136 protein-coding genes, 1 tRNA gene and 2 pseudogenes (2 of these 139 cut by a window edge) are annotated in these 106,716 nt (G+C 59.2%); 82 read left to right on the plus strand and 57 right to left on the minus strand.

The window, feature by feature from the left end; all coding sequences use genetic code 11:
* Positions 1-947, minus strand: the 5' portion of a protein-coding gene (argE, locus tag JOD78_RS07905; protein ID WP_204725707.1) for an acetylornithine deacetylase. 256 nt of this gene lie to the left of the window's left edge; 947 of the gene's 1,203 nt are visible here — the first part of the coding sequence; it begins with the start codon at positions 945-947; its stop codon lies off the left edge, out of view.
* Positions 948-1,465: 518 nt separating this feature from the next.
* Between argE and JOD78_RS07910 the strand changes: the two genes are divergently transcribed.
* Positions 1,466-1,957 carry a response regulator gene (locus JOD78_RS07910; protein WP_121042232.1) on the plus strand — a complete coding sequence of 164 codons (492 nt, stop codon included), beginning with the start codon at positions 1,466-1,468 and terminating at the stop codon, positions 1,955-1,957.
* 79 nt (positions 1,958-2,036) lie between these two features.
* Here JOD78_RS07910 and JOD78_RS07915 read toward each other — a convergent pair whose 3' ends face one another.
* Positions 2,037-2,285: a hypothetical protein gene (locus JOD78_RS07915; protein ID WP_121042233.1), complete on the minus strand. Its 249-nt coding sequence runs from the start codon at positions 2,283-2,285 to the stop codon at positions 2,037-2,039.
* 709 nt (positions 2,286-2,994) lie between these two features.
* Between JOD78_RS07915 and JOD78_RS07920 the strand changes: the two genes are divergently transcribed.
* The 3 genes from JOD78_RS07920 (at position 2,995) to JOD78_RS27910 (ending at position 6,133) form a co-directional block, all read left to right on the plus strand.
* Positions 2,995-4,629: a methyl-accepting chemotaxis protein gene (locus JOD78_RS07920; protein ID WP_204725708.1), complete on the plus strand. Its 1,635-nt coding sequence runs from the start codon at positions 2,995-2,997 to the stop codon at positions 4,627-4,629.
* 293 nt (positions 4,630-4,922) lie between these two features.
* Positions 4,923-5,846: a GGDEF domain-containing protein gene (locus JOD78_RS07925; RefSeq protein ID WP_121042239.1), complete on the plus strand. Its 924-nt coding sequence runs from the start codon at positions 4,923-4,925 to the stop codon at positions 5,844-5,846.
* Between the two features lie 20 nt (positions 5,847-5,866).
* Positions 5,867-6,133 carry a hypothetical protein gene (locus JOD78_RS27910; RefSeq protein ID WP_245202000.1) on the plus strand — a complete coding sequence of 89 codons (267 nt, stop codon included), beginning with the start codon at positions 5,867-5,869 and terminating at the stop codon, positions 6,131-6,133.
* Between the two features lie 189 nt (positions 6,134-6,322).
* On the opposite strand, the gene JOD78_RS07935 is transcribed toward JOD78_RS27910, so the two are convergent.
* Positions 6,323-6,934: a hypothetical protein gene (locus JOD78_RS07935; RefSeq protein ID WP_209567018.1), complete on the minus strand. Its 612-nt coding sequence runs from the start codon at positions 6,932-6,934 to the stop codon at positions 6,323-6,325.
* Positions 6,935-7,221: 287 nt separating this feature from the next.
* Here JOD78_RS07935 and JOD78_RS07940 point away from each other — a divergent pair, with 287 nt between their 5' ends.
* The 3 genes from JOD78_RS07940 (at position 7,222) to JOD78_RS07950 (ending at position 8,311) form a co-directional block, all read left to right on the plus strand.
* A complete protein-coding gene (locus JOD78_RS07940) occupies positions 7,222-7,578 on the plus strand; it encodes a hypothetical protein (protein WP_134040260.1) in 357 nt (118 codons plus the stop codon).
* Between the two features lie 143 nt (positions 7,579-7,721).
* Positions 7,722-8,036, plus strand: a complete 315-nt coding sequence (locus JOD78_RS07945; RefSeq protein ID WP_134040262.1) for a hypothetical protein — start codon at positions 7,722-7,724, stop codon at positions 8,034-8,036.
* A gap of 71 nt (positions 8,037-8,107) precedes the next feature.
* Positions 8,108-8,311, plus strand: coding sequence for a hypothetical protein (locus JOD78_RS07950; RefSeq protein ID WP_121042247.1), 204 nt, complete (start codon positions 8,108-8,110; stop codon positions 8,309-8,311).
* Positions 8,312-8,517: 206 nt separating this feature from the next.
* Here the strand turns inward: JOD78_RS07950 and JOD78_RS07955 are convergent.
* Positions 8,518-8,916 (minus strand): annotated as a pseudogene (locus JOD78_RS07955) (capsid portal protein); the annotation flags it as partial.
* Between JOD78_RS07955 and JOD78_RS07960 the strand changes: the two are divergent.
* The 8 genes from JOD78_RS07960 to JOD78_RS07995 all read left to right on the plus strand — a co-directional run bounded on the left by JOD78_RS07960 (position 8,912) and on the right by JOD78_RS07995 (position 14,807).
* Positions 8,912-9,217, plus strand: a complete 306-nt coding sequence (locus JOD78_RS07960; RefSeq protein WP_166675569.1) for a hypothetical protein — start codon at positions 8,912-8,914, stop codon at positions 9,215-9,217. The pseudogene JOD78_RS07955 and the gene JOD78_RS07960 overlap by 5 nt on opposite strands.
* A gap of 462 nt (positions 9,218-9,679) precedes the next feature.
* A complete protein-coding gene (locus tag JOD78_RS07965; protein WP_209567019.1) occupies positions 9,680-10,636 on the plus strand; it encodes an alpha/beta hydrolase in 957 nt (318 codons plus the stop codon).
* Between the two features lie 252 nt (positions 10,637-10,888).
* The gene (locus JOD78_RS07970) at positions 10,889-12,166 is read left to right on the plus strand and encodes an AAA family ATPase (protein WP_209567020.1); all 1,278 of its coding nucleotides are present in this window, start codon (positions 10,889-10,891) and stop codon (positions 12,164-12,166) included.
* Between the two features lie 97 nt (positions 12,167-12,263).
* Positions 12,264-12,593 carry a hypothetical protein gene (locus JOD78_RS07975; RefSeq protein ID WP_209567021.1) on the plus strand — a complete coding sequence of 110 codons (330 nt, stop codon included), beginning with the start codon at positions 12,264-12,266 and terminating at the stop codon, positions 12,591-12,593.
* A complete protein-coding gene (locus JOD78_RS07980; RefSeq protein WP_209567022.1) occupies positions 12,590-13,162 on the plus strand; it encodes a GNAT family N-acetyltransferase in 573 nt (190 codons plus the stop codon). The genes JOD78_RS07975 and JOD78_RS07980 overlap by 4 nt, the downstream gene beginning before the upstream one ends.
* Before the next feature lie 531 nt (positions 13,163-13,693).
* Positions 13,694-14,068 carry a DUF4113 domain-containing protein gene (locus JOD78_RS28290; RefSeq protein WP_348534254.1) on the plus strand — a complete coding sequence of 125 codons (375 nt, stop codon included), beginning with the start codon at positions 13,694-13,696 and terminating at the stop codon, positions 14,066-14,068.
* Positions 14,069-14,070: 2 nt separating this feature from the next.
* Entirely contained in the window at positions 14,071-14,433 is a 363-nt protein-coding gene (locus tag JOD78_RS07990; protein WP_209567715.1) for a hypothetical protein, read from the plus strand.
* Between the two features lie 143 nt (positions 14,434-14,576).
* On the plus strand, positions 14,577-14,807 hold the full coding sequence (locus JOD78_RS07995) for a hypothetical protein (RefSeq protein WP_245202001.1): 231 nt from the start codon (positions 14,577-14,579) through the stop codon (positions 14,805-14,807).
* 315 nt (positions 14,808-15,122) lie between these two features.
* Here JOD78_RS07995 and JOD78_RS08000 read toward each other — a convergent pair whose 3' ends face one another.
* The 3 genes from JOD78_RS08000 to JOD78_RS08010 are packed head-to-tail and all read right to left on the minus strand — an operon-like array spanning position 15,123 to position 18,174.
* Positions 15,123-15,341: a hypothetical protein gene (locus JOD78_RS08000; RefSeq protein WP_209567024.1), complete on the minus strand. Its 219-nt coding sequence runs from the start codon at positions 15,339-15,341 to the stop codon at positions 15,123-15,125.
* 2 nt (positions 15,342-15,343) lie between these two features.
* The gene (locus JOD78_RS08005; protein WP_209567025.1) at positions 15,344-16,393 is read right to left on the minus strand and encodes a phage portal protein; all 1,050 of its coding nucleotides are present in this window, start codon (positions 16,391-16,393) and stop codon (positions 15,344-15,346) included.
* Complete coding sequence (locus JOD78_RS08010) at positions 16,393-18,174, minus strand: terminase ATPase subunit family protein (protein ID WP_209567026.1); 1,782 nt, start codon at positions 18,172-18,174, stop codon at positions 16,393-16,395. The genes JOD78_RS08005 and JOD78_RS08010 overlap by 1 nt, the downstream gene beginning before the upstream one ends.
* Before the next feature lie 143 nt (positions 18,175-18,317).
* Between JOD78_RS08010 and JOD78_RS08015 the strand changes: the two genes are divergently transcribed.
* The 24 genes from JOD78_RS08015 (at position 18,318) to JOD78_RS08135 (ending at position 35,808) form a co-directional block, all read left to right on the plus strand.
* The gene (locus tag JOD78_RS08015; RefSeq protein ID WP_209567027.1) at positions 18,318-19,160 is read left to right on the plus strand and encodes a GPO family capsid scaffolding protein; all 843 of its coding nucleotides are present in this window, start codon (positions 18,318-18,320) and stop codon (positions 19,158-19,160) included.
* A gap of 51 nt (positions 19,161-19,211) precedes the next feature.
* Positions 19,212-20,255 (plus strand): phage major capsid protein, P2 family, encoded by a 1,044-nt coding sequence (locus JOD78_RS08020; protein WP_121043157.1) that lies wholly within the window; start codon positions 19,212-19,214, stop codon positions 20,253-20,255.
* Positions 20,255-20,974 (plus strand): phage terminase small subunit, encoded by a 720-nt coding sequence (gene gpM, locus JOD78_RS08025; RefSeq protein WP_209567029.1) that lies wholly within the window; start codon positions 20,255-20,257, stop codon positions 20,972-20,974. The genes JOD78_RS08020 and gpM overlap by 1 nt, the downstream gene beginning before the upstream one ends.
* 89 nt (positions 20,975-21,063) lie before the next feature.
* The gene (locus JOD78_RS08030) at positions 21,064-21,555 is read left to right on the plus strand and encodes a head completion/stabilization protein (RefSeq protein ID WP_209567031.1); all 492 of its coding nucleotides are present in this window, start codon (positions 21,064-21,066) and stop codon (positions 21,553-21,555) included.
* Complete coding sequence (locus tag JOD78_RS08035) at positions 21,555-21,764, plus strand: tail protein X (protein WP_209567033.1); 210 nt, start codon at positions 21,555-21,557, stop codon at positions 21,762-21,764. The genes JOD78_RS08030 and JOD78_RS08035 overlap by 1 nt, the downstream gene beginning before the upstream one ends.
* Before the next feature lie 40 nt (positions 21,765-21,804).
* Positions 21,805-22,179 carry a hypothetical protein gene (locus JOD78_RS08040; RefSeq protein WP_134136220.1) on the plus strand — a complete coding sequence of 125 codons (375 nt, stop codon included), beginning with the start codon at positions 21,805-21,807 and terminating at the stop codon, positions 22,177-22,179.
* Entirely contained in the window at positions 22,176-22,706 is a 531-nt protein-coding gene (locus JOD78_RS08045; RefSeq protein WP_209567035.1) for a glycoside hydrolase family 104 protein, read from the plus strand. Before JOD78_RS08040 ends, JOD78_RS08045 begins: the two co-directional genes overlap by 4 nt.
* Positions 22,703-23,272, plus strand: a complete 570-nt coding sequence (locus JOD78_RS08050; RefSeq protein ID WP_209567037.1) for a lysis system i-spanin subunit Rz — start codon at positions 22,703-22,705, stop codon at positions 23,270-23,272. The genes JOD78_RS08045 and JOD78_RS08050 overlap by 4 nt, the downstream gene beginning before the upstream one ends.
* The gene (locus JOD78_RS08055) at positions 23,226-23,711 is read left to right on the plus strand and encodes a phage tail protein (RefSeq protein ID WP_209567039.1); all 486 of its coding nucleotides are present in this window, start codon (positions 23,226-23,228) and stop codon (positions 23,709-23,711) included. Before JOD78_RS08050 ends, JOD78_RS08055 begins: the two co-directional genes overlap by 47 nt.
* Positions 23,708-24,172: a phage virion morphogenesis protein gene (locus JOD78_RS08060; RefSeq protein WP_209567041.1), complete on the plus strand. Its 465-nt coding sequence runs from the start codon at positions 23,708-23,710 to the stop codon at positions 24,170-24,172. The genes JOD78_RS08055 and JOD78_RS08060 overlap by 4 nt, the downstream gene beginning before the upstream one ends.
* A gap of 10 nt (positions 24,173-24,182) precedes the next feature.
* Positions 24,183-25,034, plus strand: coding sequence for a hypothetical protein (locus JOD78_RS08065; RefSeq protein WP_209567042.1), 852 nt, complete (start codon positions 24,183-24,185; stop codon positions 25,032-25,034).
* A 67-nt stretch (positions 25,035-25,101) separates the two neighbouring features.
* Positions 25,102-25,746, plus strand: coding sequence for a phage baseplate assembly protein V (locus JOD78_RS08070; protein ID WP_209567044.1), 645 nt, complete (start codon positions 25,102-25,104; stop codon positions 25,744-25,746).
* Entirely contained in the window at positions 25,743-26,087 is a 345-nt protein-coding gene (locus JOD78_RS08075) for a GPW/gp25 family protein (RefSeq protein WP_209567046.1), read from the plus strand. The genes JOD78_RS08070 and JOD78_RS08075 overlap by 4 nt, the downstream gene beginning before the upstream one ends.
* Entirely contained in the window at positions 26,084-27,007 is a 924-nt protein-coding gene (locus JOD78_RS08080; protein ID WP_209567048.1) for a baseplate J/gp47 family protein, read from the plus strand. Before JOD78_RS08075 ends, JOD78_RS08080 begins: the two co-directional genes overlap by 4 nt.
* Positions 27,000-27,620 carry a phage tail protein I gene (locus JOD78_RS08085; protein WP_209567050.1) on the plus strand — a complete coding sequence of 207 codons (621 nt, stop codon included), beginning with the start codon at positions 27,000-27,002 and terminating at the stop codon, positions 27,618-27,620. Before JOD78_RS08080 ends, JOD78_RS08085 begins: the two co-directional genes overlap by 8 nt.
* Entirely contained in the window at positions 27,617-28,849 is a 1,233-nt protein-coding gene (locus JOD78_RS27915) for a phage tail protein (protein WP_245202002.1), read from the plus strand. Before JOD78_RS08085 ends, JOD78_RS27915 begins: the two co-directional genes overlap by 4 nt.
* A 2-nt stretch (positions 28,850-28,851) precedes the next feature.
* Positions 28,852-29,130: a phage tail protein gene (locus tag JOD78_RS08100; RefSeq protein WP_245202003.1), complete on the plus strand. Its 279-nt coding sequence runs from the start codon at positions 28,852-28,854 to the stop codon at positions 29,128-29,130.
* A gap of 24 nt (positions 29,131-29,154) precedes the next feature.
* Positions 29,155-30,330 carry a phage tail sheath protein gene (locus JOD78_RS08105; protein ID WP_209567052.1) on the plus strand — a complete coding sequence of 392 codons (1,176 nt, stop codon included), beginning with the start codon at positions 29,155-29,157 and terminating at the stop codon, positions 30,328-30,330.
* 57 nt (positions 30,331-30,387) lie between these two features.
* Entirely contained in the window at positions 30,388-30,897 is a 510-nt protein-coding gene (locus JOD78_RS08110; RefSeq protein ID WP_112076923.1) for a phage major tail tube protein, read from the plus strand.
* A gap of 59 nt (positions 30,898-30,956) precedes the next feature.
* Positions 30,957-31,274, plus strand: a complete 318-nt coding sequence (locus JOD78_RS08115) for a phage tail assembly protein (RefSeq protein ID WP_209567054.1) — start codon at positions 30,957-30,959, stop codon at positions 31,272-31,274.
* Positions 31,275-31,282: 8 nt separating this feature from the next.
* On the plus strand, positions 31,283-31,396 hold the full coding sequence (locus tag JOD78_RS08120; protein ID WP_006464173.1) for a GpE family phage tail protein: 114 nt from the start codon (positions 31,283-31,285) through the stop codon (positions 31,394-31,396).
* A complete protein-coding gene (locus JOD78_RS08125; protein ID WP_209567056.1) occupies positions 31,397-34,021 on the plus strand; it encodes a phage tail protein in 2,625 nt (874 codons plus the stop codon).
* A gap of 9 nt (positions 34,022-34,030) precedes the next feature.
* Positions 34,031-34,582: a phage tail protein gene (locus tag JOD78_RS08130; protein WP_209567058.1), complete on the plus strand. Its 552-nt coding sequence runs from the start codon at positions 34,031-34,033 to the stop codon at positions 34,580-34,582.
* The gene (locus JOD78_RS08135) at positions 34,579-35,808 is read left to right on the plus strand and encodes a contractile injection system protein, VgrG/Pvc8 family (protein WP_209567060.1); all 1,230 of its coding nucleotides are present in this window, start codon (positions 34,579-34,581) and stop codon (positions 35,806-35,808) included. The genes JOD78_RS08130 and JOD78_RS08135 overlap by 4 nt, the downstream gene beginning before the upstream one ends.
* A 39-nt stretch (positions 35,809-35,847) precedes the next feature.
* On the opposite strand, the gene JOD78_RS27920 is transcribed toward JOD78_RS08135, so the two are convergent.
* The 3 genes from JOD78_RS27920 to JOD78_RS08150 all read right to left on the minus strand — a co-directional run bounded on the left by JOD78_RS27920 (position 35,848) and on the right by JOD78_RS08150 (position 37,602).
* Positions 35,848-36,645, minus strand: coding sequence for a hypothetical protein (locus JOD78_RS27920; protein WP_245202004.1), 798 nt, complete (start codon positions 36,643-36,645; stop codon positions 35,848-35,850).
* A gap of 120 nt (positions 36,646-36,765) precedes the next feature.
* Entirely contained in the window at positions 36,766-37,164 is a 399-nt protein-coding gene (locus tag JOD78_RS08145) for a hypothetical protein (protein ID WP_209567062.1), read from the minus strand.
* A gap of 3 nt (positions 37,165-37,167) precedes the next feature.
* Positions 37,168-37,602 carry a helix-turn-helix domain-containing protein gene (locus JOD78_RS08150; protein WP_209567063.1) on the minus strand — a complete coding sequence of 145 codons (435 nt, stop codon included), beginning with the start codon at positions 37,600-37,602 and terminating at the stop codon, positions 37,168-37,170.
* 320 nt (positions 37,603-37,922) lie between these two features.
* Between JOD78_RS08150 and JOD78_RS08155 the strand changes: the two genes are divergently transcribed.
* From JOD78_RS08155 to JOD78_RS08230, 16 genes are all read left to right on the plus strand, one after another.
* Positions 37,923-38,165, plus strand: a complete 243-nt coding sequence (locus JOD78_RS08155; RefSeq protein ID WP_017452874.1) for a hypothetical protein — start codon at positions 37,923-37,925, stop codon at positions 38,163-38,165.
* The gene (locus JOD78_RS08160; RefSeq protein ID WP_017452875.1) at positions 38,158-38,355 is read left to right on the plus strand and encodes a hypothetical protein; all 198 of its coding nucleotides are present in this window, start codon (positions 38,158-38,160) and stop codon (positions 38,353-38,355) included. The genes JOD78_RS08155 and JOD78_RS08160 overlap by 8 nt, the downstream gene beginning before the upstream one ends.
* Positions 38,346-38,606, plus strand: coding sequence for an ogr/Delta-like zinc finger family protein (locus JOD78_RS08165; protein WP_209567066.1), 261 nt, complete (start codon positions 38,346-38,348; stop codon positions 38,604-38,606). Before JOD78_RS08160 ends, JOD78_RS08165 begins: the two co-directional genes overlap by 10 nt.
* Before the next feature lie 79 nt (positions 38,607-38,685).
* Positions 38,686-38,913: a hypothetical protein gene (locus JOD78_RS08170; RefSeq protein ID WP_209567067.1), complete on the plus strand. Its 228-nt coding sequence runs from the start codon at positions 38,686-38,688 to the stop codon at positions 38,911-38,913.
* 88 nt (positions 38,914-39,001) lie between these two features.
* Positions 39,002-39,355, plus strand: a complete 354-nt coding sequence (locus JOD78_RS08175; protein ID WP_121043107.1) for a hypothetical protein — start codon at positions 39,002-39,004, stop codon at positions 39,353-39,355.
* Positions 39,345-41,396 carry a replication endonuclease gene (locus JOD78_RS08180; protein ID WP_209567068.1) on the plus strand — a complete coding sequence of 684 codons (2,052 nt, stop codon included), beginning with the start codon at positions 39,345-39,347 and terminating at the stop codon, positions 41,394-41,396. Before JOD78_RS08175 ends, JOD78_RS08180 begins: the two co-directional genes overlap by 11 nt.
* Positions 41,393-41,539: a hypothetical protein gene (locus JOD78_RS08185; RefSeq protein WP_008330650.1), complete on the plus strand. Its 147-nt coding sequence runs from the start codon at positions 41,393-41,395 to the stop codon at positions 41,537-41,539. Before JOD78_RS08180 ends, JOD78_RS08185 begins: the two co-directional genes overlap by 4 nt.
* Complete coding sequence (locus tag JOD78_RS08190) at positions 41,536-41,892, plus strand: hypothetical protein (RefSeq protein WP_209567069.1); 357 nt, start codon at positions 41,536-41,538, stop codon at positions 41,890-41,892. The genes JOD78_RS08185 and JOD78_RS08190 overlap by 4 nt, the downstream gene beginning before the upstream one ends.
* On the plus strand, positions 41,879-42,046 hold the full coding sequence (locus tag JOD78_RS08195) for a hypothetical protein (protein ID WP_209567070.1): 168 nt from the start codon (positions 41,879-41,881) through the stop codon (positions 42,044-42,046). Before JOD78_RS08190 ends, JOD78_RS08195 begins: the two co-directional genes overlap by 14 nt.
* Positions 42,018-43,604, plus strand: coding sequence for a recombinase family protein (locus tag JOD78_RS08200; protein WP_209567071.1), 1,587 nt, complete (start codon positions 42,018-42,020; stop codon positions 43,602-43,604). The genes JOD78_RS08195 and JOD78_RS08200 overlap by 29 nt, the downstream gene beginning before the upstream one ends.
* A gap of 201 nt (positions 43,605-43,805) precedes the next feature.
* On the plus strand, positions 43,806-45,002 hold the full coding sequence (locus JOD78_RS08205) for a hypothetical protein (RefSeq protein ID WP_209570798.1): 1,197 nt from the start codon (positions 43,806-43,808) through the stop codon (positions 45,000-45,002).
* Between the two features lie 341 nt (positions 45,003-45,343).
* Positions 45,344-46,882: a hypothetical protein gene (locus JOD78_RS08210; protein WP_209567073.1), complete on the plus strand. Its 1,539-nt coding sequence runs from the start codon at positions 45,344-45,346 to the stop codon at positions 46,880-46,882.
* Between the two features lie 421 nt (positions 46,883-47,303).
* Positions 47,304-48,122 (plus strand): hypothetical protein, encoded by an 819-nt coding sequence (locus tag JOD78_RS08215; RefSeq protein WP_209567074.1) that lies wholly within the window; start codon positions 47,304-47,306, stop codon positions 48,120-48,122.
* A gap of 183 nt (positions 48,123-48,305) precedes the next feature.
* Positions 48,306-49,019: a hypothetical protein gene (locus JOD78_RS08220; RefSeq protein WP_209567076.1), complete on the plus strand. Its 714-nt coding sequence runs from the start codon at positions 48,306-48,308 to the stop codon at positions 49,017-49,019.
* Between the two features lie 263 nt (positions 49,020-49,282).
* The gene (locus tag JOD78_RS08225) at positions 49,283-50,236 is read left to right on the plus strand and encodes a RelA/SpoT domain-containing protein (protein WP_280920968.1); all 954 of its coding nucleotides are present in this window, start codon (positions 49,283-49,285) and stop codon (positions 50,234-50,236) included.
* 79 nt (positions 50,237-50,315) lie between these two features.
* Entirely contained in the window at positions 50,316-51,056 is a 741-nt protein-coding gene (locus tag JOD78_RS08230; RefSeq protein ID WP_209567080.1) for an SGNH/GDSL hydrolase family protein, read from the plus strand.
* A gap of 68 nt (positions 51,057-51,124) precedes the next feature.
* Here JOD78_RS08230 and JOD78_RS08235 read toward each other — a convergent pair whose 3' ends face one another.
* From JOD78_RS08235 to JOD78_RS08400, 34 genes are all read right to left on the minus strand, one after another.
* Positions 51,125-51,652, minus strand: a complete 528-nt coding sequence (locus tag JOD78_RS08235; protein WP_209567082.1) for a lysis system i-spanin subunit Rz — start codon at positions 51,650-51,652, stop codon at positions 51,125-51,127.
* The gene (locus tag JOD78_RS08240; RefSeq protein ID WP_209567084.1) at positions 51,649-52,224 is read right to left on the minus strand and encodes a glycoside hydrolase family 19 protein; all 576 of its coding nucleotides are present in this window, start codon (positions 52,222-52,224) and stop codon (positions 51,649-51,651) included. The genes JOD78_RS08235 and JOD78_RS08240 overlap by 4 nt, the downstream gene beginning before the upstream one ends.
* Positions 52,221-52,520: a hypothetical protein gene (locus JOD78_RS08245; RefSeq protein ID WP_209567087.1), complete on the minus strand. Its 300-nt coding sequence runs from the start codon at positions 52,518-52,520 to the stop codon at positions 52,221-52,223. The genes JOD78_RS08240 and JOD78_RS08245 overlap by 4 nt, the downstream gene beginning before the upstream one ends.
* Entirely contained in the window at positions 52,517-52,921 is a 405-nt protein-coding gene (locus JOD78_RS08250) for a restriction endonuclease (protein WP_209567089.1), read from the minus strand. Before JOD78_RS08250 ends, JOD78_RS08245 begins: the two co-directional genes overlap by 4 nt.
* 67 nt (positions 52,922-52,988) lie before the next feature.
* Positions 52,989-53,198, minus strand: a complete 210-nt coding sequence (locus JOD78_RS08255) for a hypothetical protein (RefSeq protein WP_209567092.1) — start codon at positions 53,196-53,198, stop codon at positions 52,989-52,991.
* Positions 53,199-54,185 (minus strand): hypothetical protein, encoded by a 987-nt coding sequence (locus tag JOD78_RS08260; protein WP_209567094.1) that lies wholly within the window; start codon positions 54,183-54,185, stop codon positions 53,199-53,201.
* Positions 54,186-54,195: 10 nt separating this feature from the next.
* Complete coding sequence (locus JOD78_RS08265) at positions 54,196-54,792, minus strand: putative phage tail protein (RefSeq protein WP_209567095.1); 597 nt, start codon at positions 54,790-54,792, stop codon at positions 54,196-54,198.
* Positions 54,783-55,829, minus strand: coding sequence for a baseplate J/gp47 family protein (locus JOD78_RS08270; RefSeq protein WP_209567098.1), 1,047 nt, complete (start codon positions 55,827-55,829; stop codon positions 54,783-54,785). Before JOD78_RS08270 ends, JOD78_RS08265 begins: the two co-directional genes overlap by 10 nt.
* Positions 55,819-56,226: a phage GP46 family protein gene (locus JOD78_RS08275; RefSeq protein ID WP_209567099.1), complete on the minus strand. Its 408-nt coding sequence runs from the start codon at positions 56,224-56,226 to the stop codon at positions 55,819-55,821. The genes JOD78_RS08270 and JOD78_RS08275 overlap by 11 nt, the downstream gene beginning before the upstream one ends.
* Positions 56,223-56,771 carry a phage baseplate assembly protein V gene (locus tag JOD78_RS08280; RefSeq protein ID WP_209567101.1) on the minus strand — a complete coding sequence of 183 codons (549 nt, stop codon included), beginning with the start codon at positions 56,769-56,771 and terminating at the stop codon, positions 56,223-56,225. The genes JOD78_RS08275 and JOD78_RS08280 overlap by 4 nt, the downstream gene beginning before the upstream one ends.
* Entirely contained in the window at positions 56,768-57,865 is a 1,098-nt protein-coding gene (locus JOD78_RS08285) for a phage baseplate assembly protein (protein ID WP_348534255.1), read from the minus strand. Before JOD78_RS08285 ends, JOD78_RS08280 begins: the two co-directional genes overlap by 4 nt.
* Before the next feature lie 17 nt (positions 57,866-57,882).
* Positions 57,883-59,118, minus strand: a complete 1,236-nt coding sequence (locus JOD78_RS08290) for a DNA circularization N-terminal domain-containing protein (protein WP_209567104.1) — start codon at positions 59,116-59,118, stop codon at positions 57,883-57,885.
* On the minus strand, positions 59,118-60,986 hold the full coding sequence (locus tag JOD78_RS08295; protein WP_209567106.1) for a phage tail tape measure protein: 1,869 nt from the start codon (positions 60,984-60,986) through the stop codon (positions 59,118-59,120). Before JOD78_RS08295 ends, JOD78_RS08290 begins: the two co-directional genes overlap by 1 nt.
* A gap of 126 nt (positions 60,987-61,112) precedes the next feature.
* Positions 61,113-61,637, minus strand: coding sequence for a phage tail assembly protein (locus JOD78_RS08300; RefSeq protein ID WP_209567108.1), 525 nt, complete (start codon positions 61,635-61,637; stop codon positions 61,113-61,115).
* Positions 61,634-61,981 (minus strand): phage tail tube protein, encoded by a 348-nt coding sequence (locus tag JOD78_RS08305; protein WP_034332186.1) that lies wholly within the window; start codon positions 61,979-61,981, stop codon positions 61,634-61,636. The genes JOD78_RS08300 and JOD78_RS08305 overlap by 4 nt, the downstream gene beginning before the upstream one ends.
* A 60-nt stretch (positions 61,982-62,041) precedes the next feature.
* The gene (locus JOD78_RS08310) at positions 62,042-63,532 is read right to left on the minus strand and encodes a phage tail sheath subtilisin-like domain-containing protein (protein WP_209567110.1); all 1,491 of its coding nucleotides are present in this window, start codon (positions 63,530-63,532) and stop codon (positions 62,042-62,044) included.
* A complete protein-coding gene (locus JOD78_RS08315; RefSeq protein WP_348534256.1) occupies positions 63,529-63,765 on the minus strand; it encodes a DUF2635 domain-containing protein in 237 nt (78 codons plus the stop codon). Before JOD78_RS08315 ends, JOD78_RS08310 begins: the two co-directional genes overlap by 4 nt.
* Positions 63,758-64,354, minus strand: coding sequence for a hypothetical protein (locus tag JOD78_RS08320; RefSeq protein WP_121044931.1), 597 nt, complete (start codon positions 64,352-64,354; stop codon positions 63,758-63,760). The genes JOD78_RS08315 and JOD78_RS08320 overlap by 8 nt, the downstream gene beginning before the upstream one ends.
* A gap of 9 nt (positions 64,355-64,363) precedes the next feature.
* Positions 64,364-64,834: a hypothetical protein gene (locus JOD78_RS08325; RefSeq protein ID WP_209567112.1), complete on the minus strand. Its 471-nt coding sequence runs from the start codon at positions 64,832-64,834 to the stop codon at positions 64,364-64,366.
* Between the two features lies 1 nt (position 64,835).
* Positions 64,836-65,165: a head-tail adaptor protein gene (locus tag JOD78_RS08330; RefSeq protein ID WP_034335969.1), complete on the minus strand. Its 330-nt coding sequence runs from the start codon at positions 65,163-65,165 to the stop codon at positions 64,836-64,838.
* The gene (locus JOD78_RS08335) at positions 65,165-65,509 is read right to left on the minus strand and encodes a head-tail connector protein (RefSeq protein WP_209567114.1); all 345 of its coding nucleotides are present in this window, start codon (positions 65,507-65,509) and stop codon (positions 65,165-65,167) included. Before JOD78_RS08335 ends, JOD78_RS08330 begins: the two co-directional genes overlap by 1 nt.
* Positions 65,510-65,512: 3 nt before the next feature.
* A complete protein-coding gene (locus JOD78_RS08340; protein ID WP_209567115.1) occupies positions 65,513-65,956 on the minus strand; it encodes a hypothetical protein in 444 nt (147 codons plus the stop codon).
* Positions 65,957-66,019: 63 nt separating this feature from the next.
* Positions 66,020-67,315 (minus strand): phage major capsid protein, encoded by a 1,296-nt coding sequence (locus JOD78_RS08345; protein ID WP_209567117.1) that lies wholly within the window; start codon positions 67,313-67,315, stop codon positions 66,020-66,022.
* Between the two features lie 8 nt (positions 67,316-67,323).
* On the minus strand, positions 67,324-67,992 hold the full coding sequence (locus JOD78_RS08350) for an HK97 family phage prohead protease (protein WP_209567119.1): 669 nt from the start codon (positions 67,990-67,992) through the stop codon (positions 67,324-67,326).
* A complete protein-coding gene (locus tag JOD78_RS08355; RefSeq protein ID WP_209567121.1) occupies positions 67,989-69,293 on the minus strand; it encodes a phage portal protein in 1,305 nt (434 codons plus the stop codon). The genes JOD78_RS08350 and JOD78_RS08355 overlap by 4 nt, the downstream gene beginning before the upstream one ends.
* A complete protein-coding gene (locus JOD78_RS08360) occupies positions 69,290-70,903 on the minus strand; it encodes a terminase TerL endonuclease subunit (protein ID WP_348534257.1) in 1,614 nt (537 codons plus the stop codon). The genes JOD78_RS08355 and JOD78_RS08360 overlap by 4 nt, the downstream gene beginning before the upstream one ends.
* An 82-nt stretch (positions 70,904-70,985) precedes the next feature.
* A complete protein-coding gene (locus JOD78_RS08365; RefSeq protein ID WP_209567125.1) occupies positions 70,986-71,501 on the minus strand; it encodes a phage terminase small subunit P27 family in 516 nt (171 codons plus the stop codon).
* Positions 71,502-71,708: 207 nt separating this feature from the next.
* Positions 71,709-71,954 (minus strand): hypothetical protein, encoded by a 246-nt coding sequence (locus JOD78_RS08370; RefSeq protein WP_209567127.1) that lies wholly within the window; start codon positions 71,952-71,954, stop codon positions 71,709-71,711.
* The gene (locus JOD78_RS08375) at positions 71,951-72,211 is read right to left on the minus strand and encodes an HNH endonuclease signature motif containing protein (protein ID WP_245202008.1); all 261 of its coding nucleotides are present in this window, start codon (positions 72,209-72,211) and stop codon (positions 71,951-71,953) included. The genes JOD78_RS08370 and JOD78_RS08375 overlap by 4 nt, the downstream gene beginning before the upstream one ends.
* Before the next feature lie 31 nt (positions 72,212-72,242).
* Complete coding sequence (locus JOD78_RS08380; RefSeq protein WP_209567131.1) at positions 72,243-72,557, minus strand: hypothetical protein; 315 nt, start codon at positions 72,555-72,557, stop codon at positions 72,243-72,245.
* A gap of 174 nt (positions 72,558-72,731) precedes the next feature.
* Positions 72,732-73,301: a DNA-binding protein gene (locus tag JOD78_RS08385; RefSeq protein WP_121044948.1), complete on the minus strand. Its 570-nt coding sequence runs from the start codon at positions 73,299-73,301 to the stop codon at positions 72,732-72,734.
* Complete coding sequence (locus JOD78_RS08390) at positions 73,298-73,591, minus strand: hypothetical protein (RefSeq protein ID WP_209567133.1); 294 nt, start codon at positions 73,589-73,591, stop codon at positions 73,298-73,300. Before JOD78_RS08390 ends, JOD78_RS08385 begins: the two co-directional genes overlap by 4 nt.
* A gap of 270 nt (positions 73,592-73,861) precedes the next feature.
* A complete protein-coding gene (locus JOD78_RS08395; protein ID WP_209567135.1) occupies positions 73,862-76,537 on the minus strand; it encodes a DUF5906 domain-containing protein in 2,676 nt (891 codons plus the stop codon).
* Positions 76,534-77,010 carry a YmfL family putative regulatory protein gene (locus JOD78_RS08400; RefSeq protein ID WP_348534258.1) on the minus strand — a complete coding sequence of 159 codons (477 nt, stop codon included), beginning with the start codon at positions 77,008-77,010 and terminating at the stop codon, positions 76,534-76,536. The genes JOD78_RS08395 and JOD78_RS08400 overlap by 4 nt, the downstream gene beginning before the upstream one ends.
* A gap of 88 nt (positions 77,011-77,098) precedes the next feature.
* Between JOD78_RS08400 and JOD78_RS08405 the strand changes: the two genes are divergently transcribed.
* Entirely contained in the window at positions 77,099-77,431 is a 333-nt protein-coding gene (locus tag JOD78_RS08405) for a hypothetical protein (RefSeq protein ID WP_209567717.1), read from the plus strand.
* Here JOD78_RS08405 and JOD78_RS08410 read toward each other — a convergent pair.
* Entirely contained in the window at positions 77,404-77,619 is a 216-nt protein-coding gene (locus JOD78_RS08410) for a helix-turn-helix domain-containing protein (RefSeq protein WP_209567139.1), read from the minus strand. The two genes, JOD78_RS08405 and JOD78_RS08410, sit on opposite strands and share 28 nt — an antisense overlap.
* A gap of 25 nt (positions 77,620-77,644) precedes the next feature.
* Between JOD78_RS08410 and JOD78_RS08415 the strand changes: the two genes are divergently transcribed.
* The 10 genes and pseudogenes from JOD78_RS08415 to JOD78_RS27925 all read left to right on the plus strand — a co-directional run.
* Complete coding sequence (locus tag JOD78_RS08415) at positions 77,645-78,412, plus strand: XRE family transcriptional regulator (RefSeq protein WP_245202009.1); 768 nt, start codon at positions 77,645-77,647, stop codon at positions 78,410-78,412.
* A gap of 371 nt (positions 78,413-78,783) precedes the next feature.
* Entirely contained in the window at positions 78,784-79,068 is a 285-nt protein-coding gene (locus JOD78_RS08420; protein WP_209567141.1) for a hypothetical protein, read from the plus strand.
* The gene (locus JOD78_RS08425; RefSeq protein WP_209567142.1) at positions 79,065-79,364 is read left to right on the plus strand and encodes a hypothetical protein; all 300 of its coding nucleotides are present in this window, start codon (positions 79,065-79,067) and stop codon (positions 79,362-79,364) included. The genes JOD78_RS08420 and JOD78_RS08425 overlap by 4 nt, the downstream gene beginning before the upstream one ends.
* Positions 79,361-79,501 carry a hypothetical protein gene (locus tag JOD78_RS08430; protein ID WP_209567144.1) on the plus strand — a complete coding sequence of 47 codons (141 nt, stop codon included), beginning with the start codon at positions 79,361-79,363 and terminating at the stop codon, positions 79,499-79,501. Before JOD78_RS08425 ends, JOD78_RS08430 begins: the two co-directional genes overlap by 4 nt.
* Positions 79,498-79,749, plus strand: a complete 252-nt coding sequence (locus tag JOD78_RS08435; RefSeq protein WP_209567146.1) for a hypothetical protein — start codon at positions 79,498-79,500, stop codon at positions 79,747-79,749. Before JOD78_RS08430 ends, JOD78_RS08435 begins: the two co-directional genes overlap by 4 nt.
* A gap of 4 nt (positions 79,750-79,753) precedes the next feature.
* Positions 79,754-80,032 carry a hypothetical protein gene (locus JOD78_RS08440; RefSeq protein WP_209567148.1) on the plus strand — a complete coding sequence of 93 codons (279 nt, stop codon included), beginning with the start codon at positions 79,754-79,756 and terminating at the stop codon, positions 80,030-80,032.
* A gap of 13 nt (positions 80,033-80,045) precedes the next feature.
* Positions 80,046-81,878, plus strand: a complete 1,833-nt coding sequence (locus JOD78_RS08445; protein ID WP_209567150.1) for a ParB/RepB/Spo0J family partition protein — start codon at positions 80,046-80,048, stop codon at positions 81,876-81,878.
* Positions 81,875-82,339 carry a hypothetical protein gene (locus JOD78_RS08450; protein ID WP_209567152.1) on the plus strand — a complete coding sequence of 155 codons (465 nt, stop codon included), beginning with the start codon at positions 81,875-81,877 and terminating at the stop codon, positions 82,337-82,339. Before JOD78_RS08445 ends, JOD78_RS08450 begins: the two co-directional genes overlap by 4 nt.
* The gene (locus JOD78_RS08455; RefSeq protein WP_209567154.1) at positions 82,336-82,593 is read left to right on the plus strand and encodes an AlpA family phage regulatory protein; all 258 of its coding nucleotides are present in this window, start codon (positions 82,336-82,338) and stop codon (positions 82,591-82,593) included. Before JOD78_RS08450 ends, JOD78_RS08455 begins: the two co-directional genes overlap by 4 nt.
* Positions 82,594-82,761: 168 nt before the next feature.
* Positions 82,762-83,613 (plus strand): annotated as a pseudogene (locus tag JOD78_RS27925) (recombinase family protein); the annotation flags it as partial.
* Between the two features lie 240 nt (positions 83,614-83,853).
* Here JOD78_RS27925 and JOD78_RS27930 read toward each other — a convergent pair.
* Positions 83,854-84,243: a hypothetical protein gene (locus tag JOD78_RS27930; RefSeq protein WP_245202010.1), complete on the minus strand. Its 390-nt coding sequence runs from the start codon at positions 84,241-84,243 to the stop codon at positions 83,854-83,856.
* Between the two features lie 61 nt (positions 84,244-84,304).
* Positions 84,305-84,381 (minus strand) — tRNA-Met (locus JOD78_RS08465).
* 200 nt (positions 84,382-84,581) lie between these two features.
* On the opposite strand from JOD78_RS08465, the gene JOD78_RS08470 reads away from it, so the two are divergent.
* The 4 genes from JOD78_RS08470 (at position 84,582) to JOD78_RS08485 (ending at position 87,978) form a co-directional block, all read left to right on the plus strand.
* Entirely contained in the window at positions 84,582-85,148 is a 567-nt protein-coding gene (locus JOD78_RS08470; protein WP_034341204.1) for an NUDIX hydrolase, read from the plus strand.
* Between the two features lie 17 nt (positions 85,149-85,165).
* Positions 85,166-85,909, plus strand: a complete 744-nt coding sequence (gene aat, locus JOD78_RS08475) for a leucyl/phenylalanyl-tRNA--protein transferase (RefSeq protein WP_121044821.1) — start codon at positions 85,166-85,168, stop codon at positions 85,907-85,909.
* A 120-nt stretch (positions 85,910-86,029) separates the two neighbouring features.
* Positions 86,030-86,758, plus strand: coding sequence for an arginyltransferase (locus tag JOD78_RS08480; protein ID WP_034341208.1), 729 nt, complete (start codon positions 86,030-86,032; stop codon positions 86,756-86,758).
* Between the two features lie 152 nt (positions 86,759-86,910).
* On the plus strand, positions 86,911-87,978 hold the full coding sequence (locus JOD78_RS08485; RefSeq protein WP_209567156.1) for a quinone-dependent dihydroorotate dehydrogenase: 1,068 nt from the start codon (positions 86,911-86,913) through the stop codon (positions 87,976-87,978).
* A 71-nt stretch (positions 87,979-88,049) separates the two neighbouring features.
* On the opposite strand, the gene JOD78_RS08490 is transcribed toward JOD78_RS08485, so the two are convergent.
* Positions 88,050-88,193 (minus strand): hypothetical protein, encoded by a 144-nt coding sequence (locus JOD78_RS08490; RefSeq protein ID WP_157845704.1) that lies wholly within the window; start codon positions 88,191-88,193, stop codon positions 88,050-88,052.
* Between the two features lie 239 nt (positions 88,194-88,432).
* On the opposite strand from JOD78_RS08490, the gene JOD78_RS08495 reads away from it, so the two are divergent.
* The 3 genes from JOD78_RS08495 (at position 88,433) to JOD78_RS28230 (ending at position 90,300) form a co-directional block, all read left to right on the plus strand.
* Positions 88,433-89,032, plus strand: coding sequence for a gamma-glutamylcyclotransferase (locus JOD78_RS08495; protein WP_209567158.1), 600 nt, complete (start codon positions 88,433-88,435; stop codon positions 89,030-89,032).
* 35 nt (positions 89,033-89,067) lie between these two features.
* Complete coding sequence (locus tag JOD78_RS08500) at positions 89,068-89,487, plus strand: hypothetical protein (RefSeq protein ID WP_039784805.1); 420 nt, start codon at positions 89,068-89,070, stop codon at positions 89,485-89,487.
* Positions 89,488-90,168: 681 nt separating this feature from the next.
* Complete coding sequence (locus JOD78_RS28230; protein ID WP_256497413.1) at positions 90,169-90,300, plus strand: hypothetical protein; 132 nt, start codon at positions 90,169-90,171, stop codon at positions 90,298-90,300.
* A gap of 137 nt (positions 90,301-90,437) precedes the next feature.
* On the opposite strand, the gene JOD78_RS08505 is transcribed toward JOD78_RS28230, so the two are convergent.
* The gene (locus JOD78_RS08505) at positions 90,438-91,286 is read right to left on the minus strand and encodes an alpha/beta hydrolase (protein WP_209567160.1); all 849 of its coding nucleotides are present in this window, start codon (positions 91,284-91,286) and stop codon (positions 90,438-90,440) included.
* Positions 91,283-92,701 carry an MFS transporter gene (locus JOD78_RS08510; RefSeq protein ID WP_252695293.1) on the minus strand — a complete coding sequence of 473 codons (1,419 nt, stop codon included), beginning with the start codon at positions 92,699-92,701 and terminating at the stop codon, positions 91,283-91,285. The genes JOD78_RS08505 and JOD78_RS08510 overlap by 4 nt, the downstream gene beginning before the upstream one ends.
* Before the next feature lie 152 nt (positions 92,702-92,853).
* On the opposite strand from JOD78_RS08510, the gene JOD78_RS08515 reads away from it, so the two are divergent.
* Both JOD78_RS08515 and JOD78_RS08520 read left to right on the plus strand, forming a co-directional pair.
* The gene (locus JOD78_RS08515) at positions 92,854-93,621 is read left to right on the plus strand and encodes a YdcF family protein (protein WP_121045338.1); all 768 of its coding nucleotides are present in this window, start codon (positions 92,854-92,856) and stop codon (positions 93,619-93,621) included.
* 251 nt (positions 93,622-93,872) lie between these two features.
* Positions 93,873-95,681 (plus strand): methyl-accepting chemotaxis protein, encoded by a 1,809-nt coding sequence (locus JOD78_RS08520; protein WP_134134567.1) that lies wholly within the window; start codon positions 93,873-93,875, stop codon positions 95,679-95,681.
* Positions 95,682-95,743: 62 nt separating this feature from the next.
* Here the strand turns inward: JOD78_RS08520 and JOD78_RS08525 are convergent, their stop codons facing one another.
* Genes JOD78_RS08525 through JOD78_RS08545 form a run of 5 tightly spaced genes read right to left on the minus strand, consistent with a single transcriptional unit; the run spans position 95,744 to position 99,178 of the window.
* Positions 95,744-96,631, minus strand: coding sequence for an HD-GYP domain-containing protein (locus JOD78_RS08525; RefSeq protein WP_199725121.1), 888 nt, complete (start codon positions 96,629-96,631; stop codon positions 95,744-95,746).
* Positions 96,628-97,212: a chlorite dismutase family protein gene (locus JOD78_RS08530; protein WP_199725122.1), complete on the minus strand. Its 585-nt coding sequence runs from the start codon at positions 97,210-97,212 to the stop codon at positions 96,628-96,630. Before JOD78_RS08530 ends, JOD78_RS08525 begins: the two co-directional genes overlap by 4 nt.
* Before the next feature lie 18 nt (positions 97,213-97,230).
* Positions 97,231-97,872 (minus strand): DUF1109 domain-containing protein, encoded by a 642-nt coding sequence (locus JOD78_RS08535; protein WP_121044829.1) that lies wholly within the window; start codon positions 97,870-97,872, stop codon positions 97,231-97,233.
* Complete coding sequence (locus JOD78_RS08540; RefSeq protein ID WP_039784802.1) at positions 97,869-98,498, minus strand: sigma-70 family RNA polymerase sigma factor; 630 nt, start codon at positions 98,496-98,498, stop codon at positions 97,869-97,871. The genes JOD78_RS08535 and JOD78_RS08540 overlap by 4 nt, the downstream gene beginning before the upstream one ends.
* A gap of 14 nt (positions 98,499-98,512) precedes the next feature.
* A complete protein-coding gene (locus JOD78_RS08545; RefSeq protein ID WP_227022575.1) occupies positions 98,513-99,178 on the minus strand; it encodes a DUF1109 domain-containing protein in 666 nt (221 codons plus the stop codon).
* A 238-nt stretch (positions 99,179-99,416) separates the two neighbouring features.
* On the opposite strand from JOD78_RS08545, the gene JOD78_RS08550 reads away from it, so the two are divergent.
* Genes JOD78_RS08550 through JOD78_RS08570 form a run of 5 tightly spaced genes read left to right on the plus strand, consistent with a single transcriptional unit; the run spans position 99,417 to position 103,130 of the window.
* Positions 99,417-99,692 (plus strand): DUF2282 domain-containing protein, encoded by a 276-nt coding sequence (locus JOD78_RS08550; protein WP_121044835.1) that lies wholly within the window; start codon positions 99,417-99,419, stop codon positions 99,690-99,692.
* 20 nt (positions 99,693-99,712) lie between these two features.
* Positions 99,713-100,564: a DUF692 domain-containing protein gene (locus JOD78_RS08555; protein ID WP_121044837.1), complete on the plus strand. Its 852-nt coding sequence runs from the start codon at positions 99,713-99,715 to the stop codon at positions 100,562-100,564.
* Entirely contained in the window at positions 100,561-101,316 is a 756-nt protein-coding gene (locus JOD78_RS08560) for a DNA-binding domain-containing protein (protein WP_209567162.1), read from the plus strand. Before JOD78_RS08555 ends, JOD78_RS08560 begins: the two co-directional genes overlap by 4 nt.
* Positions 101,317-101,328: 12 nt before the next feature.
* Positions 101,329-101,799: a DoxX family protein gene (locus tag JOD78_RS08565; protein ID WP_209567164.1), complete on the plus strand. Its 471-nt coding sequence runs from the start codon at positions 101,329-101,331 to the stop codon at positions 101,797-101,799.
* Between the two features lie 11 nt (positions 101,800-101,810).
* A complete protein-coding gene (locus JOD78_RS08570; RefSeq protein WP_209567166.1) occupies positions 101,811-103,130 on the plus strand; it encodes a methyltransferase domain-containing protein in 1,320 nt (439 codons plus the stop codon).
* Between the two features lie 37 nt (positions 103,131-103,167).
* Here JOD78_RS08570 and JOD78_RS08575 read toward each other — a convergent pair whose 3' ends face one another.
* Entirely contained in the window at positions 103,168-103,833 is a 666-nt protein-coding gene (locus JOD78_RS08575; protein ID WP_121044845.1) for a peroxiredoxin-like family protein, read from the minus strand.
* A 155-nt stretch (positions 103,834-103,988) separates the two neighbouring features.
* Here JOD78_RS08575 and JOD78_RS08580 point away from each other — a divergent pair, with 155 nt between their 5' ends.
* Both JOD78_RS08580 and JOD78_RS08585 read left to right on the plus strand, forming a co-directional pair.
* On the plus strand, positions 103,989-104,882 hold the full coding sequence (locus tag JOD78_RS08580; RefSeq protein ID WP_209567169.1) for a LysR family transcriptional regulator: 894 nt from the start codon (positions 103,989-103,991) through the stop codon (positions 104,880-104,882).
* A gap of 308 nt (positions 104,883-105,190) precedes the next feature.
* Positions 105,191-105,379: a hypothetical protein gene (locus JOD78_RS08585; RefSeq protein WP_034333213.1), complete on the plus strand. Its 189-nt coding sequence runs from the start codon at positions 105,191-105,193 to the stop codon at positions 105,377-105,379.
* A gap of 107 nt (positions 105,380-105,486) precedes the next feature.
* Here the strand turns inward: JOD78_RS08585 and JOD78_RS08590 are convergent, their stop codons facing one another.
* On the minus strand, positions 105,487-106,716 hold the 3' portion of the coding sequence (locus tag JOD78_RS08590; RefSeq protein WP_245202012.1) for a TonB-dependent receptor. 1,095 nt of this gene lie beyond the right edge of the window; only the last 1,230 of its 2,325 coding nucleotides appear in the window; its start codon lies beyond the right edge, outside the window — the gene reads right to left on this strand; the stop codon is at positions 105,487-105,489.

Raw genomic sequence — 106,716 nt, forward strand, 5'->3', positions numbered from 1 at the left:
GGATAGGCCGTCAGCGTTTCGAATTCGATGCGTCCTTGCGCACCTTCAATCTGCATCTGCGGCAGCACTTCCTGTTCTGCATAACGCTTCACTTCGTCGAATACCTCGGCCGGGTCGATACCGGGCAGGAAGCGGTGTTCGAAGACGAACTCGGCCTTGTCCGGAATGATGTTGGGCGCGTTGCCGCCATTGGAGAGCGTGGTGACGATGGAGGAATACGGCACGTCGAAGTCGTAATCCTGCGCTTCCGAATGGCGCACGCGCAGCGCGATCTCGCGGATCTTCAGCTGCATCATGGCCGCATAGTCGATGCTGTTGATGCCCAGGTGCGGACACGAAGAGTGCGCCGCATGGCCATGCACCGAGCAGCGATAGGAGCGCTTGCCCTTGTGCGCGATCACGGGCTGCATCATGGTGGGCTCGCCGATGATGACGCCGGTGGGCTTGATGTCGTTACGCTGCAGGTCAGCCAGCAGCTCGCGCACCCCCAGACAGCCCACTTCTTCATCGTAAGAGAACGAAAAGTGCAGTGGTGTGTGCAGGCGATCCTGCGCGATGGCCGGCAGGCGCGCCAGACAGACCGCGATGAAACCTTTCATGTCGCAAGCGCCGCGGCCGAACAATTTGCCATCGGCCACATGCGCCACGAAGGGGTCGGTATCCCAGTTCTGTCCCTTGACCGGCACCACATCGGTATGTCCGGAGAAGACCGTACCGAAGCGGCCGGGACCGGCATCGCCCAGGGTGGCAAAGAGATTGGCCTTGCGCCGTTCGGCGTCGTAGGTCAGGCGGGTGGTGGCACCGTGGCGTTCGAGAAGATCGCGGACCCATTCGATGAGGTCCAGGTTGGATTCGCGGCTGATGGTGTTGAAACCGATGAGGGTCTTGAGGATGTCCAGCGTCGCCTCGGTCGGTTGCGCGGCGGCTGATGTCAGTGGTGCATTCATGATGATGGTGTGCCTGTTCAAATCCGGAACGGCGGGCCAGCGGTCAACAGGACAGCAGGCTGCATGTTCCCTCAGAAGTGCAGCAAGCGGCGTGCCACGGCGGGCGCATGCTGGCATAGCGGCCGGTCAAGGCAAACGGTGCCCGCGCTGATCAATTCCCCGATTTTCACAATCTCACCTGACGGGAATTGCATAATTCAAGCGGGTTCGCTGGCGTGCAAATGAAGGTTTAGCTTACACCGCAATGCAGATAGGGGTTGGGGAGATGAAGGATCTTGACGGCAGAGGCCTGGATGCCGGCCGGCAAGGATTTGCCTTCAGAGCCAATTGGAACTCGCTCAACCGCCTTGTAGACAGTGACAACAGCGCTTATCAGGAAATTCCTGCTAGGAGCTTTTTCGCATTTTTGTCAGACTGCAGATGAAGTTTTGTGCCCGGAGAAGCGCCCGCAGAGGCCAGCATGGATTCCCGCGGCACAGGAATGGTGATCAGGGTCACTACAAGAGAAGGACAAGACCATGAAACCGCCGATCATACTGATGATTGAGTCGAACGGCGAAGCAGTAGAGCTGGCGCGCTTTGCGCTCTGGCGCAACAATTTTCACTGTGTATTGCAGTGGGTTGACGAAGCAGACGCGGCCATCGAGGGACTGTTGCAGCGTCGTGCGGATGGCGAGATGCAGCTGCCGGGCATGATCTTTCTGGACCCGGGCATGATGGAAAACAACGGCCTGGACTTCATCCAGGCCATGAAGGCGGGCCGCGACACGCGTGCGGTGCCGATCGTGGTATTTCCGGACAGTGACTATCCGCCGGAGATGCCTGCCTTGCTGGAAGCCGGAGCCGTGGAATATCTGCTCAAACCCGAGACGGCCCAGCAGTTCATGGAGGTGGTACTAGACCGTGCGCGGCGCTGGAGCAAGCGGCGGCGCAGGCGTTCAGCTTCAGCGTCGACTTCCAATGCAAGTGCAGGCACAGGGGAGGCGGACGGAGAAGCGGGAACATCCTGAGCGGAAAGAAAAAACGCCGTGTGCTTCAGTGCTCACGGCGTTGTTCTTGTGCCCGCGCGATGGACGGGCGAGGTGATGCTTATTTCTTCACGCGCGTACTGATGTGGCCATCGAATTCGCGCTGCGCGGCTTCGAGCTTCTTGAGGGCTTCCTGCCAAGGCTGGTAATCCGCCTCGGTGAGCCAGGAGCCGCCGGGATTCTGCTTCCACTGTTCGAGCTTGGCGGTCATCTTTTCATATTCTTCCAGCTGGGCGATGAGAAGCGATTCCATCTGCGTCTTCAACTCTTCGGCACGGACGATCCAGGGATCTTGTTCCAGTTCTGACATGGGCGGCTTTCCTTGGTGTGAATAATGTGTCGGATGCTATCACGAAGAGGACTGCTCACAGCCGAGAGGCGATTCGGGTGCACCAGGGCCCTTCTCTTTGACGGCGGCGGCGGAAGCGACTCCAGGTTTCAGACCGAGGCGGGGAAACGACTGACACAGGCATTTTCAAGAAACGAAAAAGAACCTGCCGAGGAGAAAAAAACTTCACTGAGGGTCAACGGCAAAAAAGTGAATCGGAAGTCACGTAAAGCAAAACGGCTGTTCCCAATCGCATGCACCGTCTGGACAACCTTACCAATAGCACCCGTCCTGGTCTCGAAATCGGCTTTAATCCCGATATGAATCAAAAAACAAATAAATCAAATTTAATATTTTAAAAGCATAACAACAGCCGTTTTTCTTATTGGAAACCACCGCGAGCAGCTGCTATTACAAACCACCTCGTTGTCTGGCAAGGGGATGTGAAAATTGGCTAACATTTGCCAAGTATGCAGCATTATCTGGTTATCATGTTCTCTCTCCCAATAAAATGTTTCTTGCCAAGCAAGCATTTAGTTGACGCAATACAGAAATCCAACAAGAAACACAAATAAAATGATTTAAATAGTTTTTTGTCGTATAGTTTCCCTGTTCGATCAACGACGATGCATCTGAATCAGATGCGCATGTCTAATCAGGCCTCGTGAAAGAGGCAATTTAAGGGGGCATTATGAAGATGACCGATATCAAAATTAGCGTGAGACTTTGCATCTGCTTCGCTACGCTGATCCTGGTGACGTGCGTGATTGCAGGCGTTGGTGTGAAGAATCTGTGGACCATCAGCGATGCGACAAATGAAATCGTCAATGATCGTTATGTCAAAGTCGCGCTGGTCAATCAGGCCACTGAGAAAGTCAACATTGCAGCTCGAGCGATTCGCAATGCGATCATTGCCCCGGACCAGGCGACGATCGACAAGTACCTGGAGCGTGCCGTCAGCAATACCAGCGAAGTGACACAGCACCTGGCTGATCTTGAAAAACGCATCAATACGCCGAAGGGCAGCGAGTTATTCAAGCGCATCAGGGACGCGCGTGCAGAATATGCCAAGCCACGGGATAACGTGCTTGAAATGATCCGGCTACAGAAAAGGGCTGAGGCCGCCGACTACCTTTTCAAGGAAGTCATTCCCGCGCAAGACAAGTTCTTCGCTGCAATGAAGGAAATGTCGGCTTTTCAGGTGTCGCTGATGGACAAGAGCGTGGCCAAAAGTGATGCCGCATCGGCCGATGCCATCAATCTGATGGTTGTGCTCTCTTGCATCGCCATTGTGCTCTCGACGGCCTGCGCCATCCTGATCACGCGCTCCATCATTCGTCCCCTCAATGAAGCCGTTGGGGTGGCCAGCGCGGTGGCGGCGGGTGACCTCACTGTGCAGATCGCCGCCACCTCCCGGGATGAAACGGGCGCGCTGCTGTCGTCACTCAAAACCATGAACGAGAACCTACATCGTATCGTCACCGAGGTTCGCCAGGGTACCGACACGATTGCCACCGCGTCGGGCCAGATTGCTACCGGCAACCTCGATCTGTCCTCGCGGACCGAACAGCAAGCCGGTGCACTGGAAGAGACCGCCTCGGCGATGGAAGAACTCACCTCTACCGTCAAGCAGAATGCCGACAATGCCCGTCAGGCCAACACCCTGGCCGCGAGCGCCTCGCAGGTCGCCGTGCAAGGTGGCAGCGTGGTGGGTGAGGTAGTTCAGACCATGAGCCAGATCAATGATGCCTCACGCAAGATCGTAGACATCATCACGGTTATCGATGGCATCGCTTTCCAGACCAATATCCTGGCCCTGAATGCTGCAGTGGAAGCAGCACGAGCTGGAGAACAGGGACGTGGCTTTGCCGTGGTGGCTTCCGAAGTACGTACCTTGGCGCAACGCAGTGCTGCAGCCGCCAAGGAAATCAAGGCTTTGATCGATACCTCGGTCGAGCGTGTGGAAAACGGCAGCCGGCTGGTGGAACAGGCGGGGGCGACTATGCACGAGGTGGTCGCCAGCGTCAAACGCGTCACCGATGTCGTCGCCGAAATCACCGCTGCCAGCGGAGAACAGAGTGATGGCATCGAGCAGATCAATCAGGCCATCGTGCAGATGGACGAAGTAACGCAGCAGAACGCAGCATTGGTAGAAGAAGCCGCCGCTGCCGCCCAATCATTGCAGGAACAATCCAGCCGCCTGCAGGAGACCGTCGGCATCTTCAAACTCAGCGGCAATGACGTGCGCCACGCCACCGCGGCGGTTGCCACTCTGGTACGCAACAGTGTGGATATCACTCCGCATCCAGCAGGAATGCCCCGATAGAGAAGCACCGTACAGAACCCCTTGCCAGTGCTGACATACCACTGGCAATTCACCCCGCCTCGTGCGGGGCTTTTTTTGACGGGATCACATCACCAATAATGGGGGTAGCGTCAACATGACTTCTCCCCCCCCTTTTATTCGGAATTTCAAATAAAGGTAAAACAACGCAACCGAGCATAACAAAGCCATTTATTCCGCTGTTTGGAGCGAAGGATGTCTCAAAGAAATTTAAATATAATGTCGACTACCCAATTTTTCCGGCAGCATTGCAGAGGCATCAGGCGTATAAGTAAATGAGATCGACATTAACGGAACTTGGTGCCGAGCTAGCGTTATATTCAATTGACGCAGTGAGCGACATGATTATTTGGCTCGACGAAGACGGATTTTACGTATTCGTCAATAAGGCTGCCACAGAGTTTTTAGGCTATACATCTCAAGAGCTAAGTCAATTGAGAGTCTGTGATATTGATCCAGACTTTGACGAGGTACGCTGGAAAGATCATTGGAAGGAGCTTGAGATAAAGCAGTCCGTTTGTTTGGAAACGACCAACAGGAACAAATCTGGCCAGATTATTCCAATCGAAGTGAATGCAAGCCTGGTTCAATTTGAAGGAAAAAAATTTAATTGCTCTATCGTTCGAAATATCTCTGAAAGGAAGCGTACTGAAGCCTCACTGCTCGCGCTGAACAAGCAAATCTATTTGCTGAGCATTACCGATGACCTGACCCAAATAGCGAATCGACGCTATTTTGATGAGGTGTTTAAAAGAGAGCTTCAACGTGCGCTAGAACAGAACATTCCTTTTTCTTTGGTTCTTATCGACGTCGATTATTTCAAAGCATTCAATGATCTATACGGGCATATACAGGGAGATCATTGCTTAAAACGCGTAGCAGCCACGATCAGCGCATTGATTCAATCGACGAATGAATTGGCCGCGAGATACGGAGGGGAAGAATTTGTATGCATTCTGCCTGGCATGTCTCCAAATAATGTTTTGATATTTGGTGAAAGACTAAGACAAGCAATCCAAGATCTCGCAATTCCACACAATGGATCTTCTTTCGGGACTATTACCGTCAGTATCGGCGTGTCCACCTTGGAGATTGACAGCAACATCTCGACCGAGAACCTGCTCTTTGAGGCCGATCAACATCTCTATCGCGCCAAAGCGAACGGTCGCAATCGGGTCGAAGGAAAATCTGGCCGGTAGCTCAAGGTGTTACCAGGATCATGCCGCAGTCGCCTGTAGTGGTTTCTGGCCCCAAGGAAGAGATCGATGCTACGGAATGGTGGTCGAAGACCGTCACGCATTGCATCACGGGAAGCGGCTTTACTTTGCGCATCGCGTTCAAGAAAAAAACCCAACCGGGCGACACTGAGCGCGAGCGCGATCATGATCCAGAGGAAGGCATCACCGACGTGAAAGCGGAGTGGCGGACAAAGCCAAAAAGAAGAACAACAAGGGCATTGAGCTGGTTAGCAAGGTCCACAATATGAAAACGTTCAAACGAACTTGCACCATCAAGCAAAGTGCGAAACGTGCCGCGGCTCTACATCAGGCCAAAATCAAAGAGGTCCGCGAGGTCATCTCGGAAAACAAGCAAGATTCATCAAGAATAAAAATGAGGAAAACTCCAGCAGGGGTTTTCCTCTAAATCATCGTTGGCCTTTACAACCTCATCTACATTACTTCGCCGTTGTAGCGTTCGACTCGCGTGCAATTTCCTCGTTGAAGTTGGCATTAAAAGAAACATTCTGCAGAGCCCATCGATCCTTGAAGCGGTACAGAGTCAGTTCAAACAGAACAGGCTGGCGTTCATAGTTCAACATGTACTTCATGTAGACGTAACGGGTGCCGATGGTACGTTCCGAGATCATCTCGGCGTCACCGAACTTCCCCATTGACTGTTGGTAGGTCTTGACCACTTCGCGCAGACTCCGGATCTGGTCAGAAAGCTCCTTCGCATAGGGAGATGTCTTCGTGAGGTAGTCCAGCGCTTCCATCGGCTTTCCGGATTGATACAGAGACAAGAAACGCTCAGGGATGCCATCGTAACGATCGGCTGCGTATGCATTCAACGAGAACATCAACATGATAGCAATCAAAAAGCGGCGCATGGTTTTCTCCTGGTCAGGTAGTGGCCCCGTCAATCGCTGGGCCATGTAAAACATCATGCAATGGCTAGGTTGCCGCTCTGTTTCGTGCTGTCGAATTTTTATTACAACTGAAATCTGCAAGGCGTTCCAAGATTTAAACGCTTCAATTTCCGAGACATCTTGCATTTCATGACGTGACATATCAAATGCCTGCACGTCAAGACACACCAATTGATTACCAAGGATAGGCGCTAAAAGTCGCGCTGCATTGGAATGCGCGAAGATAGGAAAGCAGGGAGATCATCTCGGGGAGCAGCTTGGATTTACTATCGCAGCTTGGACCACAATGATTTACTGATGGTGGCGTCGTATATGCATTCGTTGATCAGACCGCCATCTATCCTTACGAACCTGCCACTCGGGTATGCCTTGCCTTCGAAGTAGCACGTATTGTCTAAAATTTTTCTGTCTCTACTGGCGCAGGACAAGTGATCGTTTATCAGATGCGCCGTAACGGCGTTGAGATTGCCTGCGAGCTGCTGGGCGATGAGGCGCGCAATATCGGGGAGCTTCGCGTGGGCGTCTTCGAGGATGGAGATCGCCGCCGGCCGACCAAAGGTGCCCGGCTGCAGCGTGACAGCGGCGAAGTCATCATGGAGCTGGTGGATGTCCAGGTGGATGCCATCAAGGCCTCGCGCATGGTCATCAAGGGGATCGAGCGACGGCAGACCGAACGCGGGGTGGTCGAGTTCGCGCAGGCCTGGCTGTGCGTGCAGGCGGGGACGCCTTTGCTTGAGACTTCGCGGGAGAGGTTTTTCAAGCAGATTGGCGACGGCAGGCAATGAACTGTGCATTTCAGCGAACATGGGCAATCAGTTCGGCGAGAAGTCCACGTTCAGCTCCCCCATTGCTCTTTGAGCTAAGATGTCCGCAATCGGCCATTACCGGATGCTACTTACCTACCATAGGTCTTTTTCTATCATTCCCAATGAAGCTTGTTGATGCGATCTTCCTCTCGGCACAGATGCCGGAAAATTCAGTCGTATGTGCTCGGGAACCATTTCATCAAAGTAGTGAGGCTGTGATAGTACAGATGGAAAGTAACGGAGGCATTCCTGCGCACATCAAGCAAGAAGGCTATGTTTATTTTCTCGAAACGGACGGCGTAGTCGAGTTGCTGGAAATGATGAGCAAGAAGCGCAGTTCAAGGGAAACGAAGGCTGAGTTCGTTTGTTATTACGCCTCTCATGACGCGTATCCCGCCTTCTACTACGATTTGACAGATATTGTCAGCGATAGGTAGTCCGCTATCGCCCAGAAGCGGACGCAGGTGGCCCTCAGACAACCAGACCTCGGACTTATTGGAGTATATGTATGGCTCAAGCCCAACCTTTACTGTGCGCGGCTGCAAACGTGGAAGTCCCGGCCTACCTCGTCCTCAGCCAGAAGGCTTACATCGTTACCGCACCCGGAAATGACGGCTGGTACGCCGAGAAAGACGGCATGAGTTTTCAGGCCGAAAGTTTGATAGAACTACTTGGGCTTGTGAGCATGTATGAAGCGCGTGGTCCCAAATAGGCAGCTGCCGATCACGAGATTGACGACTTCTTGGCGAAGCACGACCAGTAAATTCCTGTGTCCACTTTGGAGTCGACTGCTGCCAGTCCTGAATCTCCGGGAATTTTCCAGCGCAGCGACTTGCTATCCTGGCGCTCTTCTTGCGGCGGCGAGACCAGCTGCGATGGTTCGATAGATTCTGCCGTCCGCGTTACCGGCGTGATCGCTCATGGTTGCTTTCCCTCATTGGCAGGAAGTTGATAGGGACGGAAGCGGACCACCTTTTGGCCGGCCCACTCATTCAAACAAAGAAACTGCCCCTGCAACGGCTCAATCTCATTGCAGCCAAACACAGCAGCCGCCTTCGTCACATCTCCGAACCCTCCGGTGTTATTCGGCATCGTCCCCAGCAACTGCGGCGGCACCCGGTGCGCGGCCAGCACATTATCCCGCGTGCAGTTCTTGATATTGAAGAATTCATCCTTGGCCGCGATCTCCGCCACCGGCAGCATCTGCCCCCCATCCTTCTTCCCGCCAGGCGCATAGAGAAACAAATTCCGAAAATTCCCCGGCGCCTTGCTGTTGCGCATGGCCTCGCGCAGCTTGTCCACATCAGCGACGTTGCTCAAGTACGTTTTCCCCTATCGGGGCGGGCGGATCGTGGAGATGGGAAACAACGGCGGGAACCAGGCGCGCGAGCGGGCGAAATTGCCGCAAGTGCGCGTGCATGACCTCCGGCACACGTATGGCACCCGCCCGCGCGCCGCCGGTGTCTCCGAGGAAGACCGGGCGCTATTGCTGGGCCACGCCAGCAAGAGCATGCCCGAGCACTACGCGACTGGAACGGTCGAGAGCCTGGTCGACCAAGTCAATAAGGTCGAGCTCACGCGGAAGAGGATGACGATCTTACGCGTGGTCAACGGCTGAACAACGTCACGCAAAAAGTCACGCAGGCCGTTTTTGCAGAGACACGAAAAGCAAAAGGCCTCTAACGCGGTAACGTTAGAGGCCTTTATCTGCAAGACTTTCGCCTTAGTGCATTTGGTTGCGGGGGCGGGATTTGTTATTCAGAAACAGCGTGTGAAGCTAGCATAGCGCCCTGCCCGCCCCCTGATTATGGAATAGCCTTGCTGTGGACTAAAAGTATATAAAAATCAGCCGATTGGAAATAGATCATGGGCTATTCGACGTGTCGCCTGGCAGCTGAAACTGCTTGATTTCCTTAGGGTGCGCTGTTCAGCAGCCGATTAAAAGCCACAGCCTACACCCTGCCTAAAATGGACACTGCAATTTTCGCTTTATGCAAAATTCGGATTTTTTTTTGATCTGTCCTCGTTTATCTTCATGCATAGTGGTCTTTCAAACACCTAACATCCATCCAGATGACCTATGCTTAAAACTACCCTCGCGGCTCTTATTTTTGGTGCCTGTTTTACTGGCCACGCATTCGCTGCAAACTCCGACCCAGATGATGAGGCACTTAATAGCTGCCTCAAGAGTCAACATCGCTCTACGCCTGAGGAGGAGTTTAGTTTGTTTTATCGACTTCAATCCCGTGCTCCGACGGTGATGAGTAACGTAAAACGAATTTATTATGGCAAGAAGCTGGATCAATACGGAGACCTCCGCCTTCCTCCTGGGCAGGGACCATTTCCTGTAGCTATCGTTGTTCACGGCGGCAATTGGCTTGCGGTCGTCAATTCGGATTATATGGCTCCAGTTGCAGAGATTCTTACTAATTCAGGCTTCGCTACGTGGAATATTGAGTACAGCCGTATCGGTAGCGGAGGAGGATGGCCGGGATCATTTCAATCTATCGCAGCGGCAACAGACTTCGTCCGAGATTTGGCGAAGATATACCCACTTGACCTTAATAGGGTAATGTCTATCGGGCACTCGTCCGGTGGACACTATGCGCTATGGATGGCATCTCGTAAAAATATTCGCGAGCTGTCTGAGGTCTTCGTGCCAAATCCTTTACAGCTTAAGGGGGCAATTGCACTCGACGGTTCGCCGGACATTGACGCTTTCGGGAAGCTTCCACGTGGCAAGGTAATCATCCCTCAGTTAATCGGCTCAACAGAACCTGCTGTGATTTCTGAACGAATGCGGGATATTTCTCCTACCCTACTTTTACCTACTGGTGGAAAGATATTTATCATCTCCCAAGATAGTGACAGAGCGCCAATGCAGCGCGAATATGTGAGGAATGCAAACGCAAAAGGAGACCGTGCGGCGTATGACATTATCTGTCCAGCAAATCATTTCACTACGGCTGATACAGAGAATCCTGTGGTTAGAGAAAAGATTATTCGATATTCACATGAAGTTATTGACGCTCGCTAATACAACGAAAGCGAAATGCAAAATGCAAAATGCAAAATGCCCGCTGGTCGCGGGCATTTTGCTAACTGGAGCACCTGATTACAAGTCCGGCGCGAATTTCAATTTTATCAAATACTTAGCTCATTTTTTGCTTCGCAATTACGAATTTTAGCGCCTCGGAAACCCTTACAGGGCCTCGGTCGTTCGGAAATTGCGAAGCGGATTTTATACCGCCAAATGCGAATAGCGTAGTGGCTGTGATAAATTTGAACCATGAATAAAAATGAAAAGAAATCCATGGCCACCAGGCATATTTCTGCTCAATCGGATTGGGACTTCATCTTTCAAGAGGTGACAGACGCGTTCTCTCCAGGGGCACCTGTCCAAGAAAAAGACCTCTTCGCCGGGCGAGCTGCACAAATTCTGTCACTTCACGATGCCGTGTTGCAGCGCGGGCGTCACGCAATAGTCTATGGCGAGCGGGGTGTAGGGAAAACGTCGCTTGCAAATATCTTGCGGCTAGTTATGCATCGACCGAACAAGGAAGTGATTTATGTTCGGGTAAACGCTGATCCAAATGATACTTTTACCTCTCTCTGGACCAAGGTGTTCAAACGGATTTCCTTTGCAGTCGAGGTGGAGGGTGTTCTACAGAACCGGACATTTGCTGACGACATCACTGGCCCTCTTTCCCCTGATGATGTTCAACTGCTCCTCTCCAATTTCTCTCCTAATCAAACTCCCATAATCGTTTTGGATGAGTTTGACCGGATTTTAGATAAGTCAGTGACCACCCAGGTTGCTGACACCATAAAATCATTGTCCGATTACTCGACGAACGCCACGGTAATTATTGTCGGTGTAGCCGAGGATGTTTCCAGTCTTATCCTCGGCCACAACTCCATTACGCGTTCGCTCATCCAAGTTCAGATGCCCCGGATGTCTACAGATGAGTTGAGCGAAATTATTCTTACTCGGTTTAAGCGATGCGGAGTTAAAACGGACGAAGATGCAGTATGGAAAATGGTCTTTCTATCTCGTGGACTCCCTTACTATACGCACCTTCTGGCGATGCACTCGGCGCGCTACTGTATCGAGAAGAAGTCCCTTTTCGTAGGCCATGACGATGTGGATCAGGCTATCGGTAGGTCGCTCTCGGAGCTAGATCAGTCAATCAAGGAGCGCTACCATACTGCAGTTAAAAGCCAGCGGGGAGAGACCTTATATGCGTCTGTCCTTCTCGCGTGCGCGTTGACCCCGCCAGACGAGCTAGGCCAATTTCAGCAGTCCGCAGTTGCAAGCTCCTTGAATCGTCTCATCCCTGGAAAAAATTATTTGCCGTCCACATATGCACTTCATATGAATAGCTTTTGTGAAGAGGAACGAGGTTGCGTCTTGCAACGTTTTGGTTCGTCTCGGAACTTTCGCTATCGGTTTGCTGACCCAATGATGCAGCCCTTCGTAATCCTCAAGGGGCTTGACGAAGGCAGGTTAAATGATGCTGTGGCGCAAGTTTTTGCAAATCGGAGACAGTTGAACTTGGGAATTTGATCTACGGGACTGTTCGATTGTGTACATTCTGTGCTGCGCTGCAGTTTTTGTTATTATTCGTTGTTATGTCTGCTGTTTTTGGTCTTTGGAGAAAATCATGAAATCGGTAATTGCAAAGGTTGTGGACGACCATGATGTGTCTCGTAAGGAACTGAAGGCTTCTGACGTCAAGCCCGCACGAATCAAGGTGGGTGCAGCCACAGTTGTTCGCTCCCAGCACATGGGAAAATATGGCGCAGTTTTAAAGGTTGAAGTGGCAGCTGCGGACCGCCGCAAGCTTATTCGAGAGACCGCGAAGCAAATCCGCGCCATTGTTGAAACTCCAATCACTTCGCAGCAACGTCAACGGGCAACAGAGTTGGCGCGCAAAGCACGTGCAGCGAAAGAGTCGTCAGCGACTGCTCGCTTCAGGAAAGAAGCCGCTTGAACCTGTCGGAAGATGGCTTCACGGGCCTTATTGCAATAAGTGAAGTTGAGCCGACTGAGTTGCATCGTATTGACTCCTTCACCTCCGGCAGAGATGAACTTGATGAATTTCTTACGCAGCAAGCAGCAGCGTTGCATAGCGATCATTTAAGTCATACCAGTTGCCTTTTTCACACTGACTTCCCTAGTTTGGTCGGTTTTATAACGCTTTCTAACGACGCGATTCCGCTTAATCAAACGGAGGTCGGGGAGTTGGGGTTAGCGTACCCGGTCTCGCTAAGCTTCTACCCTGCCATTAAAATCGGCCGGTTGGCGGTCCATTCTGACTTAAAACGCCAAGGCGTTGGCCGCCGCATTCTTGATTTGGCAGTCGGTGAAATTACCGGCCAGGCGACCATCACCGCTTCACGCCTGCTTATAACCGATGCCGTCAACGACAAAGAAATTCTTTCTTTCTATGCATCAATGGGCTTTGAAGAGTCGCTGTGGGCAACGGCGCAAAATCGAAATCACGGACGCGGAAAAGAGCGAGCGACCATCAAAATGATTCGTGACATTTATCATTACTAGTGATTTTTAGACGTCGCGAAAGAAAAGGAGCCATTGGCTCCTTTTTTTTTGCGCTTCATGCGTCAAAATGCGTCAAATCTCATCCCCGCCAGTAGCACGGTCAGGCCAGGCGGGACGGACTTCGGCGCTTGACGCAAATCTGAGTCAAAACCGACCTATGTAGCGGGCAGGCGCGGGGTGGGGGCAACCGCGCGCGCAGGGCCGGGAAAGTGATTTGTACTGTACGTATATACAGTATTATCAAAGAATCACCATCCCTAGTTGTCAATATGTCACGCCTCACCTACCCCGCGCCGATCCCGCCAGGGAGTCCCGTCAGGCCCGTGCCGGCCATCCAGTTCGCCGGCGGACCGCTGGCCCTGCACATCACGCACAAGCTGCACGCCGGCTTACCCAGCCCCGCTGCCGACTACACCGCCGATCCGCTGGACCTGAATCAATACCTGGTGGATCGCGTCGCCTGCACCTTCCTCTTCGATGTGGTCGGCTGGTGCATGAGCGGCGCACATCGTCAAGGGCGACAAGGTGGTGGTGGACGAACCGCAATACAACAACGGCCGCACCGTGCCCCTGCCCGAGCCGACCGATGATCTGCGGGTGATCGTCAAGGCGGCGATGTGGGGTCTGCGCCGGATCTACCGGCCCGAGTTCCTCTACAAGAAGGCCGGCATCATGCTGATGGATCTGGCCGAATGCCAGGCGCGTCAGGCCACGCTCTTTGGCAGCGGCGTGTCGGCGATGTCATCGGCACCGTTGATGGCGGCCTTCGACAGCATCAACAAGCGTTTCGGACGCGACACCGTGCGCCTGGCCAGCGCCGCCGGTCCGCACCGCTGGGCGGCGCGCTTCGAGCACGTGACGCCCCATTACACAACCGATTGGGCGGCGCTGCCGCGCGTGAGGTAAGCATGCAAGTGATCGTTTATCAGATGCGCCGCAACGGCGTGGAGATTGCCCGGGAGCTGCTGGGTGATGAAGCGCGCAACATCGGGGAGCTGCGCGTGGGCGTCTTCGAGGATGGAGACCGGCGCCGGCCGATCAAGGGTGCCAGGCTGCAGCGCGACAGCGGGGAGGTCATCATGGAGCTGATGGATGTCCAAGTGGATGCCATCAAGGCATCGCGCATGGTCATCAAGGGGATCGAACGACGGCAGACCGAACGCGGCGTTGTGGAATTTGCTCAGGCCTGGCTGTGCGTGGTAGCGGGGACACCCTTATTGGAGACTTCCCGAGAGAGGTTCTTCAAATCAACCGGCGGCACTCAGCATTGACGCCTTCGTGGCTCAGCTTGTTGTTAGCGCTCGTTTGTCTAAACTCTATCTTCGACGCACAGAAATTTGGAAGAGCAATTCCCTGCACCTTCTACTAAAACACCCCGGGGATGATATACGGGCGGCTTCCAGAATTTTTCATCATGCAATCGCTCAACTATAGCTTCGACTATCAAGGATTCGAAATCCTCATCATCGGATACGAAATTGGGGGTGGATGGCGTATGGCGATTGAACTCCGCAAAGGAAGTGACATTGAGATCATCAGGGATACCGCGACCGTTTATCCGGACTTCGACAGCCTGTGCAGCATGGCTATCTGGACCGCGCATGCAAAGATAGCGAGCAAAGTAAGAGATGAAGCGCACCAGTAGTTGGAGCGCTGCATATCTGCACGGTCATGGCGCAAGCTGCTCGAATACTTTACTAGAAAAAAGCCCGCTACCGGTTGGAAGGCGGGCTTAAACCAAACCACCACACTGATTTGGAGGAGGAGATTTCAATCTATTTCATTGCACCAGCTAAATCAAGGACTTGAAAAACATTTAGAAATGCGAAATAGGCAGCAATATGCTACATTCTGATGCCCCCTACTCGGGGGCTTCCCCAATGCAACGCAGGATGCCCCTACACTTGCATCTTCGCCTCGTAGCATTTGCTGCGAGGCCTTTTTATTTCTACCGATTGACTCACCTGCTGCTCAGGCCGGCTCGCTGCAAGGCAGTTTTCTCGCGCTGATAGTCATCACGGCAGTCGATATTACAGAACAGCAAATTCGGCGACACCACCTCATCACAGAAATGGCAGCGGCAGTCTGGCTGAAGAGCTGGCGCTCGTCGGGCGACTGCCAGGCCAGCCGCGATAGTACGATAGATGCGGCTGTCCGCGTTGTCGGCGTGATCGCTCATGGTTATTTGCCCTCATTGGTAGGAAGTTGATAGGGACGGAAGCGGACCACGTCCTGGCCCGCCCACTCGTTCAAGGAAAGGAACTGCGCCTGCAGCGGCTCAATTTCGTTGCAGCCAAAGACGGCGGCGGCCTTCGTCACATCGCCGAATCCGCCGGTGTTGTTGGGCATGGTCCCGAGTAATTGCGGCGGTACGCGGTGCGCGGCCAGCACGTCGTCGCGCGTGCAGTTCTTGATGTTGAAGAATTCGTCCTTGGCGGCGATCTCGGAAACCGGCAGGATCTGCAGGCCATCCTTCTTGCCGCCTGGCGCATAGACAAACAGGTTGCGGAAGTTGCCAGGACCTTTGCTGTTGCGCATCGCCTCGCGCAGCTTGTCCACGTCATTGACGTTGCTGGCCGTGTCGGTCATATAGAGGATGAAGCCGGCATGCGAGCCGTTGAGGTAGTAGCGCCGGCGGAAGAGCGTGGCGGATTCGTTGAGCCAGGCCGATTGCAGCGCGCTCACGTATTGAGGCACGCCATATACTTCCTGATTGATGTCAGGGGCCTGCAGGTGCCAGATACCGTCCCGCTCAAATTCGTAGGTGTCTCGCCAGCCGTTGACGAAGAAGTAGCGCCCTGGCTCCACGCCCACACGCGTATATTTGGCCAATGCCGGCTTGAGGTTCAAGAGCTTGCCCGTCATGCTCTCGCGCCGCTCGGCGTAGCAGTTGCCGAACAACAGGAAGTCCAGCGCCAGACGCGTGAAGTCGCCACGCGACAAGACGGCGGACGGCTGGAAGGTCGACGCCAGGATATTGACCTTGCACCAGATCGCGCTGGCATGGTGGACGCTGGCATTCAATGACTTGGCTAGGCCGACCATGCTCAAGGGCGGCTCGTACCAATCGCCATTGCGGTAGCACTCGACGTCGGCCAGCATGTCCCGGCCTTCCAGCACGGGTGACGGGTCGCCGAAAGAAAACGCCTCAACGGCCGGCGACGGCGCCTCGACCTTGGCCGGCAGGGTATTGTCGGATGCAGCCGCGCGGCGGCGTGCTCTGTGTTTCATCAGAAGAACTCCATGGAAGAGGTGTTGTTAGCGGTGGTGCCTTCGAAGGGCTCGTAGTCGAGGGCGTGCATGACCGACCAGGCCAAGTCAGCGTGGCCGGTTTCTTCCGAGCGGCCAGCGTCATAGGTGATGGCGCGGCCGCTGGGCGTGAGTATCTTGCGGATGGCCATGAAGGACTGCGCGATGTCAGTCCAGCCTGCATCGAACTGCAGGCGGCCACTGCGGATGATGTTTTGTGCCTTGAGCACCATCCGCGTTTTGACCTCCGGCGAATAGCTGATGGCGGTGGCACCTGGGAAGAACTGTTTCACCAGGGGATAGACGCCCACGCCCATGCCCGTGGTGTCGATACCGATGTACTGCACGTTGTAGCGGCCGCACATTTCCTTGATGAGCGCGGCCTGTTCCGCAAAATCTTTGCCGCGCCATTGGTGCCGCTCAAGGATGCGGAAATTGCCGCCAGGGACCAGTGGCGGGGCAATCACCGAACAGCCGGCGCTGTCGCCCGTCAGCGAAGGGTCATAGCCGATCCACACAGGGCGGTGGCCGAAGGGGCGTGCCGTGAAGGGCTTGTAGTCGTCCCAATCTACCCACGAATCGACCATGCCGCGCTGCAGATCAGCCAGGGGGAACACCGACGCGGAATCGTCGATGAAGTTACACATCAACAGGTTGTCGAACTGGTCCGGCGAGTATTCGAAGTCGCGCAGTTCGTCGATGTCGAACAGGTCGCAGCCACCGGCCGCCGCGTCCATGATCGTGACGATCTGACGCCAGATTTTGTCCTCGCCGGTGAAGCCAGATGACAGCCGCTTGTGACTCACATCGATGTTGACCTTCTCTCCCTTGGCGCGGCGCTTGTTGAACGCCTCGCCGGTCCAGAAGGGATAGGCTTGGTGCGTGGTGGCCGAAGGTGTGGAGAAGTAGGTTTTACGCCACTTTTTATGCAGGGCCATGCCGGACGCCACCTTGTTCAGCTCGGTGAAATTGTGCGTCCAGAAGAATTCATCGAAATAGAAATTGCCGTGGTAGCCCTGGGCGGTGCGTGCATTCGTTCCGAGGAAATACAGGTGCGCGCCATTGGGCAGCACGATAGGATCGCCGGACAGCTCAACACCGCATGCGTCCTTCGCAAACTGGATGATGTATTGCTTGAAGACGTGCGCTTGCGATTTCGAGGCCGACAGAAAAATCTGATTGCGCCCGGTCTGGATCGCATCAATCAAGGCTTCGCGGGCGAAGTACCAGGTCGCGCCGATCTGGCGCGATTTCAGGATGATGCGAGTGCGCTCGCTGCCGTTTCGGTACCAGACCTTTTGATAATCGAAGAGCGAATCATTGAAGGCCTCGACGATACGCTGCTGCGCCTCTTCGCTGAACTCGTTGCGCACCGGTTTCTTCTTCGGTCCGGCATTGCGATTGGCGAGCTTGGGATTGAGGTCGGTTTCGTTTCCGCCCGGCTGCTCATAGCGGCGCACGCGTGCGGCCTGCACAAGTTGGCGCATGAGGGCGTCGAGTTCCTTGTACTCGCCATTGCCCTTTACTTCCTTGGCGATCAGTTGCACTATGCGCGCTTCAAGGGCAATCTCTACGCGCTCAAGGCGCGAGACCTTTTCCCATTCATCCCGGTGCTTCCAGCTATTGACGGTGGAACGCTTAATCTTCAGGTGGCGCGCAATCGACGAGATGCGCCAGCCCTCGAAATAGAGCCGGCGCGCAACGTGCCGAGGCTCGGCCGCCTGGTCGATGTTGTCCTTGATGTCTTCTGGAATTTCTAACATGCCGCAAGCGTAGGCGGCGCGCGCGCGTAGCGGGGACTTTGCCGAGTCGCTATCCCTGATAACAACCCTCACTTGATTGATGCATTTCGCCCATCGGCAGAAGATGACGTTATCCGATCAACCGATAACGAGCGCGAAAACTCATGGCAACCAAGAGCAAATTTTTCCGCGTCGCGACCGAGGGCGCGACCACCGACGGCCGTAGCATCAGCCGCGAGCAAATCCAGCAGATGGCCGACAGCTACAACGTGAAAACCTACGGTGCTCGCGTGTGGGTCGAACACCTGCGCAGCTTGCTTCCTGATGGCCCGTTCAAGGCCTACGGCGATGTGCTGGCAGTGAAGGCCGAAGAGGTCGACACCGAGAACGGCAAGCGCCTGGCCCTGTTCGCTCAGATCGAACCCACGCCCGCGCTGATCGCCATGAACAAGGACCGCCAAAAGATTTTCACCAGCATCGAGCTGGCCGACAAGTTCGCTGATACCGGCAACTCCTATCTGGTCGGCCTGGCCGTGACCGACAGCCCCGCCAGCCTGGGCACCGAGATTCTGCAGTTCTCGGCCACCAATCCCAAGGCCTCGCCCTTTACTCCCCGCAAGCTGAAGCCGGAGAACCTGTTCTCTGAAGCCATCGAGGCCAAGCTCGAATTCGAAGAAGACGGCCCGAGCGTGGCCGAAACCATCAAGCAATTGTTCAGCCGCATCGGCGGTGGTGAGAAGAAGGCTGATGCCCAGCACGCCGACGTGGTCGCCGCCATGACCGCCGTGGCCGAGAAGGTCGGCGAGTTCGCGCAGTCCGCCACGCAGGCGGGCAAGGATGTGGCCGAGGCGGTGGCCCGGCTGGAGAAGCTGGAAAAGCGCGTGGGAGATGAATCGACCGCTGCCGAGCAATTCCGCCAAACCATCAACCTGACCGACAAGAGCAAAGTGCAGCGCCCGCCAGCCACCGGTGGCGGCAACAGCGGTACCGTGCAGACCGAGTTCTAAGCCACCGGCCGACGAAGCAACCCATTTCCGCATTTCACTGGAGCAGAACACATGAAGAATCAGACCCGCGCCGCCTATAACGCCTACACCTCGCGCCTGGCCACGCTCAATGATGTCGCCGGCGGCGCCGTCCACTCCACCTTCTCGGTGGACCCGAGCGTGCAGCAGAAGCTCGAAGACAAAATGCAGGAATCGTCCGAATTCCTGGGCAGCATCAATATCATCGGCGTCGATGAGCTGGAAGGCGAGAAAATCGGCCTGGGTGTGTCCGGCCCCATCGCCAGCCGCACCGATACGCGCGGCGACAAGCGCCGCAGCACCCGCGATGCGTCGGCCATGACGAACACCCGCTATCGCTGCGAGAAGACCAATTTCGATACCCACATCACCTATGCCAAGCTGGATGCCTGGGCCAAGTTCAAAGACTTCCAGACCCGCGTGGCCAATGCGATCCTGAAGCGCCAGGCGCTGGACCGCATCATGATCGGTTTCAACGGCGTGAAGGTCGCGGCGGATACCAATCTGACGCAGTATCCGCTGCTGCAGGACGTGAACAAGGGCTGGTTGCAACAGATCCGCGAGAACTCGCCGCAGCGCGTCATGGGCCTGGTCGGCCAGGACCTGCCCGGCAAGGTGATCATCGGCGGTGGTGCCGGTGCGGACTATGCGAACCTCGATGCTGCCGTATATGACGCGGTGACCAATCTGGACCCGTGGTATCAGGACGATACCGGCCTGGTGGTCATCGTCGGCCGTGAACTGCTGCACGACAAGTATTTCCCGCTGATCAACAAGGACAAGGCCCCGACCGAGACTCTGGCCGCAGACATCATCATCAGCCAGAAGCGTATCGGCGGCCTGCCGGCGGTGCGCGTGCCGTCCTTCCCGGCCAATGCCATGCTGATTACCCGCCTGGACAACCTGTCGATCTACTTCCAGAACGGCGGCCGCCGTCGTCGTGTGGTGGACGAACCGAAGGCCGACCGCATCGAGAACTATGAATCGTCCAATGACGCCTATGTGATCGAGGACGAGGGCCTGGCCGCCCTGGTGGAAAACGTGGTGCTGCAGGATGCGGCAGCGGGCGGCGCCTGATGTCCCGCCTGTCTCCTGCTGCGCGCCACCGGGAGCGCATGCTCGGCAAGCTGGCGGCGTCCGCCGGCGAGCCGGGCGGCGTGACCACCGGCAGCGCCTATGAGCTGATGCTGATGAAGCTCCACGAAGACCGGCGCACGCTGTCCAACATCCAATCCATCGAACGCAAAATCGAGATGAAGGCCACCCTGCTGCCGGCCTATCAGGACTGGATTGATGGCGTACTGTCGGGCGGCCGTGGCGCCCACGACGAAGTTCTGGTCAATGTGCTGGTGTGGCACATCGATGTCGGTGACTACGAACGCGCCCTGCAGCTCTCGGCCTATGCGCTGGAACACAAGTTCACTTTACCGGATCGCTACAACCGCACCTTGCCCACGCTGCTGCAGGACGATTTCGCCGGCGCCAGCCTGGGCGGCAAGCTGAAGGATGACCCGGCCCGCGCGGCCGAGATCCTGCAACAGGTGCTGGCCATGACCGGCAATGCCGATACCCCCGACCAGGCGCGTGCCAAGGTGCATAAGGCGCTGGGCCTGGCACTGCTGGAGTTAGTCAATCAGGTGGACGCCGAGAACATCACGGCGGCCACGGCTGACAGGGCCTCGGCTTCGCTGCAGCACCTCACCCGTGCGAGCGAGCTGCACCAAGCGGCCGGCGTCAAGAAGGAAATCGAGCGGCTGGAACGGCGACTCAAAAAGTTCGCCGAACCGGCCAAGTAAAGAGCACCCCACGGCGCAGGGGCGGCCCGAGACGGAAGCGACATTGTTCGTCGGATGTCTCGGCCACCGCCCCCCACATATTCAAAACCATGAGCTATATCGACGAGGTGCCGGTAACGGCGGGGCCGACCATGCCGGCGGACGTGAAGGCCATCACCAATGACGGCTTTTTCCCCGACATCAGCATGCCAGCCATGCGGGATGCTATGCGGCTGGATTCGACCGTGACCGACGCGCGCCTGCGTCCGGCCCTGGTGGACGCGATCCTGACCACGAATCGGCTACTGCGTGAATGGCAGGCCAGTTACCTGGCCAAGGGCATCCAGAAGCTGGAAGAGGTGCCCGCGCTCAAGGTGGACGGCGAAAGCCAGTACGTCGCGCACTACCGTCGTGCCGTCTACAGCTTCGCCAAGGCAGACATCTTCGAGAGCTATCGGGACTACGACACTACCGCGAGCGCGCTGACCGACAAGAAGAACATGGAATGGATGGACACGGCGCCGGACGTGCAGCGCCGTAACGGCCATTGGGCCATCAATGACATTCTCGGCCGCACGCATGCGACCGTGGAGCTGATCTGATGCAGGTGCGCAGCCAGCAGGGCGACACGCTCGATGCATTGGTGTTTCGCTACCTGGGTGCCAGTAGCGGCTATGTGGAGCAGGCGTTAGCGCTCAATCCAACCTTGGCCGCCTTGGGGGCGGTGCTGCCATCGGGCACGATGGTCACGCTGCCCACTGCAGCAGAAGCGCCCAGCACCACGCAAGACAGCATCAGCCTGTGGGATTGACAACATGAATACCAAATCACTGACAAGGGGAAACCACGTTATGGCAGCAGAATCCGCTGGTGGCATCGCTGCCATCCTGAAAATCTACGGCATCAAGGCCGTGCTCGGCATGGTCGGTGCCGCGCTGCTCTATATCGTCCTGCCGCCGCGCAATCTCGATGGCTCCTTCAACGAAAAGGAGTTCGTGGTGCGTCTGGCCTGCGCTGGGGCGTTCTCCATCATGTTTGGCGACCTGGCGTTTTCGGTGCTGCTGCAGCATGTGCCGACGATTGCCGCCGTGCTCGGCCCGAAACCGGTCGATTTGATGGTGGGTGCGCCGGCCTGGTGGATCACTCGGGCGGTGGCGCTGTGGTTTCAGCGACGCCAGGGCAAGGACATTGCCGAGCTGGCGCGCGACGTGAAGGAAACGCTGTGAACGCCACCGACAACCGCCGCGCCTTCCTGGGTATGCTGCGCTTCTCCGAAGGCACGTCCAATTCGCCGACCACGCGCGACCGCGGCTATGACCAGATCGTCGGGCGCACCCGTTTTACCAGCTACGCCGACCATCCGCGCGTGCGCGTCTGGATTCCTCGCATCAAGAATTGGTCCACGGCAGCCGGCGCGTATCAGTTGCTGATGCGCTACTACGATATCTACCGCAAGCAGCTCGCGCTGACCGGGTTCGGGCCGGAGGTGCAAGACACCATCGCCCTGCAGCAGATCAAGGAATGCCGGGCCTTGCCGGATATTGATGCCGGCCGCCTGGCCGACGCCATCGCCAAGTGCAAGAACATTTGGGCTTCCTTGCCAGGTGCCGGCTATGGTCAGTTCGAGCATCGCTACCTGGATCTCGAAAAGGCATTTACGCGGGAAGGCGGCGAAGCCATCTTGCTGCCGACCCTGAAAACCAGCGAGGAACTGCACTTGGCCTTCCTGGATGCCGGCGGGGTGTTGGCATGACGCTGAACGACACCTGGCGCACCCGGTTGCGTGCTGGGCTCGGCGTCAGCTTGCTGGCGGTGGCCTTTATATCCGCCTGGGTCATCCAGGGATGGCGCAAGGATGCCGACATTGACCACCTGAAGGCCGGCATTGCCGTGGCCAATCAGGCAGCGGCCGATGCCAGGGCCGAACGCACGCAACAGGTGCTGCAGGCCGAGCGCAACGCACGCAACGCTATCCAGGCCATTACCGACAAGCTCACCAATGAAAGGGATGCCGCCCGCCATGAGAAAGACACTTACATTGCTGGCGTGCGCAGCGGCGCTATCCGGCTGTCAGTCCCCGTCGTCGCTGCAGTGTCCGCCGGGGCCCGTTGCACAGATACCAGCACTGCCGGCGGAGCTGGCCAGGAAGCGCGAGCCGAACTTACGCCAGCGGCAGCAGAGTTTTTTGATGACATCGCCAGCGAAGGTGATGACGCCATCCGACAAAGCAATGCCCTGATCGACGCCTACAACGCCTTGCGCGACAAACTGAATGTACAAGCCCAAGAACCTGCGGGATTACCTGCGCAAGGCCATTAAGGATCTGGCACAGAATCCGGACAAGCTGCACATCTTCATCGATGAGGGCGGATCGCGTGCCACGGGCACGGCCGGACTCTCCTTCGAGTATGACTATGTGCTGAACCTGATCTTGACCGATATCGGCCTGGACCTCGATCTGGTATTCGTGCCGCTGCTGGCCTGGATGCGGGTTCATCAGCGTGAATCCTTCGCCAACCCCGAGAACGCCAAGAAAGCCATCCGCTTCGAAGTGGACATGAATAGCGCCGATTCTCTCGATCTGTCGATCAAGCTGGCGCTCACCGAGCGCACCATTGTGAAGCGGCAGGACGGCGGCCGGCTGGAGATCATCCACGCGGCCGAGCCTCACATCACCCCGCCATTCGCTGATGACTTCTGGCAGCTCTACCAGGGCGATAGTCTGCTGGCCGAATGGGACGTACCGAAGCTGCCATGAGCGACGATCTGCAACGCCTCGAAGAATGGGCCGGCGCCCTGATCGCCAAGGTGCAGCCGGCGCAACGGCGCCAGCTGGTGCGCCAGGTGGCCAATGATCTACGGCGCGAGCATGCGCGCCTGATCGCTCAGCAGGTGTCGCCCGATGGTACGCCCTACCCGGCGCGCAAGAACCGCAAGGAACTACGTGGCAAGTCTGGTCGGATCAAGCGACAGAAAGCGGCCATGTTCAACAAGCTGCGCACGAATATTTACCTGAAGGTCCAGGCGGATGCCAACCAGGCATCGGTCGGTTTCTTCGGCAAGGTAGCGCGTATTGCTCGCGTGCATCATGAAGGACTACAGGACAAGGTGGCACCGCGCGGGCCAAGCTACAAATACCCAGCACGGCCTCTGCTGGGATTCAGAAGCGAAGATTTAACCAACGTGCGAGAATTACTGATCCGACATCTGAACTTATAGGAACGCACAAATGAACAAGAAAAATGAAGTGAGCGTTATTGTTCTTGAGCAGATCGCCAGCAAAGATATCGTGAGTCTGATCTTTGATGTCGCACCGCGAAAAGTATCGTCCAGAGTTGCCAAATCTGCCGACCATATAAACAAGGCTCAACGATTAATTGATGTCGACGATGAGATGGGCTTCATACGGCTAATAGCAGCAGAAGAAGAATTGGTCGTAGCTATATTTGAACAACTGAAGCTGAATGCCACTCGGATGCCCGAGCATAGTGATTTTATTAAAAAATATAAAAATCACTATGTGAAGCTTGCCTTTCCGCCTGTGTTGATCTGCTTAGCTAGCATCTTCGAAAACATATTCAGCACCGGAGTTCACCTGGAAGGATTTGAAGGCCTGAGGTGGACAGCAAATATTGTGCGTAAAAACAATCGAGTCATATTGAGAATCTCTCCCGAGAACAGCAAGAAATCTTTCGATTTAAATCCATTAGACGTGCAGCTAAACCGGGGGGAAGATGATGAACGTGTTTCGGACGCCGAACTGTTCTTGGAATTCTCTAGATTTATTAGGGAAAGAGCGGGAAAGTCGGTAAAGGAATTCGTAACGGATAGGGCCGATTTCAGAAATAAGATCTTGTATGCGGAAGATGCGGGCTTCGCTACTCTTTACGATAAGCTCGGTGAAGTTTATGAAAAAAGCTTTGTTCCCAGTTACAGACTCCTATTACAAGTGTTAGCGGTTTTGCTCACAAATGTTCCCCTTTCCAAGAGTTGGGGCGTCGTAGAACAATTCATATCTGTCTACCGAAGAGTGCTATCAGAATGCAAAATTATACAAACGCAAGATAGCGCTCAAAGCTAATCCATAATCAGCGTTATCAACCCGCCGGCACGTGCCTTCGCACGCGCGATCCGGCAACATGGGTTGCATGACGCCCGACCTCTCCGAACTCGTTCGCACCATCCCAAATTTGATCCGTACCGGCAAGATTGCCGAGATCAATGCGGACAAGGTGCGCGTGCGCTTGTCGCCTTCGTTGCTCACCACCTGGCTGCAGTGGATTGCGCTGCGCGCGGGTGATGTCATCGATTGGTGCCCGCCGTCCGTGGGCGAGCAAGTCATCGTCTTCTCGCCCAATGGCGACCTGACCCAAGGTAAAGTCCTGGCCGGCCTGTTCTCGGCCGATTCGCCGGCGCCGCAAACCTCCCTCAATATCCGCTCCATCCACTACCCGGATGGCGCTGTGGTGCTCTACGATTTCAGCAAACACTCGCTGTCAGCCATACTGCCGGCCGGCAGCTCGGCCCTGGTGAAGGCAGATGCGGTGACCGCCGATGCACAACAAACTACCTGCACCGGCAATGTGACCATCAAAGGCAATCTCGTTGTGGAAGGCTTCAGCGCCCTGAACAATGGTGCGAAGGTCCTGGGTGGTGACGGTGGCACCGCGATGGTCATCGATGGCGAGGTGAACGCGACCGGCGATGTGAAGGCCGGCAATATCAGCCTGCGCAATCACCCGCACGGCGAGATCAAGCGCGGTGATGAGAAGTCGGGAGTGCCGCTGCCATGATCGCCATGAACGCCTCTACCGGCAGCAGCATATCTCTGCTGGATCACATCCGGCAGTCCGTGCGCGATATCCTCATGACGCCGCTGGGCACCCGAATCTACCGCCGTGCCTATGGATCGGAAATTCCCGAGCTGATCGACCAGCCCCTGAATGGGGTGACGGTCATGCGCATCTATGCCGCCGTGGCCTATCGCCTGACGCTGTGGGAGCCGCGCATTTCTCTTTCGTCGGTGAACATCAACCGGGACGCCAGCGGCGCAATCTCTGTGGTGCTGCAGGGCGTGACCAATGGCACCGCTGTCGAATTCTCCGTGCAGATCCGTGAAGGGGCGACGCAATGAGCTCGCCCATCGACCTGTCGCTGCTGCCGGCACCGCAAGTGCTGGAAACCCTCGACTTCGAAACGATCCTGGCCAGCCGCAAGGCGGCCGTGCTGGCGCTGCTGCCGGAAGACGAGCGCGAGGCAGCCGCTAATGTGTTGTCCCTGGAGTCTGAGCCGGCTACCAAGCTGCTGCAGGAGAACGCCTATCAAGAGCTGTTGCTGCGCAACCGCGTCAACGATGCCGCCAAGGCAGTCATGTTGTCGTTTGCCATCGGAGCAGACCTCGACCAGATCGGCGCCAATACCAACGTGAAGCGCTTGGTATTGGTCGAAGCTGATCCGGACGCCTCGCCACCGGTGGCCGAGGTCTTGGAAGGTGACGATGCGTACCGCCTGCGCATTCAGGAGGCGCCTGACGCGCTCTCGACGGCCGGCCCGCGCAATGCCTATGAATTCCATGCGCGCAGTGCTGACGGCCGCGTGCTTGACGCGCGCGCCGTCAGCCCAGCACCGTGCGAAGTCGTGGTGGCCGTCTTGGCGAACTCGGATAACTGGCAGGCGCCGGCTGACCTGCTGCAAACCGTCGATGCCGCACTGTCGGCCGAGGATGTCCGGCCCCTGGGCGATCTGGTCTCGGTGGTACAGGGCCAGGTCACCGACTACGAGCTGGAAGCGGTGGTGTATGTCGAGAAAGGTCCAGAGGCGCCCATCGCTCTGAACGCCGCCCGGTCGAACGCGGCCGCCATCTCCAAGCCGCTGCGCCCGCTCGGCTATAGCGTCTATCGCAATGCCTACGTGGCTGCACTGAAGGTCGAAGGCGTGCGCAATGTCGTCGTGAAATCCCCGGCGGCGGACATTCTGTGCGGGCGCACGCAAGCGGCACGCTGCACCGGCATCACGATCACCGCCGAGGTGCTGGAAGAGGTGGACGATGTATAACCCGGTCCCGACCCTGCCGCCCAATACCACACCCCTGGAGCGAGCTCTTGCGCGCGCGTGCGCCGCCCTGGCCGACACGCCGGTGCCGCTTCGTCTGCTGTGGAATCCCGACCGCTGCCCGGTGGAGTTGCTGCCCTTCCTGGCCTGGTCCTTTTCGGTGGATCGCTGGGACGACACCTGGCCCGAGACCATCAAGCGCGGCACGATCAAGGCCGCCCGCTACATCCACCAGCACAAGGGCACCATCGCTGCCGTGCGCGGCGTAGTCGAATCCCTGGGCTACATCATCAAGATCAGTGAATGGTGGCAGACCGAACCGCGCGGACCACGCGGCACCTTCGCGCTTGAGGTCGGCGTGCTGGATTCGGGCATCACCGATGAAATGTTCCTCGAAATGGAACGGCTCATTGACGACGCCAAGCCGCTATCGCGTCATCTGACCGGGCTGCGCATCCATCTGGAGACCCGCGGAAAAATCAATGTCGGCTCCTATGCGCAGTTCGGCGAGGCCATCACGGTCTATCCCTGGTCACCTGAAAGCATTGAGGCAAGCGGCCGGCCATTTATTGGCTGTGCCACCCACATCATCGAAATCATGAGCATCTACCCATGAGCACCTATTTTTCTATTCCGACCGAGATCGGCGAGGCCCGAATCGCCAATGCTCTGGCGCTGGGCATTCCACTGAAGCTCACGCACATGGCCGTGGGCGATGGTAATGGCGTCGTGCCGGTGCCCGACCGCAAGCAGACAAGCCTGATCAAGGAACAGCGCCGCGCCCCGATCAACACTCTCGACAAGGATCCGAAGAACGCCAGCCAAATCATCATCGAACAGGTGCTGCCGGCAGATGTCGGCGGCTGGTGGGTGCGTGAAATCGGCATCTTCGACGATGCCGGCAACTTGTGCGCAGTCGCGAACTGCCCGCCCAGCTATAAGCCTCTGCTGAGTGACGGTGCCGGAAAGGATCAGGTCGTGCGCGTTGTCCTGTTGGTGTCGAGCACCGCAGCCGTCGAGCTGAAAATTGATCCGGCGGTGGTGCTGGCCACTCGCAAATATGCGGATGATGCCATCGTGGCCTATGCGGCACCGAAAGCGCATACGCATGCCGACCTGGCACCGCTCAAATCCCCGGTGTTCACTGGCCAGCCGGTAGCACCTACTCCGGCGGCCGGTGCCGATGTGGGGCAGGTGGCCAATATCGAGTTTGTGGCCAGCGCGATTGCTCAAGCCATGGCGGGCGTGATTCCGTTCCTGACGGCTATTCCCGCAAAGAAGCTGGTCGATGTCGTGATGGTCAAGAGCATTGGCCTGATGGAGTGGGTGGACGTGGCCGGCACTGGCGAGTTTCATGGTTACCGCACCTTGCGCTGTGGTGCGTTGGAATTTGGCACCACGGCTGCACCTCGATCGTATGAGGCCGATTTGGTCGGCGGGCTTGGTTCGAAGACTAGCCAGGCATCGATTTGGGCATGGGCGCAGCAGAACGGGCATAGCGTCGCCGCCGCGAGTTGGAGCGCGAAGACGTTCAAGTTTGCCGATGTGGATGCCAATACCTTCCGCTTTCCGGATCTGCGTGACGTGTTTCCCCGTTTCACCGGCACCGATGCCGATAACGGCAGTGCGCGCACACTTGGCGCTTATAAGGGCGACACGCTCAAGGACCACAACCACGGCCTGATCTTTTCCAGCGGGGTGGGCGGCACTGATGTCGTTCCCTACGGCGCGGGGGGCTCACAAGCCATTGGCACGCGAGCCGTGACCGGTGTTGTGGCCGCCGGCATCGCAGGCGCAGAAACAGCCCCCAAACATACCGCATTCAATCCACGTATTCACCTCTGATCATGCCCCCGATTACTTGCTACCAGACCGACGACAACGGCATTTTTCTGCATACCGTGACTGCTTACCCCTTCCCAATGGAGGATCGTCTCAACGTGCCTTATCAGGCAGTGCAGACGGCCGTGCCGGAAATCCCGACTGGACACCGCGCGCGCTGGCTCTCGCCCTTCCGTCCGATGGATCCGGAATACGACACCGCCGGCGAGTGGGTCATCGAAGAAATTCCCGCGCCGGCGGAACCGGTGGAAGAGCCGACCGCAGAATCCCCGGCGCAAGCCTAAACCGCACTCACTAGGAGTTATCAAATGGCAGCTGACTATCACCATGGCGTGCGCGTCATCGAAATCAACGAAGGCACGCGCCCCATCCGTACCATCTCCACCGCCGTCATCGGCGTCATCGTCACGGCCGATGATGCGGATGCGACTGCCTTCCCGCTGGATACCGCAGTTCTGATTACCAATGTTGTCGCGGCGCAGGCCAAGGCTGGCAAGCGCGGCACCATGCGCCGCGTGCTGGAAGCCATTGCGGCACAAGCTAAACCCCTGGTGGTGCTCGTGCGCGTGGCTGAGGGCGACGACGAAGCCGAGCAAACCAGCCTGGTCATCGGCGGCGTCTCGGCCGAGGGCCGCTATACCGGTTCCAAGGCTCTCTTGGCGGCGCAAGCCAAGCTCGGCATCAAGCCGCGCATCCTGGGTGCGCCGGGTCTGGATACAAAGGCGGTCACCAATGCACTGGCCTCCCTGGCGCAGACCCTGCGCGCGTTCGTCTACGCATCGTGCTGGAACTGCGCCACGGTGGTCGCAGCCACGGCCTACCGTACCGAGTTTGGCCAGCGTGAGGTCATGCTGATCTGGCCGGAATTCGTCTCGTGGGACACAACCTCGAATGCCGATGTGAGCATCTCGGCCGTGGCCTACGCGCTGGGCCTGCGCGCCAAGATCGACGAGCAGACCGGCTGGCACAAGACGCTGTCCAATGTGGTGGTGAACGGCCCGACCGGCATCAGCCGGGACGTGTTCTGGGATCTGCAAGACCCGGCGACGGACGCCGGCGTGCTCAACGCCAAGGAAGTCACTACCCTCATCAACATGAGCGGCTACCGCTTCTGGGGCTCGCGCACCTGCGAAATCCAGGGCGGTTACTTCCCCTTCGAGAACTACACCCGCACAGCACAGGTGTTGGCCGACACCATTGCCGAGGCGCACATGGTCTATGTCGACCTGCCGATGACGCCCTCGCTCGTCAAGGATCTGGTGGCGAGCATCAATGCCAAGTTCCGATCCTTGAAGGCCAGCGGCTACATCATCGACGGTGAAGCTTGGTTCGACGAGCAGTTCAACGAAAAGGAAACCCTGAAGGCCGGCCAGCTCGTGATCGACTACGGCTATACGCCAGTTCCTCCCGTGGAAAACCTGCTGTTCCAGCAGCGCATCACTGACCAATACCTGGCCGACTTCGCCGCGCGCGTCGCCGCCTAATGGGTAGCTGGCCGGTACGCCCGGCCGCCTCCCGACATCACATCATAGGAGCAAGACATGGGCATGCCCCACAAACTCAAGGATTTCAACCTGTTCGAGAACGGCATCAGCTTTGCCGGCATGGCCACGGAGGTGACCTTGCCGAAGCTGTCGCGCAAGATGGAGGAATATCGCGCGGGCGGCATGTCCGGTCCGGTCTCGGTGGACCTGGGCCAAGAAGCCATCCAGCTGGAGTGGACCGCCGGCGGCCTGGTCAAGGAAGCCCTGAAGCAATACGCGGCCAAGTCCCACGGTGCCGTGCAACTGCGCTTCGCAGGCGCTTACCAGAACGACGATGATGGCTCCGTGCAGGCGGTGGAAATCACCGTGCGCGGTCGCTATAAAGAAGTGGATATGGGCAATGCCAAGGTGGGCGACGACACCTCGCATAAGTTCAGCATGCCCCTGAGCGCCTACAAGCTCACCATCGACAACGAAGTGATGTTCGATTTCGACTTCATGAACGGCATCGAGATCGTCGGCGGCGAAGATCGCCGCGCCGACATCCGTAAGGCTATCGGCCTGTAATGGCCAGGCGGCATCCCGCCGCCTGCCTCTCCCAATTCCCAATCTGACAAGGAACCACCATGACCACCACAACCGTCCCCAAAATCGAAACCGTTGTTGTCGAACTGGACGAACCGCTGGCGCGCGGCAATACCCAAATCACCGAGCTGACCCTGCGCCGCCCCAAGTCCGGCGCCCTGCGTGGCGTCAGCCTGATGGATCTCATGAATATGAACGTGAGCGCACTGCAGGTGGTACTGCCGCGCATCAGCGAGCCCGCCCTGACGCAGTTCGACGTCGCCGCCATGGATCCGGCCGACCTGATCAAGTGCGGCATGGAGGTCTCTGTTTTTTTGGCACCGAAGGCGGACCGCGCCTTGGTCTCCCAATCGAAGTAGAAGACGCCATGGCGGACATCGCGACGGTGTTCCACTGGCCACCGGCCGCGATGGATGACTTGGAGCTGGCAGACCTCATGAAGTGGCGCGAGCGCGCCCGAGTAAGAAGCGGGGCAGAGTAAATGGCAAATGAACTGAAAATGCAGGTGGTGTTCTCCATGATGGAGAAAATCACCGCCCCGCTGAAGAAGATCGCCAGCGGTGCCAAGGACACCGGAAAGGCACTGAAGGACACCAGCGACCGGCTGCGCGAACTGAACAAGCAACAAAAAGACCTCGACGGCCTGCGCGACCTGCATCAGGGCATGCGCAAGACGAATGTCGAACTGTCCACCGCGCAGCAGCGCGTGACCGAGCTGGCGGCCAGGATGAAGGGTGTAGAGAACCCGACCCGCGCCATGACGCGCGAATTTAATGCTGCCGTGCGCAGCGTCAAATCCCTGCAGGAAGCCAGTGAGCGGCAAGGCACGCAGTATCGCGCCTTGCGCGAACGCTTGGCCGATGCCGGCATTGGCTCGCGCCAGCTCGCCAACGCGCAGACCTGGCTCAAGAACAGCATCGCCGCCACCAATGCCGAATTGGCCGACCAGCAAAAGAAGCTGGCCGCTAGCCATCGTCAGCAGCAGGTGATGGCCAATGCCCGCCAGCGTGCCGACAAGCTGCGCAGCACGGCAGGTGGGTTGGCTGCGGCCGGCGTAGGTGCCACGGCCAGCGGTGCCGCCATGGGCGCCCCTGTGCTGGCCGGCCTAAAGGAAGCCAAGCACTACGAGACCGAGAACGGCCGCGTGCGTGCGCTCGGCCTGGGACCGGCCGCCACCGCCGAGGCGATCAAGTTCGCCCGCGACATGAAAACTTACGGCACCAGCCAGCTCGACAACCTGCAGTTGCTGCGCGACGGCATTACGGCCTTTGGCGACACGCACCACGCCGAAATGGTCGCGCCGATGATGGCCAAGATGAAATTCGGCAATCACGCTTTCTACGGGGAAGCCGAAGGCGCCGAGAATGAGCGCAAGTTCATGGACATGCTGAAGGTCATTGAAATGCGCAACGGCACCAAGGACATTGGCACCTTCTCCAAACAGGCCAACATGGTGCAGCAGGTGCTGACCGCCACCGGTGGCCGTGTGGGGCCCAGCGAATGGCTGAACCTGATCAAGACGGGCGGTATTGCGGCCAAGGGCATCAAGGATGAGGCGTTCTATTACCAGATGGAATCCCTGGTGCAGGAAATGGGTGGTAACCGGGTCGGCACCTCGATGATGAGCGCTTACCAGAACCTGTACCAAGGCCGCACCACCAAGCGTTCCATCGGGATGCTGGCGGACCTGGGCCTGATCGGCGACCAGTCCAAGGTCAAGCATGACAAGGCCGGGCAAGTCTCGTTCCTGAATCCGGGGGCCATCAAGGGTGCGGACCTGTTCCGCGAGAACCAATTCGAATGGATGGAGAAAGTGCTCTTGCCGCAACTGGCCAGCAAGGGCATTACCGACGAAAAGGGAATTCTCGACGCGATCGGCGGGATCTTCTCGAACCGCACGGCCGCGCAGCTTTTCTCCACCATGTACCAGCAGCGTACGCAGATCCACAAGAACGAGAAACTGAATCGGGGCGCTGCCAACATCGACGAGCTAGACAAGCTCGGGCGCGACACGGCCAGCGGCAAGGAACTGGAAACCCTGGCCAAGGTGGCGGATTTGAAATTGGAGCTGGGAAGCAAGATCTTGCCGCTCTACGCCTCCGGCCTGCAGATGGCCACCAATGCCGTCCAGGCGCTGACCGGCTTCATGGAGCGTAATCCCGCCACGGCCAAGGCCATGATCGTGGGCTTATCCGCCATCGCGGCGATCATGGTGGTGATGGGGCCGCTGATGCTGGCCCTGGCGTCCGTCATCGGCCCCTATGCCATGTTGCACGTTCTGTTTGCGAGGATCGGTCTGCAGGGCAATTTGCTCATGCCCGTCTTGCGGGGTATTGGGACAGTCTTCATGTGGCTGGGACGGATCTTCCTGATGAACCCGATTGGCCTAGCGGTGACCGCCATCGCTGCCGCTGCCTATCTGCTGTACCGCAATTGGGAACCCATCGCCGGTTTCTTCGGCAACCTGTGGCAGCAGGTACGCGGTGCCTTCGCGGGCGGCCTGGCCGGAATTGGCGTGCTGATCTTGAATTGGTCGCCAGCAGGCCTGTTCTACCAGGCATTTGCCGGGGTCATGAGCTGGTTCGGTGTCGAGCTGCCGGCCAAGTTCACCGAGTTCGGCGCAATGATCCTGCGCGGCCTAGTCAACGGCATCACCAGCGGCATTGGTGCGGTGAAGGATGCGGTGTTGGGTGCCGGTGCCAGTGTCATTGGCTGGTTCAAGGAAAAGCTCGATATTCACAGCCCGAGCCGGGTCTTTGCCGAGCTGGGCGACTACACCATGCAAGGCCTGGCCGTGGGCTTGAATCGCGGCCAGGACGGCCCGCTGTCTACCGTCAGCAGCCTCGCCGGCAAGCTGGCCAGCGCCGGCGCGGCCGTGGCCATTGGCGCGGGCAGCATGCCGGCGATGGCCTTTGACAGCCGCCCGCCGATCAGCGCTGCAGGCGGGCAGCCTGTCGTCTACCAGGGCGACACCGTGCAAATCATTATCCAGCCGACGCCCGGCATGGATGAGCAAGCCATCGCCCGCGCGGTGGCCGCCGAGCTGGACCGTCGCGACCGCATGAAGGGGTCGCGTCAGCGCTCGAACCTTGCAGATTGGGATTAAGGAAAAATCATGATGATGATCCTGGGAATGTTTGTCTTCAGCCTGCCTACGCTGGCCTATCAGGAACTCCAGCGGCAGACGCAATGGAAGTTCGCCAGCAATTCGCGGGTGGGCCGGCGTGATGCCCTGCAGTTCACCGGCAAGGGGGATGACGCCATTACCTTGTCGGGCTGGATCGCACCGGAGCTGACCGGCAGCGCCTTCTCACTGGACGCCCTGCGCCTGATGGCCGATACCGGAAAAAGCTGGTTCCTGATCCAAGGTACGGGACGCATCTATGGTTCCTATGTCATCGAGAGCATGGAGGAGGGACGCACAGTGCTGGATGGTTATGGCGATGCCAAGCGCATCGAATTCACCATCAAGTTGAAGCGCACAGACGACAGTGTGCTGTCGTCGCTCGGACTGGGCGATATCTCGGATCTGCGCAACATGGTCGACATCGACGGCGTCACGAACAGCATCACGGACAAGGCGCGCGACGTGGTCGGCAGTGCCATCGATGGCGTTAAATCCACGGTCGGTGGCATCGTCGGTAAGTTCGGAGGGACTGGCCAATGACCACCACCGCGCCAGCCTTCCGCATTGTCATCGAGGAAAAGGACATCAGCCGCCCTGTCTCCGACAGGCTCATGAGCATCACCTTGCGCGAGTGCCGGGGTGATGAAGCCGATCAACTGGACATCGAGCTGGACGACGCCGACGGCAAGTTGAAGATTCCGCCCAAGGGGGCCAAGCTGAATTTCTCGCTTGGCTGGATGGGTTCGCCTCTGGTGGACAAGGGGGCGTTCGTGGTCTCGGAGGTGGAGCACAGCGGTGCGCCGGATCGGCTCACCATCCGCGCCAGGTCGGCCAGCATGATCGATGCTTTTCGGCAGCAGCGAGACCGCAGTTTCCATGAGACTACTCTCGGCGCAGTGGTGGATGCCATCGCCGCCGGCAATGGGCTGGCATCGGGGATATCGGCCGGCCTGCGGTCCATCGCCATCAAGCATCTGGACCAAACACATGAAAGCGATTCCGCACTGCTGCGCCGCCTGGGCAAGAAATATGATGCGGTGGCCACCGTGAAAAATGACACGTTGTTGTTCATGCCGATCAACGAGAGTCGCACGGCCAGCGGCAAGCCCTTACCGGTGGTGAAGGTGGTGCGTGCGCTGGGCGACCAGCACCGATATCACAGCTCGGAATCCGATGCGTATAGCGGCGTTCGCGCGTTCTGGATGGATGAGAAATACGGACGCCGCCGCAGTGTCGTCGCGGGCCAGGCAGGCAACAGCAAGCGCTTGCGCACCACGTTCGCGAATGAGACTGATGCGCGTGCTGCCGCCGTGGCCGAGTGGCAGCGCATTGAACGTGGCTTGGCCACCTTCGAGATGCAGCTTGCGCTCGGCGATGCCAGCATCATGCCGCAATCGCCTGTAGTGGTTTCGGGATTCAAGGCAGATATCGACGCCACGGAATGGCTATCGAAGACCGTCACTCATTCCATCACAGGAAGCGGCTTTACGACGCGCATCGAGTTCGAGACCAAAACCGAACCGGCCGACACTGAGCGCGAGCTCGATCATGATCCAGAGGAAGGCATCACCGGCGTGAAAGCGGAATGGCACGACAAGGCAAAAAAGAAGAGCAACAAGGGCACTGAGTTGGCAGGTAAAGCCGACAACGCCAAGACGCTGAAACGGACCTATGCCACCAAGCAAAGTGCCAACCGTGCTGCAGCTCTGGAGTGGGCCAAAATCAAAGAGGTTCGCGAGATCATCGCGGAGAACAATCTAGATTGATCAGCACCGAGTGAGATTTTCGTTGCTGATTGCACTCACTTAGCGCGACCAGGCGGCCGAGCGGCCATCTGTCGCAGCGATGCACTCGCTTAGCAATCCACCGGCTGTCTTGATTATGCTGCCAGCCGAATACGGCTTTCCGTCATAGATGCAATGAGCATTGGAATCCATTGCATCACTAGGCGCAGGCATCTTATACAGCAGCCATGCACTTGATGCGGCTAGGAGAAGAACTAATGTCACCAGCGCAAATATCGCCCGCTGCGAGCGAGAGAACGACGCATCTTTTTCCTTGCAGATCGCACACTCGACCAGAGCATGAATTGGCGCAGTCGAATGTGGAATAGTTTCTTGAGCAAGTGCTGCAGGGACAGCAGGAACAGTAGGAACAGCAGGAACAGTAGGAACAGCAGGAACAGTAGGAACAGTAGGAACAGTAGGAACAGTAGGAACAGTAGAAACAGTAGGAACAGTAGGAACAGTAGGAACAGTAGGAACAGTAGGAACGATACTGGATTTAGCCACGCCTGCTGCAATCCATTCTTCCAATGTTTTTTTAACTGTCATATAGTGCTCGATGGGCAGTTCGCGAAAATATTTGATTCCATAATCAGTGATGAAAATTTTATAGATTTCAATCTCTTCGTCGCCGCATATCGCTGCCCATTCCTTCACCAGCATATTGATTCTTTTTCGCTGATACTCAGTAATTCTTTGTACTTCCTTTTTGGCCTCGCTCAAATTCAGAGTCATCACGTTATTAAACCGCGGTGCCTCATGAACGTTGCCTTCGATAATTTGGCCAATATCGCGCTGCGCTTCAATTTTTTCTGACATTCAAAAACCTAATGGTTACTACTGACGCGTTACTCCCTGTCACGCGTCGAAGCACACTAAAACATGCGCGGTTCGCCAGACACGCAAAAACGGAACTTGGCGTAAGCGCGCCAGATACTTTTATTTCTTTTTTGCGGCAGATTTTGTGTAAGCACCCTCGGCGACATAGAAGCCTTGAGACGCTGATTTAACCGAAATCGGGACGGCCTCTATGATGGGCGAGTTTTCCGATGTCAGCACCTTGAGTCTTTCGCCGGGACCGGTAAGAACACAGCGCTTAGAATCGAAAAACGATTGAAGCCTTGTCTGCTCACCCGATGCGGCCATTTTGAACGCCGACAGCAAATCCTCGGGCGTTATGCAGGCCACTGTGGCATTGATTGGTTCGATGATGTCTTCGGCTTTGAATTTTGGTGCGTCCGCCAGCGCCGAAATGGAAAGCAATGCGCAGAGGCATGCTACGAAAATCTTGTTCATAAATCCCCAAACGCAAGTCGGCACCCTTGCACCGACCTTCATTTTTCACTTCTTCTTTATCGTTTTATGGACCATGACTGGGCCTTGAAGCGTCCCATGGATATCACCAGTAATATACTGGCCAATGCCACCGCCAGCGGTTATGTGTGAGGCGTTCTTGCTGCCGGTATCAGCGGAGGCCGCACCTTCTAAGATCCCGAGAATTCTTGCTTTTGTTCTCACGTCAATCGTTCGATAGCCATTGAGTAGTTCTTTTTCATCGTCCTCCAGAACCTCTGCGGATGGGGAGCCGCTGAACAGGAACACTATGTCTACACCCGCCTCGAATAGCCCTTGCAGATAGCCGGAATCCGGCTTGCGCGATCCATTTTCATAGTTCATCTGGGCATCCCTAGTTACCCCACCGAGGGATGCAAATTTCTCCTGGCTCAAGCCAAGTCGCTTGCGCTCAAACTTTAAACGTTCTTGAAATGAAGTCATTTGACTTGAATGTTTGTTGACTTGCGGCCGCATGACCGCTATATTCTCGTCATTGCTAAGTGACGTATACAAATTTTACCCTATGTCTACACCTGCCACTTCATTGCCAATAAGAAATGAAACTGACATTCCAGCTACCAGGGATGTCACATCGGTGGTTATGACCACCCGCCTGGATTCTCGCGAGGCGGAAAAAGTCTCGGCCTATGCAGTTCAAGACCATCGAACTCGCTCGTCCTTTCTCCGCCTCATGGTCCTGAAAGGTATTCAGGCGTACGAAAAAGAACACCAATCCGCAACCGCCTGACCAGGGGGAACCTATGTACGACGATCCGCGCCACATCCGCGATCACAGAATCGTGATCCGCTGCAACGCCGACAACTACGCGTTCATGAAGTCGCTCGCCCAGCTGCAGGGTGAAAACTTGGCGACCTTGGCCCACGACATGATGCTGCATATGGCCGTTGAGTTCGTCGTTGCTCGTGATGTGCCCATAGTAATCAATCAAAACATGCAAACCAAGGCGCTCAAGAGCCACTTTTTAGTGCCTCAAAATGCCTGATATCGAACTGACGCTGATAAGTCCTGCACTCGTTGAGGCATTGGAAATACTGATGGCGTGCGAGGGATTCGAGACAATCGAAGACGCCGCCGAGTTCGTTTTTTCCGCAGCGGTTCGTGAAGGTGCAAAGCGTGTTACCGGCAAGGCAAGAGTGCTCTATGCCGTTGAGGGGAAGAAGCCATGCGCGTAATCAGCATTCCATGCCCACACTGCCAACATCGTGTGAGAGCAGCCAAAAGCCGCACCATGTCGTCAATGATGAAAGAAATCACGTACCAGTGCCAGAACGTCGAATGCGGCCATACCTTCGTGGCCACGCTTGAGGTCTCGCGCACCGTATCGATGTCGGCCATGCCGAATCCAGAAGTGCGCATTCCGATTTCTTCGCGCGCATTTCTGGCTGCCAAGAACCAGATGACGCTAGACCTCGCGACCGTCTAAACGGCCGCCCCACTCCCGACAAATCAATACCTGCCGTGCGCCAAATGGCGCACGCAGGATTCGCTCACCCTGAAAAAACATGGCCACGATTACCGATCAGCAAAAAGCCATCAACGCACTCACCTTGATCAGGCTCCGAATGGATGAGGATCTTAAGGAATTCCGCTGCGCGCAGCGCATGCTGATGCACGAGGCCGCGCTCATCGACGAGGTGCGCTGGAACGTCATCTGGCAAGGTAAGAAAGTCATCTCGAACCGGCTCGCTGCGCGCCTGCAACGCATTGACGGCCTGCTCGGGGAATGGTGATGCGTAGCGTGCTGAGTTACTTCGTTGCCGGCTTGCTGCTGCTGGCGCCGGCCGTGCTGTCGGCGCTGGGCTGGGTGAAAGGCTGAACATGCGCTGCGCCCGTATCAAGGATCATGCGTCGTTCCGCCCTGCCACGGATCTGCTGCGCGAGCGTGCGGCACAGGTGCCAACACCACCGGGTGATGAGGCCGCAAAAGCCGAGCTGGAAAAGGCCATGATGCTGCTGCGCACACGCAAGCGGCCAAACCATCAGATCGGCGTCGCCTATTCCTGGGCGGCCACTGCCAAGCCGGTGCGCCGGCACATCCTGGCCTTGGCAGGACTCTCGGCGGACCGCTGGGAATCCCCCATTCACTCCTTTACCGAAGCCGAACGCCTGGCCATGCGCCATGCCGTGCTGCGCGCAATCTCGACCTACGAAAGAGCCCTCAATGCAGTATAGAAAAGTCGATGCGAAGACGCGACGCCAGCACAAGGCCTTTCTCGATTCGCCTCAGTTTGCCAGCGAACTGGAACGCATCCCACTGAAGTGGCGCGGCCGTGTGGTCAGCCAGGCGCTTGAGCTCATGTCGGTATGGCACTGGCGCCGGATCTTCGAGCCGGTCGCACTCGATTTCGTACGTGACTTTGCCGCGCACTACGTGCCGGCCGGAATTGATCTTTCGCAGGATGATGCTGAAATCTGCGCCACTGCCGAGAAGGCGGCCGAAAACGTCAAGAAGATGCTATGGAAGGCGATATCGGACACGCACGCTCGCGACATCATCGAGCAGGAATGCAGCGATTACGGCATTGACGTGCCCGAAGTGGACGACGATGACCTGCGCGCGATCATCGCGCGGGTAGTGGACCCACGCTGGTGGCGCCGTCAACTGCGCAAAGTGGTCGGCCGTGCCTTCGAGGGCGGCAATATCCGTCTTGGCTACGTCCATTACCATGGCGAGCCCTATGCCAGCAATGATGCGGTGCTGTCGCGCCTGGCGCAGAACAAGCGCAATGCAGCGGCGTTGGAAGCGACGATGGTGCGCAATGAGGCCGGCCAGGAATTCAGCATTGCGGAATTGGCCGAGAAAACCACCGCGAACAAAACCATTCGTCGGGGTGAGCTGATGTTGCGTATCAATGGTTTTGAGACCATTGCGCGGGAGTGCAAGGACGAAGGTCTGTTTCTCACATGGTCCTGCCCGTCGCGCTTCCACGCCACAATGCACAGCGGCAAGCCCAATCCGAAATATGACGGCTCAGATCCGCGCACGGCTAACAAGTACCTGGGCAAGATGACGGCCCTGGCGCGCTCGGCGCTGGCACGGCGTGGCATCGGCCTGTACGGCTTCCGCATTGCTGAACCGCATCACGATGGATGCCCGCATTGGCACATGCTGGTGTTCGTGCGCGCTCTGCCGGGCTACACCACCCCGCACGTCAAGGACGTGGCTGGCCGCGCTATCCGCGTCATGAAGCGTTACGCCTGGCGAGTGGACCGTGGCGAGCCTGGCGCATTCAAGCGCCGGCTTGACGTGAAGCGCATTGACTGGTCGAAGGGCAGCGCCGCCGGCTACATCGCCAAGTATGTGGCCAAGAACATTGACGGCGTGGCCGACCACAAGACCAAAGAAGGTTACGTGGTGACCACCGACACGGCCGGTGATTATGAGCTGACACCATCGGCGCGCGTCGAAGCCTGGGCCGCCCGTTGGGGAATTCGGCAGTTCCAGCAGTGGGGCGGCGCACCTGTGAGCGTCTGGCGTGAGCTGCGCCGCGTGCCGGCAGACATGGTGCAAGAGGCACCGCCAGCGATGGCCGCTGCCTGGGATGCAGTGCAAAAGGTCGAGGGTGAGAAGCGTGCATGCTGGGCGAGCTACCTGCGTGCGCAGGGTGGCGCCATCGTGAAGCGCGACGATCTGATGGTCACCCTGGCCAAAGAAACCAAGACTGTCACCGGCCGCTATGAAGAGTGTGAGCGAGTGATGCCCTATGGCGTGCAATGCCGCCAGATGGCCGGGGTGGTCTTTAAATCCGTTCGGCACACATGGACACCAGTTCAAGGGCACGACGCCCGCGCATCGGCGGGTTCGGGGTTCCCTTGGACTCGTGTAAATAACTGTACGCAGCCCGCTGGGCCTGACTTTGCGGCTGATGTGTCCTTCGAGCCGAAGACTGCGCCAGCGCCGGTCACGTTCCAGCCCGACCAGGCCGCACAGATCGATCATGCCTGGCTCGCCCTGGGCGCATGTCCCTGGCCTCGACCGGTGGTGGACGACATACCGACCTGGCCAAGGCCAGCCATGACCGCCGATGAACAGCGCCGGGCCCTGGCCGCCTGGGATGCCATCAAGGCGTGCCCCTGGCCACGCGTGGTGCCTGTGCCGGACAAGTCCCCGCGCCACGGTACGCCTCGCCAGGTCGCCGACTGGCGCGCCGGCCGGCTCGATGTCAGCGAACTTCCGATTGATCCCAACCCAACGAAAGGGAACGCCCCATGACCGCGTTTCGTGTCGTCGTGCGCACTGCCAGCGCACGCCATTCCTACACCGCCATCGCAGCCCATAGCTGCGACGTGATCGCCGCTGCCGTCGATCGCTTTGGCGTGTGTTCCGTAACGGCCACCAAGGAGAAAAAACAATGAATGCACCCGTGAAATTCGATGTCATCGTCACCACCAGCAAGCCGCGCGATTTCGTAATGCAGCCCCCGCAGGCCCTGGACCGCATCACGTTCAACACGCCCGACGATGGCGTGCTGGCAGGCTATGTGTCGGTCATTCGTCAGCACCTGGGCAACGGTGAGCGATTCGCCTGGGTCGAGCTCGACAACGAGCCGGCCGGGCTGTTCCGCGGCGTGCCGTTGGCAGACATCCTCACTTGTGATGATGCCGGAGACGTGCGCCGCAATAGCCCGAACTGCGAAGCTAGACGTCTATGCCTGAGCGACTACAGCGCGAACATTATCGACAGGGGGAGAATGGATGCTCGCAATTAAAAATCCAACCGCCTGGGGCCAGCTTCTACGAATGCTGGCCGAGCAGGTGGCAAACGAAGTTCTGCAGCAGGCGCCGGAAATAGGCGGCGATCCTGAAACCGAAAAAGCACTCTATATTCAGCACCATGAAAGCAGCGATCTACGCACGCTATAGCACCGACAAGCAGCGCGAGGCCTCCATCGAGGATCAATTCACCATCTGCACCCGGCGCGCCGAGCGTGAAGAGCTTAAAGTGGCACAGCGCTACAGTGACGACGGGGTATCCGGCTCCACGCCGGTAGCCCGGCGTGCTGGCGGCGCGCGGCTGCTCATGGATGCGTTCAACGGTCGTTTCGACGTGCTGATAGTGGAAGGCCTGGACCGTCTGTCGCGTGACCAGGTGGAGCAAGAGCAACTGGTGCGCCGCCTGGAGCACCGCGGCATCGTCATCATCGGCGTGGCCGACAGTTACGACAGCCGCATGGGCGGCCGCAAGATCATGCGGGGCGTGCGCGGGCTGATCAATGAGATGTTCCTCGATGATCTGCGGCACAAGACGCATCGTGGCCAGGCCGGCCAGGTCGAACGCGGCTATGCGGCTGGCGGCAAGTCGTATGGCTATGACATCGTGCGCGACCAGCTGGGCAGCAAGTACCAGGTGAACGATGCGCAGGCCGGCTGGGTGCGGTGGATTTTCACGCGCTACGCGGAAGGCTGGAGCGTGCAGCGCATCGCCCATGAGCTCAACGCCCGCAAGGTGCCCTCCCCGCGTGCAAGCACGTGGGTGGTTTCGGCCATCTACGGATCGCCCAACAAGGGGAGCGGGATCCTGAACAACTGCTTGTATCAGGGCCTCTATATATGGAATCGCTCGCAGTGGGTGAAGGATCCGGACACGGGCAAGCGGCAGCGGGTAGACCGGCCGCGCGAGGAGTGGCGGGAAATCGATGTACCCGAGCTGCGCATCGTTGATGATGAGCTGTGGCAGACCGTGCGCAAGCGCATCGATGGCCGGCTACCTGGCCGCAAGCAGGGGGCACCGGTGCGGACCTTGTTCGGCGGACTGATGACCTGCCCCTATTGTGGCGGGGCCATCGTGGCTATCAATTCCCGGCTGTACGGCTGCGCCAACAGAAAGGATCGCGGACCAACGGTCTGCAAGGGCATCCACTTCAAGCGGGAGACCGCCGACAAGAACCTGCTGGAGACCTTGCGCGATGAGCTGCTGTCGCCTGCCGCGCAGGAACAGTTGCGGCGCCAGGTGCAGGCCATCATCGCCGAGCGTCAGCGCAGCAGTGCGGCCGACGGCGCAGCGGCGACGGGCCGGCGCAAGGAGCTGGACGGGGAAATTCAGCGGCTGGTGGATGCGATCGCCAGTATCGGTGCCTCTCAGGCGCTGGCGGATCGGCTGCGAGCGGCCGAGGCCGAGCGCGGCCAACTGGCGGCGATCAAACCAAGAGCCGGCAGTGACGGGCCGTCTGCAGGAGAAATCGGGGAAAGGATCAAGAAGACTATGGCCAACCTGGAAACCGCCCTGACCGCTGACGTGCAGCAGGCGCGCATTTTGGTAGCCGAGCTCTATGGGAAAATCGATGTCGTCGCCGAGGGCGAGAATATCTACGCTGAATACAACAATGCCGCTGAGAAACTATTACTAGCTTCTAGCGGCATGTCTCTAAAACTGGTTGCGGGGGCGGGATTTGTCCGTTATCTACCGTTCAGAATTAGATAGCCAAAACACACTTATAAGGCAGAGCTTATTTCAGCGGTTTATAAGCTAGAACAAATATCCCCCTTTCTTTGGTGCAAATTAGTCCTGTCTGCTCCGCACAATTTCTGCAAACGATATTTCAAGGCGACGTCAAAAATCGTACGATGAGAATCGTTGAGTTTTTAAATATGGCTGGATATACTGTATATACATCCAGTGCTTATGTTGTCGGCCCTCCGCCATCGCTGGGTGGAACGCCCCGATCAATTCCGTTCGCGGCCAATTTACTTATCAGATTGGAAAATTATGACGACGGCTTACAGCGTTTCGAATGCAGTTCCTTTTTCCGCTCTTCCTACCACCAACGGGGTGCAGCAGCAATTTTTTGCGCCCAATACAAACGATGGGCCGGCGACTTTCGCTCCCGATGGACTCTCTGCGGCTCCCATTGTTGGCCTCGCGGGACATGCCCTGCAGGGCAACGAGATTCCGGCAGGAGCGCTGGTCACCCTTTCCTCCTATATCGGCCCGCTATTAAATTCCGGCGCTCTTTGCTGGTTGTTGATCGACTGCGCCGGTGGCGCGCAACAAATCACACCTGCGAGCCGAGGCGAGCAAGCTGTCACCTTGGACCAGCTCAATAAGACTGGACGCTCAGGGATTCGCGGACTCGTTGGCAAAGCAAACGCAACTTCCCCTGCAACTAAGTTCGATTTCTCCACTGCATCGCGCACATTCCGTGACCCGAACACAGGAATTGTTCAGACAAGCTACAACACATCAGTCATTACAGTAGACGCCAACTTGGCCGGTCCAGTGCTGAACGGCCGTGATCAAGCTGCCGCTTTCACGGCGGGTAGCTGGATCTACCTATATGCCCTCTCCGACGGAAAAGGGTCCGAAGGTGCAGTCTTCAGCGCAAATCCGCCCTCAGTTGGGCCGAACAACGTTCCTGGCTACCCTTATGTCGTCCTGATCACAGCCCTCTACTGGACCAGCCAATCGGTAATTCGACGGGTCGTCGCATCGGGCAATACGGTTTATGAGGCTGCCCAAATTAGCATCGCCGCCTCCGGCAATACCGCTGGATCTGAAATCGCGTTCAGTACGGCGCTTGCTTGCCCACCAATTGCACTGCGTTGGAAAGCTCGTATCAATTCGTACATTTCCACCAATTCGGGCGGAGGAGGCACCGCTTCGGCGAGCTATCGCTTCATTTCTGGATTTGAAGCGAAAGAAATCCCGTTGGGGCAGCCAGTGGCGAATGCGACAGCATATGACAACGAGGAAGTTGAATTCCCCAATGTCTCCCAACAGCTCTTCTTGGTGTTTTCTCTTACGTCGGGCCCGGGAAACATCGCGTCGATCCTCACCAACGTGAAGTCTGTCGGCTACGTTGTTCCCAATGGAGACAACTGAGTCTGACAAACACCGTGCACGCAAAAATAGCGAGCAGCGATGGCTAGAGGAAGATTTGTCTTAATCAGACCAGTCTAGGTCACTTGCCAGCAAAGAGAGCCCGGGTACTGAAAAAGACTCGGGCTCTTTTAATTAGGAGAAGTCACCCGGATTGAAATTAACTTGAGTATCGAGAACGCCATATAAAACTCTGCGGTTTCGATATAAGCCATTGAGAACCAACATTAATGCTCATCCTTGCCAAGGGGGTAGCATCCATTCGGCACCCTCAGTAACCAAAAATGTTAAGCTTTTGCACCTCCACATTTACAAACACTTAACAGACTGGCTGGGAAAGACTAATGTCGCTTATTAATGAGTCAAAAATAAATAAACTTTTCAAGGTTGGGATAATACTGATATCGCTGAGCGCCTTAGTCTTAGTTTTTACTGCAGGAATGACACAAGACGTCAGCTTCGACGCGGCATTCAATCTGCAAGTCGCAAAAAGCATTTCTCATGATTTGGTTTACTCGTCAACGTATAACCCTAGCTACATTAACGACTATCGAATTACCACCAACGGGCCACTACAGTATCTTTGCGCATTGCTTTTGACAATCTTCGGAGACCGGCTTGGATTAGCGCTCACGCTGACTCTAGTAGCGTTCTTTTTCTTATACTCCGCCAAGAAATATTCTTCATTAGCCTGGCTCCTTTGCATCACCATCATTTTCACCAGCGCGACTTTCTCAGATCAACTGACGTCGTTTTTGGGTGAAATAACAGCCCTCGGTTTTTTGATACTTGGACTACATACCATAAGCAACGCTCCATTGAGCCGAAACGAAGCTGCGTCTCTCGCAATGGGTAGTGTCTTCTTCGGCTTTGCTATATCAACCAAACTAATAAGTGGTGTAGTCATTCCCTTCTTGGCATTCGGAGTGTGCGCATTGCACCAACCGAAGTTGACGTGGGCGAATTTCACCTCGACCACCGTTCGCGCAATTGCTGTAAGCTTGGGAGCGCTCGGTGTCTTTATAGCAAGCTTCTATTTCTCCAGCTTCACATCTGAGCTCTTAGTGAAGTTTTTACATGCGGGAAGTCTTGAGATGCCGCCGACTGCACCGGGGCTGGGAAAATTCATTGAACATCATTTCTGGCAGCGCTCAACAGCTGCAGGGAGATACATGCTTCATTTAGATTCTTTTTCTAATCCGCTCACGCTACCTTTAATTTTCTTGGCCTCCGCCTTACTTCTAGTTTTCTCTATTTTCTGGGCGCCACTCGTTCTTTTATGCGGCTACATTCTCATCTCTGGAATGGATGAGCGTCGTATCATGCTAATTTACTTCCCCCTTTTGTTGGCGGCCGCTTGGTGCGCCTCGAAGCAACTGAGACAGGTCAGCGAAACACGTAACCAATTCATAACATCAAGAATATTGCCGGCCGCATTTGTAGCAACTACGCTCCTTCTTATTGCGCCGCAAATGCAAAAAAGCACCCGCCCGGGTCTTATGTTACAGGCAGAGAAATTCGAGAAACTTTTATCGATCAAAAGAGCTGACCTCGCTTCCTTTCCAGTAAATCCAAACATCATCCAGATGTCACAAATTATCTCAGCAACACCTGGCAAGGTTTTAACAAGCGGATGGTGGCAATTTCCAGAGTACCAGTTGGCTAGCGGCCGAAATTTCTACGATAGAACTGCTCCCGCTCCTGCAGAGCAACTAAAGGGAAGAACGGATTTACTGCTGCTTTTTGACAAAAGCTTTAAATGGTATCCGGAAACCTCTATTGCGCTTTGCAGCGACGTGATCGCAGAGAGGGGTGATTTGGTTTTCTGCAGGTTCAAACCGGACACAAGACTTAATATTCGAGTTGGAATAGAGCAATCCTAAGCTCGTGTCACACAGGTAATGAGGGCAATTTGAGCCTAGTGATAGTAATCCACGCGACTAAAATTGGCAGAGGATGCTGGCATTCTGCAAAGTCGTGAGCACGCAGAAACTGTGAAGCTGAAGACGATAGAGTTATGCCAAGCAAAAGGCCTGGAACGCTGTCACGTTCGAGGCCTTAATTTGAAAGGCTCTTAACCTTTAGATTTGGTTACAGGGGCGCGATTTGCCCGTTATTTACCTTTCAGAATCCGATAGCCAGCAATGGCGCGGGGGTTCGAGTCCCCCTCCTCGCACCAGACAATCCATTTAAAGTCAACTACTTAGATACAATGGGCTGTCATTATTTTGGGTGTTTTGGGGCTCTTTTGGCATAAGAATACCAACTTAATGACAGCATCATGCCCCTATTTGGAGAGCTGCTATGACTGCTGTGATGATCTGGCTAAACAAGGAGTCTCTGCCTCACTTTGAAGATATCTGGGCAGTAGCAGATACTCAGGTTTCAAAGGGGGAAAATCCTCTTACCAAGCAAGCGCCTAAGATCTTCTCGATACCGGTGAATTGCTACTGGCCAGGTGAATCTGGCTTCTTCGATACGGTCGGCTTCGCAGGCTCCGTAGGAGTGGCCTTTGCAGGTTCCACATTGATCGCCCACAGCGCAGTGCTAGCTGTAACACCTCTTTTTGCGAATCTAATCTCAACCTCAAAGGCAGTCCCCACCCTGGAAGGACTCGCCCTGTACTTCCTCGACTTCTTGAAGCAATATTTCCTATCGACCAACGCTATCACGATGCCGAATGACCGCGCCACCGTCGAATTTTGCTTCTTCGGCCGGTGCCCCCGCTCTGGAGAATTGGGTGCGTTTCGCGGTATATCAGATGTATCTTCTGCAGAGATAGGATGTGATCCCGTCCAGTTCGACGAACAGGAAACCGTGATTCATCTAGGAAGCCACAAGGCTGAAATCGCGCAGATGGTGAATGATGAGCGCGCCAGACATCCAATTGGATCACTTCCATGGTGGCGATCACCATACCCAGTCATGCGTAGGATAGTGGCCGCCGAACTTTTTTCTGACATTGGCGGCACTACTCTACTCGCCATTACTTCAGGTTCCCGCGTACAGACGTACACTCGACCATGGGTACCAGGAGCCGGCCATGCCCATTTCAGCTACTTGGGCACCAATGTAGAGGTGGAGTTTGACGACTGTAGAGTGGGCCTGCCCAGCCTGTACTGAGCATATGGACCGTACCGCTGATGCATGCGTTTAATTAGCTAAGAAGCTTTAGCAAGCTGAGTTCAATGTATGAGCCCCCACCGGATCGCCATACTCAAATTTAAGCGAAGGAACTTTATAATCCTACGGCTAAGATCAAATTGTAGATCTTGCTAAAACTCAAATAAACTAGGGGAAGCAATTTTGGATGATGAAGACGGCAAAGTCCGCCGAAACCTTGTGACTGTGGCCTTTGCAACCATTGCAGGTTCTTTTGTCAAAATATCGGTAACCAAACTAGCGGTGTTTGGTTTGTCGGTAAGCACGTCCCACCCCGGACGCGTATGGCTGGTTCTATTTCTTGTGCTCGTTTACCTTATTCAGAGGTATCACTTTTCTGACATCGCCATAAAAGAGCGAAAAGCGCTTGGCGAGAACTACGGTTCTGCTCTCAAGGTTGCAGTAGCTAGGCGTCTTCAGAAAGACATGCAGAATGTAGTCGTAAAGAAAAAAGCACCGTCGGTGCTGGGGCCGTTTGCGACGGGCACTATTTTCAAACAGGCCCAAGATCTACCAGATATAAAGATCTTTAGCGGTACTTTCTTCATTGCTGGCAACCTCGACTATCCCCCTCATGACTTGATCTCAATCCTCCAAAGCGGACATCTGGGCGTGCAAGGCGCGACATTTTCAAATGCGACAAAAAACGTTGCAAACTCCACCCACGGCCACCTAGTTACGCCATATAACATTCCGAGACGCCAGTACGTAACGCTTTTACTGCGTGCTACCGCTGAATTCCTATTCAACTCTAAACCATCGGTAAATCTTGTCTTTCCCTACGTGCTAGGAGCTATCGCCAGTGTCATCTGTGCGAGCGAACTTGGCATGGCGGCATATGCCAGATTGACGATGTAAGAACAATCAGTCTCAAAAAGGCGGCCCTGGGTTGACCTCACCAAACGCAATCTGCCAGGTCTGCCAATAGGCCACCGCCGGCCGTTCAATGCCGCCGAGCCGCTCGATTCCGTAAATAACCATACCTCTTTTAACGAAATAGCAGTCCCACCAAAAAGAAGAGCCAGCGAATGTCAATCTATTCGAAGCCCATGTACACAAGGGAGCAGGTGAATGCCGCCGGTAGACAACTGGTAAGCGGAGACCCAGATTTACCTAGCTATATGCCAATAATTGAAAACTGGCGAGCAGCTCATTCACATCCGCTAAACTCCTTTTATGTGACGCTACAGCGGAGGGCTAAGAAGGTCAGTCGCCTATCTAATACGGTACAGCGCATAAAGCGCCTAGAGTCAATCTCCGCCAAGCTCAGCGCAAAGGACAGCATGAAATTGTCCCAAATGCAAGACATTGCCGGCTGCCGAGCGATAATGCCCACCCTCGGTACAGTGGGCAGGCTAGTGGAACTCTATCGCATCTCGCGAACTGTACATAGGTTCAATGGAGTTAAAGACTATATCTTGGAGCCGAAAGATACAGGATATCGAGGGATACACTTGAAATACAGTGTCGGCGGTGACAATCCTGACAATCCCTATTACGGATTGAAAGTCGAACTGCAAATCAGGACCCAACTTCAACACCAGTGGGCAACAGCTGTCGAGGCTGCGGAAACATTTACAGGTCAAGCTCTGAAATCCAACATGGGACAGCAAGCGTGGCTTCGCTTCTTCGCGTTGATGAGTTCCATTTTTGCGCTGCGAGAAGGCCAACCTACCGTCCCAGGAACTCCATCAAACCAAGAAGACCTGTTCAACGAAATTGTTGAGCTTGATCGAGCCAACCATATCGAAGCTACCTTCAGTGGGTATCAGGCTATCCTCCCAAAGGTAGAACGACGCAGGAACTCCAAATACTTCGTAGTGAGATTAGATCCTGTCGCACGCAGGGTATCAGTTCGAGGATTTAGCGGAAGCGAGTCAACAGAGGCAAACCGACTTTATACCGCTCTAGAGAATGAGATACCTACTGACTCTCCCACCCGCATTGTTCTAGTCTCCGCATCATCTATAAGTGCACTTCGCAGAGCTTATCCAAACTACTTTTTGGATACGACGACTTTCTTACAAGAAGTGGTGAAGATTATCCGCCCTGATCGCCAAGGCGCACTCTTCTAAGCTAACACCGGTGATACCACTCAAGTTTGAAAAACCGGCGGATAAGAAAATGTATAAAATTACGGAAATAACAAGGTAAGTGGGTAAGAACAATATGCTCTCGAAGAGGGGGATGATTGCAGGACTGGCACTTCTGCTGACTACAGGCGCTGGCAGCGCATCTGAGCTTTTGGAAATCTACGGGGACTCGACTCTTATGGGCGTAGATGGGGGTGCCTTAGCGCAGAACCCTTCGGATATACGACTCGTTGCATCGCCCGTCCAAGACTTTATTTCGATCCCTGGCTTCGTTATTCACAACTCATCGGTAAGCGGCGATTCAACGAAGACGAGCCTCAATGGGCATTACGCCAACTTGCGGTGGCCGGAGATGGCCCGAGCGTCGTGTGCGACGGTGATGCTCTTCAACTACGGAATTAACGACAGCCTCACCATTTCTGAAGATGACTACGTTGCCAACCTAAAGGCAGTTATCAAGCACGCGAGAGAAAACGGTCACGACGTCATTCTCCAGACGCCAAATCCTTCCAGGTTAGGGGGCGTTGCACACTACGCTGAGATAATGCGAAAGGTAGCGCGCGAGGAAGGCATTCCAGTGATCGATGTTCAGCAATATTTTTCCTCGATCATTCCTGCGTCACGAAGATCAGAATTTATCCCCGATGGCATCCACCCAAACCAACAGGGCTATGAACTTATCGGGAAGTACATGCAGGTTCGCCTCAAAGAAATTCTGCTAGATCGTCGAATCGCTGCCCAACTCCCTTTGAAGGCCGCACGAGAGGTCAAAGAAGGCGCACGCCCCTTCCTCAGAAAATAACATTTGAGTCGTATTCATTCTATTCCGGGGCCTTGTTCACCTAGTGACCAAGGCCCCAACTTCGAACACTATTCGGCGGCACCTCTCTTCTTTGATTCGAAGATCACCTGTTCGGCGCGGTGGTATTTGTCGACGCAGGCGTTGAGCTCCCGCACGATGTCATCGCCTTCGATGGCGAAATCGAGAAGAACGTCAGCAGCCGCTGGCAGAAGGTCGGCTCGCGCTTCTCGATCCCCAGCGCTGGCAGCTCGGGCAGCGGCGGCTGCACTAGCCGCGTCGACGGCGACTGACAGGCGCACAGCGCCAGTGCGCAGCTTACCGCGCAAAATATCCATTTGCTTCTTTGCATTGTCTTTCTCCTGTTGAGCGGCTGCCGTTATGGCGGCAACGGCCGCCTGGCCACTGCGTTCAGCCTCTCGGTATCGTTCGGTGGCGCTGGCCAGCGCAATGGCATGCTGTTCACTGACCTTCGCCGCCCTGCCCTCATCGATTTGCGCCTGGCGGTGCCCGCCCCATAGGTGGCCGCCAATCAGGCCCAGACAGAGGGCCAACAGCACAGCACCCAGGGCGGTCGCCACGGTCTGAAGCCGGTTCATGGGATCACCTCCAGCGCTCGCTCATAGATGGCCTTACGTTCGGCAAAGCCATTCGCGTCACCGATGACCGCCGTTTTCTTGCCTCGGTTGACCACGTCGCTGACGCCATCGATGTCGCCGACATCAGCCCACTTGTTCAGGCCATTAACCGTCCAGAACCAGCCGGCAGCACGACAGCCGTGGACCGGCTCGCACAATAGGCGCGGCTGTTCCACGCAATCCACGTGAAGCGCCATCATGGCGGCCAGATGGTTGAGGTAGCCTGTGATCTGAATCGGCCCATGGCCTTTCCAGAATCGGCCCGGCGTGGAGCCGTAAGCGGCTGCGATCCGGATCGCTTCCGGATTGGTGTTACCGAGATCGGCGCGATTATCATAGGCCGCACCGCTGGCCAGTTCCTCCATGAAGCGGAATTGCCCCGATTCATGGCCAATCTGCGAGAGGAAGGCCGCAATGCGCAGGCGCGTGTCGATCCCGAATTCCTGCATAGCTGCATTGAGGGGCTCCAAAAACAACGATGCCCGCGTGGAAGCGGGCATGATGCGTTGGAGCTGGGCAAGCGTGAGAATCATCTTGGTTCTCCTGTATCGGTTGCACGACGGTTGCGGTAGAGCCACCCTCCGGCCAGCAGACCCGCCACCCCGACGTTCGAGATCACCTCGGCGGGCTGTGGGCTGATGTAGCCATACAGAGGTCCGGTGATCACCCCGAATGCGCCTACGGCCGAGATGACGTACCACGCGCGCACCAGGTGATTGCTGCGATGGTTCATTCGGTTCAGCGCGAAGACGCAATGAAGGAAGAGCGCGAGGCTGGCGATGAAGTTGACGACCAGCAGGTAATTGGTAGCGAGCAGGATCTTGGTCATTTGGATGGCTCCTGGTTGATGTTGCCCCCTCCGAATTTCGTACGCATCCAGCCCAGCCCCAGCGGGATCACCGTTTGGGAGCTCGCCCCGATCAGAAAGCCGCTGCAGAGCCTGGTGGCCTCCGAGTACTTCCCGGACCAGGCGAACACGTCGGACTGGATAGCCCAGGCGTGCAGCATGGGGCCGACATAGCCTCCCATGAGCGCGCTGGCGATCAGGATCATCACCGCACGTGGGCGGGAGACCGGGGGCAGGCTGGAAAGCATGGCCAGACCACCGGCCAGCCCTGCCAGCAGCATCTCGTACTGCAGTCCCAGGAATGACCCTGTAATGGTGATGGTGCCGACGGCAAATGCCCCCGAGCCGGCACCGATCACTGCCCCTGTTGTTGGTTCTGGCATGTATGTCCCCGATGGATAAAAAAATAGCCGCCCTCTGGCGGCTGTGTGTTGTGTGCAGACGTCTGCACTACTCTGCGGCGGCGAGATCCTCCGGAGTGGCAACGGTGAAGTTTGCCGGCAGCGGAGAGCGGGTGAATGCCGTTCCGTCCCACTGTGTCACATAAAGAGGCGCATCGAAGTCGTCAGCCACCTCCACACCGACCCCGCCTGCAATCTCTTCCAGGAAACCAATCGCGATCAGGCGTTTGGTGGTTTCATCGTAAAAGGCCTTTTTCATTTAGACATCTCCATTCGATACGGTGAAACCGACTCCTTGCAGCAGGCTAGAAACTGCAGAGAGGTTGCCAGCACCACTGGTCAAGGTAAGGGCACAGACCAGCTGCTGCCCGACGTTCGGGAACACACACTCCTCGGTGTAGTAGGACGTGTCGAGTGCCTGAGCGCATCCCATGTCGATATCCTTGCCTGCGAACGCAGCCAAGAAACGCCACGACGCGGTCGCGGTCCCTCCTCCCGCCGAATTGGACGATAGATAGGACTTGATCCGCGTCACGCCCAGTTGCGCCCAAGCCGGCCAGGCAAGAGAGCAGTTGGCAACGACCTCGGTCCCACTGGTATTGCCAACCGTCAAAATCGACTGCCATGACGCCTCGAAATTGCGCGAACCCCGCATTGCGCAACGACGAATAGCCGTGCCAGTCCAATAGGCGCTGTGGCCAAATACCCAGCTCACGTAAGCACCGAACATATTGGGGCCTACAGTAGGAGCATTGGTACTCCACACTGCCGTCTCGTTGCCAGCGGCGTCGATCAGGAAGAACAGATTCAGCCACCCTGCTGCAAAAGCCCCGGCCTGGTCACGTCCACTAGCAACAGGACCGGCCACTGCGGCATCGGCCGAGATCGTCGCAGCGCTGCGCGAAATGACCGTGTCGCCAGTACCGGGATTACGGTAGATCCGCTGAGCACACGTGAAGTCATACTTGGTGGCTGGCACCGCCGCATTGCGGTCGCCTCGCAGGCCGCGCACTCCCGAGACTGCCGGAGCGCGACCGACAAGCTTTTTGATGGCCAGCAGCAGCTGATTAGAAACAATCTCGCTCGGGACGAGGCCTGCATCGATAATCACCGCCAGAAGTTCGTCTGTCGTCAGATTCCCCCAAGCAGCTGGGATCAACGATCCTTGCTGCCCTGTCTGCTCATCTTCATCCACGAACTTGCCATTGACCAGGCCAACGCCTGGCACACTCTTCGGAAAATCCATTCTCGTTCCTTTATTCGTATTCGAAGAGCACCACAGTGAACGGCGGTGCCCAGCGCTTGATCACGCACTCCACAGCCTCATTCGGGTTCGCACCGAAGCGCTCGCCCCAAACGGCAATGCCGAAGCGTCGTCCACCTGCATGCCGGCGACCCAACTTGATCGTCCAGATAAATTGCGCGGCCCAGGTTCCGAATCGGGCTTTGCCAAAGCGTGACCGACCGAACCGAGGTGCGCGCCACTCAATGGCAGTTGCATCGGGATAGCCCAGCTCCCGCGCCAGGCTAACGAAGTAAGCCAGGCTCTGCCCCCCTTGTGCCAAATGCCGGCGCAGGACGGCCGCCTTACGCTGGTCAAAGCTTGGATCGTCAGAAAGGCACTCATCGGGCAATCCCATGACCGCCTCCCAGTCGCTGACCAGCTCACGCATCGTGGGCGGGAACAGCTCTGCCAGAAGTGCATCTGCCCGCACATCGATGCGCGCGAACTCAGGCGCAAGGCCTTGCAGAACTTGATCTACTTCCCCGCCGTAGAACTCTCGATCCCACGCAGGGCCGGGCGGCAGCAGCTGTCGCATCTGTTCCAGGTAGTCCGCTTCGGTCATAGCCATTCGATGTCTCCGAAGGTCGCGATCTCATTACGCAGCACCGTGACGTTCGCCGCCGGCACCAGCATCTCGTGATCATCCTCGCCGGCGGCACCGCTGATGGCTTCATCCTGGTGACTGCGTAGCAATGTCACTCCCAACGACGCTTCCGCCAGGATCACAGCCTTCAACGCCGCCCTCACCGCGGCACGCACCGGCCCGGTATCCGGCGTTAGCCTGATCTGGTAGACGATGGGCTTGGGCGTGGGCGCGAGCACGTAGAGCTCACCGGTGGCATGCCGTTTCTTGTCGAGGTACGCGAACACGGCCGTACGGAAGGCTTCGTTAGGGAATGGATCATCATCCCCATCGCACATGATGAACACGGCCACCGTGCCAGGACCGAGCCAGTTACGTCGTGTCCAGGCCCTGGTCACGCCGGGATACTCCAGCGCCCAGGTCTCGTAGTCATCGGCAGAACCCCCTTGCGGGACGAGGCGATAGGTCCGCAGCACCGCTGCCCGCAACTGCTCCAACGTTTCCTGGTTGACCCCACCGGTCATGCCCGCCGAGGTGATCACAGCCTCATCACTCACGCCCAGCACTGGAGACACCGCCGTGAGCTTCGTCCCGCCATCGAGATTGCCGGCCGCTCCCGCGACCACAGCGCGGATCGGGACCGCCGTCACTCCGTTGATTACCGTATCTGCAGTCACGATGACCTGACTGCGATCCGGTGCCTGAAAAAGTGTCCCAGCGTCGACCGGCGCGCCCGTTTGTCCTTCGCACTCCATAGATCCAGTCGCGTAGGTCGCCGCGCGGTAGCCACGACCCAGCCGCCATTGGGCGTAGCGCAGCAGCATATCCTCGTCGCACTTATCCGGCAGACTCTGCGCGGCGATGTAGTCCTGGTGCTGGTAGAGGCCAGCCGCCACACCGCTATGCACGCGCGACAGCACTTCGGCATCGGTTCGGCGAAGTGCATCGGTCGAAGTAGCAGGGACCAGATCTGCCCTCACCCGCTTAATCAAGGCCACGAGGCCAGGAATGTTAAACGGCATTGATCACCCTCCAAAAATCATCGATCTCGATCTGCAATGGCTCATCACCAAGCAGATCAATCACTGCAGTCATCGTCACGCCGTCGGTACCGGTACGAGCAACCGTCACCGTGACCTGGCTGGCATGGCCATCAGAGACGAACCACGCCAGCGCCTCTTCACCGAATGCCACAGCATCACGAAGTGCGTCGTCCGTAATGGATCTGCGCTGCAGCAGCCAAACGCGCGAGCCGATCTTGTCATCGGCCACCGTGGGGTAGCTATCGGCCCACCAGCCAAGCGGATCTGCTCCATCGTTCGGATCGGATGGATCTGCACGACGCCAACTGAAAAGACTGATGACAGCGGCCCGCCACAGAACGGCGCGGCGGTCATCCTCAGAAAGCGTCAGGATCATCCGCCACCTCCCGCCTTCGGCGAGCTGGTAGGGGGGCCATCGTGTTCCTGGTGGAAGTGCTTACTCAGCGGAACGTTGTCCACGATCACCTCCGGCATCTTCATCGGTCCCGTCGATTCCGCTGTCCCCGAGGCGGCGAGTTTGAAGTCACCGGTGGCGATGCTGACGGCTTCCTCGGCGATCACCTCATAGCGCTTCGCCTTGACCCGATAGACATCGCACTCGACCTCGATAACGCGTCCCTGCTTCAGCACGATCCGTGCACCTTCGTTCGTATAGATGGCAACCTCGCCAGGCTTCAGGTCGGTCGGCCGGTAACGCTTGTCGCTCGGCATGATGACGGCCGCATGAGAGCGGTCGCCATCAAAGAACAGCGCCAAGCCGCCCGCGCCTGAAAGAGGAATGGAGGTGATGCCGTACTGCTCGAACAGCTCCACATCGTCCTTGCTCTCCCCGTCGAGGATGCTGACTTGCATGCGCTGGCGGCGCTGGCCAGGCTTGGTTAGCACCACCGTACATCTTGCGATTGGACTGTCGTTGCTCATGAATTCCTTTCCCAATCCGCAGGCAGCAGGTATTCGAAGCCATCTTTCGATTTCTTCAATTTCATGCGCTTGCGTTTGTCATTTGGTTCTGGCTCGAAGCCATCCGGAGGCGCGACCTTCAGTACCGCCGTCGTACCGGCAGAGCGGGACCGCTTGTAGCTGACTTCCGAAATCAGCATGTCGCGGTCAAAGCCGATAATCCGGTCGACCACGCGCACCACCATATTCGGTCGCCACAATGCGCCATTGGACTGATGCCAGCCCTGCACGGTGTAGGTCGCCTCGAGCGCACGACTGATCCGACTTTCACGCTCCCAGTCGGCCCGCCATTGAGCCAGTTCCTTGGTAATCTGTCCGGACTCCCGAATCACCAGCCGGCGATGCCGAGAGACTCGCGTATCCACAGACGAGGCTGCCACCTGTGCGCTGTTCTCTTCGTCATCGTCGTCATCGCTTCCGGACTGCTGCCCCTTGGCCACGTATTCGGAGAACACGTTGGAGAAGTCGAGATCTGACTCGCCGGTCAAAATGTTCTCGCCGCGAGCCAGTCGATCATGCGCGCGCCCAGCACTCCCAGGCCTGACCATCACCATGCGGCCGTGACCGTCATCCATTGCCAGAAGCCGGGACAGGGTCAGCAACCGGTCCAGAGATTCGAACACTGTCTCGCCAGGCTTCACCGTATGATCCTTGACCATCGTGCCGTCACCTGCCTCATTGATCACAGTGATGCCATAGGGCTTCACCAGTGCGCGGGCAATGTTCTCGATGGTTTGATTACGCCACTGGCCGGGCTTGTCATCCGGACAGCAGTCCACCAGATCCGCCGTGAACGAGCGGCCCTTGATTGAGAGGGAGAGCGATTTCGCGTCGTGTCGTACTGGTGTGCCAAAGACGTAGCCGGTCAGCACTAATTCGCCATCGATGCGCACCTCGCACCGGTCACCCTGACGAATACGCACGTCGCCGCCCTGGTTGCCAGGCCAATCCCACGTCACCGTCAGAGTAAAATCCCGCGCCAGGCGCAGCACGCCTGCCCCGATATCCACATCCATCCAGCCGGCGTAGTCCTGCCCGTTGACGGTCAACGTCACGATTCCACGATCCGCCATCACGACCTCGCCACTTGCAAGTCGACCGCCGGCACGAAGCCGGCATGCCGAATACGGTTCCGGGAAACGATCTCGGTGCCACGCGATGCGTCTCCGTAAAGGCGGTAGGCCAGCACCAGCGCCGGCAACGTTGCGGCGGGCGTCTCGGTCCGCAGCCTGACGCCGGCACGCGCTACCGCCGAGAGGTGAGCATTCACGGCCTGCCGCGCAGCATCGAGCGTGTCATAGTGGCTCAAGGGTGAATACAGGGCGTACTGGAAGACTGCTTCGGCCAAGTCATCCCTGGCGGCCGCGATGTCATCAGCGACCGGGACCTCGGCTGGCGTCGTCACGGTGGCCGCCTGCATATCCAAGCTGGGCGTCGCGCTTGCCGCGACTAGCGGTGCCGGGATCGGAACAGCCGCGGCATCGAGCATGCCGTTATAGGTCGCCGCGTCTTGCATCAACCCCACCAGGGCGCTCTGTACACCCTGCGCATCCTGGCCACCGGAGACAGGGGCCTGGGCGAGCGCGGTGATTGCCGCTCCACTGCTCGACACCGAGCTACTGGAACTGCCGAAACTGCTAAACGGCCGTTCCAGATCCGCCAGCGCAGAGAAGACCGTCGCTCCAAAGGAAGACGGAGCGTTCATCAGCGAATCGACCATCGCGCTAGTGGACGAGAACAGGGAGGACAACGGCTTGATATAGTTATTGACCGCACCGTAGACGGCCGCCACGTTCGCCTGGATGGCCACCACCTTCACCTTGGCCATGTTCACCGCTGCCATCGCGTCAGAGAACCGGCTGAGTGCGGAATCCTTGACCGACTTTGCAGACGTCTGCACCTGCTGCGCGGTGTTGGCCGTCGCGATGGGGAAGCCGAGTTCGCCCGCTTCCACAAAGACCAGCTCGAAGCGCACCACGCCGCCCTCGTCCCAACTATGGCTAGCCGTACAGTCGCTAGTGGCCGTCACCTTCATTCGCCCGTACCAAGGGTGGATGAGCTCCCCCTCGCCTGGCTTGTCCAGTGCGGCCAGCAGGGCGTCGCGCTCGTCCAGACAAGCTGGGCCGATCACGAAGGCAACAAAGCGGATGGTCCGCGTCTTGCGCCCCATATCCTCCACGCGGGGCTTGTCCTTGCCTGGATACTCGAACACCACCACATCCCGGCCGACCGGCGAGGTCTCCGTATTGACACGGAATGGGACGCCTCGGAAGGAGGCCGGCTTGAGCCGTTTTTTCCAATCACTCATCAGTTCCGTCCCAATGTTCTATAGCCGACCTTCGGCGTGATGTTCAGCCCTGGCTGGTTGGACTGGTTGCTATCAACGCGCATGCCCGCTGGCGCATCTTCGAACCGCACCACCATCTCACCTCTCATGTTCGCGGTCGCGCCAGCACGCCCTGCACCAGCAATGAGCTGCTGCCGCCAGCCTGCTGGACCGCCGCCTGCGAGCGGAGGCGCATCGCCGGAGCCGGCCCCATTGCCCGCCGCCGTCACTCTCGGGAAAACACCAGGCGCACCAGAGGAAGCCATACCACCAGGGCCCCCAGCCACGACCGGCACCTTGCGGCTGAACACGAAATTGAAGCCGTCGATCAACGGCTGCACATAGGGGCGGATGCGATCCCACATGTTCCGGAACCAATCAACGATGGGCTCCCAGTTCTTGATGATCATGCCCAGCGGCGTGAAGCCGAACACCGTCTTGATGAATTCCCATCCTGCAGCGAAGCCCGACTTGACGACATCCCACATCTGGCTGAAGAACGGCCCCACCGACCGCCAATTCGCGATCAGGAAGCCGGCCGCCAATGCGATGAGACGCACGGCGATGCCGATAGGCGTCAGGTTCGAGACGGCCAGGAACAGCTTCGTCGCCATCGTTGCACCCAGCACCGCGATACGCAGACCGACGAAACCAACAGCGGCACCCACCAGCCCTTTGATCAGCCAGGGATTAGCTGCCGCCATCGAGGCGATCCCATCTGTGATCGGGCCGGCAACCGCCAACAAGCTATTGAGCGGTGGCAGCATCACATTGCCGACGTTGATGCCGAGCGCAATCACCCGATTGGTGAACAGCTGGATGTTGTTCGCCGTGGTCGCTGCCCGCGCCGCATACTCCTGATTCATGGAGTTGGCGAACTTGGTGGCATCCGTGACCTTGTCCAGGTTCTCCTTTAGCTTGTCCAAGTTGGTCAGCATCGGCGCAATCGCCTCAATCGACTCCCGGCCGAAAAGCTGCTGCAGCACCGATGCCTGCTTCGGCTTGTCGACTTTGCTCACCGCCGTCAGCACCCGCAGCATCGTGCCCTGGGCGTCCTTCTGCATATCGACGGCCAGTTTCTTAGCATCGAGCCGCAACGCCTTGAAGGTCTGTTGCTGTTGCTTCGTGGCCGAAGCCCCGGCCGTCAAGGTCAGGAAGAAGTTCTTCATGCCGGTGGCCGCCACATCCTCCTGGATGCCGACACCCGCCAGCGTGGCACCCATGGCCGCGATCTGGCCCGAGGCCAAGCCCGCCACCTCGGCCAGTGGGCCGATGCGCGTCACGATGGCCGAGATCTGCTTGGCCTTCGCCGGCCCGGTGTTGCCGAGATAGTTGATCTTGTCGGACAGCGCGACCACCTCATCCTGCGTCATCCGGAACGAGGTACGCCACTTCGCCATCATCTCGCCGGCCTCGGTGGCGGTCTGGTCAAAGGCCACGCCCATCTTGACCGCATCCTCGGCGAAGCGAGGCAATTCACTGCGAGCAAAACCAGCCTGGCCACCAGCTGCGACGATGGCTGCGATGTCCTTCGCGGCCATCGGCAGCCGCCGCGACATCTGCAGCACCTCCTGGTTCATCTGTTTGAACTGGGCCGGCGTATCGAAGTTGACCACCTTCTTGACGTCAGCCATCGCCGATTCAAAGTCGATAGCCGACTTCGTTGCCGCGATCATGGTGGCGGCGAAGGCCCCACCCTGCACCAGCTCGCCCAGCGAGATCTTCTCGCCCAGGCTGCTCGATGTCAGCTGCTTCCGAAATGATGCGACGTTCTTCCGAATGCCGGCCAGCGTCGGAGAGAGCTTGTCGACGCCTGTGATCAGCGCCTTCAACTGAAATTTATCTGCCATCCCTATCTCTCATTTGCTCAATACGCCAGGCCTGAGACCGATGCTCCATCAACTGGGATATCGTTCGCTCCAACTCGATCTCAGGATCGACCTGCCAGAACCATGCGCACTCGTAAGCGATATCGATCAGCTCGCTTGCGTTTCGGAAGTCCCACCCAAGAAAAAACCTGCGACCGCCCAGTACAGGGAATTGAGCTCCCGCGCCGACAGCTCGTCCAGAACTTCCTGCTCTTTGCCCGAGCAATGCAGCAGGTACTTGCCGGCCGCGTCGGTATTGATGGTCATGGAACCATCCGGGGAGACCCAGTACGGCAAGGCCTTGACCTCCCGCGTGAACTTGCCGGTCGGCTCCTTGAGATCGAACGGGAGTTGCACCTCTTCCTCGTTCTCCTGGCCCATAAAGAAACCCGCGACTTCCCAGTACAACTGGTTGCGATCCACTGCCGCCAGCTGGTCGACCGAGGATTGCGGAATAGCCGCGCAGGCCACCAACAGCCGGGAGGCCGCCTCGGTATTGATCGCCATGGCGTTGTCGCCGGCCATCCAGTACGGCAAGGCGCGAGCTGCACGGATCTGCTGCCCGGTCGGCGACTTCAGGGTAATTTCAGTGAGCTGCTGGCCATGGGCCATGATGGGCTTGGAGAGCTTCATTGCCAGGTCCCCTTGATGCCGTGGAATTCGAGGCCGGCCTTTGCATCGTCGCCGGACGTGGTCGGATCGCCCACCAGATAAGCGCCTGTCAGCACGTAGGTTTTCCCGTTCTTGAATTCGCATGTCACGGTCATGTTCGTGCCCTCGGCCAGCTTGGCGCGCGGGAAGTTCGGCGTATCGACTGCATCGCATTTGATGTACGGCGTGCGCTCCTTTTCCGAGAAGTAGCCCGGCACCACCGTCTCGCGCGTGGTATCCGTGAGCGGGGCCTCGCAGCCACCGCTGACCACGAGCTGGTCACCGTCGACCTTGATGTAGCAATCGCCTGCTGTTTTTTGTCCCATAGGATTCTCCAAATGACGCGGCCCGGACTAGCCGGGCCGATAAGGGTTGATCAAGGATGCTTACGCCGTTTCCGCGTACTGCAGGCGGAATTGGTTGAGCAGCGCGAAGATACGCAGCTGGTTCACGTAGTCGGGCGGGAACAGCACATTGAGGCGGTTCGGATTGTTTGCATCGCGCTCCACGATCAGATACTTCGCAAACAGTGCCGAGTTCTCCACCAGGCCGGCCGTCTCCATGAGCTGATACTCACCGATCAGCTCATTGCGAATCACCGAGGGCGTCACGATGGCGTCACCCGGCCCGTACTTGGTACCGTCATTGGCCAGCTTGTGGCGACCGTATTTGCTGGTGATGATCGACTGCAGGCGGCGCATGACGGTCCCACTGATATGCATCGTTTCCGAGTCGTAATACGAATCGTCGGGCTGACCGTAGCTGTTGCGCTGGTAAGTCGTGCGCGCACGCTCGATCTGGACTGCGGAGCCTGCATACTTTTGCGTCGCGATACCGTTCTTCAGCAGGGCGCTGCGCTCCAGGTAGACGAAGCGCTCACCGGACGGCGCTGGCGTGGAGCCGACCAGTTCACCGGTTTGCGTGGGGCGCGCCGGATCTGCCGAGATGAACGCTGCCTGACGAGCCGTGTAGGCGGCCACGTCCTCCCAGATCAAATCGGGCTTGGTCGGCTCGAAGCCCTCGATGGTCATGTGCGCATCGTTGCGATCCTTCCCGAACGCCGACAGCTGGCCCATCGTCCCACGGCGACCGGTGTAGACATGGCCCCACAACTGCTGGGCGAAGGACCAGCGGCCCGAGCTGTCATTCATCCACTCCTTGAAGTCATCCAGACTGGCCGAGTCCGAATAGGGATGGCAGATGAATTCGAAGGGCTCATCGCCGACCAGCGCCAGGAGAGACACCAGATCCGGCGAACCGGCACCACCCGTCAGATTCGTCAAGGTAATTGTGACGCCGGCCGGCGTCTTCTCGTTGGCCGAGGTGCCCTTGAAGTTCATGGCCAGGCGAATATCGTTGCCGGTATCGCCCTTCCAGCGGCAGGTCAACGTGACCTCCCCTGCAGCCGCAACCGCTTTGACTGGCAGACTGGCCGCATTGATGGCAGCGGCAATGGCCGCAGCGCTCTCTGCAGCGGTCTGACCGATGACCACCGTCGCACGCACGCGGGTCGCGCCCACGTACAGATTCAGCACGCCGCCCTCAGTCGCAACACCGGCAAAGGTAACCTTGCCGGCCGCCGCCGTCCCGGTGTCCACTTTCACCGGCAACACCCAGACCTCGCCAGCCGGATCAGACTTGCGCCAAGCGGTGTACATGGTGGCGAGCATCGAGCCGGCACCGCCCAAGGCCACGGCATCACTGACGCGTGCCATGGGCTGCAGCTGGTTGACCAGCAGCACCTGATCATCGTTGACCTGGGCAATCAGGAGGCGACGCAGCGTCGAGGTCGCGCTGTTGGCCAAGCTGTTGTCCATCTCACCGTAGAACAGCGGCACGTTGGCATCAGCCGGCGTATTGTTGAACGGGACCGTCATTTCGACTCTCCTTCATCCGTTGCGGACTTGGCTGCCGACTTGCCGGCAGGCTTTGCAGTACCGGCGGCGTCATCACTCTTCGCGATGACAACGTCGCCGGAATTCACGGCGCGCACCCAGTAGGCGGTACGCGGTACGCTCCGGCCCTCGGCCGGAAGATCTTCGTTGCGTTCGGGGTCATGGACAACACGGCCCTCGCCCGGCTTGACGAAAATGGAGCGGTCATTACTCACTTGTAAACTCCTGGTTGATGGTGATTTCAATACGCCCATCCGGGCCGGGGTACTTCAGGTTTTTGTCCGCCATCGGGTCGATAGCGTCCAATTCAAACTTGATGCCTTCGAGCCTGGGGAGCTCATCGCGTACCACATCCCCCCAGTTCTCGGCCGGCCCCGCCGCATCTCCCCGTCCGAGCTGGAACTCGGTGAGATAGGAGAAGCGATAGACGATGCGCGACCGGTTCTGCAGGATCAACTGACCTCCGACGAACTCGATGGGATCAAAGTCCGGCATGGGCTTCCAACCGACCAGCGCCAGCGACAACAGGCTGCGCACCATATGCACGTCGTCAATGCGCTCCAGGTCCTGACCATTCGGCGCGTCCAGCACCACGACCACATCAAACTGATCGGTGACGTCTTGAGCGACCAGGCTCTGGTACTTGTTGCGCTCGGCATCTGAATCGCCGACGATCACATAGGCACAGGGCGTGGCCAGCTTGGCGCTATCCTCCAGCGCCTCCCAGTCGATACCGCCAAAGATGCGGCGCGCAAAAAAGGGCACGCGGTCGCGCAGCTGCGCGACAACGGGACTCAGCTTCATGGGATGTCCTTACTTGATAACGAGGGCTTTTTCGAAGGCTGACTGCAGCATGCGGCGCACCTCTTCACTTCGATCCCCCAGCGCGTCAACCATGTAGTTCCCGCGCGGCTCGACGCGATTGCTGCCGCTGCCCTTCCCTCCTGCCTTCCGCTTACCGCCAGGCTTGCGCTTGACGCCGTAGTGCAGGAATGCCGGATAGAACTGCTTCATGTCCGAGGTCAACTGCGGTGCCACCCTGACCAGGAAGCCAGACCGCGATACCTTGAGCTTGATCGAGCGCTGCAGCCGACCCGTACGGCGGCCGGGATAGGCACCAGGCTGGGAGCGCATCGACTTGCCGACCAGCTTGCGCGCGGCCTGCTGGACCGCACGGCCCGACTGCCGCATGGCACGGCGGATCTGTTTCTTGTCGAAGTCGATCTTCTTGTCGAAGCCTTCAAAGCCTTCGAGGTGAAGATAGAAGCCTTGATCCTTTGCCATCTCAGAGCTCCTCGACTTCCAGCAGGGTGAAGCGCGGTGCGCCGTTCATCGCCATGGACCGGCGCACCCGGTACACCTGGTCGCCATGCACGATTTCATGGTCCGTGGTGATGCCCAAGATCCGCCGCAGGAAGATGCGATGAGTCACCTTCTCCTCGATCTGCACGCTCCCCGCATAAGTGGCAGCACCCACCGGTTCGATCTTGGCCCAGCGGCGGCGCTGGCCCCCAAACTCATGCGAGAGTTCGGCATCGGCCAGCGGCAGATCCTGTCGGTGACGGATCTCGATCCGGCGATTCAATTCGCCGGCCATCGGTTCATCGAGCGCCATTACACCCCCATGCACTTACGATACGGTTGCAGCAGGGACAGTGATCCGCGCGGCAACTCGAAGATGTCTCGCACTGCCACCACGTCCGAGCGATGTTCATAGAGGTGACCGAGGATCAGCAGGATCGCCGCCTGGATGGCAGGATTGACCACCATGGGAGCTGCGCCTGCCGTATCAGCGGCGACGGCTACCGCCATCGCCGCTTCCGACTCGAACACCTGCCGATTGAGAAACTCCACGGCGGTCGCTTCAGCCGCCCCCAGGTAGATAGCGATGCCGGCATCTTCATCGACCTCGTCTACCTTCAAGTGCATCTTGGCGACATCAAGAGAGACGAGGGACATGGATCAATCCTCCGCGCCACCACCATTGCCGGCATCGGACTCAGCGCCAGCAGACGGAACTTGGTCGCCCTTCGTACCGTCAGCGCCCTGTGCAGACGTCTGCACAACTTCGCCCTGCTGCCCACCTTCACCGACTTGCGCCCCGTCGGCCAGATTGCCGGCACTCGCGCCTGCTGGCGGCGCGTTCAGCTTCGTCTCACCCACAGGCGCGGGAGGCTGAGAGCCAGCTGCCGAAGGCGTTTCCTTCTTGGCGCGACCGGTACGGGCGGGCGCGGTGCCACCTTTAGCGGGTGCAGCCGGTACAACGGGCTCGCTGGCCACGCGCTTCACCAGCGATGCACGCTCCAGCTCGGCCGCCACGGCTTCGGGAATCGTGGCCTCCTGACCCTTGCGCAGATCGAGGCGGCCATGCATGAGCGACTGAAGCGCAATAACTTTCACATCCATTGAATTCTCCTAAGCCGGCACCTGACGGCACCGGCCTTACGTTGAGAGATAGACCAGCGGCGATCAGGCAGCCGGCGTCAGGTCACCCTTGACGAAGGCTTCCGGACGATAGTCCGCCAGCGCCAGGCGCTCTTCGGCCAGGATCGTGACCAGGTTCTTCACGAAGTCGTCTTCGTTCTGCGTCGCGATGGTGACGCTGGCCTGCTCGCGATCGAAGATTTGCGCGCCCATCTTGAACGCACCGACCAGGAACTCGTCGAGGGTCATGGACTTGGTCGTGACCACCGGGCGGCCCCACAGACCCGGCTGCGCCGTGGACTGCGGATTGGTGAAGATGTAGGCACCGGTGGAGTCCTTCTGCAGCTCGATGGCGGTCCAGTCGGCCGGGTTCAGCACGATGCCAGTGGACGGATATTCCGCCAGCTCTGCCTGCAGCAGCGCCAGGCGCAGCACATCGATGCGCGTGGGGTTGTTGATCACGATGGGCGCGGAGTACTGGCTGGCCTGGGTATAGATACCATTCAGGTTGTTGCCGATGCCGGAGCCCTTCAGCAGCTGGGCTTCTTCGATCAGCGCCAGGCCGTAACGCAGGCGCGTATCGATGATCGATTGCAGGGCCGGGAAGTCGTTCATGATTTCCGACGAGGCCTTGATGAAGTGGGCGATCTTGGCCACCACCGATTGCGCCTCGGTCATCGTGATGCTCGACTCGGGCTTCTTCGTCCCCTCGGCGACCATCCCCGCATTGTTCACGAAGCCGGTTTCCTTGATGTACTGCACCAGGTTCGAGGAGGTCCGGCCCGGCGACAACAGGTCGCGCACGGTCAGGCGCTGTTGCGGCAGAGTCACGATGCCGGGCAGGCGATCCGGTGCCACGGCAGCGCCGGCACTGTTGGCGGCGCTGGTGACAGCCTTCACCTGGACGGTGATGCTCTTCTTGAAGTTGCCTTCCTTGACGTATTCCTTCAGTTCATCGGACTCGACCACCTGGCCGCCGATGGATTTCAACTCGACCGATGCAGGGCCAGTGGCGTGCTTATCGAGCTTCTGTTCCGTTTCCTGCAGGCGAGCCTGCAGCTCACCTTGCTTGACCAGCAGTTCATCGACCTTTTTCTTGGTGTCTTGCGACAGCTCGCCGGCCTTCTCGGCTTCCTTCAGCGCCTTCTCGCCGACTTCCTTCACCTGGTCGCCGATGCGCTTGAGTTCCTTCATGATCGGTTCGGGGTCACCCTCGAACAGGATGCCACCGGTGCGCACCATGTAGATGAACAGATAGGCGTGCAGGAACTCGCCGGTGTAGGTGATTGCTGCGGCCATCTTCTTGGAGATAGCCGCGTAGAGTGCGCGAACTTGATTCATAGTTTTCCTCATGGATTGAAATTGAAGGCTTGCAGCGAAGCCAGGATGCCGCCGTCGGTGCCACCGGACTCACTCCGGTCAAGCAGGGTCTTCAGGCCGCGACTGGCGACAATCGTGGCCTGACTCTTCGAGAACCCTGCCTCACGCAAGATGCCCTCGAATTCGGGGAGGCTCGGCAGCTTCCCGCCATGCAGGCGGGACTTCACGCTGTCGATCAGCGCCTCGGTATTCATGGGGAAGGTCACCGCGCTCACCTCCAGGAGATCGAGCTCCTTCAGCGAGCGGGTCCGCTCTTTCTCGTTCCAGCTGTCGTCCAGGACGTAGTAGCCGATGGACAGCCCTTTGACGATCCGGCGCTTCATCAGGGAATGCGCCTGCGCGGCCAGGGGGATATCGTCCTTCAGCAGGAAGCCCTTCACGCGCAGACCGCGCTCATCCTCCTCCAGCTCGTCATAGCCGCCGATGGGCTGCGTCTCATCGTGCTGCCACAGCAACGGCAACGGGTCGCCAGAGGCTTTCAGCCTCGCGAGGCTCTTGGTGAACGCACCCGGCATCACGATGTCGCGGCCGAGATCCACATTGCCGAAGATCGAGGCATAGCCACTGAAAGTGCCATCGTCCCTCACTTCGTCCGCAATGAAGGGAACGCGCTTGCGCGCCATAGTCTTGAAGCTCATGGTTCTGTCACCTTGTCTCGTGAAAGCCAGGCGTTCAGTGCCTGGCGAACCTGGGTAGCGCCATCGGCACCCAGGCCCAGTTGGTCGATAGGAAGGAGATTCGATTGCACGGTCAGTGCATCGGCCTGGCCACCATGGACCGGCAAGTTCTCCAGTCGCCGGCACTCGTCGCGGGTCATGATCCCGTTCTGCACCATCTGACTGTAGAAGGCAGCTCGCGCTTTGCTATCACCGCGCAGCAGACCTTCCAACGAGATCTCTGCGTAGTAGCGGCGCTTCTCCTCCGGCCGGAGCAGATCCTTCCGGATGGCCTGCTCCAGCTTGACCGCCCACGGCCGCATGGCGAGCGTCACCAGCCAGGTCATCTTCTCTTCCAGGCCGGTGCCCCAGTTGCTGTCCTTCCCACCGTGGCCGACCAGCGAAGGGTCCACCCGGTACCAGCGGCAGATCTCCTCAATGTTGAATTTGCGGGTCGACAGCAACTCGGCGTCTTGCGGGTTCATCTTCAATTGCTGGAACCCGGCCCCCTTCTCCATCACCATGACGCTGCCGGTCTTCTGCACCTTGTCCACGTGCTGACGGATGTCCTCCCGCTGCTCTGGCTTCAGCACCGAGTCCATCATCACCAGTCCGGGCGACTTGAGCCCATTGGTGAAGGTCTCGGCGCTTGCCTTGTCGGCGGCCAGAGCGGCACCGAACACGTTGGCACCAAAGGCAATCGGCGACAGGCCGTCGATACCGTTCAACGTAAAGGCCGGCACCTCCCACTGATTGGCGGGGGCGATGACGCGAGACGTTCCGAGAATCGGATCGTTGTAGTGCCACTCGTAGACGCCGGGCGCAATGCGCCGCCGAGAGATGCACTCCGGGACCAGTGGGATCAGCGAGGTGATCGTGCGCCCTGCCATCCGCTTCTCGACCCTGGCATACCCGTGCAGCAGCATGCTGGCCATGAAGACCTGCCAGAACGTCGAGGCGGTCATATCTGCATTCGGCTGGGTATGGATCAGGTAATACAGCTGATGATCACTGGCCGCGATGGGCGTACCGTTCTTGTCCTTCTCATACAAGCCGAAGGGCAACGTCGAGATCACCTCGGATAGCAGGCGAACGCATGCCATTGCCGTGCTCAGTTGCAACGTGGAATTCACCGTCACGCGCTGGCCTGAGAAGTTGTTGCCCAGCCAGCCGCGCCAGAAGTCGCCATCCGTCAGCTGGATCTCTCGACCAAGCCAGCCAGAGACCGCGCCGGCCACCGCCGACTTCATGCGGCGGGGCCATGTTTGCTTATCTGTTTTCATGCAATGATCGGATTCTTCAAAAAGTCGTCCAGGTCGCCGGAGTCCTCGGGTTCTCCGAGCGTCCCGCCAACCGCCATGACCGCCGCGACCATGCCATCGACACGTCCCGTCGCCCTCTCCTTCGCGATCTTTCGATTGCCCGCTGGATCGGTCAGCAGAACCGCGTTCGCTGCGCACCAAGTCATCACGGGATTGCCGTCATGGCGCAGGCGCTGATCGAGCAACATCCGTTCGAACTCATCGATGGCCGGTGCCATGTCCTTGAAGCCCTGTCCAAACGGTAGAAGGGGTGGCAATGCCACCCCTTCTCGGTTGATCAGATGCTGGAAGTCTTCCAAGCGCCAGCGATCACAATGGATCGCCCGTAAATCGAATGATGCTGTCAATGCAGCGGCCCGATTAAGCACCGCGAGACGGTCCACCGCCCGGCCAGGCAGCGCTTCCAAGTAACCGGCATCGCGCCACACCAGATAAGGAACCCGATCCTTCTCCGCTTTGACGTGCAGCCCATCACCCGGCAACCAAAAATACGGAATGATCCGAGTAACCGGATCTTCCGGCGTGGGGTCCAGCGCCAGCACCAGTGCGGTCAAGTCCTGCGTGCTGGACAAGTCGAGACCGGCCACGCCGGCCCGGCCGTAGTACGCTTCCAGCGGCTGCTTCTCTTCCTCCTGGCAGGCGAACCACACATCTGCCGAGATCCACGGGCTATCAGCCTCGGTCCACTGGCAGAAATTGAGGCGGCGGACAATGGCCTCTTTCGAGGGCATGCCGCGAGCATCGGTCACCTGCTCACGCAGGTATTTCAAGCCAGGAATGCCGACCGACAGACTCGGATTCGCCTTCTCCCAGCAGCTCTCATCCTGGAACGGATCGTCGCCAGGATCGAGCGAGCAAATGAAGGCGAAGAGACTGTCATTCTCTTCCGTGCCAGCAACGACCTTGCAGCCGTACTCGTGATAGCTCCAGCAGACCGACCGCTTGTCGGTACCGGAATTGGTGATCATGAAGATCAGCGCCTGCTTCCGGCTCTTCGTACCGGCCCGCATCATCTCGATCACCAGCGGCGACTTGTGCTCATGCACCTCATCGATCAGGGCCATGTGTGGCCGTGGGCCGGACTGTCCATCGTCCGCACTGATGGTGCGGAAGAAACTGGACGTGGCGTGGTACGCCAGGTTGAACTCCTTGCCTTTGCTCCCCGAAGTCACCAGCCGCGCCGCCAACTGGGGCGACTGTTCATACATCGCAATTGCGTCCCGGAACAGGATCTGCGCTTGTTCTTTCTTGGTCGCCGCCGCGTAAACCTCGGCGCGCTGCTCCCGGTCGGCAGTCAGCCCGAAGAGACCGACGCCCGCCGCGAGCGGTGACTTGCCGCTGCCCTTGGCCGTCTCGATATATGCCACACGGAATCGGCGCAGACCATCTGGGCCCATCCAGCCGAACAAGCTGGCGACCACGAAGCACTGCCAACCGATCAGCAGGAACGGGCTTCCCTCAAAGACGCCGCCATTCAGGCAGAGCACTTCCTCGAAGAAGGCGATGGCGTGATTGGCCGCTTCCAGATCCCAGCGTAGGCCGCGCTTCTTCCCTTCCTTCAGATCGCGCAAGTGCCTCTTGCAGGCATTGCGCACGTCCGGGCCCGCCACCAGCGTGCCTTTAACAACAGCACGCGCGTAGGCGGTCGCTCGATCAGTCGCTGAAGAACTTGTTCGCGGTTTCCTTGGGCTCATTGGGGAAGAGCTCCCCTTGAGGAGCGTTGACGTTCAGGCGCATGCGCGCCGATGGGTTCAGGCCGAACGATGCGCCGGCGGTCCGCATCCGATCCTCGGCGCGGTTCGATATCTGCATCCAGACGGACATTTGCTTGTAACCACTGGGCGTCATCTCGGAAAAACCTTGCTCGCCCAGCTCGGTGATCTTCTCGCGGGCGCGCTTCCAGTCGCCCCAGGCCTGGCAGTACACCGCCAGTTCGGCCCGGTCGACGCGGGACAGCAGCCCCATCACGAGCAGGTCTGCGACGATGCGATTCCATTCTTCGCGCGCATCCTCCGAGAGGAACGCGGGACACTCGGGTGGCGCAGCCGGTGCGACGACCGGCCGGCCCGCGCCAGCCAGTTCAGCCGCGCTTTTTTTACTGCGATTGCCGCCAATCAGATGCAATGCTGCTGGGATCGGCTTGCGGCCAGAGTTGGAATTGCCAGCCATGCTGACCTCCTATGTCGAGATACCCCCCTCCCATATTTCCCGCTCTGAAAAAAAACGGGAGGCGAGCGGTGTGGGAGAGGCGCGGCCGGAACTTTCGACCCGCCCCTGGCCCATTTTGTTGTAAAAATGCAACTTTTATTGAAAAAATGCAACGTTTTGTGCACCAGCCCGCAACCCAAAGCCGGGCGCGGCTTTCCGGGCGGCTCTCTAGCCCTCTGCCACGGCCAATGCAACTGGCGGCATCGAACCACCAAACACAACCAGACCGACCGGCTTACCGGCAACCAGCAGCGCGATCTCTTCTTCAGTTGGTTGCCAATACGAGATCACGACCTGTTGCCCGTTGATCTCCGACCAGGTGACAGGTAATGCATCGCAAGCGATGCGCTCATGGTCCCAGTCCACTGGCGCACCGAGCATGCCGTTGTTACTTGGATGTGAGGTGAAATTCATTTCCGGTTCCAATGATGGTTTCGATCTAAAGGCAGGCCGAATTCATCGCAGCCGCGCATGACACCGCTCTTCTCCATTTGCTGCTTGATCGAGTCATGGCATGGCTTGCATAAGGACTGCAGGTTCGTTGGGTCGGAGAACTTTGCTTCGTCACCGCGATGCGGCTCGATGTGGTCAACAACGGTGGCCGCGGTAACGCGGCGTTGCTCCGCGCAGAACTGGCAAAGCGGTTGCTTCTGAAGCTGGTGATAACGCAACCGGTACCACGCCTTCGTCCCATAAAGATGTCTATAAGCTGCTGCCATTGCTCGGCAACTGTTCAACGAATTCGCGTGACAAATCGATGTCAAGCGAGACACCCACAAAGGTAATCACTGCCTCAATCTCGCCTTCGCTGGTTATCGGTCGCAAGTCAATGCGCGTCACCCCAGGAACGACCGTACCGTCCGGCATCACAACCCGCGTTCCCATTCCACTACCATCGCTCACAATCTTGAGCTTCTGATCGTTCCACCTTGCCATGACCACCTCGACGATGAAGAGCGCCGGTGAACGAAGCTTCCGGGCCGGCGCGCTGATTCGGAAAACTGAAAATAGAGACATCTGCAGTTCGTTACTGGTGGCCGCGTATGGCGGCGGCCTCGCCAATAATTCAGGCGAAAAAAAACCGCGCAGCGGATGCTTGCGCGGTTTTTACGGACTTGTGACGTGTATCGGATTGGGACTATAAATTGCACCGATTTATGCAGTCAAGCGATTTCTGTGGAAAAGTAGATTCTAACTTTCGTGCAGCTCGGCCGAGCGGATCCCGATGACATCGCGGTAGGCCGCCAACGCCTGGACCTCAACCTGCTTCAGTCGCTCATGGATCTTGTTACGTTGATTGTGCACATTGCGGATCGGCACTTTAGCGCGATCAGCGGCGTCCGTGATTGATGTCTTCTTGTCGAAATAATTCTTGATGATGGCCTCACGCACATGACCATGACTCAGGCCACTTACTGCCGTCTGCGACCAGTAGCGCAGACCGGCAATTGCTTCTACCCATTCGGGCATAGCTCTATCACCATGGCAGCATGGGCACTCATCGTATTTCGGAGAGAAGCGCGCCGTCAGGCAATGCCGGAAAAGCGGATCCAGGGTAGAGAGTTTCTTGCGCAGTAGGCCAGCCTGCGCCGCACCATCCACCGATACGAGACCCTTGCCAGTACCGAGCGCCTTGATGCCGCCGAGCTTTGACATCGGCGACAGCGGGTACTGCTGGCTCTGGAAGTTAAAGGCAAAGGTCAGCGCCTCGTGCTCATTGCGGAACAGGTCGTTGATATCGAGCCCGAATTCGTAGTTCATTTTTCCCTCGTTTGATGTTCACCGGTCTTGCCCGGCCCAATTTTTAAATCGCTTCCACCCTGACCGCTGGCGTAATCCTCGGCGTATCGATTGCCAGCAGCATCAACTCTGATCGCGCCGACCGCTGGGGGCAGGGGCGTTCCAATCGCATGGCCTCCCTCGGCGGCGAAGAAGACTGGCTCGCCACGCACACCCCTTCGCAACTGCTCATTGATCTCGGCTTCTCCGAAGGCCTGCCGGAGAAGATCAATCCAGGCGGCAACCGTTGGCATTGCCTCACGTGATTTCATCGCTTGCCTTTCGTACCCTTCACACCGTTAACACGACTATCAACACGTTGAAACCCTTATGTTTATTGAGTTTGTTAATAGTATTAATAGTGTGAAGAGTAAAAATTGATATCCAAGACGCAGTAACATTTCCTCCCCTCGCACGTGCGCGCACGCACACACATGAAGGCACCTCAAAAATCTGTTCATACTGTTCACACTGTTAACAAAGCCCGATTTCATGCGGCTTTCAGCGTGTTGACAGTTGCGGTCGGTGTGAAGGGCTGACCGTTAACTCTCTTCCGGCTGGTCGTACACATGGCGATAGCGGCGCAGATCCTTCTCAAACATGTCGCAGGAGTTCTTGACGTAGTCCTGCAGCGACCGGCCTTCCTCCGGCTCGCCCAGGAGATAGACCGTGCGCTGCTTGAACGCCTCCCCAAACTCATACTTCACGACGCGGTCCTGCAATGCATCACCGGCAATCCGCTTCACCTCGGATCCGAATCGTGTCTTCGTTGGCGTATAGCGCTCCCCGTTCAAGGTGCACCATCGCTGAAAGGCGCTGTATAGCTGCTGTGAGCTGCAGGTCATGAAGGGGACCGGCAGCGTCTGGTCTTCCCACTCGCGGTAGAAGCGCTCTGACGGCGAGAGACCCAGGCTGATCAAGTTCTGCTTGGCCTGGTTCATGATCGGTTCTGTGTGGGGCGTGAAACCGTCAAGGTCGACCTCGTACTTCAGGTAGTGGAAGAAGGCCTCCATGCCTCCGTCGTCAAGCTCTCGGCCGACGTCGGCATAGAATTCCTTCTCGCGCTTGGGCGGCGTCCAGAGCACCAGGTAGCGGCGGTCGGTCTTATCCAGGGCGAGCGGCTGCAGCTCGTTGGAGAGGAAGACGAAATTCATATGGTTCGCCTCGTACCGCACGGACAGGTTCTTCGGATTGATCGGCAACTCATCGCCCGAGATCATCTTCTTCATCCGGCCCTTCAGTTGCTTGAGCTCGTTGCGCGTGACCACCTCATCACAGACCAGGAACAGCTTGCGTGAGGCCCACTCGTTGAAGGGGCTCTCCAGTTCGGCGTCCCCGATCACCCAGGAATACTGGCCGTAGATCTGGCGGACCACCTTTTCCCAGAACAGGTTTTTCCCTGAGCCCTCATCGCCATGCATGATGATGGCCGTGGCCATCTTCGCGCCTGGATGCTGGAGCGGATAGGCAATCCACTTCAGCACCCAAACGAACATCACCTCATCGTTGTTGCAGAGGTGCTTGAGCAACTCAAGGATCTTCTGGCACCGCCCTTTCCTCGGAACGACGTCGAAGCCGTCGTACATGTTCACGTGCGTGATCTCATCCACCGTTTCCGTCGGATCGAAGACCAGGTTCTTGATGTTGATCATCTGCCGGCGCTTCGTGTTGAGCCAGCCCTTGACCACGTCGTTGCCATAGGCCAGGCGCAGGGCCGTGATCTCGATCTGCATCTTGCTGACGCGGTCCCAGGCAGTGCTGGTGCCGTATAGCAGGACGAAGTTATCGACCAGATAGCGCCACTTCTCCAGGTACTCGGGATCAGGCTCATCACCATCACCCTTGGCCTTGTCTTTTCCCCTGCCCCCACGCCCGCCACCGGCGGCCGAGGTTTCGCCATCCTTACCAAGTGCCGAGTCGTCCTTGCTTTTCCCCTGCTTTTGCTCTTCGGGGGCGGAAGCCCCCGACCGACTTGCCTCCTCGGGGGAGCGGGGGACAAGGGAAAGCCGAGGGCCGGCCGCGACCGCGTCGCGTGCTGGCACCTCCGGGGCAATCGCCTCGACGATGGCAGCGGAGATCTGCTCGGATACGGCCTCAAGGCCGTCGGCCAGATGCAGGTCGTTGAAATCGGTCAGCTTCTGATCACCACGGTCCCGGAATAGAGGCTTCACGATCGAGGCATTGCCAACCTCGAAGGCTGCAGCGTGGCAAGCAGACATGCCGGCATTCTCGAAACGAATCTCCTTGATGACGCGCCCGCACCGGATCTCGACATGCAGATAGGCGACGGACTGGCGGTCAAAGCGATACTCCGCACAGATCTCGGCCAGGTCACCACGAGCGGTCTTGACCTTCCGCCACCCGCCATCGACGGCCGGCGCTGGCTCGATGCCGAAGTCCTCGCGCAGGCGCTCCTCGTAACGAAGCTCCAGCTGGAAGTCATCGTCCGCGAGGAAGAGCAGGTGCGCATCGGGGAAGTCCGAGCGGAGCTTCCGGGCGATATGAAGGATATTGCCGGCGTCGAAGGCCACCATGACCGGCAGGTCGTGGCTGTGCTTTTCGGAACGGGCCGCAGCCATGCGCGCTGACTGGCAGGTCGCATAGCCCTCCCCAACTCCGATGATCGGTGCACCTACGGCAGCACCGAGCAGGAAACCAGCACCGATCTTGTCGAGACCTTTGTTGTAGCGCTTCTCCCCGCCTTGCGATATCTTCTGCAAGCCGACCAGGCGAGCACCCTCATGGGAATAGTGCCTCATCGGCACCAGGAGCTGTCCTTCGCTATCGACACGTAGGCCCTCTGCGACAACACCCTTGCGCACCAGGTAAGGATGAGTCCCAGCAGAATCCTCTACGGCAGCTGACCATTGCCCCTTCGCGCGGTTCGCTGCCAGGCGCGCTGCATTGGCACGATCAGCCACTGCCTTCTCCTCGAAGGCACGCTGGCGTTCCGTGTACTCGGCGACATCCTCGGCCGAAAACTTCTCAGACGTGATGCGGACCGGGACTGTGTTGTGATTGCTGCCACGATTGATTCCAAAGTGGCCGGCCACCACTTCCTTGCCGGACTTCAGTGTGAACTTGCGCAGGGAATACCAGCCCTTCTTCTTCGGGCCGAAGCGCAAGACCTTTTTTGAATTGAAGATGGGATGTCCAACTGGCAGTTCTGGCAGCTGATGCTCTCTCATCAGAGCAATGACTTCAGCCTCAAAATTCATGCCGGACGTCCCTCAGGCGTGTCATGCCCTTCTACAGGACAGTAGATGGCGAACATCAAGCCCACCAGTTCACGCACAGTCTGGTGGATTTCGTCTGCAGTGACCTCGAGCTGCGAGCGCTCACGCTTGTCGATATGGTTATCGGAAGTGAATTCGACGTATTGATGCGAAAGCCTACCCAATTCCTGGTACAGCTCTTGGAACTTGTCGTGCAGCTCTTCACGATCCACGCTGCCTGGCTCAACCAGCTTATAAAACACTCCGCCCGCATCGGAGGCGATAGCTTGTGCGAGCAGCGTCGTGCCCGAGGTCTTTTGCATCTGCACCGCGAGATCCAGGCTGACCGACTGTCCGCGCCGCTCATACACCCGATTTTCGAGGGCGTCACGGGTCATCCCCATTGCGGCGGACATGCTGTCCCAGCCGCCTGGGAATGCCTTAATCATTCCCAGCAATGCCTGCCTTTGATTCACAACGATTCCCCTTCAGTTGTGGTTTTGAGATTTCTTCCCACCGGCTATGCTTCACCCCATCAGAAAATCAACACGAGGGAGAATGGGCATGAAAGCCGAGAGATACTTAGTACTGATCCATTTCGCTGCCAAGGTCACCAGGGCCAACTTGTCCGAAGTAGCCGTGCAGGTAACGCGCGCAGTCCGAAGCATCCTGCTGAACTGTGAGGCGATTTGCTCGACCGCTTCCTCCGTCGCATTCGTGGGCGAGTCCCGTGCATCGGCAGATTCCCTATTCCGCTTACTGGCGAGCGATCTCCGGCCTGGCGATAACCTGAGTATTTTTTCGCTGGGGCAAGGCATTGCCACCTCGCACTCAGGCTTGCATAAATGGGCAACGCGCCAGGGAGTGATTCAAACAGCGGAAACCGGCGACCCGTAAATATCCGGCCGCAGTTCAAAGCGAGAAACCTCGCCGCCAGTTGCTCGTTCGATTGAAAGACACCGTTCGGCGGGAGCGGATTTCCTCGCAACCCACTGTTGGACGGCCTGAGGAGTCACACCGACCTTCTCGGCAAGCTCTGTTTGTCCGCCCACCAAGCGGCAGGCTTTCTCAATTGAAGTTTCCATGCGCCGAGTTTAAAGGCTAACTTGTATGAATACAAGTATTTCTTCAAGAGACAATTACAAGCCCAGCTTGTACCATCGCGCGATGGAATTCAAAAACCGATTACAGCAATTACTCCAAGCAAAAGACGGTGGGAACATGTCTGCCCTTGCGTCTTTTTGCGGAGTCACGCCTCAGGCGGTCCAGCAGTGGATCGCGCAGGGTCGAACGCCCCGCGCGCATCGCCTGCAGCAAATTGCGGAATATTTTGGAATTACCGAAAAGGATCTTCTCTTTGGAGAAGATGTACCAAACGTTGCGTTTGACACGCCGGAAGCTCCTGGCCTTCTTCCAGACTCCTACATTCAGGTTCGTGCATACGAACCCGGTGATGACGACTTTGTAACAATTAAGACAGTAAGACTCAAACTTTCAGCGGGCATAAGTGGGTACTCGACCGAACCCGAGCGCGGTGAGGGAATGCCGATTGTTTTTCAGAAGGAATGGCTGGAAAAGCACGGTTATTTCCCGGACAACCTTATCGCACTGAAGATCCGCGGTGAAAGCATGCGCCCCAAACTGGATGATGGCGACCTGGTAGTGATCAATACCGCAGACCGTATCCCGAAAGATAACCAGATATATGCCGTAAATTTTGATGGCGAGGACGTGATAAAACGCCTGCGTCGAGAGAATCGAGAATGGTGGCTTGTCTCGGATAATCCGGACCAAAAGAACTATCCAAAACAGATCTGCAGGGGTGCTAATTGCATCATCATTGGACACGTGATTTACATGCAAAGCAGAGCCCTCTAACGACGTTACGGTAAGCCATTCACCAGTCACTAAACCGCGCTCCACAAACCGCCTCTCAGGCGGTTTTTTTGTTTCTGGCACCCCGGGGAAATTAGGCACTTAACTTAAACTTTAAAAACAACACTCCTTAATACAAGTTTTACTTGTCGCATTACAAGTTTAACTTTATTATCCCTCCATCTGTGCCGTGCACCCTAGATGGAGGATTAGATGCAATCAGTCCGGAAAAAAGCCGCAGCCATTCAGCTGCCAGCCAAGTTCAACTTCCTTGCCGGTCGCCGACCGCCGTCACGCCGAGAATGGCCCCTCAGCGCGCCAGTTTCGTCGGCGCAAGGCGTTGCAGCAAGCGAACCTTCGCCGCGAGGCGCCAAATGACCCGCTTCCACCTGGCGCCGGAATCTGAGGCACGCTTCCGCGCCGTCACCCACAAGACCCTCCATGTCTCGCACGTGCGTCACAAGTGCGCTTGCGGCAAGCAGACGACCGCCAAGGCCCTGACGCAGTACGGCCATTGCGTGAGCTGCCAGAAGGCAGCGGAGAAGCATGCTCCCAAGATCACCTTCATCACCAGCCCCAGCGCCGGCCTGCTCCCCGGCAACGGTGACCGCCGCTTTACCGTCTTCCCTTACGCTTGGACGAAAGCGAGGAAGGCATGAGCCATCCACAACACCATGACTATCAATTGGAGCAGCGCTCACTCACCCTGACGCTTTGCATCCTGGAGGATGGCACGCGCTGGGCAGGGCTTTATTCCAAGCCGAGAAATAGGTGGGCTCCGGCCACCTTGCTTATGAGTGCGGCGGCGGAGGCTATTCGCTGCGATCTCTATGAGCGCCGCCGAGAGTGGATCCTGCTTGTTGGGACCGCACATTTCCGGATTCCAGCGAAGCACGTTGACAGCATCGCCGAGAAGTTCGGCATGCGCGCGACGAAGATCGAGGAGGCAGCGTGAAAGCCTTCCTCCTGACAGTCACTCGCGAGAGCGGCATCCCGCTGACCCTGACCATCATCGCGCACTCCTCCTTCGATGTGCATACGTCTGCACTCGATATGTTCGGCGTCTGCAAGATCTCGGTGAGGCCAGCATGATCCGAACCGCCCTCACCCGCCTCATCGCCGCCATTGTGGCCGTCTATCTCCTGCTGATTGCCCAGGCATTCACCAAGAACGGCCCCGAGCTGGAGGCCTTCGTGGATCTCGGCCGCGAGATGACTATCGAGGAGCTACCGTCTGTCGATCAGCTGCGCTCCCTGTGTTCAGTCGAGTGGCCGAGGGATGTTGCTGGCCCTAGGACCGCAGAGGCCCGCCGTAATGCCTGCCGCGTATTCGGGGAGTGACCACATGCGCCACCTCCCCAAGACACTCGCCCCACAGATGACGCTCCAGGAGTTGGGGCTTGCCGTCGCATCCAAGGCCGGCTGCTCGCCCCTGCTTGGCCAGGATGTCGCTCGTACGCTCCTAGACGAATTCAACTCAATGCTGGCTGCCGGCTACCAGCTCAGCGTCCCACAACTTTGCCGGCAGACCAGGCCGGGCCATACCACCTGGCGCATCGATGTCGCGAACCCGGTTCTCGGCTTCGCTGGTGCCCTGCTCTTCACCGTCCCCACCACTCACTAATCCGGAGATGACCATGAATCAAGTCACCCAAGCGCAGTTCGGGATGATCCCGCTGCAATTTATCGAGACCGATCCCAACCAGCCGCGACGGACATTTGATGAAAACGCCCTGCAGGAACTGGCAGATAGCATTAAGGTCAGCGGCGTTATCCAGCCCATCCTGTTGCGCACCATTGAAGATAGCGATACGCGCCTGCAGCTGGTCGCAGGCGAGCGCCGATATCGAGCATCCCAGATCGCCGGCCTGACCGAGATCCCCGGCATCGTGCGACAGTTGACCGATGCCGAGGTGGCCATTATCCAGCTGGTCGAGAATCACCAGCGCGCCGGCGTGCCACCGCTCGAAGAGGCCGAGGCTATGGCCCGCGCCATGCGCGACCACGGCCTAAAGATTGACGATATTTGCACCGAGCTGGGCGTTAAGCGCCGCTGGGCGTATTCACGCCTGCAGCTGCTTGACCTCTGCGCCGAGGCACGTATCGGCTTAAACGACGGTCGGCTTGCACCATCGACCGCATTGCTCATCGCCCGCATTCCAGTACCCAGCCTCCAAGAGCGAGCTGCAGGCGAAGTTCTGACAAACAATGGAGCAGGCTCCCCCATGTCCTACCGGCAGGCTAAGACTTGGATCGAGCAACGCTACACCCTTGACATCAATCGAGCTGTATTCAGCCTGGTGGATGCGAAGCTCTGCAAGGCAGCAGGATCATGCGCAGAATGCCCGAAGCGTACCGCAAACGATCCCGATAAGTTCCCCGACATCACTGCAGACGTCTGCACTGATCCCGACTGCTTTGAAATGAAGACCGAGGCGCACAATACGGCTGAAATCGATAAAGCCGCAAAGAAGAAAATCCGCTTCTACGAATCCTGGGAGCAATGCAAGACGGAGCGCAACGGTGATCTGAGCACGGACTTCGTCCTGGCGCGTACCTTCGACCGGCTTATCAACGCTGATCACCAGAACATGCCTGTCGATGATTTGCTCGGCACCGACCGAATGCCCAAGCCTATTGGAATATTCAAGAATCTATCTGGACACATCACGAACATCTACTCGAAGAGCGATATCCAGTGCGCGCTCGAGAAGACAGGCTTGGCCAGGACCGAAGCAGAAGAAGAGGAATTCGATAAGCAGGAAGAGCAACAGCGCATCGAACTGGCGAAGGAGAAGAAAGCGACGGAACAGGAAGACCCCGCCGCCGTTCTGCGCAACCGTCTTGTTGAGATCAACTGGAAGATCGCCAAGGCCTATAACGTTTTCCATGAAGATCTCCTGGAGGAAATCAAGGATCTCGTCGATCAGCAGACCTTACTGCCAATCTACCGGACTCTGGCTGTCTTCTCAGCAGGACAAGCAGCGCGCTCCGAACAACTCAGTTTTTCGCAGAAAGTGGATGAGTCCTATAACGTCGATTTTATGGAGGCAGCCGCCGTCGAGGAGTTGGTAGAGCACGCCTCCGATGAGGATGTATGCCGCTTGCACCTCGACGCGGTACTCAGCAACATTCCGAGTGTCTACGGTGGCGCCATCGATGGTGGCCTCATCAAGTTCGAGGACGAATGGGAAGAATGGAATTATCAGCACTATCAGACCCTCATCAAGCTCGGAAACATCTGCGGCATCGACATCGATCTGCTACGAGACAAGCACCTCGCCGAGCCACTGCAAGAGCTTGCCGAGGCAATGACGCCTACCAAGAAAGAGCCGACTGAAGAGCCCGCCGAGACACCCAAGCCCAAGGCCGCGAAGAATCAGCCTGCTCGACCCAAGAAGACTGCGCCAACCCCGGATGCTGATCCGAAAGCTGCCTGGCCCTTCCCGAAGTCGAAGGACGGATCGTGAGCGGCCATCTGCGCAGTCGGGCAAAGCGCGCAGCCCGCAAACACAAGCACCAGGTCGTCCGCGACCACGGCGGCCTGTCGATGGCACAGATGCCGTGGCGGATGCGCGCCACCTTTGGACCCGTCGAAGATATCCTGACGACGCTCGAGACTACTGGCGACATCGATGCGGACAAGGATGGCGCGGTCTATCGCGCTCCTAGCAGCCACATTTGGTACGACCTTGCCGGTGCCATCGAGGGCTTCGCCGAGTTCTACGAGGCGCACGCCCGCATCAGCGGCCGCGAGATGCCCACGAGCTCACTCCGCCAGTTGGCGAACAAATTTGCCTACGGCGTGATGATCTTCCAGTCGGATATTGATGCAGTCCGCCGCGACCTCGCGATCCTCAAAAAGGAGACGCTTCCCATGACGGAGCACTACACCACCACCATCATCCAGAGCATGACGGAGGATGTATGAATAGCCCGATCAAATTCTTTTTGGACATGCATGAACTGTGCATAGCGACAACACTCAGCGAGACTACGATACAGAAGCTCATCCGAGAGCAGCAGTTCCCCGCACCTCGCCATCTCGGCGGCCGACGCGTAGGCTGGTTGGTGAAGGAGGTCTTGGAGTGGGCAGAAAACCGTCCAGTATCAGACCTACCGCCACCACCCAACACGGGAGCTAGAAAGCCGAAGCCCAAGCAGAAAAAGCTGAAGGTGAAATGATGAAGCGCACCAAAAACAAATACCCGAGTTCCCCATTTATGGGGACTGATATGCTTCAAGAAAACTCAAACATGCGGCCCCTGATCAGAATGCTTGCGTCTCAGGCTGTTAAGAAATGGCTGATCGGAAATCCACCAAATATCGAAACGTCAACAACACACGATGGCAATGAAGGCAACGATCTACGCACGGTATAGCAGCGACAAACAGAGCGAGACCTCTCTCGACGATCAGTTACGCGTGTGCCGCGCCCGTGCTGACAGGGAGGGCGCAACTGTCGAATTCGAGCGTTGTGATGCTGCCATCTCTGGCTCGACCGCGGTGGGCACCCGCCCTGCCGGCAACGCGATGCTGGCTGACGCGCTCGCCGGCCGCTTTGATCTGCTACTGGTGGAAGGCCTGGATCGCCTTGCGCGCGACCAGGTCGAGCAAGAGCAGATTGTCCGTCGCCTGGAGCATCGTGGTATCCGGATCATCGGCGTTTCGGATGGCTACGATTCGCGGCACAGCGGTCGCAAGATAATGCGTGGCGTCCGAGGGCTGATCAACGATCTCTACTTGGACGACCTACGCAGTAAGACGCATCGAGGCCAGGCCGGCCAGGTGGAGCGGGGATATATCGCCGGCGGGAAGTCGTATGGGTATGACATCGTGAAGGCGGACGGCGGGAGCACGTACAAGATCAACGAAAGCCAGGCACGCTGGGTCGTTTGGATTTTCGAGCAATATGCCGCTGGAAACAGCGTGCAGCGGATCGCCCATGAACTGAATAACCAAGGCGTACCATCGCCGCGCGATAGTACGTGGGCCGTGTCCGCAATCTATGGCAGCCCGGTAAAGGGCTCGGGCATCTTGAATAATTCGATGTATGTGGGGCAGTACATCTGGAACAGATCTCAATGGATCAAAGACCCGGATACCGGCCGGCGCCAAAGAACAGAGCGCCCCCAAGAGGAATGGCAGATGGCTAGCCTACCAGAGCTACGCATTATTGATGACGAACTCTGGCGCCGCGTGCGCGAGCGCATCGATGCCGGACGGGACGAACATGGGCGCAAGCGCCAGGTCCGGCCGGCGACGACTCTGTTTGGGGGGATGATGCTCTGCCCGCATTGCGGCGGGGCCGTGGTGGCGATCAATGCGGAGCGTTACGGCTGTGCGGCCGCGAAGGATCGTGGCCCTGCCGTGTGCAAAGGTTTCTCCATCCCAAGAGACATGGTTGAGAAACGCCTGATTTCGATTATCCGGGCAGAGCTGCTGTCACCGGTGGCGGCCGCCGAGTTCGAAAAGGCTTTTGAAGAGTTGCTGATAGAAAATACTGGATCGACTGAAGATGTGGCCCAAGCTACCAAACGGATCACCCAGCTCACAACCGAGATCGCGCGAGTGATTGACGCCATCACCATGGTCGGCGCCTCGGAGGCGCTGGCCGCCAAGCTGAAAGCTTTGGAAAATGATCGTAGCGCGCTGCAGCGCCGGCTTGCACTCAAGGCAGCAAGTGAGGCGGCACGCACACCCAACGTCGGCAGCATCTTCAACGAGATCCTGATGAACTTGACGGATGCCCTGCGGGAGAACCCACTGATAGCCAGGAAGATCCTGGGCGATATCTTCGGCTCGATCCAGCTGGAAGTGAGGGAAGATAACCAAGTGTGGGCCAGAATGGCAACGGCCCAGCTACTTAAGCAAGTAGCCGGGCCGTCTATATCGGTGGTTGCGGGGGCAGGATTTGAACCTACGACCTTCGGGTTATGAGCCCGACGAGCTGCCAGACTGCTCCACCCCGCGTCTGAAGAAAACAATTATAGGGCAGGTAAAATCGGAATGCAAACATTTTCTGCAATCTTTTTACAGTGATACACTCCTAACCGCATTGCAGCTTCCCGCAGCCGTCCAGGACAGCGTCCCAACGCCCCGTCGCCGCGGCAAGAAAATGCACCAAGGGCCTTTCCCTACTATATATATAGACAGACACCTTCCGAGCCTCTATGAAATTCTGTTCCGAGTGCGGCCACACAGTCTCCCTGCAGATCCCTCCCGATGACACGCGGCTGCGCCATGTGTGCGGCAACTGCGGTGCAATCCATTATCAGAATCCAAAGATGGTGGTCGGCTCCATCCCCGTCTGGGATCAGGATGGCCAAACCAAGGTCCTGCTCTGCAAGCGCGCCATCGAGCCGCGCCTCGGTTACTGGACCCTGCCGGCCGGTTTCATGGAAAACGCCGAAACCACCGAAGACGCCGCCCGCCGCGAAACCGAAGAGGAAGCCGGCGCCCGCATCGATCTGCACGAACTGTTCTCCCTGGTCAACGTGCCCCACGTGCACCAGGTCCACCTCTTCTACCGCGCCACCCTGCTCGACCTCGACTACCAGGCCGGTGTCGAAAGCCTGGAAGTGGCCCTCTATACAGAAGACCAGATCCCCTGGCAGGACATCGCCTTCCCCACGGTGGAATTCACCCTGCGCGCCTTCTTTGCCGATCTCAAGAACGTGCGCAGCGGTGAAGGCAGCTTCACGCTGCACACCGAAGACATCCGCCGCCGCATGATCTGATCCGCAGGAGCACGCGGATGATCGCCTGGCTGGACCTCGATACGCCCTTCCCCGATGTCTCCCGCGCCCTCGCCGACCCGGCCGGGCTGCTGGCGGCGGGCGCTGACCTGTCGCCGCAGCGGCTGCTGGAAGCCTATCGCCACGGCATCTTCCCCTGGTTCTCCGAAGGCCAGCCCATCCTCTGGTGGAGTACCGATCCGCGCATGGTCCTGCGCACCGATCACTTCGTCGTCTCCGACAGCCTCAAAAAGACCCTGCGCCGCATCGAACGCAGCCGCCACGGCGACGGCCTCTGGCAAGTCACCTTCGATACCGTCTTCGAACAGGTCATGCAAGGCTGCGCCGGACCGCGCCGCCATGAACAGGGCACCTGGATCTCGCCCGAGATCATGGCCGGCTACACCGGCCTGCATCGCGCCGGCTACGCCCACTCCTCCGAAGTCTGGCTCAACGGCGAACTGGTCGGCGGGGCCTATGGCGTCTCCATCGGACGCATGTTCTACGGCGAATCCATGTTCGCCCGCGTGAGCGACGCCTCCAAGGTGGCGCTGGCGCATCTGGTGTTCTTCCTGCGCAGCCACGGCGTGGAGATGATCGACTGCCAGCAGGAAACCTCGCACCTGGCCTCGCTGGGCGCTCGCCCGATCCCCCGCAGCGACTTCCTGCGCCACCTGCGCGCAGCCATCCAGTGGCCGCAGATACGGGGCTGGGAGCCGCTGAACCTGCTCGAGCACGGCATCCCGTCGGCCCGACGCGACTGAGCCTGGCGCGGTTCTTCACTGCAGGCATCAAAATGGTGTAAATTGGAACCTGACTCCAAGGACCGCACGGGGCAGCAGAGACCTCGCCGCCGGCCTCCCGCAAGACAGGACAGGACGCACATGACGCATCTCAAAGACTTGCCGTTCTCCACGTTGCAGTTCTATGCAACCGCGCCCTACCCGTGCAGCTATCTCGATGACCAGCAGGCCCGCTCGCAAGTGGCCACCCCCTCCCATCTCATCAATGCAGATGTGTACTCGGAACTGGTCAAGACCGGCTTCCGCCGCAGCGGCATCTTTACGTACCGCCCCTACTGCGACGGCTGCAATGCCTGCACCCCGGTACGCATCCGGGTAGCCGACTTCGAACGCAACCGCAGCCAGCGCCGTGCCTGGGAACGCAATCGCGGCCTGCAAACCTTGGTCACCAACCTGACCTACGCCCACGAACATTACGAGCTCTACCTGCGCTACCAGTGCGCCCGCCACGCCGGCGGCGGCATGGATCAGGACAGCCGCGATCAGTACGCGCAGTTCCTGCTGCAGAGCAAGGTCAATACCCGCCTGGTGGAATTCCGCGAGCCTGACGGCACCCTGCGCATGGTCAGCATCATCGACGTACTCAATGACGGCCTGTCCTCGGTCTACACCTTCTTCGATCCCGACCTGCCCGCAGCGTCCTTCGGCACCTACAACATCCTGTGGCAGATCGAACAGGCGCGCCAGCTGGAGATGCCCTACGTCTACCTCGGCTACTGGATCAAGGAAAGCCAGAAAATGGCCTACAAAACCAACTACCAGCCGCTGGAAGCCCTCCATGAAGGGGAATGGAGCCTGCTGGAAGGCTGAAGCAAGCTTCACCTTTGTGGCGCAACGTCTGCAAAAACAGGGGTAGCGGGATCAAATTGGGGGCAACTACTCCGCCGAGGCAGGGAATGGGCGGTGGCACGCGTTAGAATAGCGGCAGTTTTTTGGCCCTCTTCTTTCCTGATCGTCCCATCGTGTCCGACAAATTCCTCTACGCACTCGCGCGCCCGCTGCTGTTTTCTCTGGAACCTGAAACCGCGCACCATCTGGTGCTGCCCGCCCTGCGCTGTGCCGCGCGCTACAGCCTGACGGACTTCGTCACCAAAAAGCCGGCCGCCGATCCGCGTACCGTCATGGGCATCACCTTCCCCAATCCGGTCGGCATGGCCGCCGGGCTGGACAAGGACGGCGCCTACATCGACGGCCTGGCCGCACTGGGCTTCGGATTCATCGAGGTCGGCACGGTCACGCCGCGCGCCCAGCCGGGCAATCCGCTGCCGCGCATGTTCCGCCTGCCGGCCGCCAGCGCAGTGATCAACCGCATGGGCTTCAACAATGGCGGGGTGGATGCCTTCGTGGCCAATGTGCAATCCTCGCGCTTCTACCAGGAGCGTCAGGGCGTGCTGGGCCTGAATATCGGCAAGAATGCCGATACCCCCATCGAGCGCGCCGCCGAGGATTACGTGGCCTGCCTGGAAAAGGTTTACCCCTACGCCAGCTATGTGACGGTGAATATTTCTTCTCCGAACACCAAGAACCTGCGCCAGCTGCAGGGGGCCTCTGAACTGGATTCCCTGCTGTCGCAGCTGAAGTCGGCCCAGCGCCGCCTGGCCGATCACCATGGCCGCTACGTACCGGTCGTGCTCAAGATCGCACCGGACATGGAGTTGGAGCAAGTGAAGAATGTTGCCGACGCGCTGCTGCGTCACCAGATCGATGGCGTCATCGCCACCAACACCACCATCACCCGCGATGCCGTGCAAGGCATGCCGCATGGGGAAGAAGCCGGCGGCCTGTCGGGCAAGCCGGTGCTGGAACTGTCCAACCAGGTGATCCGTGGGCTGAAGGCGGAAGTGGGCGACGCCCTGCCCATCATCGGGGTGGGCGGCATCTTCAGCGGTGCCGATGCGCGCGCCAAGATCGATGCCGGCGCTTCACTGGTGCAGCTCTACACCGGCCTGATCTACCAGGGACCGGCGCTGGTGCATGAATGTGCCGAGGCGCTGCGCGCTCCGCAGGGCCCGGTCGCCGCGCATCACTGAAACCATCCGTCGCGCGCAAATGAAAACAGCAGGCCGCGTGCCTGCTGTTCTTCTTTGGGAAATCGCCGCGTTCAGTCCTTGGACGACTCCTTCTTGAGATTGAAAATCCGGCGCGCATTGGCATCGGATTCGGATTTCTTTTCAAAGTCGGTCTTTTCGCAACCGGCCAGCACAACACCGACGACCAGCGTCAGCAGCATGACGACGACACGCATGATATTCCCCTGAAGATTCGGATGAGGCCCCGGATGGCCGCACTCCCCTCCCAAGGGCAGGCGGACAGCGCCGCCGCATGGACCGTTGCGGCCAGCAGAGGGGGCCGGCAGGCTGCATTTTATGCGCAAAAGTTCAGGATTCGATGACTATCCCTGAAAGTTTTCGCTCAAAAACGCCTGCCCGTTCCCCTCTATAATGGCAAGTTTCCGACGCCCGGCCGTCGCCCTGCTCAGTCTCCATGTCCGTCAACACCATCGCCATCAACCGCCAGATGCGCCGTTTCGATGACCAGGCCAGCGTCTGGCTGTTCGGTTACGGCTCCATCATCTTCAAGGCCGATTTCCCCTATCTGGAACGCCGTCCGGCCCACATCACCGGCTGGGCGCGACGCTTCTGGCAAGGCTCGCACGATCACCGCGGCACTGCCGAGGCACCGGGCCGGGTCGTGACCCTGGTGCCTGAAGAAGGCGCCGACTGTGCCGGCATGGCTTACCTGATCACGCCAGAAGTCTTTGTCCATCTGGATCATCGCGAAAAGAACGGCTATCTGCGCCTGGCCACCACCATGCGCTTCGAGGACGGCCAGGCGGCAGAAGGCCTGATCTACATCGCCGCCGAGGACAATGAAGCCTTCGCCGGCCCGGCCAGCGAACTGGAGATCGCGCGCCAGATCGCCGGTGCGGTCGGTCCCAGCGGCCGCAACAGCGAATACCTGCTCAAGCTGGCCCAGGCCCTGCGCGACCTGGGCGCCGAAGACCGCCACGTGTTCGCCATCGAACAACATCTGCTGCAACTGACCGGGCAGCCAGCCGTGCTATCGTCTGCCCCTCGCCCCTGAGCACCGCATTGAACACGCCCACAAGGAAGAAGAACATGATCAAGTCCCTCGCTGCCAGCCTCACCCTCCTCATGGCGCTGACTGCCTGCACCACCCCGGTGGAGCGCACCGCCAGCGGCGATATCCCCGCCGCCCGCGTCTACATCAAGAGCATGACCGAACAGGCCGCCGGCCTGTCGCAGATCAGCTTCACGCGCGCCGCCGGCCTGCTCAACAATGACATGCTGGAACTGGCCATCAACGATGTCGTGCTGGCCCAGATCGCCGGTGGCGAGCGCTTGTCGATCTGGCTCAAGCCCGGCAGTTACGATTTCAGCGTCAAACGCGTCAACAGCCTGGGCAGCAATGCCGGGCCGACCACCGACAAGCTGACCCTGCAAGTCGCCCAGGGCGGCAGCTACCAGATACAGATCAGTACCGAATTGCGCGGCCTGAACCTGCAACTGGCCAAGTAAGCCTGATCCTCCGACGCAACAAATTGCGACGGATTGCGCAGTTTTACACTTCAGCCCCTGTGGTACGGACGACACACCGTATCACAGGGGCTGGTCGCTTCTGGCCAGACGGAATTATCAAGCCATTGATTTAAAAGGAAAAATTTTTTAAATCCGGACGCCCCTGACGACGCAAGGCGACATTATTCACAAATCAGATAACTGGTATTGGGATTCAAAAGTGGAAGCACGCCCGTGAAGCGAATATATTGCAATGCAACAGATCAATTTCTTCCTCACGGAGCTCACCATGAACATCGTCGCCGACATCCTCCCGTACACCCTGCTCATCGGCGCCATGGTCGCGCGCTACCTGATTTCGGTCAAGTAAGCAGCCTCCTGGCCGGGTGATCGCCGGTCTCCGCAAGGAGACCCGCTGGCATCCCGGAGCAGTTCTGAAAAGCGGTCATTGTCGCGTTGCAACGCTGACAAGCCGCTTTTTCTTTTGGCCCGGATCGGCGGCATGATCCGCACCATTCTGGCGCAAAATTGCACCATTATCATCATTATTGATATCTGAGTGATGTTCCCTGGTGCAATGTTGGTAGCCGCCTGCAGGTAAATGTCAGGTCGCGGCCTCACTTGCAAAGCTGCTGCAGCGCATTACACTCGCAGGCTTTGCCAACGCAACGAAAGTGAAGCATGAAGCGACTTGCCTCTCTCCTCGCCGCCTCCGCCCTGCTGCTGGCCGTGCAAGGCTGCGCCTGCGCGCCCGGCTTCGTCGGCTTTGACAGCCGCTGCCAGTTCATCAACGTTCCCAGCGGGCAACCCTGAATGAACAAAAGCGCCGGATCGGCTCCTGGCGGAGCCCGTCACGGCGCTTTACATGCGTAATTTCAGGTTAAATCCTGAACCCTTCTTCACGCTGATTTCAGCGTTCATCTTTCCATCCCGCCTGCTTTGTCCGGTTTTTACTCCGCAGGCGGCAGTTGCCCCAGCCACTCCCGCAAATCGTGCATGGCCTGCTCGCGCAGCCCGGCTTCTTCGTTGAAGATCTCGTGATAGGCCGAGGCATACCAGTGCAGCGTCTTGCGCTCGCCCGGCAACGCCTCGAAGAAGGCGCGGCTGCCGCGCGGGGCGACGAAGGCATCGTCTCCCGCCACCTGCAACAGCACCGGCCGCGTGAATTGGGCGGCATCGCGCGCCACATGGTGCATGGCATCGAGCATGAAATTGAGCATGCGCGGCGCAATCTTGCCGTGGTTGAGCGGGTCCTGCCGGTAGGCCCGGACCTCATGCGGATCGTGCGAGATGCGCTCGGCCGGCAAGGCGGTCGGCAGGGCCAGCCCCGGCGCGATGGCCGACGACACCTTCAGCAGCAGCCGCTGCCAGCCCGACAGATCCAGCGCCAGTGCCGGCGAGGACAACGCCAGTGCCCGCACCGGACTGAAACCGCCAGTGGCAAACCGCGCCGCCACCAGCCCGCCCATGCTGTGGCCGAACAGCAGCGGCGTACACTGGGTGCGGCGGCTGAAGTCATCGAAGGTCTGCTTCAGGTCACGCAACAGGTCATCCGGCTGGATCAGGCTACCCTGCCGCCCTCCTGAATTGCCATGGCCGCGATGGTCGCAGATGCGCACCGAACAACCCGCTGCATTGAACAATTGCGCCAGCGCGCCATAGCGCCCGCCGTGCTCGCCCAGTCCATGTACCATCTGCACCGCCGAGGTGGCCCCGGGCAGCAGCCAGTCGCGGCAAAACAGCCGGGTACCGTCGGCGGCGTCGATCCAGTGTTCTTGTACCGGGAGGGGAAGCGTCATGGTTTGTCGAGAAGAGTGGAATTGACGTCGGCCTGGCGGCGCGCGGTGCGCCAGGCCTTGCGCAGGCGGCGGCTCTGGCGCAGGGCGAGGTGCAGCGATGCGGCCCAGGACAGCGGACGCGGATGCACCACGGCGCGCAGCGCGCGGGCATAGTCCAGCACCATGCCGGGGGTCCAGGCCATGGTCACGGCGCGTTTGCGGATCTGGCTGGCGACCCAGATCTCCGGCGTGAACATCATCCTGACCGCATTGAACCAGTGCCGGTCGCGTCCGCCGATGACGCCTTCCAGCGCGGCCTCCAGCGCATGCGCCACGGTGCTGGAGCAGTTGCGATAGGTCAGGTTGTAAATCTCGGTCTGGCGGTAGTGCTGCCAGAAGCGGTCCAGCGAGGCGCGGCGGTAATCACGGAAGACGATCTTCTCGGTCGATTCGCACCAGGCGGCGGCTTCGCTGCGGTAGTCGGTCAGGTAGCGGCCCTTGACGTCATTGTCGGCCGTGGCGCGCAGCAGGCGGGCAAACTGGTCCGGCGAGCGGTCGATTTCTTCGGCCGGATAAAGGCTGATGTAGAGCTCGGGCAGGATTTCCAGCGCCGCATGGCCGGTCGAGATGACCCCCTGGTTGTCGACGGCGGCGATGTAGCGGTCGATCAGCGGCTGCCGTCGGGCAGGGCCCTTGGCGCTGCCGGCGGGCGTCCACACGTGCACGGTCAGCGGGGGCTGTGCCCCGGAAGGCGGCTTTGCCGGGGCCGGCGCCCCGGCACCCAGTTGCGCCTGCAGGTCAGGCGCACCGTCATGCAAGCCGGCATCGAACGGGCGGTCATCGCCGCTGTTGCGCGCAACCAGCACATCGGCCGAGGCCTGCTGCGGCAGCATGCGGCTGCGCAGCGCCAGCCAGATCATGTTCCAGCCGCCGAAGATCAGGCCCAGCGCCAGGCAATACGGTACCGTGCCCTTGTAATGCGTCGGGTAAGGCTGGAAGAAGAAGATCGCCAGCAGGATCTGCACGATCCCCCCGAACATGGCCGTGCGCCAGCGCGGAAAGCGCACCACCAGCGCCGAAGTGATCTGCAGCGAGCCGCCGATGGTGAAGGCAATGCCAAAAAGCATGGCCAGCGCCATGTTGCTGGCCTGGTGCTGGGTGATGACCAGCACCGCAATGAGCAGGAACAGTCCGCCCTTGGCATAGCGCAGCGTCTTCTGTGCTCCCACGCCGCTATTGGCCATCCACAGCGTTACCAGGCTTTCCACCAGCAGCAGATAACCGAACAGGGTCAGCGGGAAATTGAGCACGCCATCAAGCGCATCGATCATCAGCGAGACGCCAACGGCGCCCCAGGCCAGGCCGGCCACGGCCAGCGCATGCCAGTTGCGGCGGATAAAATCGGCACCCAGCAATAACAAGACAAGTCGTATCACGGCATTCTCCGGGGCATGCGCCCTTCCCTTTGCGATCCCGCATTCTGGGGGATTCCCTGCGGCGAGGCAAATCGCCCTGCCGGCAAGGCTGGCCGACGCGGTCGCAATCGCGCACAATGCCGGGCTGTCTTCCCTTGCTGCCGCCCATGTCCATGTCCTTGCCGGTCCTGATCTCCGCCCTTGCCAGCAGCCTGCTGCTGCCGCCCGTCTCGCCCTTCCTGATGTGCCTGGCCGGGTTCTGGCTACGCCGTCGCGCGCCCCGCCCCGGCCTGGCCCTGATGCTGCTGGGCGCCCTGATCCTGCTGGTACTCAGCACGCGCATCGGGGCCCTGTGGGTGATCCGGCCACTGGAAGCGCAATACGCTCCACTGGCCAGCGCCGGCAATGCGCAAGCCATCGTCGTCCTGGGATCGGGCCGGATCGACCAGGCACCGGAATACGGCGGCAGCGATGACTCCACCGCCATCGGCATGAAGCGCCTGCAATACGCGGCCTATCTGGCGCGCCACACCGGCTTGCCGCTCCTGGTCACGGGCGGCAGCCCCGACGGCTCGCCCGAAAGCGAAGCCGCGCTGATGGCGCGCAACCTGCAGCGCGACTTCGGGGTGCCGGTGCGTTGGCAGGAAACGCGCGCCGATACCACCGCCCAGAACGCCAGCTATTCCGCCGCCATGCTCAAGGCTGACGGCATCGAACGCATCCTGCTGGTGACCGACAGCATCCACATGCCGCGCGCCATGCGCGTCTTTGCGCACACCGGCTTGCAGGTGCAGGCCGCGCCGACCGTGTTCGCCGGCCGGTCGCGCCCGCGCCTGACCGACTACCTGCCGCGCGCCGGCAACCTGGAGCTGGCCAGCTACGCCCTGCGCGAGTGGGTCGGTCAGCTGTGGTACAGCCTCAGGCGCGCCGTGGGGCAGTGAAAACAAGGGTTGCAGCACAAGCCAACTCATAAAATGAATGCCCTTGCGCCTCCTGTTCCGCCATTCAGCACGGCGACGGCGCGGTAGAGTGACAAAGTCGCGCGCATTTCGTCAGTAAACGCCCGTGCACACTACCTTGACCTAGCAACAACACGCTCACGCAAGCCGATGCACCCGGCCCGCCAGGCCAGGTGCCACCGTCCCGGCACAACGATGCCAGCGAGCGCCTCTACACAATGGGAGATATCATCATGGGCCAGTTGTCCTTCAGTAAGAAACTGTGGCTGCCACTCGGTTTGAGCCTCATCGCACTGCTGGCGATATCCATCTTCAGCGCTGTCATGGTGCGCGATGTGCGCATGGAAGAGCGCAAGAACGACCTCACCAACATCGGCCAGACCGCGCTGTCCATGGTCAAGGGTTATGGCGCGCTGGCCGAATCCGGCGCGCTGACCAAGGAAGAAGCGCAAAAACGCGCCAAAGCCGCCATGAAGAGTCTGCGCTACGGCACCGACGGCTACTTCTCGATTTCCACCTCGGCGCAGATCATCGTCATGCATCCGATCAAGACCGAACTGGACGGCAAGGACCTGACCAACTTCAAGGATCCGGCCGGCAAGAACCTGTTCGTCGAGATCACCAAGGCCGGCAGCCAGCCCGGCGGCAGCTTCGTCAATTACCTGTGGCCCAAAGTCGGGGCGGCCGAACCGGTGCCCAAGACCTCCTTCGTGATCGCCTATCAGCCCTGGGACTGGAACCTGACCACCGGGGCCTACATGGATGACATCAACGCCGCCTTCATGCGTACGCTGACACAGATGGCGATCCTCTTTGCCGTGGTGGCGGCGGCCCTGATAGCGCTGGTGATCGTGATCAACCGCGGCATCCTGCGCACCATTGGCGGCGATCCGGCCAAGGCGGCCGAGGTCGCCAACCGCATCGCCCAAGGCGACCTCACCCCCAACATCGACACCGCACCGGGCGATCGGAGCAGCCTGCTCTACGCAGTGCGCAGCATGCGCGATTCGCTGCTGAGTACCATCGCCAACATCAAGACCTCGGCCGACACCATCGCCACTGCCAGCCAGGAAATCGCCAGCGGCAACCTCGACCTGTCAAGCCGCACCGAGCAACAGGCCGGCTCCATCGAGGAAACCGCCTCGGCCATGGAAGAACTGACCGCCACGGTCAAGCAGAATGCCGACAACGCGCGCCAGGCCAACCAGTTGGCCGAATCGGCATCGGAAGTGGCGATCCAGGGTGGCAGCGTGGTCGGCCAGGTGGTGCAGACCATGGAAGGCATCACCGACAGCTCGCGCAAGATTGCCGACATCATCGGCGTGATCGACGGCATCGCCTTCCAGACCAACATCCTGGCGCTGAACGCGGCAGTAGAAGCGGCGCGCGCCGGCGAGCAGGGGCGCGGCTTTGCGGTGGTGGCCTCGGAAGTGCGCTCTCTGGCCCAGCGTTCGGCCTCGGCCGCCAAGGAGATCAAGTCGCTCATCGATGACTCGGTGGCCAAGGTCGACACCGGCAGCAAGCTGGTCGAACAGGCCGGTGCCACCATGACCGAAGTGGTGGCCAGCGTGCGCCGCGTGACCGACATCGTCGGCGAAATCAGCTCGGCCAGCCAGGAGCAGAGCGCCGGCATCGCCGAAGTCGGCCGTGCGATCACGCAGATGGATGAGGGGACGCAGCAGAACGCCGCGCTGGTGGAGCAAGCCGCCGCTGCGGCGCAATCGCTGCAGGATCAGGCGGCCACCCTGGCCGGTCTGGTCGGACGTTTCCAGACTGATGGCAGCCAGGCGCGCGCCGTTCCATCTGCACCGGCGGCGGTCAAGCCGGCCGCACGCCCGGCACCTGCCGCATCGGCGAGCGCTGCGCCGCGCAAGCCGGCGGCGGCTCCGGCGGCACGTGCGACCATTCCAGCACCCAAGGCCGCCCCGGCCAAACCCGCTGCAGCCGCCGCGCCCAAGGCGGAGGCACCCGCAGCCAAGCCCGCTGGCAAACCGTCGCGCCTGCCTGCGGGCGACGATGAAGGGGATTGGGAAACCTTCTGAGCCCCCCTTGCCTTGCGCAACACCAGCCCGCTTCACGCGGGCTTTTTTCATGGAGACGCCATTCAGGCCAGGGCGGCGCGGCTTTCCCCCACCAGCCGGCTGATCAGCCCGGAGTCGGGCGCCACCGCCAGTGCGCGCGCCGTATCCTGCTTGCCGCTGGCCAGCAGGCCCTGCTCATTGGGAGCAATGGTGTATTCGCTATGGCAGGCCGGGCAGTACAGCGTATCGCCGGCCACGGCTTCCCGGGGCCGTACGATGATCGGGCCGCATGAGAGGCAGCGCTGCAGAGGAATGCCCTCATCGCTGTGGCCCACGATGTGGGCCAGTTCCGCATCGGCCTGCAGGCCAATGAAGCGGCGTCCCAACTCGGCATCGAACTGCTTGCCGAGCTCACCCTCGATGATTTCCATGGCCCGTGCAATCGGCATCCCGCTGCGATAGGGACGCGTGCTGGTCATGGCGTCGAAGGCGTCGCAGATGCCGACGATGCGCGCAGCCAGCGGGATGTCCTCACCGCGCCGTCCGAAGGGATAGCCGCGCCCGTCCGGTGTTTCGTGATGCAGCAGCACCGCCTCTTCGGCCAGGGCTGCCAGCGGGTGGCCCGCCAGCATGCGGTGGCCGATCTCGGGATGCGTCCTGATGACCGCATATTCCGCCTCATCCAGCCGCGATTTCTTGCCCAGTACGGCATCGGGGATGCCGATCTTGCCGAGGTCATGCAGGAAGGCACCGATGGTGATGCGGGCCACCTGCTCCGCGGGCAGTCCGGCGGAATGCGCCAGCAGACGCGACAAGCGCGCCACCCGCCACAGATGCCCGCCGGTATAGGGATCGCGCGCCTCCACCGCCCAGGCCAGCAGGAACAGGCTCATCAGCAGTTGCTCGTCATGTGCCGCCTGGCGCGCAGCTTTGTTGCGAGTGGCGCGCTGCCACAGGGAAAGCAGATTCATCCGGCAGCTCCTTGTCGGGCAGGCTCATCGTAGACCAGGCGGATATCGACCTCGCGATCAACGAACTGCCATTCGGCACTCCGGCGCAATCGCGCGACCAACTCTTCGAATGCTTCAGCGTGTTCCGGCGCGTACTCGAACCAAGTCAGGAAATCAAAAGGCTGGCCCAGTTCGCGCGCATGGTAGAGACGGCGCGCAATCGGTGGCAGGTACTCCAGTCCGATGGCGATGTGGTGCGACTGCTCCTCCAGGATCGCGCGGCGCTCATCCTGCGCCAGCGCCCACCAGGCCGGGTTCTTGCGGATCGGGATGAGGGCTGCGCAGCGCGCCTCGGGCCGCCCCAGACCCTGTTGCACCGCGCCCAGCGTATCGAGTTCGTGCCGCGTGGCATAACGCGCATGACCGGTGGCACCGTCCAGGCGCCACTGCACGCCAGTCGTAGCGGTGGACTGCGCCTCGCCGGGACCGGCGACGGCAAGCCTTCCCGCCATTGCCAGCGATTCGCCGACCACGGCGTCGACGCGCAGGATACGCCAGCCTCCACTGAGACCAGCGACGAATGCGGTATGGATCACGCTCATGCTCAATCTCTCCAGGACTTACCAGCGCAACAGGCGCGGACCCAGCAGCAGGCCAAGTGCTGCCGGAATGAGGATCCCGAGGAAATACCAGATTCCCCAGAACGGCACGCCCATCTCCGGGCAATGCAGGCAATACACCATGGTCGCCGTGGCACCGGCCAGCAGGCCAGCCACCGCACCGCTCAGGCGCAGCCGGGTCGGGGCCATGCCGCGCACGGCCCAGAAGATGCCGATGAAGAGTGGAATCGACAGCAGCGCGATGTTGAACGGGCAGCTGCGCCAGCTGATCCCCATCAGCAGCGGCAGCCGCTGGGCTACCGGTGCACTGAGCAACACGGCTGCGCCACCGAGCCACACTGCCATGGCAGGCAGGGCGATGCCTGCCCAATTGGCACCCACGCGCAATCCCGGACGCACCAGGCGTCGCAGCACCAGCATGGCCCCCACGGCCAATGTGGTGGGAAAGGCCAGCTTGATCCAGAACAGCGGCACGCCCAGCATCACCGCCAGATCGGGACGCAGCCCGTAGATCTTCAGCAACAGCAACAGCGCACCCAAGCCGCCCAGCACCAGGGCCTGGGCCATCTGCTTGACCGGCAAACGCCGGTCCACCGGTGCCACGCCGCTGGCCATCATCGAAATAAGGTCGTCAGTCTTCATGCTTGCAATTTCTCCCGGATCTTCAGGGCCAGGGCCTTGAGGCCACGATGGATGCCGACCTTCACGGCCGATTCCGACATCCCGGTCAGTTGTGCCGTCTCGGCCACCGACAGGCCTTCCAGCTTGACGTGAACGATCGGCAAACGCTGCTTGTCGGGCAATTCCTCCAGCAGCGCACCGACATCGCGCCGCGCCTGCGCCGGTTCATCATCACAGGTGGTGAGCAGGTCGTGCTCTTCGTCCAGCGGGTCGTTGAAGGCTTCGCGGCGCGAACGGGCGCGCAGGAAGTCCATCAGCTTGTAGCGCGCGATGGCATGCACCCAGGCCGTCAGCGGCTGATCGGGGCGATAGGTATGGCGGGCGTTGTGGATGGCCAGCAGGGTTTCCTGCACCACATCCTCGACGTCATCCTGCAGATGCACCAGGCGCTTGCGCAGGAAGGCGCGCAGGCGGCCGCTCAATTCGGCCAGAAACTGGCGATAGGCCACGGCGTCGCCGTCGAGACCGGCCAGCAGCAGCATGCGCAGGCGCTCCTCGGCGGGATGCGAGGGCTTGCCGGGACGGCCTGCCACCTCATCCGGCAAGGCCGGTCCGCCAGTCGCCAACAGGAAAGGACTTTCAGTCATGGAACGCCGCCCAATCACCAACGAAGCAGCCACGGGCCGCACAAGGCGCCGGCCCCCGTCGGCAGCGCCACCCCCAGTACATACCAGACACCCCAGAACGGCGGCGCCATCTCCACGCAATAAAGCGAATAGACTAGCACGCCCTGTGCGCCGGCCACCAACCCAGCCACCGCACCCGCCGCACGCAATTGCGTGGGGGCCATCCCGCGCAGGAACCACAGCATGCTCGCCAGCGTGGGCAAGGACAGCAAGGCCACATTGGCCGAACATACTTCCCAGCTGCTGCCCAGCAGCAGGTCCAGACGCTGCGAAGGCGGTGCCAGGGCCAGCCAGCTGCCACCGGCCAGCCACAGCAGGGCCGGTGGCAACAGCAGTCCTGCCGCCGGAGCCAGCCCCATGCGCATGCCTGGCAGCGCCAGGCGCGAGGCAGCCAGTTGTCCGGCCAGCAGGGCCGCCAGCGGGAACGAGACCTTCATCCAGAAGAGCGGCTGCTGCAACAGTTCACGCAGGTCGCTGCGCACCCCATAGAGTATGGCCAGCAGCAGGGCCGCACCCATCAGGCCCAGGGCCAGCGCCACCGCCATGCGCGCGGCCACGTTGCGCACCAGGCTGCGCTGGACGGGGCCGGGGGGCTCGCCCGTTCCCGTTGCCAGCATGTTGACCAGTTCCATCGTTTTCATTCACATCCCCTTTGGGCCCGTGCGGGCGGACTGCGCAATGGCGCGCGCTCTTTTGTATTCGTTCACAACAGCGCTGCGGTTACAGCAGATGCGAAAAATATTTTTTCAAAAAATCTTCATCGTGCTGTAACCGGCCAGCCACTCCCTGCGAATTAACAAGCAGATCGGACGCAAAGCAGCAGCAAGCGAAACGCCGGTCAGTGTCATCTTCCACTTCATCCATTTTCAGGAGCACACCATGAACCACTTCGTCGCCACCGCCGCACTGACCCTCGCCACCCTCGCCTCCGGCGTCGCCATGGCGCAAGACAAGCAACCGATGAACAAGACCGCCGTCGAGAAGTGCTACGGCGTCTCCCTGGCCGGCCAGAACGACTGCAAGGCTGGTGAAGGCACCACCTGCGCCGGCACCGCCAAGATGGATTACCAGGGCAATGCCTGGAAGAACGTCCCGGCCGGCACCTGCACCTCGATCAAGACGCCGCGCGGCATGGGCTCGCTCAAGCCGGTCTGATCGTTCCGGAGCCATCGGCCATGACAACGTCACCCCTCACCGCCGGCCTGGGTCTCAAACCCCAGCATTTCGATGCAGCGCTGGCCTGCAAGGCCGCGGGACTGTGGTTCGAAGTCCATCCGGAAAACTACCTGATGGACGGCGGCCCCCGCCTGGCCTGGCTGCAGGCGATCCGGGAGCATCATCCGGTGGCCCTGCACGGGGTGTCGATGTCACTGGCCGGGCCCGACGCGCCCGATCCGCTGCATCTGCGCAAACTGGCACAACTGGTGTCGCGCATCGAACCGGTACTGGTGTCCGAACACCTCGCCTGGTCGCGCATCGGCGGCCACTACCTGCCCGACCTGCTGCCGGTGCCGCGTACCAACGACACACTGGCACGCCTGGCTGACAACATCAGCCGCACCCAGGATGTTCTGCAGCGCCGGATCGCGCTGGAGAACCCGTCGCATTACCTGCACATGGAACAGCACAGCTGGAGCGAGCCGGACTTCCTGCGCGAACTGGTGCGCCGGACCGGCTGCGGCTTGCTGGTCGACGTCAACAATGTGCACGTGAGCGCCTGCAATCTCGGCACCGATGCGCGCCACTACCTGGACCAGTTGCCGTTCGATGACATTCTCGAAATCCATCTGGCCGGCCACAGTGCCGATGCCAGCCTGCCCGGCCTGCTGGTCGATTCCCATGACGCCCCGGTGGCGGCAGCGGTCTGGGAGCTCTACGCGCATCTGCTGGCACGCACCGGGGAGCGTCCCACCCTGATCGAACGGGATGGCAACGTGCCCGCTTTCGACGTGCTGCTGGCCGAGCGCAACATGGCCGGCACCTTGCTGCATCCGGCAGTTGCCGCGCACGAGGAGCAAGCCGCATGAACGCCCCCGACCATCGCTACTACGCCAGCTTCCTGCAGGCCCTCCTGAACGGGCAGAGCGACGACCCTGGCGTTGCCGCGCTGCTGGCGCAACCGGCCTTCGCGGTCTATCGCAATACCGTCTTCAAGGGCTGCGTCGACGCCCTGCTGGCCAACTATCCGGCGGTGCACCGGCTGGTCGGCAGCCCCTGGATGGAATCTGCAGCGCAAGCCTTTGCGCGCGAGCACTTGCCACAAGAAGCCAGCCTCATCTGCTATGGGGCGGGCTTTGCCGATTTCCTTGCCAAGCTGGAAGCAGCCCGGGAATTACCCTACCTGCCGGGCGTCGCCACCCTGGACCGCTGCTGGACCGAAGCGCACCTGGCCGCCGACGACCCGCTGCTGGACGTGTCGGCCCTGCACACGGCGCTGGCCGCCGGCCAGGACGTGAGGCTGGTGCCGCATGCCGCCAGCCGCTGGCATCACGATCTGCAGCATCCGGTCTACACCATCTGGAGCATCAACCGCAGCGACGCTGACGACACCGAAATCGCCCCCGAATGGCAGGGCGAAGGAGCCCTGCTCACACGCCCGCACGGCCAGGTGCAGTGGCGCCCGCTGAGTGCGGGTGCAGCACGCTTTCTCGATGCCTGCCGCGATGGCTGCGGCATCGCCAGCGCTGCCGGCCAGGCGCTGGCCCGGGAGCCCGGCCTGGAGATCGGCACCATGCTGGGCCAGTTGATCCAGGCCGATGCCTTTACCTCGTTTCACTGAACGGAGACTTCCATGAACCAGCCCGCCACCCTGCCTGCCGTCGTGCAGCCCTCTCCCTCGCTGTGGTCGCGCGCCGCCGACCTGGCCACGCGGGTGATCAGCGACAACGTGCTGACGCTGGTCGCCCGCGTGGCGATCGCAGCGATCTTCTTCCTCTCGGGCCGTACCAAGGTCAGCGGTTTCCTTGACATCAAGGACAGCACCTATGTCCTGTTCCAGGAGGAATACCACCTGCCGCTGGTACCACCCGACCTGGCCGCACACCTGGCGACCTATGCGGAACACTTCTTCCCGCTGCTGCTGATCCTGGGCCTCTTCACCCGCGGCGCGGCCCTGGCCTTGCTGGGCATGACCACCGTCATCGAGATCTTCGTCTATCCCGATGCCTGGCCCACGCACCTGTCCTGGGCCGGCTTGCTGCTGCTCCTGGTGGCGCGCGGCGGTGGCAAGTGGTCGCTGGACCGATGCTTCAGTCTGCGCTGAACGGAAACACGATGGATCGCCCGTCCACCGGCCTGCTGGCCGACATCATTGAAGAAAGCTTCACTTCGGCCTTCAACCACCATGCAGCGGGCCGCCTGCAAGCTGCCGAGGAGGACTATCGCCTGGTTCTCGCCATGGAGGAGCAATACGCCCCGGCCCAGCACTACCTGGGCGTACTGCTGCACCAGTGCGGACGGCATGAGGAAGGCCTGGCGCTGATGCACGAAGCCGCGCGCACTACACCGCCCGATGCCGACTGGTGCAATGATCTGGGCAACGTCCTGTTCGCCTGCGGGCGTTTCGACCAGGCGGAGCTGGCCTACGGACAAGCCCTGACCTTGCGCTCCGACGATGCCCAACTGTGGACCAACCTGGCCGCCGCGCGGCGTGCGCAGCACCAGCCGCAGGCTGCCATCGCCGCCTGCGAGCAGGCCCTGTTGCGAGATCCGCATTGCCTCCCTGCCCTGTACCAGCTGGCTGACCTCTACGCTGCGCTGGGCGACCGCATGCGGAGTTCGCGTTACCAGTGCCTGGCCTTCGTACTGCCTCCGCATGAGGGGAAGTCACGCGAGCTGCTGGCCATTTCCTTCTACTTCCTGGGACGGATGGAAGAAGCGGCGCAAGTCTGCCGCCAGTGGCTGCAGGAAGAGCCGGGCCACCCCATCGCCAGCCACATGCATGCGGCGTACGCGGGTCTGCCCAGCCACAGCGTACCGCGCGATTACATCGTGCGTCGCTTCGATGAGTATGCCGATCACTTCGACAGCAACCTGGTCAGCCACCTGGACTATCGCGGACCGGAAGTGCTGGGCACGTTGCTTAACGCCTTCCTGCCGGGGATGGCGCCAAGTGTGGTGCTGGACGCCGGCTGCGGCACCGGGCTGTGTGCGCCGGTCCTCGCGCCTTACGCGCTGGCTCTGGAAGGCGTGGACCTTTCCCCCAACATGTTGCGTCATGCCGCGCAACACCCGCAGTACACGGCGCTGGCACAGGCGGACGTGGTGGAATGGATGGCAGCCCATCCGGCACGCTATGGCCTGATCGCCGCCTGTGACGTGCTGATCTACTGCGGGGAGCTGGCGTCCTTCTTCGCAGCGGCGCGACGCTCCCTGCAGACGCAGGGCCATCTGATCTTCACGGTGGAACTGGCTGGTGAAGAACACGCCGCTCCCTACACGCTCCATCCCAGCGGCCGCTTCCGCCACCAGCGCAGTTATGTCGAACACTGCCTGCAAGCCGCGGGCCTGGAGGTGCTGCTGGTGCGCGAAGAAAGCCTGCGCGTCGAAATGCAGCAGGCCGTGCCGGGACTGGTTGTCCTGGCACGGGGGTGAACGATCGCGCCGGAGCGTCGGCGCGACTTGGCCGCGCTCAGGCGATGGCGCGAGCGATGGCCGGCAACATGTCCGACGGTTCCGGACGGCGGGTGTAGTCAGGATTGACTTCGGCATAAACGATCACGCCATCCGGCGCGATCACGTAGCGGGCCGGCATGGGCAGCGTCCAGCTGGCATCGCCATTGAAAGCCGGCAATTCATTCTTGAGCGAGCGATACAGCTCCACCAGATAATCCGGCAAGGTGAAGCGCAGTCCGAAGGCGGCGGCTACCTCATTGCCCGCGTCCGAGAGGATGGGGAATTCCAGCCCGTTCTGGCGCATCGCCTTGCGGCTGTTGGCCGGCAGCTGCGGCGAGATCGCCACCAGGCTGGCTCCGGCCTGCTGCAACTGCGGCAGGACTTCCTGCAGCGCCTGCAATTCCATATTGCAGTAAGGGCACCACACACCACGATAGAAACTCACCGCCAGCGGTCCTCGGGCCAGCAGCTCGGCGGAGGAGACCGGCTTGCCATCCGGATCGGCCAGCGTGAACTGCGGTGCACGGTCACCCGCCTTGAGCGCCCGTGCGGCCGCCCCTGATGCGATCAGTTCATCGGTGGCGCGCTGCATGGTGGCAATGACCGGTGCGGGTACGTTGTAGGGTGGCTTGCCGGCCACGAAGTCGGCTTTGAAGGCGTCCAGCTTGTCTTGCAGAGTCATGAAGAGGCTCCTGTCATTGAGGTAGGTAAATGGGATAAGGCTGCTCGGCGGTGTTCCTCACCACCGATGCAGCGCATTCTGGTCCTCTGCCGACGAGAATGGCAGACAGGCAATGGCTATAATGCTTATTCCACTTTGGAATAAATGAGATCACTATGGATCGCTTGCTGGCCATGACGGCCTTTGTACGGGTGGTGGAGGCGGGATCGTTCTCGGCGGCGGCGCGGGTACTGGGCGTGGGACAGCCGGCAGTCTCCAAGACCGTGGCGCAGCTGGAAGACAAGCTCAAGGTCAGGCTGCTGCTGCGCTCCACCCACGGTCTCACGCCGACCGAAGCGGGGATGCGTTTCTTCGAGCGCGCCCGCGTGGCCATCCAGGAAGCGGAGGAAGCGGAACTGGCCGCACGCGGTGCCGGTGCAGGCCTGGCCGGACGCTTGCGGGTTTCGGCCGCCCCCACCTTTGCGCGGCTGTTCGTGATTCCCTTCCTGCCGCTGTTTCTGGCACGTCATCCCGCACTGGAGGTGGACGTGATCCTGGATGACCGCACCATCGACCTGGTGGCCGAAGGCATCGACGTCTCCCTGCGCATGGGGAACCTGGCCGATTCCGCCAGCGTCGCGCGCAAACTGGCCACGACGCGGCGCTCGGTACTGGCTACCCGCGCCTATCTGGAGCGGGTTCCGGCACCACGGGTACCGGCAGATCTGGCCAGGCACGAGACCCTGGTCTTGAGCCAATTGGACAATGTCTGGACCTTCACCCGCGCCAGTACCGCAGTCTCGGTCATGGTGCAGGGGCGGGTGCGTTTCAACGCCGCCGAGGGCATCCGCGCGGCCGTGCTGGCCGACATGGGTCTGGCCATTGCCTCTCACTGGATGTTCGCCCCTGAACTGGCGGCCGGCAGCGTGGTACGCGTCCTGGAAAAATGGACGCTGCCGGACATCGCCCTGTGGGCGGTCTTTCCCACCGGCAGGCTGGCCAGTGCCAAGGCGCGTGCCTTTGCTGATTTCGTCGAGGAGATCATGCTGCAGCAGCAGATCCTGACCTGAAGCAGGCGTCGATCAGGACGCGTGGCATGGATCCTGCATCGCATCGCGGCAAGCCTGCCGCCCCAAGCATGCCAGGACGGCAACGCAGGGGCACGAGCCATATCCACCGTGCAACACGGATGAAGAAAGTTTCACTTTTTGTCGCACTTTTAGACCAAGGTACAGTCGTACCGGCATCCGGCATGGCTTAGAATAGCCAAAGCTCACGACGTAATCGATTGGTACGCACCGGCTTGATGCGCGATGAATTCCCCCTTTTCGTCGCCCTGGACAGGCCGCCCAGGTGCGACATCTGAAAAGGAAACGTAATGACGCAGTCACCCAAAAACATCTCGGCCCTGATGTGTGAGCTCAGCGTGGCGCTGGCGGAATTGTCGGAGAAGATGAGCAATCTCTCGGTCACGCTGGAAAATTCCTACCTGGAATCCAACGCCCCGGAACCAGCCGCCCTCATGGAAGCGGCCCGCGAAACCATCGAGAAGGCCCGCGGCAGCTAAGTCCATGCCGCGCCCGCATCTCCCTGCAACTCACCTCATCCGGCAGCCGGATTCATTCCGGCCTGCCCGGCTAACCGGCCACCCAGCCACAGCAGCGGCCTCCCTCATCAAAAGTCATATTTCAGTTCGGCAAAGACCGTGCGCTGCGGGAAGGGATGGAACAGGAAGTAATCCCGGTTGGTCAGGTTGTCCACGCCCACCGCACCGCTCCAGTGGCGGTCGATGCGATAGCGCACGCGGGCATCGAAGACGGTATAGCCATCGAAGCCCTGATAGGTGTGCGTGTTGATGTCGGTATTGTCGACGGTCGCGTAGACCCGCCCGCTGTAGCGCCCTGCCACCGTATAGCTCCAGCGGTCATCCGGCTTGTAGCTGGCCACCAGCGTGGCGCGCCATTCCGGCACGTAGGGCGTGCGCTTGCCCACCGAGGTCGCGCCCGCCGTGGTGGCGACATAGCCCTTGTTTTCCAGGATGCGGGCATCGACCCAGGTCACGCTGCCGTTCAGCGAGAAACCGCGCACCAGCAGATCGTTGCGCTCGAAGGCCGCCTCGATGCCGCGCTGGCGGGTGCGATCCACGTTCTGCGTGAAGGAGGCGACACCGCTGCCGATGGTGGAACTCTGCGAAATCAGCGCATCCGACACCCGCTCTTCGAACAGCGAAACGCGCCACTTGCCCTGCCCTTCCTGCAACTGCTTTTCGATGGCCAGTTCGGTGGACCAGACCTTCTCGGGCTTCAGGTTGGGATTGGCCTGCAGATAGACGCCATTGAGCAGCACGTTCTGGTACAGCTCGCCCACGGTCGGGAAGCGCAGCGCGCGGCCGGTGGAGAGCGTCGTCACCCAGTCGTCCGCCAGGGCCCAGGCCAGCGAGGCTTTGGGCGAGAGTCCGCTGTGGCTGACCTCCGGCTGGTTCACCGCGAAGACGGTGCTGCCTGAGGTCGAGACATTGCGGCCATCGAAGGCACGCCACCATTCGTACCGTGCGCCCAGCGTGGCCTTCAGGGAAGACGACAAGCGCCACACATCCTGTGCCCACAGCGCGGAAGTCTCGGTCTTGCCGCGCGAGTCGGAGGCCAGCGTGCCGTTGCCACCGCTGATCCAGTTGCTGGTGTTCCAGGTCGGCGTGGCCAGGGTGTAGCGATCCAGATGCGCACCAAAGCTGATGACCTGGGCACTGCCCTGTGGACGCCAGATGCCCTTGGCATCGACCGTGCTCCAGCCGGTGCCGCTGGCATCGGCGATGGTGCCGGCCCCGCCGCTCTGGCCTGCCGGGAAGGTGGCCGTCGAGGTGCGCGTCAGGTCACGCGACGCGGACAAGGTCGACGCCGCCAGTTG

Source organism: Herbaspirillum sp. 1130, from assembly GCF_017833835.1.
Classification (GTDB): domain Bacteria; phylum Pseudomonadota; class Gammaproteobacteria; order Burkholderiales; family Burkholderiaceae_D; genus Herbaspirillum; species Herbaspirillum huttiense.

What these genes read in the sequence shown, in the direction of transcription:
- JOD78_RS08505 (WP_209567160.1), bottom strand. Translation starts at nt 91,286, where the DNA reads ATGACGCTTCCCCTCCCGGTACAAGAACACTGGATCGACGCCGCCGAC.
- JOD78_RS08415 (WP_245202009.1), top strand. Translation starts at nt 77,645, where the DNA reads ATGAATACAAGTATTTCTTCAAGAGACAATTACAAGCCCAGCTTGTAC.
- JOD78_RS27920 (WP_245202004.1), bottom strand. Translation starts at nt 36,645, where the DNA reads ATGTCAGAAAAAATTGAAGCGCAGCGCGATATTGGCCAAATTATCGAA.
- JOD78_RS08195 (WP_209567070.1), top strand. Translation starts at nt 41,879, where the DNA reads ATGCTCGCAATTAAAAATCCAACCGCCTGGGGCCAGCTTCTACGAATG.
- JOD78_RS08560 (WP_209567162.1), top strand. Translation starts at nt 100,561, where the DNA reads ATGAACGCCCCCGACCATCGCTACTACGCCAGCTTCCTGCAGGCCCTC.
- JOD78_RS08580 (WP_209567169.1), top strand. Translation starts at nt 103,989, where the DNA reads ATGGATCGCTTGCTGGCCATGACGGCCTTTGTACGGGTGGTGGAGGCG.
- JOD78_RS08390 (WP_209567133.1), bottom strand. Translation starts at nt 73,591, where the DNA reads ATGAAATCACGTGAGGCAATGCCAACGGTTGCCGCCTGGATTGATCTT.
- JOD78_RS08105 (WP_209567052.1), top strand. Translation starts at nt 29,155, where the DNA reads ATGGCAGCTGACTATCACCATGGCGTGCGCGTCATCGAAATCAACGAA.
- JOD78_RS08440 (WP_209567148.1), top strand. Translation starts at nt 79,754, where the DNA reads ATGCGCCACCTCCCCAAGACACTCGCCCCACAGATGACGCTCCAGGAG.
- JOD78_RS08480 (WP_034341208.1), top strand. Translation starts at nt 86,030, where the DNA reads ATGACGCATCTCAAAGACTTGCCGTTCTCCACGTTGCAGTTCTATGCA.
- JOD78_RS08320 (WP_121044931.1), bottom strand. Translation starts at nt 64,354, where the DNA reads ATGAAGCTGAGTCCCGTTGTCGCGCAGCTGCGCGACCGCGTGCCCTTT.
- JOD78_RS27915 (WP_245202002.1), top strand. Translation starts at nt 27,617, where the DNA reads ATGAGCACCTATTTTTCTATTCCGACCGAGATCGGCGAGGCCCGAATC.
- JOD78_RS08100 (WP_245202003.1), top strand. Translation starts at nt 28,852, where the DNA reads ATGCCCCCGATTACTTGCTACCAGACCGACGACAACGGCATTTTTCTG.
- JOD78_RS08085 (WP_209567050.1), top strand. Translation starts at nt 27,000, where the DNA reads ATGTATAACCCGGTCCCGACCCTGCCGCCCAATACCACACCCCTGGAG.
- JOD78_RS08370 (WP_209567127.1), bottom strand. Translation starts at nt 71,954, where the DNA reads ATGAATTTCACCTCACATCCAAGTAACAACGGCATGCTCGGTGCGCCA.
- JOD78_RS08275 (WP_209567099.1), bottom strand. Translation starts at nt 56,226, where the DNA reads ATGATCCTGACGCTTTCTGAGGATGACCGCCGCGCCGTTCTGTGGCGG.
- JOD78_RS07950 (WP_121042247.1), top strand. Translation starts at nt 8,108, where the DNA reads ATGGCTCAAGCCCAACCTTTACTGTGCGCGGCTGCAAACGTGGAAGTC.
- JOD78_RS08335 (WP_209567114.1), bottom strand. Translation starts at nt 65,509, where the DNA reads ATGTCCCTCGTCTCTCTTGATGTCGCCAAGATGCACTTGAAGGTAGAC.
- JOD78_RS08135 (WP_209567060.1), top strand. Translation starts at nt 34,579, where the DNA reads ATGACCACCACCGCGCCAGCCTTCCGCATTGTCATCGAGGAAAAGGAC.
- JOD78_RS08060 (WP_209567041.1), top strand. Translation starts at nt 23,708, where the DNA reads ATGAGCGACGATCTGCAACGCCTCGAAGAATGGGCCGGCGCCCTGATC.
- JOD78_RS07970 (WP_209567020.1), top strand. Translation starts at nt 10,889, where the DNA reads ATGAATAAAAATGAAAAGAAATCCATGGCCACCAGGCATATTTCTGCT.
- JOD78_RS08255 (WP_209567092.1), bottom strand. Translation starts at nt 53,198, where the DNA reads ATGAAAAAGGCCTTTTACGATGAAACCACCAAACGCCTGATCGCGATT.
- JOD78_RS08490 (WP_157845704.1), bottom strand. Translation starts at nt 88,193, where the DNA reads ATGCGTGTCGTCGTCATGCTGCTGACGCTGGTCGTCGGTGTTGTGCTG.
- JOD78_RS08575 (WP_121044845.1), bottom strand. Translation starts at nt 103,833, where the DNA reads ATGACTCTGCAAGACAAGCTGGACGCCTTCAAAGCCGACTTCGTGGCC.
- JOD78_RS08520 (WP_134134567.1), top strand. Translation starts at nt 93,873, where the DNA reads ATGGGCCAGTTGTCCTTCAGTAAGAAACTGTGGCTGCCACTCGGTTTG.
- JOD78_RS28230 (WP_256497413.1), top strand. Translation starts at nt 90,169, where the DNA reads ATGAAGCGACTTGCCTCTCTCCTCGCCGCCTCCGCCCTGCTGCTGGCC.
- JOD78_RS08425 (WP_209567142.1), top strand. Translation starts at nt 79,065, where the DNA reads ATGAGCCATCCACAACACCATGACTATCAATTGGAGCAGCGCTCACTC.
- JOD78_RS08240 (WP_209567084.1), bottom strand. Translation starts at nt 52,224, where the DNA reads ATGATTCTCACGCTTGCCCAGCTCCAACGCATCATGCCCGCTTCCACG.
- JOD78_RS08405 (WP_209567717.1), top strand. Translation starts at nt 77,099, where the DNA reads ATGAAAGCCGAGAGATACTTAGTACTGATCCATTTCGCTGCCAAGGTC.
- JOD78_RS08585 (WP_034333213.1), top strand. Translation starts at nt 105,191, where the DNA reads ATGACGCAGTCACCCAAAAACATCTCGGCCCTGATGTGTGAGCTCAGC.
- JOD78_RS08205 (WP_209570798.1), top strand. Translation starts at nt 43,806, where the DNA reads ATGTTGTCGGCCCTCCGCCATCGCTGGGTGGAACGCCCCGATCAATTC.
- JOD78_RS07925 (WP_121042239.1), top strand. Translation starts at nt 4,923, where the DNA reads ATGAGATCGACATTAACGGAACTTGGTGCCGAGCTAGCGTTATATTCA.
- JOD78_RS08030 (WP_209567031.1), top strand. Translation starts at nt 21,064, where the DNA reads ATGAGCTATATCGACGAGGTGCCGGTAACGGCGGGGCCGACCATGCCG.
- JOD78_RS08120 (WP_006464173.1), top strand. Translation starts at nt 31,283, where the DNA reads ATGGCGGACATCGCGACGGTGTTCCACTGGCCACCGGCCGCGATGGAT.
- JOD78_RS08225 (WP_280920968.1), top strand. Translation starts at nt 49,283, where the DNA reads ATGCCAATAATTGAAAACTGGCGAGCAGCTCATTCACATCCGCTAAAC.
- JOD78_RS08165 (WP_209567066.1), top strand. Translation starts at nt 38,346, where the DNA reads ATGCGCGTAATCAGCATTCCATGCCCACACTGCCAACATCGTGTGAGA.
- aat (WP_121044821.1), top strand. Translation starts at nt 85,166, where the DNA reads ATGATCGCCTGGCTGGACCTCGATACGCCCTTCCCCGATGTCTCCCGC.
- JOD78_RS08110 (WP_112076923.1), top strand. Translation starts at nt 30,388, where the DNA reads ATGGGCATGCCCCACAAACTCAAGGATTTCAACCTGTTCGAGAACGGC.
- JOD78_RS08385 (WP_121044948.1), bottom strand. Translation starts at nt 73,301, where the DNA reads ATGAACTACGAATTCGGGCTCGATATCAACGACCTGTTCCGCAATGAG.
- JOD78_RS07965 (WP_209567019.1), top strand. Translation starts at nt 9,680, where the DNA reads ATGCTTAAAACTACCCTCGCGGCTCTTATTTTTGGTGCCTGTTTTACT.
- JOD78_RS08185 (WP_008330650.1), top strand. Translation starts at nt 41,393, where the DNA reads ATGACCGCGTTTCGTGTCGTCGTGCGCACTGCCAGCGCACGCCATTCC.
- JOD78_RS08365 (WP_209567125.1), bottom strand. Translation starts at nt 71,501, where the DNA reads ATGGCTGGCAATTCCAACTCTGGCCGCAAGCCGATCCCAGCAGCATTG.
- JOD78_RS08160 (WP_017452875.1), top strand. Translation starts at nt 38,158, where the DNA reads ATGCCTGATATCGAACTGACGCTGATAAGTCCTGCACTCGTTGAGGCA.
- JOD78_RS08470 (WP_034341204.1), top strand. Translation starts at nt 84,582, where the DNA reads ATGAAATTCTGTTCCGAGTGCGGCCACACAGTCTCCCTGCAGATCCCT.
- JOD78_RS08410 (WP_209567139.1), bottom strand. Translation starts at nt 77,619, where the DNA reads ATGGAAACTTCAATTGAGAAAGCCTGCCGCTTGGTGGGCGGACAAACA.
- JOD78_RS07915 (WP_121042233.1), bottom strand. Translation starts at nt 2,285, where the DNA reads ATGTCAGAACTGGAACAAGATCCCTGGATCGTCCGTGCCGAAGAGTTG.
- JOD78_RS08545 (WP_227022575.1), bottom strand. Translation starts at nt 99,178, where the DNA reads ATGAAAACGATGGAACTGGTCAACATGCTGGCAACGGGAACGGGCGAG.
- JOD78_RS08145 (WP_209567062.1), bottom strand. Translation starts at nt 37,164, where the DNA reads ATGAAGGTCGGTGCAAGGGTGCCGACTTGCGTTTGGGGATTTATGAAC.
- JOD78_RS08200 (WP_209567071.1), top strand. Translation starts at nt 42,018, where the DNA reads ATGAAAGCAGCGATCTACGCACGCTATAGCACCGACAAGCAGCGCGAG.
- JOD78_RS08180 (WP_209567068.1), top strand. Translation starts at nt 39,345, where the DNA reads ATGCAGTATAGAAAAGTCGATGCGAAGACGCGACGCCAGCACAAGGCC.
- JOD78_RS08130 (WP_209567058.1), top strand. Translation starts at nt 34,031, where the DNA reads ATGATGATGATCCTGGGAATGTTTGTCTTCAGCCTGCCTACGCTGGCC.
- JOD78_RS08040 (WP_134136220.1), top strand. Translation starts at nt 21,805, where the DNA reads ATGGCAGCAGAATCCGCTGGTGGCATCGCTGCCATCCTGAAAATCTAC.
- JOD78_RS08035 (WP_209567033.1), top strand. Translation starts at nt 21,555, where the DNA reads ATGCAGGTGCGCAGCCAGCAGGGCGACACGCTCGATGCATTGGTGTTT.
- JOD78_RS07920 (WP_204725708.1), top strand. Translation starts at nt 2,995, where the DNA reads ATGAAGATGACCGATATCAAAATTAGCGTGAGACTTTGCATCTGCTTC.
- JOD78_RS08260 (WP_209567094.1), bottom strand. Translation starts at nt 54,185, where the DNA reads ATGGATTTTCCGAAGAGTGTGCCAGGCGTTGGCCTGGTCAATGGCAAG.
- JOD78_RS07995 (WP_245202001.1), top strand. Translation starts at nt 14,577, where the DNA reads ATGCAATCGCTCAACTATAGCTTCGACTATCAAGGATTCGAAATCCTC.
- JOD78_RS08055 (WP_209567039.1), top strand. Translation starts at nt 23,226, where the DNA reads ATGTACAAGCCCAAGAACCTGCGGGATTACCTGCGCAAGGCCATTAAG.
- JOD78_RS07910 (WP_121042232.1), top strand. Translation starts at nt 1,466, where the DNA reads ATGAAACCGCCGATCATACTGATGATTGAGTCGAACGGCGAAGCAGTA.
- JOD78_RS08000 (WP_209567024.1), bottom strand. Translation starts at nt 15,341, where the DNA reads ATGAGCGATCACGCCGACAACGCGGACAGCCGCATCTATCGTACTATC.
- JOD78_RS27910 (WP_245202000.1), top strand. Translation starts at nt 5,867, where the DNA reads ATGCCGCAGTCGCCTGTAGTGGTTTCTGGCCCCAAGGAAGAGATCGAT.
- JOD78_RS08535 (WP_121044829.1), bottom strand. Translation starts at nt 97,872, where the DNA reads ATGAAGACTGACGACCTTATTTCGATGATGGCCAGCGGCGTGGCACCG.
- JOD78_RS08070 (WP_209567044.1), top strand. Translation starts at nt 25,102, where the DNA reads ATGACGCCCGACCTCTCCGAACTCGTTCGCACCATCCCAAATTTGATC.
- JOD78_RS08080 (WP_209567048.1), top strand. Translation starts at nt 26,084, where the DNA reads ATGAGCTCGCCCATCGACCTGTCGCTGCTGCCGGCACCGCAAGTGCTG.
- JOD78_RS08355 (WP_209567121.1), bottom strand. Translation starts at nt 69,293, where the DNA reads ATGAAAACAGATAAGCAAACATGGCCCCGCCGCATGAAGTCGGCGGTG.
- JOD78_RS08325 (WP_209567112.1), bottom strand. Translation starts at nt 64,834, where the DNA reads ATGGCAAAGGATCAAGGCTTCTATCTTCACCTCGAAGGCTTTGAAGGC.
- JOD78_RS08170 (WP_209567067.1), top strand. Translation starts at nt 38,686, where the DNA reads ATGGCCACGATTACCGATCAGCAAAAAGCCATCAACGCACTCACCTTG.
- JOD78_RS08175 (WP_121043107.1), top strand. Translation starts at nt 39,002, where the DNA reads ATGCGCTGCGCCCGTATCAAGGATCATGCGTCGTTCCGCCCTGCCACG.
- JOD78_RS08250 (WP_209567089.1), bottom strand. Translation starts at nt 52,921, where the DNA reads ATGCCAGAACCAACAACAGGGGCAGTGATCGGTGCCGGCTCGGGGGCA.
- JOD78_RS08435 (WP_209567146.1), top strand. Translation starts at nt 79,498, where the DNA reads ATGATCCGAACCGCCCTCACCCGCCTCATCGCCGCCATTGTGGCCGTC.
- JOD78_RS08495 (WP_209567158.1), top strand. Translation starts at nt 88,433, where the DNA reads ATGTCCGTCAACACCATCGCCATCAACCGCCAGATGCGCCGTTTCGAT.
- JOD78_RS08525 (WP_199725121.1), bottom strand. Translation starts at nt 96,631, where the DNA reads ATGAATCTGCTTTCCCTGTGGCAGCGCGCCACTCGCAACAAAGCTGCG.
- JOD78_RS08345 (WP_209567117.1), bottom strand. Translation starts at nt 67,315, where the DNA reads ATGAATCAAGTTCGCGCACTCTACGCGGCTATCTCCAAGAAGATGGCC.
- JOD78_RS08010 (WP_209567026.1), bottom strand. Translation starts at nt 18,174, where the DNA reads ATGTTAGAAATTCCAGAAGACATCAAGGACAACATCGACCAGGCGGCC.
- JOD78_RS08530 (WP_199725122.1), bottom strand. Translation starts at nt 97,212, where the DNA reads ATGAGCGTGATCCATACCGCATTCGTCGCTGGTCTCAGTGGAGGCTGG.
- JOD78_RS08350 (WP_209567119.1), bottom strand. Translation starts at nt 67,992, where the DNA reads ATGAGCTTCAAGACTATGGCGCGCAAGCGCGTTCCCTTCATTGCGGAC.
- JOD78_RS08015 (WP_209567027.1), top strand. Translation starts at nt 18,318, where the DNA reads ATGGCAACCAAGAGCAAATTTTTCCGCGTCGCGACCGAGGGCGCGACC.
- JOD78_RS08380 (WP_209567131.1), bottom strand. Translation starts at nt 72,557, where the DNA reads ATGTCTCTATTTTCAGTTTTCCGAATCAGCGCGCCGGCCCGGAAGCTT.
- JOD78_RS08020 (WP_121043157.1), top strand. Translation starts at nt 19,212, where the DNA reads ATGAAGAATCAGACCCGCGCCGCCTATAACGCCTACACCTCGCGCCTG.
- JOD78_RS08265 (WP_209567095.1), bottom strand. Translation starts at nt 54,792, where the DNA reads ATGGCTATGACCGAAGCGGACTACCTGGAACAGATGCGACAGCTGCTG.
- JOD78_RS08210 (WP_209567073.1), top strand. Translation starts at nt 45,344, where the DNA reads ATGTCGCTTATTAATGAGTCAAAAATAAATAAACTTTTCAAGGTTGGG.
- JOD78_RS08280 (WP_209567101.1), bottom strand. Translation starts at nt 56,771, where the DNA reads ATGAGCAACGACAGTCCAATCGCAAGATGTACGGTGGTGCTAACCAAG.
- JOD78_RS08420 (WP_209567141.1), top strand. Translation starts at nt 78,784, where the DNA reads ATGACCCGCTTCCACCTGGCGCCGGAATCTGAGGCACGCTTCCGCGCC.
- JOD78_RS08310 (WP_209567110.1), bottom strand. Translation starts at nt 63,532, where the DNA reads ATGACGGTCCCGTTCAACAATACGCCGGCTGATGCCAACGTGCCGCTG.
- JOD78_RS08235 (WP_209567082.1), bottom strand. Translation starts at nt 51,652, where the DNA reads ATGAACCGGCTTCAGACCGTGGCGACCGCCCTGGGTGCTGTGCTGTTG.
- JOD78_RS08155 (WP_017452874.1), top strand. Translation starts at nt 37,923, where the DNA reads ATGTACGACGATCCGCGCCACATCCGCGATCACAGAATCGTGATCCGC.
- JOD78_RS08570 (WP_209567166.1), top strand. Translation starts at nt 101,811, where the DNA reads ATGGATCGCCCGTCCACCGGCCTGCTGGCCGACATCATTGAAGAAAGC.
- JOD78_RS08515 (WP_121045338.1), top strand. Translation starts at nt 92,854, where the DNA reads ATGTCCTTGCCGGTCCTGATCTCCGCCCTTGCCAGCAGCCTGCTGCTG.
- JOD78_RS07975 (WP_209567021.1), top strand. Translation starts at nt 12,264, where the DNA reads ATGAAATCGGTAATTGCAAAGGTTGTGGACGACCATGATGTGTCTCGT.
- JOD78_RS07990 (WP_209567715.1), top strand. Translation starts at nt 14,071, where the DNA reads ATGCAAGTGATCGTTTATCAGATGCGCCGCAACGGCGTGGAGATTGCC.
- JOD78_RS08540 (WP_039784802.1), bottom strand. Translation starts at nt 98,498, where the DNA reads ATGACTGAAAGTCCTTTCCTGTTGGCGACTGGCGGACCGGCCTTGCCG.
- gpM (WP_209567029.1), top strand. Translation starts at nt 20,255, where the DNA reads ATGTCCCGCCTGTCTCCTGCTGCGCGCCACCGGGAGCGCATGCTCGGC.
- JOD78_RS08125 (WP_209567056.1), top strand. Translation starts at nt 31,397, where the DNA reads ATGGCAAATGAACTGAAAATGCAGGTGGTGTTCTCCATGATGGAGAAA.
- JOD78_RS08500 (WP_039784805.1), top strand. Translation starts at nt 89,068, where the DNA reads ATGATCAAGTCCCTCGCTGCCAGCCTCACCCTCCTCATGGCGCTGACT.
- JOD78_RS08065 (WP_209567042.1), top strand. Translation starts at nt 24,183, where the DNA reads ATGAACAAGAAAAATGAAGTGAGCGTTATTGTTCTTGAGCAGATCGCC.
- JOD78_RS08340 (WP_209567115.1), bottom strand. Translation starts at nt 65,956, where the DNA reads ATGGATGTGAAAGTTATTGCGCTTCAGTCGCTCATGCATGGCCGCCTC.
- JOD78_RS08330 (WP_034335969.1), bottom strand. Translation starts at nt 65,165, where the DNA reads ATGGCGCTCGATGAACCGATGGCCGGCGAATTGAATCGCCGGATCGAG.
- JOD78_RS07935 (WP_209567018.1), bottom strand. Translation starts at nt 6,934, where the DNA reads ATGTCACGTCATGAAATGCAAGATGTCTCGGAAATTGAAGCGTTTAAA.
- JOD78_RS08455 (WP_209567154.1), top strand. Translation starts at nt 82,336, where the DNA reads ATGAATAGCCCGATCAAATTCTTTTTGGACATGCATGAACTGTGCATA.
- JOD78_RS07945 (WP_134040262.1), top strand. Translation starts at nt 7,722, where the DNA reads ATGAAGCTTGTTGATGCGATCTTCCTCTCGGCACAGATGCCGGAAAAT.
- JOD78_RS08270 (WP_209567098.1), bottom strand. Translation starts at nt 55,829, where the DNA reads ATGCCGTTTAACATTCCTGGCCTCGTGGCCTTGATTAAGCGGGTGAGG.
- JOD78_RS08005 (WP_209567025.1), bottom strand. Translation starts at nt 16,393, where the DNA reads ATGAAACACAGAGCACGCCGCCGCGCGGCTGCATCCGACAATACCCTG.
- JOD78_RS08445 (WP_209567150.1), top strand. Translation starts at nt 80,046, where the DNA reads ATGAATCAAGTCACCCAAGCGCAGTTCGGGATGATCCCGCTGCAATTT.
- JOD78_RS08150 (WP_209567063.1), bottom strand. Translation starts at nt 37,602, where the DNA reads ATGACTTCATTTCAAGAACGTTTAAAGTTTGAGCGCAAGCGACTTGGC.
- JOD78_RS08115 (WP_209567054.1), top strand. Translation starts at nt 30,957, where the DNA reads ATGACCACCACAACCGTCCCCAAAATCGAAACCGTTGTTGTCGAACTG.
- JOD78_RS08395 (WP_209567135.1), bottom strand. Translation starts at nt 76,537, where the DNA reads ATGAATTTTGAGGCTGAAGTCATTGCTCTGATGAGAGAGCATCAGCTG.
- JOD78_RS08295 (WP_209567106.1), bottom strand. Translation starts at nt 60,986, where the DNA reads ATGGCAGATAAATTTCAGTTGAAGGCGCTGATCACAGGCGTCGACAAG.
- JOD78_RS08215 (WP_209567074.1), top strand. Translation starts at nt 47,304, where the DNA reads ATGACTGCTGTGATGATCTGGCTAAACAAGGAGTCTCTGCCTCACTTT.
- JOD78_RS08050 (WP_209567037.1), top strand. Translation starts at nt 22,703, where the DNA reads ATGACGCTGAACGACACCTGGCGCACCCGGTTGCGTGCTGGGCTCGGC.
- JOD78_RS08190 (WP_209567069.1), top strand. Translation starts at nt 41,536, where the DNA reads ATGAATGCACCCGTGAAATTCGATGTCATCGTCACCACCAGCAAGCCG.
- JOD78_RS08300 (WP_209567108.1), bottom strand. Translation starts at nt 61,637, where the DNA reads ATGAAGCTCTCCAAGCCCATCATGGCCCATGGCCAGCAGCTCACTGAA.
- JOD78_RS08075 (WP_209567046.1), top strand. Translation starts at nt 25,743, where the DNA reads ATGATCGCCATGAACGCCTCTACCGGCAGCAGCATATCTCTGCTGGAT.
- JOD78_RS08245 (WP_209567087.1), bottom strand. Translation starts at nt 52,520, where the DNA reads ATGACCAAGATCCTGCTCGCTACCAATTACCTGCTGGTCGTCAACTTC.
- JOD78_RS08565 (WP_209567164.1), top strand. Translation starts at nt 101,329, where the DNA reads ATGAACCAGCCCGCCACCCTGCCTGCCGTCGTGCAGCCCTCTCCCTCG.
- JOD78_RS08290 (WP_209567104.1), bottom strand. Translation starts at nt 59,118, where the DNA reads ATGAGTGATTGGAAAAAACGGCTCAAGCCGGCCTCCTTCCGAGGCGTC.
- JOD78_RS08305 (WP_034332186.1), bottom strand. Translation starts at nt 61,981, where the DNA reads ATGGGACAAAAAACAGCAGGCGATTGCTACATCAAGGTCGACGGTGAC.
- JOD78_RS08550 (WP_121044835.1), top strand. Translation starts at nt 99,417, where the DNA reads ATGAACCACTTCGTCGCCACCGCCGCACTGACCCTCGCCACCCTCGCC.
- JOD78_RS08555 (WP_121044837.1), top strand. Translation starts at nt 99,713, where the DNA reads ATGACAACGTCACCCCTCACCGCCGGCCTGGGTCTCAAACCCCAGCAT.